We start from the raw sequence: 113916 nt of genomic DNA, 5'->3' as shown, positions 1-113916 counted from the left end.
GGCCGATCCTCGACATGCGCCGCGACGGCGCGGAGAAAATGCGTGCGATCGCCGAGGAGGCCTCGGCCCTGGTGCGCGAATACAAGGGCGCCTTCTCGGGCGAGCATGGCGACGGGCTGGTGCGCTCGGAATGGGTGGCCTGGCAGTTCGGGCCGCGGCTCACCAAGGCGTTCGAGACGGTCAAGGACCTGTTCGATCCAGAGAACATCCTGAACCCCGGCAAGATCGTGCGGCCCTCGCGCATGGACGACCGCTCGCTGTTCCGCTTCAAGCCGGGATACGAGTCGCTCAAGTACGAGCCGGTGCTCGATTGGTCGGCGTGGAACGTCCAGACCGATCCGGTCACCGAGATCTCGACCGCGCCCGGGACCGGCGGCGATCTCGCCGGCGGCTTCGCGAAGGCCGCGGAGATGTGCAACAACAACGGCCATTGCCGGAAGTTCGACGCCGGCACCATGTGCCCGTCCTTCCGCGTGACGCGCGACGAGAAGCACCTGACGCGCGGCCGGGCCAACACGCTGCGCCTGGCCCTGTCAGGCCAGCTCGGATCGGAGGGCTTGCGCTCCGATGCGGTCGCCGCGGCGATGGACCTTTGCGTGAGCTGCAAGGGCTGCAAGCGGGATTGCCCGACCGGCGTCGACATGGCGCGCATGAAGATCGAGGTGAAGGCGGCGCGCCGCATGGCCAAGGGCCTCAGCTGGCGCGACCGGCTGATCGGCGCCACCCCGTCGCTAGCGCCGTGGGCTCGTCGCCTGCCCTGGCTGTTCAACGCGGCCTGGTTCGTGCAGTCCTATCTCGGCTTCGCCAAGCAGCGTCGCCTGCCGCAGTGGCGCGGCGACACCTTCCTCTCCACCACCGAAGTCGACGACAACGACGCCACGGTGGTGATCTTTGCCGACACCTTCTCGAACAATTTCGAGCCCGAGATCCTGCACGCCGCCCGCCGGGTGCTGACCGCCGCCGGCCATCGCGTCGCCGTCGCCTGGCCGACCCTCGGCGCGCCGGCTCTCTGCTGCGGCCGTACCTATCTGGCGACCGGCCAGGTCGAGCGGGCGAGGGGCGAGGCGATGCGGACGCTGAACGCGCTCCGGCCGTTTGCGCAGAAGGGCGTGCCGATCATCGGCCTCGAACCGTCCTGCCTGTTCACCCTGCGCGATGAATTCCTGGCGCTCGGCTTCGGGGAGGAGGCCGAGCAGGTCGCGGCCCACGCGATGCTGTTCGAGGAATTCCTCGCGCGCGAGAAGAAGGCGGGACGTCTCGACCTGGCGCTCCGGCCGCTGGCGGAGAAGAAGGCGCTGCTCCACGGCCACTGCCACCAGAAGGCTTTCGGCGCGATGAGCGCGGTGCAGGAAGTGCTCTCGCTCGTGCCCGATCTCGCGGTGACGCCCATCGAGTCGAGCTGCTGCGGCATGGCCGGCAGCTTCGGCTATGAGGCGGAGCACTACGAGACCTCGATCGCCATGGCCGAGCTGTCCTTGCTGCCGGCGGTGCGCAAGGCGGACGCCGAGACGCTGGTCGTGGCCGACGGCACCTCCTGTCGGCACCAGATCGCCGACGGGGCCGACCGACAGGCGATACACGTGGCGCAGGTCCTCGAGCGCGCGCTCGTGTGATCCAATTGCGGCGCGGGCGGCCCTGTGGCACGGTCCGCGGCCTATGAGAAATCCAAGAAATCCCTATTCCAGCGCCGAAATCGACCGTGCCAGCCATGAGCGCGAGAACGATGAACGGATGATCGAACTGGCCTCTTCGGGGGCCGCCCGCTTCGTGCCGATCGACACGGAGAAAAACCTGGTGAAGACCGGGGGCAATCCCGAAGCCGTGTTCCTGCAGGGCATGATGGGCCGCGCCGTCGCCAATTCGAGCGACGTCCAGATCTTCCTCGGCTATGTCGAGGGCACGCCATACTTTGCCGTCGACGTCACCGGCAAGGACGTACCGCTGAAGGACCTGGGCGAGTTCGTCGACCTGCGCCAGGTCGGCCCGCTGCTGTTCGCGCGCGAGGGTTCGATCCTCGCCTATGCGCGCGGCATGACCTACTGGCACCGCCGCCATCGCTATTGCGGCGTCTGCGGCGCCACCACCAAGGTGACGCGCGGCGGGCATGTGCGCATGTGCACCAACGAGAACTGCAAGACCGAGACCTTCCCGCGCACCGATCCCGCGGTGATCATGCTGGTCCACTACGGCGACAAGTGCCTGCTGGGCCGCGGCAAGCATTTCCCGCGCGGCATGCACTCGACCCTGGCGGGCTTCGTCGAGCCCGGCGAGAGCTTCGAGGATGCGGTCGCCCGCGAGGTCTACGAGGAAGTGAAGGTCAAGGTGAAGGACGTGATCTATCGCTCGTCCCAGCCCTGGCCTTTCCCGGCATCGGTGATGATCGGCTTCCATGCCGAGGCCGAGTCGATGGAATTCAGCGTCAACGAATCAGAGCTCGAAAGCGCCCGCTGGATGAGCCGCGAGGAATTGCGCACCGAGAATCTTCCGAAGGACGGTTCCTTCTTCATGCCGCGTCGCGATTCGATCGCCCGCCGCCTGATCGAGGAGTGGCTGGGCCACGAGGCCGGACCTTCGATCAACGGCTGACCTTCCGAGGATTTGCATGACCGCCCAACTCTTCACCCCCGTCGAGCTCGGCGGCGTGACGCTGCCCAACCGTATCGTCGTCTCGCCGATGTGCCAGTACTCGGCCGTCGACGGCAGCGCCCAGCCCTGGCACCAGGTCCATTACGGCATGCTCGCCATGTCGGGCGCCGGCCTGCTCTGCCTCGAAGCCACCCATGTCGAACGCGAGGGTCGCATCACGCAAGGCTGCCTCGGCCTCTACAGCGACGAGAACGAGGCCGCGCTGAAGCCGGTGATCGACTGGGTCCGCGGCTGGATGCCGGGCGTGAAGCTCGGCGTGCAGCTGGCCCATGCCGGCCGCAAGGCCTCGGCGCAGCGTCCGTGGAAGGGCGGCGGGCCGCTGACGCAGGCCGATGCACCGGATCTTCCCTGGACGACCTATGGTCCGTCGGCGCTGGCCTACGATCCGGCGAAGAAGTGGCACACGCCGGTGGCGCTCGACGCGGTCGGGCTCAGGCGCGTGAAGCAAGCCTTCGTCGATGCCGCCGAGCGCAGCCTGCGGCTGGGTTTCGACGTCGTCGAACTGCACGGCGCGCATGGTTACTTGCTCAACCAGTTCCTGTCGCCGGTCAGCAATCATCGCAGCGACGAATATGGCGGCACCGCCGAGAAGCGCCGCCGCTTCCCGCTCGAAGTGTTCGAAGCCGTACGCAGGATCTGGCCGGCCGAGAAGGCGCTGGGCGTGCGGCTGTCGGCCATCGAATGGGTCGAGGGCGGCATCACCATCGAGGACTCGATCGAGACGGCGCGGCAATTCAAGGCGCTCGGCTGCGACTTCGTCGATGTCAGCTCGGGCGGCAACGCGCCGGGCCAGAAGCTCTCGGTCGGGCCGGGCTACCAGGTGCCGTTCTCGGCCCGCATCCGCAAGGAAGCGGGGATCAAGACCTGGGCCGTCGGATTGATCACCGAGCCGGAGCAGGCGGAGAAGATCATCGCGGCGGGCGAGGCCGACTGCACGGCGCATGCCCGCCCGTTCCTGATCGATCCGCGCTGGGCGTGGAACGCGGCGCGGGCGCTGGGTGTGGAAACCCCGCCCTTGCCGTTGCCCGCGGCGCGCGCCACAAGCATTCTTCCGTTCAAGCCGAAACCCGCCGCGTCCAAGGCGGCCGAATAGGGCTCCCGTATGTCGAGTGTGTTGCTGGCTGAAGACGAGTTCCTGATTCGCGCCGTCCTGGTGGACGCGTTGAGCGACGTCGGCATCGAGTGCATCGAAGCCGCGACCGGACGCGAGGCGCTCGACGTCCTGCAGAGTGACACGCCGCTCGGTGCCGTCATCGTCGATATCGGTCTTCCCGACATGTCGGGCGAGAAGGTGATCGAGGCGGCGGTGCGGCACCGTCCGGGCCTTCCGATCATCCGCTGCTCGGGCGCGTCCGCTCCGAGCACGCTGCCGGCCGGCATCAGCATGCATTCGTTCCCGAAGCCCTACAGCGCGTCGGAGCTTTCCAATTTCGTGGTCTCGCTGATCCGCAAAGACGCCTAGGCGCACGTGCGGCGGCTCCTGAAATTCGAGACCTGGACGCTTCGCGGCACGACGGCGGCAGACGCGTCCTTCGTTCTCCTGGCCGCGACCCTCATCGTGCCTGCCGTGTTGTTCATCGGAGCAAGCTGGCTGGCCTACGGCGAGACCCAGCGGCAATTCGAGGAGCGGCTGAACCGGACCCTCGATCTGCTCTATGTCGGGTCCCGCGCCACCTTCGAGACCCAGCAGCTCATCGTCAGCAACGTGGTCAGCCTCGTCGACGATCTGAACGACGATGAGATCCGTCAGCACGAGGCCAGGCTTCATCAGCAGCTGAAGCACCTCGTCCAGAGCCTGCCGCAGGTCGAGGACGTCTTCATCCTCGACAGGGAAGGCCGCCCGCTGGTCGCCGCCAACGTCCATCCGATACCGGCCAACGTCACGGCGGCTGACCGGCCGTATTTCATGGCGCATCGCGACGAGCGGCAGCAGCGCTACGTCAGCGAGACGTATCGCAGCCGCATCAAGAACCTCGACATTTTCCAGTACAGCGAGCAGCGGCTGCGCCCGGACGGCGGTTTCGACGGTGTCGTCCTCGTGACGATACCGCCATCCTACTTCGGCCGGCTCTTCGAGCAGGCGTCCGGGGTGGACAATTACACGACGTCCCTCGTGCGCGCCGACGGCGAACTGCTGGCGCGCTACCCGGCGTCGACGGGACCAACCAGATTCGAGCGCGGCTCGGCATTCATGCAGGCGATCGCCGCAAACCCCGAGTCCGGCACCTACACCACGCCGCAAGCCACCATCGACGGAATCGCGCGCACGGTGGTCTACCGCAAGCTCCCCGACCTGCCCGTGTATGTAGCGGTGGGCGTCGCCAGCGACGCCGTCCGCGACGCCTGGATCCGCCGCATGTCGGCGCATCTCCTGTTCGGGCTGCCGGCAACGCTGGCCCTGTTCGCCTTGGCGCTGCTCGCCTCGCGCCGGGCCGCGGGCCAGGCCGAGACGCTGGAGCGGCTGCGCGAAGAGCAGATCCGGCGCGCGACCGTCGAAGAGGGCCTGCGCCAGTCGCAGAAGATGACTGCGGTGGGACAGCTCACGGCCGGCATCGCCCACGATTTCAACAATCTGCTCACGGGCATCGGCGGCGCGATCGAGATGGTCGGGCGGCGTGTGCCGCAGCCGACGCCCGATGTCGTGCGCTTCCTCGACCTCGCCCGGACCGGCGTCTCGCGGGCCGCCACGCTCACCCAGCGCATGCTGGCTTTCGCGCGCCAGCAGCCGCTGCAGATCGAGGCGGTCGATGCCAACCGGCTGGTCACCGGCATGTCGGAGCTGCTGCGGCGAACCCTCGGCGAGACCGTCCAGATCGAGACGGTCCTGGGCGGCGGCCTGTGGCGCGCCAGTGCCGATCCGGCCCAGCTCGAGGCGGCCATCCTCAACCTGGCGATCAACGCCCGCGATGCGATGCCGGGCGGCGGCACGCTCACCATCGAGACAGCCAATACCCATCTCGACGATGCCTATGCTGCAGCCAATGTCGAGGTCACGCCCGGCCAGTTCGTGATGATCGCGGTCTCCGACACCGGCACCGGCATGGACCAGCAGACGATCGCGCGGGCCTTCGAGCCGTTCTTCACCACCAAGGAGCGCGGCCAGGGAACCGGGCTCGGTCTCAGCATGACCTACGGCTACGTCAAGCAGATCGGCGGCCATCTGAAGATCTACAGCGAGGTCGGCCACGGCTCGACGGTGAAGGTCTATCTGCCGCGCACCCAGGCCGAGTCGGGAACCCTTTCCGAGACCGCGCCCTCGGTCACTGTCGCGGCAGGGACGGGGCCGGTCGTGCTGGTCGTCGAGGACGATCCCGTCGTGCGCGAGTTCGCCGTGGCGGCCTGCCGCGAATGCGGCTGCACGGTGCACGAAGCCGGCGACGGCGAGCAGGCGCTGCGCGTCCTGGAGATGCACGGCGATATCGCGCTCCTGTTCACCGATGTCGGTCTGCCCGGCGGCATGAACGGACGTCAGCTCGCAGGGCTGGCCGTGGCCCGGCGGCCCGACCTCAAGGTTCTCTACATGACGGGATACACGGCCAACGCGATCGTGCATCACGGCGTCATCGATGCCGGCGTGAACTTCCTCGGCAAGCCGTTCTCCGTGTCGGCGCTCGCGGCGAAGATCAAGGGCATGGGCTTCTAGCTCCAAGCACGTTACGTTGTGGATGCGATGCCGCCCGACGTGACCCCTCCCGGACAGACCGAGATCGTGCCCGCCGCGCCGAAATCCGTCGCGACGCCTGCGCCGCCGCCCGAACCGACCCCGGTTGCGACACCCGAACCGCCTCCAGCCGCGGCGCCGGCCGCCAGGCCCGCCGTCGAGACCAGCCGTCTGCATCGGTTGCTGACGGTCGGCGGCACCATCCTGGCGCTGTTCGTCCTCTACGAGGTGTTCACCTACTTCGTCGCCTTTACCGACGACGCCTACGTCCGCTCCGATCTGGTGGCGGTGGCCCCGCAGGTGACCGGGCAGATCATTGAGGTTCACGTCGTCGACAACCAGGACGTCAAGATCGGCGACAGGCTGTACACGATCGATCCGGAGCCCTTCCAACTGGTGGTCAACCAGTGGCAGGCGCAGATCGATCGAGCCGCCGCCCAGCTCAAGGTGGCGCAGGAGGAGCTTGCTCTGGCCCAGGCGGCCCTGCAGGTCTCGACGTCGGCCCACACCTACGCCGTCCAGGAACAGAGCCGGTTCTCCGACCTCGCCAAGCGCGAATTCGCGCCCATCGCCGAACTCGACCGGGCCAACGACGAGCTGCGCCGGTCCAAGGCCGAGATGACGATTTCCACCGTGGCGATCGCCAAGGCGGAGACCGACATCGGCGCCCATCAGGCCGCCTTGGAACTGGCGAAAGCCCAGCTGGCGTCGGCGCAATGGAACCTCGACCGCACCATCGTGCACGCGCCGAACAACGGGGCGATCACAAATCTCACGCTCCGCAGGGGCGACATGGCCACGACCGGCGTGCCGAACGTCGGCATCGTCGATGCCGACGCCTGGCGCATCATGGCCAACTACAAGCAGTACTACATCCGCGACTTCAAGATCGGCGACACCGCCTGGGTCTGGCTCGACAGTTCGCCGTGGCACTTCCACAAGGGCAGGATCACCGGCGTCGCCCGCGGCTTCAGCCGCAATCCCGGCGTCGACAAGCTTCTGCCGTACGTCGCCCCAACCACGGACTGGATCCGCCTGCAGCGTCGCATCCCGGTCACGATCGTGCTCGAGGACCTGCCACCCGGCTACAAGCTCTACATGGGCGCCGATGCGCGCACCGTGATCTTCCCGTGAGTCGCGGCTCGGGAATCGGGCACTACGCAAGGGGGGCCCTGGAGGATTTCCGTGAAGGTGCGCGGCTCCTGGACCGGACGCTGACCGGCTTCTGGCGCGAACTGGCCGATATCGGCGCCCGTCCGGCGCAGTCGCGCATGGGCACCGTCGCGGCGGTTTCGGTGATGCTCACGACGACGGTCGCGCTGGTGATGCAGCTCGACGCGCCGTGGTGGGCGGCGATCAGCGGTTACATGTCCCTGATGTCGACCGGTGCAGCCTCTGTGCGGCGTGGCCTGTTGCGGCTGAGCGGCACGATCGCGGGCGCTGTCCTCGGGTTCGTCATGGCCCGCTGGCTGCCCTACGACCAGGTCGCGCTGTGCCTGTTCCTGGGCTGCGCGACGATGGCCGGCGTCATCGCGGTGCAGGTGAGTCCGCACGGGCTGGCCTGGCTGTTCATGGCGATCACCTCCAGTCTCGTGCTGCTGATGAGCCTCAACGATCCGACCCAGGCGTTCGAGATCGCCTGCTATCGCACCCTGGACGTGGCGGTCGGCGTCTCGTGCGCGATGGTGACGGCCAAGCTGCTGCAGGAGTGGCATGCCGAGCCGCCGGCGACGGCGCCGGGCTGGCGACACCTGCTGGGGGCGCAATGGCCGTCGGTCCTGCACGGGTTCCGGGCCGCCATCTCCGTGGTGACGGTCATGATCGTGTGGGTGATGGCGGACCTGCCGGACGTCGGCGAAATGGCGGTCACGATCGCCGTGGTGATGGCCGCGCCGCTGATCGCCGACGGCGGCACCACGACCCGCCATCTGGTCGCGGAGAAGTCGTTCCACCGGTTCATGGGGTGCCTGCTGGGCGGCATCGTCGCGCTGGGCTGCCTCGCGCTGCAGGTCGAATCGTTCTTCTGGTGGCTGGCCATGCTCGGCGGCGTCGTCTGGGTCGGCATGCACATCCAGATGGGCCGACACGGCGTCCCCTATGTCGGCACCCAGTTCGCCTTCGTCTTCGTCGTCACGATGGTGCAGGGGCAGGCGCCGCCCGACAGCATCATGCCGGGGGTCGACCGCTTCGCCGGGATCACCGGCGGGCTCGGAATCCTGATGGTCGTGTCGCTGCTTCTGTGGCCGTCCGATCAGGAACTCACGAAGGAACTGCGCACCTGACGTGCAGCGGTGTCCGTGCCAGCATCCGAAACGACCCATGCGCTGCAGGCGCCCGCTTAGTCCGCCCCTGCACTTGTTGGCCGGCGCCAGCAGGTTAAGTTGCCGCCGATGAGTGCCAGCGCGTCCCCGCCGACCGACCGGATCCTGCGGGCCATCCTCTCGATCATCTTCTCGGTCCTGTGCTTTTCCGTCCTGAACGCCATGTCCAAGACGCTGAGTCAGACCTATCCGGTCATCGAGGTGATCTGGGGCCGCTACGTCTTCGCCTTCGTCTTCATGATGGCGATCTTCCTGCCCCGGGCCGGGCTGGCGCTGTTCCGGTGGCACAATGTCCCGAGCCAGATCGTGCGCGGTCTGCTGCTGTTCCTGTCGTCGTACCTCTATTTCCACGGCATCGTCGACATGCCGTTGGCCTCGGCGGCTTCGATCTCCCTCACCAGCCCGCTGATCGTCACGGCGCTGTCGTCGAAGTTCCTGGGCGAGCCGGTCGGGCCGAAGCGCTGGGCGGCCGTCGTGGTCGGCTTCGTCGGGGCTCTCATCGTGGTGCGCCCTGGCTCCGCGCATTTCGAATGGCATTCGCTGTGGATCGTCGGCAGCACGATCTCGAGTTCGCTCTACCAGCTCTTCTCGCGACGCTACGGGCAGGCCGAGCGGCCCGATGCCTCGGCCACCATGGCGACGATCGTGGGCACCGCCGTGGCCCTGCCGCTGCTGCCGTTCGAATGGGTGACGCCGACCTTCGGCTGGCACTGGGTGCTGTTCATCGGCATGGGCATCATGGCCGGTGTCGGCCACTATTTCCTGACCATCGCCTACAGCCAGGCGCCGGCCGCGGTCGTGGCGCCCTTCAACTACGTGCAACTGCTCGGGGCGGCCCTGCTGGGTTACCTGGTGTTCGGCGACTTTCCCGATTTCTGGACCTGGGTGGGCGCCGGCGTGATCATCTGCTCGGGCCTCTATCTGGGGAACATCGAGCGCCAGCGGCATCGGGCACTGGTCAAGAAATAGCACGCGTGACCGGGAATTGACCTGAGGCCGCGCCGCCGTCGGCCGCGTGTCCGCCGCCACGGCTGATTTTCGGCTGTGGCACATCCCTTGCTTCAAAAATTGGCAGCGCAGAATCGCGCTAGCGCGATTCTTCTCGGTTGGCGTGCCGGCACCTTTGAGGACGGTCGCACCGAGTGGCGACCGACAAGGAGTTGTCAGTCGCAGACTCGCCCAAGCCAGCAGTCCCCATCCAAATTTTCTCCGCTGCCCGAGGAGGCTCTCCATGTGTGATCGCATCGGCTGTACGCATTTTCCCGATCTGTCCAAGATGAACTTCGGCGGCGCCGTCGCGCCGTCCCGCCGCGGCTTCCTGAAGGGCGCCGCCGCCGTCAGCACCATCACCATGGCCGCCGGTCCCGGTATGCTCATGGGCGGACAGGCTCATGCCGCGGCCGGTCTCAAGTCGACCCACGGCACCGGCTTCTGCAACCTCAACCTCTTCCTCGCGCATTCGCGCCAGTACGCCAAGGCGAGCGGCACCGAGCTCGTGTTCGTGAACACGCCGACCTCGGCCGAGATGGTGACGTTCCTCGGCATGGGGCAGGTCGATCTCGGCCTCATGCCCTACACCAGCTTCATGGCGCTCTACGATGCTGGCGCCCCGGTGAAGATCGTGGCCGGTGGCGGCGTCGAAGGCTGCGCGATCGTGGCGCGCCCAGGCCTCGACACGCCCGAGAAGCTCAAGGGCAAGACGCTCGGCACCTTCCAGCTCGATACGCTGGAGGTCATGCCCTACGACTACCTGAAGAAGAACGGCATTTCCTTCAAGGACGTGAAGGTCCGTTACATGGGTAACACGCCGGAAGCCGTCGAGGCCTTCAAGGCGGGCGCCATCGACTGGATCTGCACGATCGAGCCTTACGCTTCAGCGCTGGTGAACGACGTCAAGGGCGCGGTCATGCTGACCAACGGCATCGACCTCTACGGCAAGGGCTATACCGACTGCGTTCTGGCCTCGCGGTCGAGCCTGATGAAGGACAATCCCGCCGGCCTCAAGGCGATCATCAAGAGCATGATGCAGGCCCAGCTCGACGCCGAGACCAATACAGACGACGTGCTGAAGGAACTGGTCGGCAAGTACTACAAGACCTCGATGGAGAACGCGAAGATCGCCCAGGGCAAGCAGCCGGCGATCGTCGATGCGCGCAGCCAGACCGACTTCATCCTGCAGCGCACCGACAGCGTCATGGAGATGGGCTACATCAAGAAGAAGCCCGGCCGCGACGCGATCGACTGGACGCTGCTCGAAGAGGTCATCAAGGAGAACCCCGACCTCTACGGCAAGCTCAAGTACAAGTCCGCCTGATGGCTGTCGTCACTCGCGACAGCGAAGCGTCGGGCCCCGCTGCCGGGACATCCCGCCCGGCGGCGGTCTCGCGCTTCTACACCGGCATGGTCAACCTCGAATGGTTGACCAAGGCCTGGTGGACCATCCTGTCGATCAGCATGTTCGCCGGCCTCTGGGAACTGTGCTGGTTCTTCGGCTGGGCCGATCCGAAGCTGCTGCCGCCGCCGCACATCTTCCTGGGCAACCTCGCGGAGCAGGGCAAGTTCTTCAACACCGCCACGCGCTGGCAGGTCGGCCAGGCGATGAATGCCGGCCCCTCGGCCTTCGAATCGGTGATGATCACGGTGGGGGCCACGACGGCCCGCGTCTTCACCGGCCTGGCGATGGCCTCGGTGCTGGCGATCGGGATGGGCGTGCTCATCCGCTACCACCATGTCTTCGACAAGCTCGTGCTGCCGACGATCACGCTGCTGTCGCCGGTCTCGCCCATCGCCTGGCTGCCTGTCGCCATCTTCCTGTTCGGCATCGGCAATGCACCCGCCATCTTCATGGTCGTGGTGGCGCTGTTCTTCCACATGGTGCTGGCCACGGTCGCCCAGATCGACGGCGTCAGCCCCAATTTCATCAATGTCGCCCGCACAATGGGCGCATCGAAGCGGCAGATCTACGCGCGCGTCATCGTGCCCGCGATCCTGCCCGGCATGCTGCAGGTGCTGCGGCTCAACCTGTTCGGCGCCTGGATGGTGGTGCTGGTCGCGGAGTCGACGGGCGTCGGCTACGGCATGGGCCAGGTCATCATGCTCGCGCGCAATACCTTCAACCCGTCGCTGGTCTTCTTCACCATCGCCGTGATCGGCGTGCTGGGCTTTGCCTTCGACTGGCTGTTGCGCCAGGCCCAGCGGCGTATCCTCTACTGGCTGCCCGACACCAAGGAGAAGCTGCGTGGCCTTTGATGCACCGCCGACATTCTCGTCCAAGGATGCCGTGGTCTGCCGCGGCGTCGGCAAGACCTGGGCGGCCGGCACCAGGCGCGCCCACAATGCCCTGACCGACATCGACCTCGACGTCGCACCGGGGGAGTTCGTGGTTCTTCTCGGCCCTTCAGGCTGCGGCAAGAGTACCTTGCTCTACCTGATCGCCGGCCTCGAGGACGCGACCGAGGGGCAGCTCTGGTCGTTCGGCGATCTCGTGGAGACGCCGTCGCCGCAGCGCAGCCTGATCTTCCAGGAGACCTCGCTCTTCCCGTGGCTGACCGTGTGGGAAAACGTGAGCTTCGGCCTTTCGATCCGCGGGGCGAGCAAGGAGGAGCGACGCAGCGTCGCCGCCGAGGCGCTGCAGCGGGTCGGGCTGAAGGCCGCGATGGACAAGCGGCCGGACGAGCTGTCGGGCGGCATGCGCCAGCGGGTCGCCGTCGCCCGGGCGCTCGCCATGCGCCCCAAGGTCCTGCTGATGGACGAGCCGTTCGCGGCGCTGGACGTCCAGACCCGCGCCCGGATGCAGGACTTCCTGCTCGACGTGTGGCGCGATTCCGGTGCCTCGGTGCTGTTCGTCACCCATCATATCGACGAGGCGGTGGCGCTGGCCGACCGGGTCGTCGTCTTCACCTCGCGGCCGGGCCGCATCAAGACGATCGTGCCGATCGACCTGCCGCGGCCGCGCAATCTGTTTTCGCGCGAGGCGGAGGATCTGCGCATCCAGCTCACCGACCTGCTGCGCGACGAGGTCGACCGCGCCTTCGCCGAGCAGGAAGCGCTCGCCGTCACCGCCTGATTCCAAAGTCACACATAAAGGAGAAGCCGATATGGCCACCAGCCTGATCCGCAGCCGCGCCGCCATCACGGGAACCAAGGACCGTTTCACCTGGAACGAGATCAAGGACGGCGCCGTCCTGCAGGAAGACGGTGTCATCGTCGAGGTCGGCACCTACGACGACCTGCACCGCAAGCATCCCACCGTGCCGGTGATCGGCACCGGCAAGGAGATCCTGCTGCCGGGCTTCGTCAACGGCCATCACCATGTCGGCCTGACGCCGGTCCAGCTCGGCTCGCCCGACATGCCGCTCGAGCTGTGGTTCATCACCCGCATGGTGATCCGAAACGTCGACCTCTATCTCGACACGCTCTACTCGGCCTTCGAGATGATCGGATCGGGCATTACAACGGTGCAGCACATCCAGGGCTGGATGCCCGGCACTTTGCCTGACGTCGAGAAGCGCGCGAACGACACCATCAAGGCCTATGAAGATGTCGGCATGCGGGTCAGTTACTGCTACGCGGTGCGCGACCAGAACCGGCTGGTCTACCAGGCCGACGAGGAGTTCGTGCGCAGCCTGCCCAAGGACCTGCAGGGGCCGATGCAGCGCTGGTTCGACCGCTTCAAGATGGGCCTCGACGATGCGATGGACATGTTCAAGTCCTTCCATTCGCAGCATCACAACAAGCGCCGCGTGAAGATCCAGCTGGCGCCGGCCAACCTGCACTGGTGCTCCGACCCGGCGCTCACCAAGCTCAGCGAGGCCTCGGCCAAGTACAATGTGCCGATGCACATGCATCTGCTCGAGACCGCCTACCAGAAGGAATATGCCTGGCGGCGCGGCAACTGCACGGCGCTGGAATACATCGACCGCTTCGGCATGGTGAACGAGCGGCTGACCCTCGGGCACGGCGTGTGGCTGAACGAGAAGGACATCGACCGGCTTGCCGAGGCCAAGGGCTGCGTCTGCCATAACTGCTCGTCCAACTTCCGCCTTCGGTCGGGCGTGGCCGCGCTCAATCACTTCGAGAAGAAGGGCATCAATACCGCGATCGGCCTCGACGAGGCCGGCATCAACGACGATCGCGACATGCTGCAGGAGCTGAAGCTGGTCCTGCGCGCCCATCGCGTGCCGGGCATGGTCGAGGCCGACGTGCCGACCATGGCGCAGGTGCTGCGCATGGCCACGGTCGGCGGCGCGAAGACGACGCCGTTCGGGGACAGCCTCGGCACCTTGGAGGTCGGCAAGGCCGCCGACATGGTGCTGATCGACTGGGACAGCGTGGCCTATCCCTATCTCGACGAGATGACTCCGACGCTCGATGCGGTGGTGCAGCGCGCCAAGCAGCAGGCCGTCACCATGACGATGTGCGACGGCGAGGTGATCTACAAGGACGGGCTCTTCACCAAGGTCGACAGGACCGCCGCGCTGAAGGCGCTGCACGACGATCTCAGCAAGGCCCTGGCCGACGACGAGGTCGAGCGTCGCAAGCTCTCGGTCGCCCTGCTGCCGCACGCCCGCAAGTTCTACGAGAACTACATGGACCCCTCGAAGCACCAGCCGTTCTACAGCCCGAGCTCACGGGTGTGAGTGTTAGCGCTTTTTCGATCCAGAAAGATCAAATATCCACCTCATCCTGAGGAGCCGCGCGTGCGCGGCGTCTCGAAGGATGGGCAGCAGACGCGGTGCTCGTGCCCATGCTTCGAGACGGCTGCTCCGCAGCCTCCTCAGCATGAGGTTTGTGATGTAATTCCAGCTTGCTCGGAAAGACGTTAGGTCTGAAGCCGGGCGATGTAGAACCCGTCGAGGCCGCCGCGGTCGGCCCACATGAAGGGGTAGGTGCGGACGTCGCCGCGTGGGGTGATGGCGTCTTCCAGGCCTGGCAGTTCCGCCGGCATCACGCGTGCGCGCTTTACCTGAGGGTTGCGGACGAGGACGCCGTTGATGCGCTCGACGCCTTCGTCCTCCTGCAGCGAGCATACCGCATAGACCAGGGTTCCACCGGGCTTCAGCATGTCGAGGGCGCGCACCAGCAGGCGGTCCTGCGTAACCGTCAGGCGCGCCACGTCCTCCTCGTCCTTCAGCCAGGCGATGTCGGGATGGCGGCGCAGGGTGCCGGTACCGGAGCAGGGCGCGTCGAGCAGGATGGCGTCGAACTTCTCCTCGGGCATCCACTTGCTGGCATCGGCCGTCACGAGATTGGCCGACAGGCCGGCGCGCGCCAGATTCTCACCGAGGCGCGTCATGCGGCGGGCCGAGATATCGACGGCCGTGACCTGGGCGCCGGCGGCACAGAGCTGCATCGTCTTGCCGCCCGGGGCGGCACAGAGATCGGCGACCCGCTTGTCGGTGACGGCGCCCAGCAGCCGCACGGGGAGGGCGGCGGCGGCGTCCTGCACCCACCAGGTGCCCTCGGCAAAGCCCGGCAGCTCGGCGATGTGGCCGCCGGCCTTCCGGCGCAGCGTGCCCGTCGGCAGCTTCTCGGCCTCGAGTTGGCCGGCCCAGTGATCGGCATCCCGGCGGACGGTGATGTCGAGCGGCGCCTCCTGCAGGTGGGCCGACGCGATGGCGCGCGTCGTATCCTCGCCATAGGCGTGGATCCAGCTCTCCCACAGCCAGCGCGGCGTGTTGAGGCGGGCGGGGTCGCGATCCACCAGCAGGGCGTCGCCGTCGCGCGAGATCCGGCGCAGCACGGCGTTTACCAGGCCCTTGAGGTGATGCAGGCCAGCATCCTCGACCAGGCGCACCGAGGTGTCGACGGCGGCGTGCGGCGGCGTGCCGAGGAACATCAGCTGGGCGGCGCCCAGGCGCAGCACCTGGCGGCCGACCGCGTTCGCGCCCTCCAGGGGCTTGGTGATCAGGCCGGACAGCACGCCCTCGATCTCGCCCAGGTGGCGCACGGTCGTGGCCAGCAGCAGGCGGACGAAGGCGCGGTCGCGCGGATCGAGGGCGGTGAAGCCGCGATGGCCGGCCAGCGCGTCGTCGAGCGGCTGGCCCTTGTCGAGACAGGCCATCAGCACATCGACTGCGGCGCGGCGGGAAGCGAGAGGGGTGGCATCCATCGTGCGGCGCTATAGCCGCCGCAGACGCCGTTGTCATCGTCGCGCTGTCTCGGCAGTGTGCCGCGCGAAAGGATTTCCTGCATGAAGAGCGTGAGTTCCTACTTCGTCGACTGGTGGCGACTGGTCGTCCCGTATTTCCGCTCGGAGGAGCGCTGGATCGCCATTGCCCTGCTGGTGGGCGCGATCGGGCTCACCCTGGCGAGCGTGGAGGTTACAGTCGCCTTCAGCGAATGGAACCGGCGCTTCTACGACAGCCTGCAGAACAAGGACGAGGCGGCATTCTGGACCGAGATGGTCAATTTCGGCTGGATCGCCGCGCTGGCCATCGCCTTTGGCGTAGCGCGCGGGCTGGTCAGCCCTTACCTGCGCCTCAGGTGGCGGCGGTGGTTGACGGGCCACTATCTCTCGCACTGGCTCGACGGGCGCGGCTACTACCGGATCGAGCTAGAGCGCAAGGTCGACAACGCCGACCAGCGCATCTCCGAGGATCTGCGCCTGCTCGGTTTCTACACCATGACCCTGCTTCTGGGCTTGATCAGCGCCGTGGCCACCCTGGTGGCGTTCCTGATCATCCTGTGGCGGCTGTCGGGACCGATGTCGCTGTCCTTCATCGGCCTCGACGTGGTGATCCCCGGCTACATGGTCTGGGCGGCGCTGATCTATGCCTTCCTCGGCACCTGGCTCGCCAATCTGGTCGGCCGGCGACTGATCCCGCTCAACTTCCTGCAGCAGCGCTACGAGGCGAACTTCCGCTTCGGCCTGATGCGGGTGCGCGAGAATGCCGAGGGCATCGCGCTCTATCGCGGCGAGCCGCGCGAGAACGCGGTGCTCGAGGAGAAATTCACCGACGTCTTCAACAATGCCTGGCGCGTGCTGGTGACCGAGATGCAGCTGGTTTTCTACCAGATCGGCTACGGCCAGCTCGCGATCATCTTCCCGTATATCGTGACGGCGCCGCGCTTCTTCGCCGGTGCGATCACGCTGGGCGTCGTCATGCAAACGGCACAGGCCTTCGGGCAGGTGCAGACGGCGCTGTCGTTCTTCATCGACAACTACACCAACGTGGCCGAGCTGCGTGCGGTGATGGATCGCTTGAAGGGGCTGCAGACCGCCATCGACGAGAAGCCGCCGGAGAACATCACCGTCTCTCCCGAGGCCGGCCGCGCCGATGTCGGCACCAGCGGGCTCGATCTCGCGCTGCCGAACGGGCAGACCCTGCTGAAGGATCTGAACCTCACCCTGCCGAAGGGGGCCTGGACGCTGATTTCTGGCTCGAGCGGTTCGGGCAAGAGCACGCTGTTCCGAGCCCTGGCCGGCATCTGGCCGTTCGGGCAGGGGCGGGTGCTGATCCCGGCCGGCGCGCGCGTGCTGTTCCTGCCGCAGAAGCCCTACATCCCGATCGCCACCCTGCGCGACGCCGTGAAGTATCCCGATGAAAACTCCACGGCCAACGATGCCGAGGTCGTTCAGGCGCTGGAAGCGGCCCGGCTCGGCCACCTTGCGGGGCGTCTCGACGAGGAAGCGCATTGGAGCAACATCCTGTCGGGCGGCGAACAGCAGCGGCTGGCCATCGCGCGGGCGCTGGTGTTCAAGCCCGACTGGCTGTTCCTCGACGAGGCTACGGCCTCGCTCGACGAGGCCAACGAGGCGGCGGTTTACAGTGTGCTGAAGGAGCGGCTGCCGCAGGCGACGGTCGTCTCGATCGGTCACCGGCCGTCGCTGCGTCAGTGGCACGAGGCGCGGCTCGACCTGAAGCGTGCGCCGGGCGAGACGGGAACCCTGAATGTCGTGACCTGACGGCCGCTCTTTGCGCGCTTTTCCACAATGCCGGTGAAGAAAGTTAACTTGCCTGGGGTGAAAGTTCAGTCCATCAGAAGGGAATGAGCAGATCCCCCGAGCGCATCGCTGAAACCACCCGTGACATCGGCCATCGCCTGCGGGCCGCGCGCACCGGTTCGGGCCTGACGCTGGCGAACGTGGCGGGTCGGGCCGGAGTCTCCGAAGGCTTCCTGTCGAAGCTGGAACGCGGCCAGGCGGCGGCGTCGATCGCCAACCTGATCCAGCTGGCCGACGCGCTGGGGCTGGGATTGCACGAGCTCTTCCCCAGCGAGGCCGCGCCGGCCAAGACGATGGTCGCCGTGCACAGGGGCGGCGAAGGCGCACTGCAGGAGGTGGCGGCGACGGGCTACCGCTGGCGCCATCTCGGCGGCGGCGCTCCGCTCGATCGCATGGAAGTGTTTCATCTCGTCTTCCCGCGCGCCAAGGGCATGGAGGCGACGGTCTCCCATCCCGGCCAGGAGCATTGCTACGTGCTGTCGGGCGAAGTGCTGTTCCATGTTGGCGACGAACAGCACCTGCTGAAGGCGGGCGACGGAATCCTGATCGATTCGCAGCAGCCGCACCGCGCCGAGAATGCCGGGCGTGGGCAGGCGCAGGTGCTGATGTCGGTGGCGAAGCCCGCCGATGCGGCCGAGGTGCCGGACTGGTGGCGGCTCTCGTCGCCGAAACTCAAGGAAGAAAAACCGAAGGAGGAAAGCCAGCCATGAGCAAGCACGTTCCCGACACCGCGGCCGCCAATGCAGGCCTGGCCACCACGCGCGAAGCCTCGCGTCGCGATCACAAGCCCTACCAGGTGCGCCATCTCGACGAGGTCGAGTGGGAGACGATTCGCTGGCCGGGCGAGACCGGCAAGATGCTGTTCCATCCGAGATCCGACGATCCGACGCAACCCAACGCCGGGATCCTGCGGCTGGAGCCGGGCGCCCATCACCCCGAGCACTATCACGGCTTCGCGCAGGTCTGGCTGGTGCTGAAGGGCGACTTCACGATCGACGGCCGCACCTGCACGCCGGGCACGATGCTCTATCACCCGGACCCGCATTTCGAGGGCGAGTTCAGGACCGAGACCGGCGGCGAGATCCTGATCGTGCAGTATCCCGGCCCGACGACCGGCGAACGCCCGATCTATGCCGGCCGCTTCAACATGGAAAAGCGCAAGTCGGTCGCCGAGGAGCGGGTCGACCTTTAGTCGTCGGAGGAGCGTGCCACTCCAGTGGCGCTCATAAATCATGAGGCGCCACTGGAGTGGCGCAGCGATCAGCGCAGGCTGGCGTTGATCTTGTCCAGCGCCGAGGTGCCGGGGCAGAGGTCCGGGGCGTTCAGCGTGTTCAGCGGCACGTCGACCGTGTTGAGGTTGGCGTGCAGGTCGCTCGGCGTCGGATCGACGTAGAGCAGGCCGGTCACGACCTCGCCGGCATGCAGGCCTTCCTGGACGCGCTTCACGGCCGCGACCTTGTCGGACGGATCGTAGTCCTCGCCGAGCTTGCGCAGGCGCAGGATCGAGCCGTCATGCTGCTGCACGGTCTTCGTGGTGCCGGCATCGTAGGAGGTGGTGATCTCCTCGCGGGTCTCGATGAAGTCGATGCGGTTCAGCGCCTCGTTGTGCTCGCGCACATAGTCGTAGCTCTTGGTCGAGCCCGAATGGTTGTTGAAGGCCACGCAGGGGCTGATGACGTCGAGGAAGGCCGCGCCCTTGTGCGACATGGCGGCCTTGATCAGCGGCACGAGCTGGTGCTTGTCGCCCGAGAAGGAGCGGCCGACGAAGGTGGCGCCCATCAGGATCGCGAGCGACACCATGTCGATCGAGGAATCGGGGTTGGAGACGCCCTTCTTGCTGATCGAGCCCTTGTCGGCGGTGGCGGAGAACTGGCCCTTGGTCAGGCCATACACGCCGTTGTTCATGACGATGTACGTCATGTTCACGCCGCGCCGCATGACGTGGGCGAACTGGCCGAGGCCGATCGAGGCGGAATCGCCGTCGCCCGACACGCCCATGTAGATCAGGTCGCGGTTGGCCAGGTTGGCGCCGGTCATCACCGACGGCATGCGTCCGTGCACGGTGTTGAAGCCGTGGCTCGCGCCCACGAAATAGGTCGGCGCCTTGGACGAGCAGCCGATGCCCGAGAGCTTGGCGACCTGGTGGGGCAGGATGTCGAGCTCGTAGCAGGCCTGGATGATCGCGGCGCTGATCGAATCGTGGCCGCAGCCGGCGCACAGCGTCGAGACGGCGCCCTCGTAGTCGCGGCGGGTGAAGCCCGCCTTGTTCTTGACCAGCGAGGGGTGATGGAGACGGGGCTTGGCGATGTAGGTCATGACGCGGCCTTGTCGAACGAAACAACCTTGAACTGACCGAGCTTGGTGGCGATGTCGGTCGCGATGAAGCGCGCCGTGATCGGCGTGCCGTCATAGTGCAGGACGGGCACGATCTTGCGCGCGTCGAGCGTGTATTCGCTGAGCAGCATGGTGCGCAGCTGCGCGTCGCGGTTCTGCTCGACGACGAAGACGCGGTCGTGCTCGTGGATGAAATCCTCGACGCTCTGGGCGAAGGGGAAGGAGCGCACGCGCAGCGCGTTGACGTGATGGCCCTCGGCCTCGAGATGGTCGAGCGCCTCGTCCATCGCCGGGCTGGTCGAGCCGAAATAGATCACGCCGAAGCGGGTCGGCTTGGGCGAGGAATAGCGCAGCGGCTGCGGCGCGATCTTCTTCGCGGTCTCCCACTTCTTCTGCAGCCGCTCCATGTTGCGCACATAGACCGGGCCTTCCTCCGAATAGCGCGCGAACTCGTCCTTGGTCGTGCCGCGCGTGAAGTAGGAGCCCTTGGTCGGGTGCGTACCCGGATAGGTGCGGTAGGGGATGCCGTCGCCATCGACGTCGAGGTAGCGGCCGAAAGTCTTGCCGGCCTCGAGCTCCTCGGCGGTCATCACCTTGCCGCGGTCGAGGACGCGGTTCTCGTCCCAGGCGAACGGCTTGCACAGGCGGTGGTTCATGCCGATGTCGAGATCGGTCATGACGAACACCGGAGTCTGCAGCCGGTCGGCGAGGTCGAGCGCGTCGGCGGTGAACTCGAAGCACTCGCGCGGGTCCTCGGGGAACAGCAGCACGTGCTTGGTGTCGCCGTTCGAGGCGTAGGCGCAGCCCAGCAGGTCGGACTGCTGCGTGCGCGTCGGCATGCCGGTCGACGGGCCGCCGCGCTGCACGTTCACCAGCACCGCCGGAACTTCGGCGAAGTAGGCGAGGCCGATGAACTCGGTCATCAGCGAGATGCCGGGGCCGGAGGTGGCAGTGAACGAGCGCGCGCCGTTCCAGGCGGCGCCGATCACCATGCCGATCGAGGCCAGTTCGTCCTCGGCCTGCACGATCGCGTACTTGGCCTTGCCGGTCTCCTTGTCGTGCCGGAACTTCTTGCAATGGCTCTGGAACGCCTCGGCCAGCGAAGAAGACGGCGTGATCGGATACCAGGCGCAGACCGTGGCGCCGCCATAGACGGCGCCGAGCGCGGCCGCGCTGTTGCCTTCGACGAAGATGCGGTCGCCGACATTGTCGGCATGGCGCACCTTGAGCTTCACCAGGTCGGGATCGACATGCTGCTTCACCCAGTCGCGGCCGAGGTTCATCGCCTTCACGTTGGAATCGATGAGCTTTTCCTTGCCCTTGAACTGCTCGCTGAACAGCCGCTGGATCTGCTTCTCGTCGATGTCGAGCAGCACCGAGAGCGCGCCGACATAGATGATGTTCTTGAAGAGCTGGCGCTGGCGGGCATCGGTGTAGGTGGCGTTGGTGATCGCCGTCAGCGGCACGCCGATCACGTTGATGTCCTCGCGGAACATCGACGCCGGCATGGGCTTGGTCGAATCGTAGAACAGGTAGCCGCCGGGCGTGATCTCCTTCACGTCCTCGGCCCAGGTCTGCGGGTTCATGGCGACCATCATGTCGACGCCGCCGCGCCGCCCGAGATAACCCTTCTCGGTGACGCGCACCTCGTACCAGGTCGGCAGGCCCTGGATGTTCGAGGGGAAGATGTTGCGCGGGCTGACGGGCACGCCCATGCGCAGGATCGACCGGGCGAAGAGTTCGTTGGCCGAGGCCGATCCGGATCCGTTGACGTTCGCGAACTTGACGACGAAATCGTTAACGGCGGCTATTGCTTGCGGCATGCGTGCTCCGCGTGTGTCATTTCGATGTAATACTTGCGCATGTCCCATGCGCCGGTCGGGCAGCGTTCGGCGCACAGGCCGCAGTGCAGGCAGACATCCTCGTCCTTGACCATGACCCGCTGGGTCTTGAGGCCGTCGCCGATGTAGAGGTCCTGTGTCGGGTTCATCGCCGGCGCCGTGAGGTGCGTGCGAAGTTCCTTTTCCTCACCGTTCTCGGTGAAGGTGATGCAGTCCATCGGGCAGATGTCGACGCAGGCGTCGCATTCGATGCAGAGCTGGCCGGTGAACACCGTCTGGACGTCGCAGTTGAGGCAGCGCTGCGCTTCCTTGAAGGCGAGCTGCGGATCGAAGCCCAGCTCGACCTCGGCCATGATGTCCTTCAGCGCCTCCTTCTTGGGGCGATGCGGGACCTTGAGGCGATGGTCGATGGTGGGGGCGTTGTCGTAGCTCCACTCGTGGATGCCCATCTTCTGGCTGGCGACGTTGACGCCGGGCGCCGGGCGTTCCTCCGGGTTCTCGCCGATCAGCATCTTGTGGATGGAGGTCGCCGCCTCGTGGCCGTGCGCCGCCGCCCAGATGATGTTCTTCGGCCCGAACGCCGCGTCGCCGCCGAAGAACACCTTCGGATGCGTGCTGGCGAAGGTCTTCTCGTTGAGCTGCGGCAGGCCCCACTTGTCGAACTCGATGCCGGCGTCCTTCTCGATCCACGGGAAGGCGTTCTCCTGGCCGATCGCGACCAGCACGTCGTCGCACTCGTGGAACTCGTCGGGTTCGCCCGACGGGACCAGCGAGCGGCGACCCTTGTCGTCGTACTTCGCGACCACCTTTTCGAACACCACGCCCTTGATCTTGCCGCCGTCGTGACGGACTTCCTTCGGCACGAGCATGTTGAGGATGGGAATGTCCTCGCCGATCGCGTCTTCCTTCTCCCACGGCGACGCCTTCATCTCGTCGAAGCCGGAGCGGACGATCACCTTCACGTCCTCGCCGCCGAGGCGGCGGGCGGTGCGGCAGCAGTCCATCGCGGTGTTGCCGCCGCCCAGCACGATCACGCGCTTGCCGACCTTGTCGATGTGGCCGAACGAAACCGACGACAGCCAGTCGAGGCCGATATGGATGTTGGCCGCGGCTTCCTTGCGGCCGGGCACGTCGAGGTCGCGGCCGCGCGGCGCGCCCGAGCCCACGAACACCGCGTCGTAGCCCTCGGCCAGCACGGCCTTCAGCGAATCGACCCGCTGGTGGCGGAACTCGACGTTGCCGATGCCGGTGATGTAGCCGACTTCCTCGTCGATCACCGACTCAGGCAGACGGAAGTGCGGGATCTGCGTGCGGATGAAGCCGCCGAGCTTGGGATCCTGGTCGTAGATGACGATCTCGTAACCCAGCACCGCGAGGTCGCGCGCCACGGTGAGCGAGGAGGGGCCGCCGCCGATGCAGGCCACGCGCCGGCCGTTCTTCTCCGGCGCCCTGGGCATCTTGGAATTGATGTCGTCGTCGTCCTTGTAGTCGGCGGCGACGCGCTTCAGGCGGCAGATCGCGACCGGCTCCTTCTTGCCCTTCACCAGCGTCTCGTCCTCGACGCGGCTGCGCCGGCAGGCGGGCTCGCAGGGACGGTCGCAGGTCCGGCCCAGGATTCCCGGGAAGACGTTGGACTTCCAGTTGATCATGTACGCATCGGAGTAACGTCCGTGCGCGATCAGCCTGATGTACTCGGGGACGGGGGTATGGGCAGGACAGGCCCATTGGCAATCGACGACTTTATGAAAGTAGTCGGGATTGGCGATGTCAGTCGGCTTCAACATAAACTCCAGGCGGCGGCGGGAGCGGCGACTCAAGAACCGGTAAACGACGGTTTAGATTACTCTAAACGGGGGGCGCATTGGGGGATTATTACCATCCAGCGTCAAGCGCTAACCATTTGCAAAAGCCCGGCAAATCCCGCACGCGCTGGAGGGTCTTAGCGGGGCGGGCGATAGGCGCTGGGTGAGGCCCCCGAGGCGCGCCGGAACATGGCGCTGAAGGCGCTCACGCTCTCGTAGCCGAGATCGAGGGCGACATCGGTCACGGCCTGGCCGCCGCCCAGACGGCCCATCGCCTCCAGCACGCGAGCCTGTTGGCGCCAGGCGCCGAAGGTCAAACCGGTCTCCGTCATGAACAGGCGGGCCAGCGTCCGCGGGCTCGCATTTGCCCAACCCGCCCATTCTTCCAAAGTGCGCTGATCGCCCGGTTGGGCGAGCAGGGCCGAGCAGAGGCGATGCAGTCGCTTGTCGCGCGGCATCGGGAGGTGCAGCGGCAAGGACGGTTCGCGGTGCAACTCGTCAAGGATCAGCGCCACGACATGGCCCGCCGCACCGCGCTCGTCATAGTCCACCGGCAGTTCGGTCGCGCGCACGATCAGTTCGCGCAGCAGGGGAGATATGTGCAGGACGCGGCACACGTCCGGCATTCCCGCCGCTGCATCCTGGCGCAGATAGAGCGTGCGCATCGTCACGTCGCCGGACATCACGATCGAATGATGGATGCCGGGCGGCATCCACAGCGCGCGCTGGGGCGGGACCACCCAGACGGCTTCCTCCGTCGAGATGCGCATCGTGCCGGCGGTCGCGTAGATGAGCTGGGCGCGACGATGACGGTGCGGCGCGATCTCGAAACCGTTGGGGAAGTCCTTGGGCATGGCCGCGACCGCCCGCGGCACGTGCTGGTAATCCTCGGGGTTGGTCGAACGCAGGGCGGCTTGGCGTTTTCGCGACATTAATTGGCAACATAGCGCAAGCCAGACAGGCGGACCAAGCCTAGTCTCGGCGTTCCTGGAGGAACAACAAGATGAGCCACGGCAGTCCAACCTCTCTCCTGCTCAACATAGGCCACGCGATGGATCACTGGATCCTGGTGGTCTTCGCCTATTCCTGGGGCGTGATCGCCGGCGTGTGGGGCGTCGAGTGGACCGAGCTCACGCCGTTCAACTACGGCGCGCTCTTCATGTTCGGCGCCGGCTCGATCGTGAGCGGCCGGCTGGGCGACCATTGGGGCCGCTGGATCATGATGGTGATCTTCTTCACGGGCATGGGCGTCTCGGCCCTGATCATCGCGCTCTGTACCAACAAGTGGCAGATCGGCGCGGCGCTGACGCTGATGGGCGCCTTCGCCTCGATCTATCACCCGGTCGGCATCCCGATGCTGGTGCAGAAGGCCAAGAACCCCGGCTTCACGATCGGCGTGAACGGCCTGGCCGGCAACATGGGCATCGCCATCGCGGCCGGCCTCTCCGTCTATATCGCCCAGCGCTTCGGCTGGCAGGCGGCGTTCATCATTCCCGGCGTCATCTGCCTGATCTGCGCCGTGGCGTTCGTGGCCCTGGTGCCGCGCGAGGACGAGGCGCCGGCCAAGCGCAAGGCCAAGATGCTCGACCTGCCGCCGTCGGTGATGGCGCGCGTCTTCGCCATCATGACCTTCACGGCGGTGACCGGCAGCATCATCTTCAACTTCACGACCAACGGAAACGGCGAGCTCCTGGCCAACCGCGCCAAGACCATCGCGCAGGATCCGGCGATGCTGGCCACGATGCTGTTCGTCATCTTCGCGCTGGCGTCGCTCGCCCAGCTGGTGGTCGGCAAGATGATCGACCGTTACCCGTTGAAGAACATCTACCTGCCGATCGTGCTGCTGCAGGTTCCGCTGTTTCTGATCGCCTCGCAGGTCGAGGGCTGGGCGCTGTTCTTCACGGCCATCGCCTTCATGCTGCTGGTGTTCGGCGCCATTCCGTTCACCGACGCCATGATCGTGCGCTACATCGACGACCGCATGCGCAGCCGCGTCACCGGCGTCCGCCTGGCGATCGGCTTCGGCGTGAGTTCCTTCGTCGTGGCGCTGATCGGACCGGCGGTGAAGGATGCAGGATTCCCCGTGCTGCTGTCGGTGCTGGCGGGCGTGGCTTTCTGTTCGTTCCTGGCCCTGTCGATGCTGCCCAGCGAAAGCGACGTGCATGCCGCTTCGGCGGCGCCGAAGCCCGCCGAATAAAACCTTCCGCTTGCGAAACGACGGCCGCGCCTGATTGCGCGGCCGTCGCGCGTTTGCGATCCTGCCTTCAAATGAAACAGCGAGGGTAGGATCATGCTCAAGAGACGTGGCGTGCTGGCGGGAGCCGCCGGCTGGACGATCGTCGGGGCCTCCGCGGTGCGGGCGCAGGCCTGGCCCAGCCAGCCGATCCGGCTGGTGGTGCCTTACGTGGCCGGCGGTTCGACCGATACGGCCGCGCGGATCGTCGCCGAAAAGCTGTCGGGCATGCTCGGCCAGCAGGTGATCGTCGAGAACAAGGGCGGCGGCAACACCATCATCGGCATGGATGTCGTGGCAAAGGCGAAGCCCGACGGCAACACGCTGTTGCTGGGCGCGGCGACGATGGCGACCAACGTCGCCCTGGGGCTGAAGCAGCCGTTCGACCCGCTCAAGGATTTCCAGATGATCTCGACCCTGGTCGACATCCCCGATCTCCTGGCCATCGACGGCAAGACATTGCCGGCAAAGAACTACGCCGAGTTCGCCGAGTGGGTGAACAAGCAGCCACAGCGCGTGCGCTATGCCACGTCGGGCATGGGCAACCAGCCTCACCTGTGGGGCGAGCTGTTCCGCACCCGCAACAAGCTCAATCTCGAGAGCGTCAGCTACAAGGGCGCGGCCGATGCGCTGCGCGACGTCATGGGCGGCCATCTGCCGATCATGATCGACGTCGTGCTGCCGACGGGCACGCACGTCGCAGCGGGGCGCCTCACTGGTATCGCCGTCGCGTCGCCCGAGCGCTCGACCGTCTGTCCCGACGTGCCGACCGTGGCCGAACTCGGCATGAAGGATCTGGAGAGTGCCGCCTTCTTCGGGCTGGTGGGGCCGGCCGGCCTGCCGGCGCCGATCGTCGAGAAGCTCAATGCGCTCTGCCTCGAGACGCTCAAGGACCCGTCGGTCAAGAAGCGCTTCGCCGAACTGGGCTTCTTCACGACGGGCAGCACGCCGCAAGCCTATCTCGACCGGGTCAAGTCCGAGACAGAACGCTGGACCAGGGTCGTCACGGAAAACAACATCAAGGTCGAGGGTTAGCAGTCATGGCGTCCGCGTCGTCCGTTCCGGTTCCTTCCTCCCATCTCGACGCCGCGCGCGACGCCGAACCCGCCACCAAGGCGGCCAATGCCGCGATGGCGGCAAATCTGCCCTTCGCCGACACGGCCGACTTCGAGGCCGCCAAGCGCGGCCTGATCGCGACCGTGCCCGAGGGGATCGTACGCACCGGCGGCGGCACGGTGCTGTGGAACCTGGGTGAATACGCCTTCATCGACGGCGAACTGGCGCCCGACACGGTCAATCCCAGCCTGTGGCGCATGGCGCGCCTCAACCTTGCCAACGGGTTGTTCAAGGTCACCGACCGGCTCTTCCAGCTGCGCGGCTTCGACATCGCCAACATGACGGTGATCGAGGGCGACAGCGGGCTGATCCTGATCGATCCGCTGACCACCGCCGAAGTCTCGCGCGCCGCGCTCGAGCTCTACTACGCGCACCGGCCGCACAGGCCGGTGGTCGCCGTGATCTACACCCACAGCCATGTCGACCATTACGGCGGCGTGCGCGGCGTGATCGACGAAGCCGACGTCAAGGCCGGCAAGGTGCGGGTGATCGCGCCGGCCGGCTTCATGGAAGCGGTGTCGGGCGAGAACGTGCTGGCGGGGCCGCCGATGGCCCGCCGCGCGCAGTTCCAGTTCGGCACGATGCTGCCGCGCGGTGCGCGCGGCCAGGTCGATGCCGGCCTCGGCAAGAGCGTGGCGCGCGGCACGCCCGGCCTGATCGCGCCGACGCAGTCGATCGTGAAGGCAGTGGAGACGCATGTGATCGACGGCGTCGAGATCGTCTTCCAGCTCGCGCCGGAGACCGAGGCGCCGGCCGAGATGCACATGTTCTATCCGCAGCTCGGTGTGCTCAACATGGCGGAGAACGCCTGCCCGTTGCTGCACAACTTCATCCCGTTGCGTGGCGCCGTGGCGCGCGATCCGCGCATCTGGGCCAAGTATATCGGCGACGCCATCGCGATGTACGGACCGAAGACCAAGGTGCTGATCGGCCAGCATCACTGGCCGACCTGGGACAATGCGAAGATCATCGACTATCTCGAGGCGCAGCGCGATCTCTACAAGCACATCCACGATCAGACACTGCGCTACATGAATCGCGGCTGGCGGCCGGCCGAGATCGCCGAGGTGATCGACCTGCCGGCGGGGCTCGCCGAACGCTGGACGGTGCGCGGCTATTACGGATCGGTCAGCCACAATGTGAAGGCCGTCTATCAGCGTTATCTCTCCTGGTACGACGCCAATCCCTGCAACCTGCACCCGCTGCCGCCGGCACCGGCGGCGCGCAAATTCGTCGAATACATGGGCGGCGCGACCGCGGTGATCGAACGGGCGCGCAAGGACTTCGACAAGGGCGAGTTCCGGTGGGTCGCCCAGGTCATGAAGGAGGTCGTCTACGCCGAGCCGGAGAACAAGGAGGCGCGCGAGCTGTGCGCCGATGCGCTGGAGCAGATGGGCTATCAGGCGGAGTCGGCGACCTGGCGCAACGCTTTCCTGTACGGCGCGCAGGAGCTGCGCCACGGCGTCTTCCAGATGCCGGTGCGTCCCGGCATGGGCGCCGACACCATCGCGGGCCTCACCAGCGACGTCTTCTTCGACCTGCTGGCGATTCGTCTCGATGCGAAGAAGGCGGCAGGACAGTCGCTGGTCGTGAACTGGCGCTTCACCGATCGCGACGAGACGCTGGTGCTCACCTTGAAGCACAGTACGCTCACGCATCGGATGGGCGAGATCGCGGCGAGTGCCGATGTCTCGGTCACCACGGCGCGCGCCACGATGGACGCGATCGTGATGCGCAAGCTCACGATTCCCGACGCGCTGGCGAGCGGGGCCCTGCAACTGCAGGGAGAGATCCAGAAGCTCGGAGCGCTGTTTGCAATGATGGACCCGCCGGCGGGAATGATGTTCGACATCCTCACGCCGGGGGAGGGGCGGTAGCGCGAAACGCTTGACAGAACCTCCCGCGTTCCCTGTGATGGGGACAACGACTACAAAAAGTCTATGGGAGGAATTCATGCTCAAGCGTAAGGCTGTCCGCTTGTTGGGTGGGGCGGTTGCCGCCGTCACGGCGCTGGGCATGGCGGTCTCCGCCCAGGCTCAGGAAAAGAAGATCAAGATCGGCGTCATCTACGACCTCACCGGCCCGCTGGCCGGCGGCGGATCGGAGCTGAACTACACCGGCGCCAAGATCATGATCGACAACTTCATCAAGCAGGGTGGAGTCGAGGGCTACAAGATCGACGCGATCTACGCCGACGCGCAGAGCAAGCCCGACGTCGCCATCAACGAGGCGGTGCGCCTGATCGAGCAGGAGAAGGTGAATCTCGTGCTCGGCTTCTTCTCCTCGGCGCAGTGCGTGCCCGTGGCGGCGCGCGTCGAGCAGCTCAAGAGCTTCATGTGGATCACCACCTGCATCTCGACGGGCGTGGTCGAGAACAAGAACCTGAAGTACGTATTCCGCCCGCAGGCCAGCGGCCAGCAGTTCGGCCTGATGGCCGCCGACATGATCGAGAAGAACGCCAAGGCGAAGTTCGGCAAGGAGCCGAAGGACATGCGCGTGGCCATCATCCACGAGGATGGCTCGTACGGCGTCGACGTCGCCAAGGGCAACGAGGCGGGCTCCAAGAAGGCCGGCTTCAACATCGTCATGAAGGAAGGCTATTCGGCGACCGCGCCCGACCTGTCGTCGCTGGTGACGAAGCTGAAGCGCGCCCGTCCCGACGTGATCTTCCACACCGGCTACAATCCCGACATCACGCTGTTCGCCCGCCAGGCGCGCGAACAGGGGCTGAAGTTCGGCGCCCTGGTCGGCCATGGCGCGGGCTACGGCGTCTATGAGAAGCTAAAGGACGGCATGGGCGGCGACGTGAACTACGTGTTCAACATCGATCCCATTTCGATCTGGCTGGCCAACCAGGCGACGCTCGATCCCAAGCTGCCGCCGGTGATCAAGATGGTGGGCGAGGAGTTCGACAAGCTGAAGCCCGGCGTCGCCATCCGCTCGGCGCATGTCGGCATCGCGGCGTCCAATACCTACGTGTTCTTCACCGAAGTCCTGCCGCGTGCCATCAAGAAGTACGGCGGTGTCGATCCCGACGCGCTGCGCAAGGCCGCTCTGGATGTCGACCTGCCGGAAGGCGGCACGATGCTGGGCTTCGGCGTGAAGTTCGCGGGCGAGGGGTCGCCGATCGCCGGTCAGAACGAGCGTTCCTTCCCGGTCATCATCCAGTATGTCGACGACAAGTCGTACGTGGTGTGGCCGAAGAGCCAGCAGCAGCGCGAGCCGGTGCTGCCGCTGCCCAAGACCTCGGGCTTCAGCAACCAGTAGGCCGCGGCCGCAACGAACGAGGGCGCGCCGTGCTGGTCGTCGAGGGTCTGGTCAAGCGTTTCGGCGGCTTCACCGCCGTGAACAACGTATCGTTCAAGGTCGATCAGGGCGAGATTCTCGGCCTGATCGGTCCCAACGGTTCGGGCAAGAGCACGATCTTCAACATGCTGTCGGGCACCTTCCCGCCGACCGCCGGGTCGATCCGCTTCGACGGCAAGGAGATCGCGGGCCTGCCGCCACATCGCATCATCAACAGCGGCGTCGGGCGCACCTTCCAGATCCCGCGGCCGTTCCGTCGCCTGACCATCTTCGAGAACGTGGCGCTGGCGGGCTATTACGGCCAGGGCAGCCACAGCCTGGCCAGGGCCGAGGAAGCCGCCGAGCGCGCACTCGACATGGTCGGCCTGCCGACCGACCGCGGCGCCAGCGTCGACGGTCTGGGGGCGGCGGGCCTCAAGAAACTGGAACTGGCCAAGGCGATCGCCACGGGGCCGAAGCTGCTGCTGGCCGACGAGAGCCTGGGCGGTCTCGACGAGACCGAGATGGACCAGGCCGCCGACATGCTGCGCAAGATCCGCACCGAGCTCGGCATCACCATCATCTGGGTCGAGCACATCATGGGCGTGCTGATGAAGGTCGTGGATCGCGTGATGGTGCTGGATCACGGCGAGAAGATCTCGGAAGGCCTGCCCAGCGCGGTGTCGCACGATCCCCGCGTGATCGAGGTCTATCTCGGCACCGACGCGCATGCCACGCAGGCGACGGCCGCCGCCGCCGCTGCCGCGGGCGGCAGCCCGGCCACGCGCTGACGGGGCCGCGAGCATGCTCGAACTCAGATCGATCGACGCCGGCTACGGCAGGTTCCAGGCGCTGTTCGGCGTCGACCTCGACGTCAAGGCCGGCGAGGCGGTGGGCGTCATCGGTCCCAACGGCGCCGGCAAGACGACGCTGATGCGCGTGATCTCTGGCCTGATCCGCCCGACCCGGGGCTCGATCAGCATGCAGGGCACCGACGTGCTGGCAACGGCGGCGCATCGGATCGTCGGTCTCGGCATCGCCCACGTGCCGGAGAATCGTCGCCTGTTTCCGCGGCTCAGCGTCGAGGACAATCTGCGCATGGGCGCCTACATGCCGGAGGCGCGGGAGCGCTACCGGGAGCGTATGGACTTCGTGTTCGACCTGTTCCCGCGCATGAAGGAGCGTCGCAACCAGCTCGCCGGGACCATGTCCGGCGGCGAGCAGCAGATGTGCGCCATCGGCCGCGCGCTGATGAGCGATCCCAAGCTGCTGCTGCTCGACGAGCCGTCGGCGGGCCTGGCGCCCGTCGTCGTGCAGCAGGTGTTCGAGCTGGTGAAGCGCATCCGGGCCGGTGGCCTCACGGTGCTGATCGTCGAGCAGAACGTGCAGCAGGTGCTGCAGGTCGTCGATCGCGCCTACCTGCTGGAGGCCGGCTCGATCCGCGCCTCCGGCGCGTCGGCCGATCTGCTGGCCGACGATTCCATCCGGCAGGCGTATCTCGGTGTTTAGGCTCGAGCATTTTCGGACGCCGGGCGCGCGCGACTCCCGTCGCGCTTCATGGCGCGCCGTCAATCAACATCGCGCCACTGCAGCGCGGGGGTTACCCCGCGCGCAGTGGCGCGCCCCCAGCGAGGTGGCGCGATGATGGAAATTTTCGACATCTACCTGCTCGAGGCGCTGGTCAACGGCATCCTGCTGGGCGGCGTACTGGCGCTGCTGGCGCTCGGGCTGAACCTGATCTTCGGCGTCATCGACGTCACGTGGATCTGCTACGCCGAGCTGGTGATGATCGGCATGTACGGCATGTACTACATGTTCTCGGTGTACGGCCTGCCCTACTGGGTCGCCGCGCCGATCTGCATCCTGCTGGTGGCGGCCCTGGGGGCGGCCCTGCACTTCCTCGTGATCTCGCCGCTGCTGGGAGCGCCGCCGATCAACCAGCTGCTCGCCACCGGCGGCGTGCTGTTCGTGCTGCAGAGCTTCGCCACCGTGGCCTTCGGCATCGACTTCCGCAATCTCGGCATCCGCCTGCCGGTGCTGGCGCTGGGCGAGATGCACTTCAGCTACGCCCGCCTGCTGGCATTCATCGCTGCGCTGATCGGCATGGTCGCGGTTTATCTCTTCATGACGCGGACCTACACCGGCACGGCCATCCGGGCGATCGCCCAGGATCGCGAGATCATGGCCTTGATGGGGGTCGACACAAAGAAGATCTACCTCGTCACCTCGGCATTGGGCGGCGGCCTGGCGGGGCTGGCGGCCTGCCTGCTGGTTCTGCAGTACGACGTCCATCCCTTCGTCGGCCTGTCCTTCGGACCGATCACCTTCCTGATCTGCGTGCTGGGAGGGCTGGGCAACTTCGTCGGCGGCTTCGTGGCCGCCTTCCTGTTCGCCGAGATCATCTCGCTCGGCGGTCTCTTCGCCGACCTCGAATGGGGCTACGTGCTGGCCTTCGCCTTCTTCATCGTCATGATGTTCATCCGGCCCGCCGGGCTGCTGGCGAAGCGCTCATGAACAAGCAGCTCGCCTGGGGCCTGGGTCTGGTGGCGCTGGTCGCGCTGCCCTTCGTCTATCGCGACCCCTACCATCTGCACATCCTGGTGCTGATCCTCATCTGGTCGTTCGCCTACACATCCTGGTCGATGATGGGACGTTTCGGACTGGTGTCGCTGGGCCACGGCGGCTTCATGGGCGTCGGCGCCTACGTGACGGCGCTGCTGTGGAACCATCTCGGCGTCTCGCCCTGGATCGGCATTCCGGCGGCCATGCTGTGCGCCGGGGCGCTGGCGCTGGTGGTGGCCTACCCGTGCTTCCGCTTCCGCATCACCGGTCATTATTTCGCGCTGGTGACGCTCGCGCTGTCGGGCATCGTCCTGCAGATCATCATCGCGACCCGCGACTATACCGGCGGTTCGCTGGGGTACACGCCGGAGCGCACCAAGGGCAGCCATCTGCTCGCGTTACAGTTTGACGACAAGGTCGTGTGGTACCTGATCGCGCTCGGTGTCTGGGCGGGGGGCCTGGCGGTCTGGTACTGGATCGATCACAGCATGAGCCGCTACGCGATGGAGGCGATCTCGGAAGACGAGGATGCGGCAGCGGCGGCGGGCGTCAACGTGACCGCCGAGAAGCTGCGCATCACCGTGATCAGCGCCGTCATGACGGCGATGGCGGGTGCTCTCTATGGCCAGTATCAGATGTTCATCGCTCCCGACACGGTGAGCGGAATTGCGGTGTCCCTCCAAATGGTGTTCGCAGCGGTCGTGGGCGGGATTTACGTGGCGCTGGGACCGACGGTGGGCGCCATCATCACCATCATGCTGGCCGAAATCCTGCGTATCGGCTTCGGAACCAAGGCGGTGGGCTGGGACAATCTGCTCTACGGTGTCCTGCTGGTGGTCTTCATCATCTTCCTGCCCAAGGGCATCCTTGGCAGCTTGCTCGGGTGGCTGAAGTCGCCTAGCAAGCAAAGGAATGGATGAGTTCGACTACGTCGTCGTAGGGGCGGGATCTGCTGGCGGCCCCCTCGTTGACCGCTTGACGGCAACGGGTCGCCATTCCGTGCTGCTGCTCGAGGCGGGTCCCGAGGCCAGGAACCCGTGGCTGTCGATCCCGGCGGGATTCGCCGTGACGTTGAGTGACCCCGCGGTAAACTGGAAGTCTTCGACGGAACCCGAGGGGCATCTCGGCGGCCGTCGCATCTATTGGCCGCGGGGCAAGGTCGTGGGCGGCTCGAGTGCGATCGGCGGCACGGTCTATGTCCGTGGGCTGGCGTCGGATTACGATCGCTGGCACCGGTTGGGCAACGAGGGATGGTCCTTCGAGGATTGCCTGCCGTACTTCAAACGCCTGGAAGCCTTCGCCGATGGCGCGACGGAGCTGCGTGGCGGCAGCGGTCCGGTCAAGATCACGCAGGGCGAATATCACAACGAGCTGGGCGAATCCTTCCTCGAAGCCTGCAACGAGATCGGCCTCAGGACGATATCCGACTTCAACGGTCCTCAGCAGGAGGGCGCGGGCTACTATCATGCGACGACGAGCGACGGCCGGCGCAATTCGACGGGCCGCGCCTATGTTGCGCAGGCACGCCGCCGACCTAATTGCCGGATCTTCACCCGCGCCCTGGTCGAGCGCGTTGTGGTCGAGGGGGGCCGCGCCGTCGGCGTGGCCTACCGTCTGGGCGGAATCACCCGGATCGCACGCGCGCGCCGCGAGGTGATCCTGAGCGCCGGCGCCGTGGGCTCGCCGCAACTGCTGCAGCTTTCGGGCATCGGGGACGGCGCGCACCTGTCATCGCTCGGCATCCCTGTCGTCTGCGATCTCCCGGGCGTGGGCGGAAACCTCCAGGATCATTACTGCATCCGCTCGACCTATCGGACCTGGTGGCAGCTGTCGCTGAACGACGACTTTCACGTCATGCACCGCCGTCTGAGCGCTGCCCTCGTCTATGCGCTCGGGCGCTGCGGCCCGCTCGCCGCGACGCCGGCTTTTGCCGGCGCCTTCGTGCGCGTGCTGCCGCAATCGGCGGAACCCGACACCCAATTGCATTTCCTTCCCTGGTCGTTCGACAGCATGGCGAGAAGGCCGCATCGCTTCTCGGGCTTCACGATCCTGGCGAACCAGTCACGGCCCGAAAGCCGGGGCCAGGTTCGCATCACGTCAAGCGAGGCGGATGTGCCGCCGGCGATCCTGGCCAATTACCTCTCCACCGACGGCGACCGGCGGGCCATCGTCGCGGCTGCGCGGTTCACCCGTCTCCTCGCACGCAGCCCCGCTCTGGGGCGCATCGTCACCGAAGAACTGCTTCCGGGGGTCGAGGTGTGGACCGACGAGGACTTCCTTGCCTTTGCCCGACAGGAGGGCCAGTCGGCCTATCATCCGGTCGGCACCTGCCGGATGGGGCACGACCCCGGGGCGGTCGTGGATCCTCAGCTTCGGGTCCGTGGGATCGCGGGCCTGCGGATCGCCGACGCCTCGGTGATGCCGACGCTGGTATCGGGTAACACCAATGCGGCCTGCATGATGATCGGCGAGAAAGCCTCAGACCTGATCCTGGCCGACGCGCAGCGATAGCGCGGCGATCTCCAGCGGCGCGTCCCGGCCGCGGATCGACAGGGTCGGCAGCGGCTCGGCCTGCAGGTCGGACGGAAGCCGGGCCAGCGCCAGCAAGTCGGCCGAGACGAGCACGTCGCGCCGGAGACCCTTCGAAGCATCGAGCAGGCGCGCCGCCACGTTCAGCGTATCGCCGACATAGGCGATCTCGCGGCGCACGTCGCCGATTTCGCCGGCAACGATCTCCCCGCAATGCAGCGCCGCCCGGAAGCCGGGGACGGCGCCGAACCGTTCGCGGTAGCGCGCGGCATTGCGGGCGATGTTCCGGCGGGCGAGGAACGGGCAGGCGAGACAGTCGCCCTCCTTGAGCGCGGGCCCGGCCGGCCAGGTGAGGATCACCTCGTCGCCCACGTACTTGTGGATCTCCGCCTCGCATTCCATCGCCGCGTCGGCGATGTCGCGGAAGAAGGCGTTGAGCAGTTCGTGGAACCGGATCGCGCCCAGCTTCTCCGCGAGCCCGGTCGAATCCTTCATGTCGATCAGCAGGAACGCCTTCTGCTCGTTGCGAGGGCGTGCATAGCGCCCCAGCAGCAGGTTCTTCAGCGTGCCGAATCCCAGCAGGCGCCCCGTCTCGATGATGAGGTTGCCGACCACCGACATGGCGATGGCGAAGAAAACGGAGTTCCGGAAGATCGAATCGAAGAGCACGAATTGCCGGGTTCCGATCGACATCAGCAGGCGCGCGAGGATCAGGCCGGCGACGATGACGACGCAGTAGAACACGACCTTGACGACGAAGTACCCGGCGAGCGGCAGTCGCCGCATCCAGCCGAGCGAGTTGAGGCGGGCGCGCCGCACCTCGAAGAACACGATCGGTGTGGCGATCAGCAACGAGGTGAGGGTGCCCTGCAGGAGCCCCCGCAGTACGGGCTCGTTCGGAGCCACGGCATGGCCGAAGTAGGCGCTGATCACGGCGCTGGCCAGGCTGATCCAGAGGATGATCCGCCATTCGCGGCGGTTGCGCCGCGACATCTTCATGCGGCGGTGCGGTCCGCCCGGTCGAGCGCGCGCTTGAACGTAGCATGGTCGACATTGCCGCCCGAGCAGACGACGGCCACGGCCCGGCCGTTCACGGGCAGCTTGCCGGTGAGCGCCGCCGCGAACGCCACGGCGCCGCCCGGCTCGACCACGAGCTTGAACTCGCGAAAGGCCACTTCCATCGCGTCGAGTACCTCCTCGTCCGTGACGACGAGCCCGGGGCCGAGGAGCTGCTGCGCCAGCGGGAAGGTGACGTCGCCGGGCGTCGGCGCCAGCAGCGCGTCGCAGATCGACCCCGAAAGCTTCTCGTTCTTCTGCTTGGTGCCCGATGCGAGCGACCGGGCGAGATCGTCGAAGCCGGCGGGCTCGCCGGCATGCACCGATGTCGTCGGGCTGACGCCCTTGACGCCGAGCGCCACACCGGTCGCCAGTCCGCCGCCCGAGCAGGGCGCCGCGACCGCGTCGAGGGTGACGCCGAGAGCCTTCGCCTGCTCGGCGATCTCGAGCCCGGCCGTGCCCTGTCCCGTCAGGATCCAGGGATGATCGTAGGGCGGCACGATGGTGGCGCCCGTCTTGGCCGCGATGCCGTGACCGATTTCCTCGCGGCTGTCCTTCACGCGGTCGTAGAGGACCACCTCGGCGCCGCTCGCCCGCGTGTTGGCGACCTTGAGCGCCGGCGCATCGGCCGGCATCACGATGGTGGCCTTGGTCCCGAGCAGGCGCGCCGCCTCGGCCAGCCCCTGCGCATGATTGCCCGACGACCAGCCGACCACGCCCCTGGCGCGGTCGGCCTCGCTCATCGACGCGAGGAAATTGTAGGCGCCGCGCAGCTTGAAGGAGCCGGTGCGCTGCAGGCATTCGGCCTTGAGGAACAGGCGGCCGCCCAGCCGGCGGTTGACCCTCTCGTTCTCGAGCAGCGGCGTGCGGATCGTGACGCCCTCCAGTCGGCGGGCCGCAGCCTGTACGTCAGCAAAAGTCGGAAGCGAACTCATCGAGGAACACCAATCAGGTCGGGAAGCTCCGACAGGTCGCGGATCTGGGCCGAGAGTCTACCGGGCAGGTTGTCGTTGGGTGCGCCGGTGCGGTTCACCCAGACGGTGCGGAAGCCGAACTGTGCGGCGCCATGCGCGTCCCAGCAGTTCGACGAGAGGAAACATACTTTGTCGGGCGTCACGCCGCAGCGCGCCTCGACGAGGCGATAGACGCGCGGATCCGGCTTGAAGACGGCGGCCTCGTCGACGCTCAGGACCACCTCGAAGTGGTTGGCGAGACCCGATGCGGTGACCATCGGGTCGAGCATGCCGGGATTGCCGTTGGACAGGATCGCCGTGCGCATGCCGGCCCGCGAGAGGCAGGCCAGCATCCCCGGCGCCTCGGGAAAGGGAGCGAGCGCCAGGTAAGCCCCCATCAAGCGCTCGCGCACGGCGGGATCGGTGATGCGATGGGCCGTCAGGCTGTGGTCGAGCGCCTCGCCCGTCACCTGCCAGAACGGTGCATAGGTGCCCATGGCGTTGCGCAGCCACGTGTACTCGGTCTGCTTGGTCCGCCACAGGTCCGACAGGGCACTGGCGGAAGGTCCGAGCGACCGGCGATGGCGCGCGACCGCCGAATTGAAGTCGAACAACGTGCCGTAGGCGTCGAAGACGCACATCTCGATGCCAGGCAGGGTAACGGCCATTCAATTGCTCCGAAGGGGGCGAGACCGTAGGCTAACAAGCATGTTCGTCGCCATCGTTCAAATCCCCATGACAAAGCGTCCACCGGACGTTGCCGTCGAGGCTGCCACCAGATCGGCGCCGACCTACACGGCGCTCGGCGCGAAGGGCCTCCTCAAGAAGTATTATCTGAACGGCGAGGCGGGCGGCGGCGGTGTCTATCTCTGGGCCTCGGAAGCGGCGGCCCGCGCCTGGTACACGCCCGAATGGGAAGCGCGCATGGAAGCCGCCTTCGGCGCCCGGCCGATCGTCACCTACTATGACAGCCACGTCGTCGTGGACAACGAAACAGGCCAGGTTCGGATCGAGGGGGCCTGACGGCGCAACAGCCGTTGCGCGAGCCGGTCGAATGACAGGGAGGAAAACATGCAGAAGCGCAGGCTCGGCCGGACCGGGCTCGAGGTTTCGGTGCTGGGGTACGGCGCCGGCGCAGTCGGAGGGCTGTTCACGAAGGGCGCTGCGCAGGATCAGGAGCGCGCCGTCGCACGCGCGATCGAGGCCGGCGTCAACTATTTCGACACGGCCGCGAAGTATGGCGATGGCGAATCCGAGAAGAACCTCGGCCGCGTCCTGAAGGCGCTGAAGGCCGACGTCGTGGTCGGCACCAAGTTCCGCCTGACCGCCGCCGATCGCGCCGACGTCGCAGGTCTCGTCACGCGGTCCCTCGAGGAAAGCCTGAAGCGCATGGGCCGCGACCATGTCGACCTTCTGCAGCTCCACAATCCGCTGACGGCGACCGACGACGGGGACGAACTCGACGTCGAGATCGCCCTGAACGAGGTGGTGCCGGCGCTGGAGAAATTGAGGAAGCAGGGCAAGACCCGATTCATCGGCTTCAGCGGCGTGGGCGAACCGGCCGCGCTCCTGAAGGCCGTCGATTCCAGGCTCTTCGACACGGTGCAGGTCGTCTACAACGCCTTGAACCCCAGTGCGGGCGGGTCGATGCCCAAGGGTGCGCCCGGCCTCGACTATGGCCGGCTGCTGGACCGGGCCCAGGCGGCCGGCATGGGCACCATCGTCATCCGCGCGCTGGCCGGCGGCGCGCTCTCCGGCACGACGGACCGCCATCCGCTCGCCCAGCAACAGGTCCCGCCGATCGGCTCGGCCCCGGACTTCGCGGGTGACGTGGCGCGTGCCCGCGCACTGGAGCCGCTGGTCAAGGAAGGCGGGACCGACAGCCTGACCGAACTCGCCGAGCGATTCGTGATCTCGCACCCGGCCGTGTCGACGATGCTGGTCGGCTACTCGACCTTGCAGCACCTCGAGGAGGCGATTGCCGCGGTGAACAAGGGGCCGCTGCCGGCGGCAACCCTGCAGCGGATCACCGGCTAGGGCTTACGACCGAGCCAGCGCGTCGCGCGTCCAGCGCTCGATGGCGCTCGCGTCCATGGCGCCGGACTGGCGGGCGATCGGCTTGCCGTGGTGGAACAGGATCATGGTCGGGATCCCCTGAATGCCGAACCGTTGCGCGAGTTCCTGCTCGTCGTCGGTGTTGATCTTGGCCAGCCGCACGGCGGGTTCCAGTCGGGCCGCGGCGCGCTCGAACTGCGGCGCCATGGCCTTGCAGGGGCCGCACCAGGGCGCCCAGAAGTCGACCAGCACCGGCAGGTCGCTCTTGGCGGCGTGGGCTTCGAAGCTGCCGGCACCGAGTGCGACGGGGTGGCCGTCGAACAGCGGCGAGCCGCACTGGCCGCACTTGCCCTTGTTGCCCGCCGCCAGCCTGTCGCGCGGAAAGCGGTTCAGGGTGCTGCAGCGGGGACAGGCGAGGAGCAGGGCATCGGTCATGGCGTACCTCGAAGCGTTTGAACCAAAATGCAGCCGGCCGCGCCGGCGCGCTACGAGCGGCCCACGGCCGGCGGCACGGTCTGGAACGGGCCGGCGAGGCGGCTGCGGTAGACGGCGAGGCCTTCCATGATGCGCTGGACGTAGTTGCGGGTCTCGCGGAACGGGATCATCTCGATCCAGTCGACCATGTCGATCTTCGCTGTGCGCGGGTCGCCGCCGGCCTCGATCCAGCGCGCGACCCGGTTGGGCCCGGCATTGTAGGCCGCCAGGGCCAACTCGTAGGAGCCGCCGAACCGCTGCAGCATCTCGGCGAGATACTGGCTGCCGAGCTGGACGTTGTAGGCGGGATCGCGGGTCAGTTTGTCCTGGATGAACGGCACTTTCGCGCGGCCCGCCACGTCGCGCGCCGTGCCGGGCAGGAGCTGCATCAGGCCCAGCGCGCCCGACGTGGAGACGGCGCCGGCGTTGAAAGAGCTCTCCTGCTTGGCGAGCGCCAGGGCGAGCGCGCGCTCGATCGATCCGGTGCCCCCGAGATCGACCATCGGAAAGGCCGCGTCGAACAGCACCACGCCGTTCTCTGCCCCGCGGCGGGCCACGGTGAGGCCGACGTCCGGGCGCTTCAGCTCCAGGGAGAGTTGCGCCAGCAGCGCCACCTCGCCCGGCGATGTGACCGAACGCGCGAGCCGCAGCAGGAACGGGCGGGCGCGGTCGTAGTCGCCGGCCTGGCCGAGATAGCGCGCCATCGTCGCCAGTTCGCGGCCGGCCAGCGCCTGCTTGTCGGCGGCGGTGGGCACCGGATCGACCGGGAACTTGGGCTCCACGCCCTGAAGCTTCTTGGCTGCAAGTTGGCCGTAGAAGGTCTGGCCATAGCCGGCGGCGCGCCCATACCAGTCGCTGGCATCCTTGGTCTGCTTGGCGGCCTCGTAGGTGCGGGCCAGCCAATAGGCGCCGCGGCTCTTCGAGATGTCGGTCGAGACGCCGTCGTAGAGCGTGGAGAAATGCTTCAGCGCAACGGCCGGCTTCTTGAGCTGGCGCAGCGCGATCCAGCCCGCGAGGAATTCCGCCTCGGCGAAGGACACGCCCTTGGTGAGCCCGTGACCGATGGCGACGGCGTAGGCATCGGCCGGACGGTCGGCATCGAGCAGCGCCCGCACCACGAGATTGCGCTCAGCCCACCAGGCATCGGTCTGGTTGGGAATGGGCCCCGTGAGCGCGGCCTTGGCTTCATCGAGCGTGCCCGTCTTGCGAATCCACTGCAGGCGCTCGAAGCGCAGCGTGGGCTCGGCGAGGCGCGCGGGCGGCACCGCGCGCAGGAGCGTGGCGGCGTCGGCGGCGCGGGTCGCCATGGCGAGGCGGGCATTGGCCACGGGCTGGTAGTCGGGCGGCAGCTTGGGCACGAGGTCCCGCGCCACCTGATGGCGACCTTCGCGCATGATGCGGTCGAAGCGGGCGACCTGGTCGGGGCCCGTCAGGAGCTGGGCGTAGCGATTGAGGAAATCGTTCTCGTCGGAATTGCGCAGCGTGGCGTTCTGCCAGGTGTCGCGGGCGAAACGGGCGACCTCGTTGGGCGCCGCTGTCGAAGCCGCCTCGAGCCGGCGCATGTGGCCGGTGCTGGTGAGGGGCGGGAAGGCCGTGAAGTAGCGCACGACCTCGGAGGCCGGCGTCTCGGGGCCGATCCGCTCCTCGGCCTGGCGCCGCAGCACTTCCGGTTCGGGCCAGTCGGGCTGCTCGCGCAGGAAGCGCCAGGTCGCGGCGAAGCTCGCCTCGGTCCGGGGCGCGGCGCGCAGGATGCTCCAGGCGACATAGCGGTCGAGCAGGGTATTGCGGAAATTCGCGACCGCGGCTTGGGCATCGGCCCAGCGATTGTCGTCGATCGCCTTGAGGGCGGCGGTGAAGGCCGCCGTCTCCGCCGCGTTGAGCGGATTGGCGGCGACGGCCGGGCCGGGCGGCGGTGTTGCCGCAGAAGAAGAGGGCGAACTTCCCTGCACGGAGGGTGCGGGGGACGGCGCCGGCGACGGCGGCGGGCTCGGCTTCTCGACGTCGCCCGGCAGCCGCCGCACGCCGGTGGTCGGCGCGGCCGGCTGGGCCAGGGCGGGGGAAACCGCGAGCAGGGTCGCCAGCAGGATGAAGGGGGATTTCATGGGGTTCACGCCAGGAATCGTAGGCAGGGAGTTACGGCATCACAATGGCAAGTTGCCCAACTTGCAGCACCAAACCCCGGAGCCTAGAGTGGTTCTTCAAGGGAAAATCGGAGGAAGACCATGTTCACCGGATCGCTCGTTGCGCTGATTACGCCGTTCAAGAACGGATCGGTGGACGAGAAGGGATTCGAGAAGTTCGTGGCCTGGCAGATCAAGGAAGGCACCGACGGGCTGGTCCCGTGCGGCACCACCGGTGAATCGCCGACCCTCTCGATGGAAGAGCACAAGCGCGTCATCGACATCTGCATCGGCGCGGCCAGGGGCTCGGGCGTCCCGGTGATCGCCGGCACGGGCTCGAACTCGACCGCCGAGGCGATCGAACTGACGCAGCACGCCAAGAACGCCGGCGCGGACGCCGCCATGCTGGTCGTGCCCTACTACAACAAGCCGACCCAGGAAGGCCTGTTCCAGCATTTCAAGGCGGTGGCCGAGGCCGTCGACATCCCCATCCTGCTCTACAACGTGCCGCCGCGGACGGGTGGCGACATGCAGGTCGAGACGGTGATCCGGCTTTCCCAGGTCAGGAACATCGTCGGCATCAAGGACGCGAGCTACGACATGGCGCGCCCGACCCTGACCCGCCTGAAGGCGAAGACGGGCTTCGTCCAGCTCTCGGGCGAGGATGCGAGCGCGCTCGGCTTCCTGGCGCAGGGCGGCGACGGCTGCATCTCGGTGACCGCCAACATCGCGCCCCGCCTGTGCGGCGATATGCACGATGCGTGGAAGAAGCGCGACCTCGACAAGGCGTTCGAGCTGCAGGACCGGCTGATGCCGCTGCACAAGGCGATGTTCTGCGAGACCAGCCCCGGCCCGGTGAAGTACGCCGCCGAGCTGATCGGCCAGTGCAGCGCCGAGATGCGCCTGCCGATGGTGCCGATCGCCGAGAGCAGCAAGAAGGCGGTGCACGAGGCCATGGTCCACGCCGGCCTGATCAACTAGAAACCGGGTTCTTCCAACTCACGAGTGTCCTGTGGCCCCTAAACCGGAACTGGACCGCACCGTTGTGGCCCAGAACCGCAAGGCGCGGCACAATTACTTCATCGAGGAGACTTTCGAGGCCGGGCTTGCGCTGACCGGCACCGAGGTCAAGTCGCTGCGCGGCGGGCGCAGCACGATCGCCGAATCCTACGTGACGGAAGAGGGCGGCGAGGCGTGGCTGGTCAATGCCAACATCCCGATCTACGCCTCGGGCAACCGCAACAACCACGAGCCGCGGCGGGCGCGCAAGCTGCTGCTGCATCGCGGCCAGATCAACAAGCTGATCGGCGCCATCCAGCGCGAGGGGCGCACGGTCGTGCCGCTGCAGGTCTATTTCAATCCGCGCGGCCGCGCCAAGATCGAGATCGCGCTGGCCACCGGCAAGCAGGCGCACGACAAGCGCCAATCCATCAAGGATCGCGACTGGCAGCGCCAGCGCGCCCGGATGATGTCGTCCCGCCGTTAGTCTGTCGCATGTCTCCAAGGAGCGCCCGATGAGTACCGTTCTGATCACCGGCGCCGCGCGCGGCCTGGGACTCGAATTCGTCAAGCAGTACGCCGCCAAGGGATGGAAGGTTCACGCTTGTGCGCGCTCGCCCGAGTCGCTGAAGCAGGTCGCGGGGGACATCCATCTCCACAAGCTCGAAGTCACCGACTATGCGGCCGTGAAGGCGCTGGCGTCGGAGCTGAAGGGCGAAGCGATCGACGTGCTGATCTGCAATGCCGGCGTGTCGGGTCGCGAGGCCGCCGATCTCGGCACCATCGATCCCAAGGTCTGGCGGGACACGTTCGAAGTGAACGCGCTGGCGCCGCTGATGATGGCCGAGGCTTTCGTCGAGCAGGTGGCGGCCTCCAAGGATCGCAAGCTGATCGCGATCTCCAGCCGCCTCGGCAGCATCACGCACAATGACGGCGCCCGTTACGCCTATCGCGCCAGCAAGACGGCGCTCAACATGGAATGGAAGAGCCTGTCGAAGGACACGGCCTCCAAGGGCCTGATCTGCGTCGTGCTGCATCCCGGCTGGGTGCAGACCGACATGGGCGGCCAGGCGGCGACGCTCACCATCGCGCAGAGCGTGCCGTCGATGGTGACGGTGATCGACGGGCTGAAGCCCGCCGACAATGGCCGCTTCCTGAACTACGACGGCGCCGAGCTGCCCTGGTAGCCATGCTGCTCAGCGAAGAACAGACGCTCATCCGCGACACCGCCCGCGCCTTCGCGCAGGAGCAGGTGCTGCCGCATGTGCGGGCCTGGGAAGCCGCCGGCGAGATCCCGCGGTCGCTTCTGGCCGAAATGGGGCGGCTGGGGTTCATGGGCATGACGGTCCCGCCCGAATGGGGCGGCGCCGGCGCGGACATGGTGTCCTACGTGCTGGCGCTGGAGGAGATCGCGGCGGCCGACGGCGGCCTGTCGACGGTGATGAGCGTCAACAATTCGCCCGACTGCGCCGCGCTGCTGGCCTATGGCTCGGACGAGCAGAAGGAGAAGTGGCTGAAGCCGCTCGCCCGCGGCGAGATGCTGGGCGCCTTCTGCCTGACCGAGCCGCACGCGGGCTCCGATGCCTCGAACCTCAAGACGCGCGCCGAACGGCGCGGCAACGGCTGGGTGCTGAACGGGGTGAAGCAGTTCATCACCTCGGGCCGCAGCGCCGACATGGCGCTGGTCTTCGCCGTCACCGATCCGTCGTCGCCGAAGCGCGGCATCTCCTGCTTCATCGTGCCGACCGACACGCCGGGCTATCGCGTCGCCTCGGTCGAGAAGAAGCTCGGCCAGAAATCCTCCGACACCTGCCAGATCGCCTTCGAGGACTGCACCGTCGGCGCCGACGCGATGCTGGGCGGGGAGGGCGAGGGCTATCGCGTGGCCCTGGCCAATCTCTCGGTCGGCCGCATCGGCATTGCCGCCCAGTCGGTGGGCATGGCGCGGGCCGCGTTCGAAGCCGCACGCAGCTACGCCCAGGAGCGGGAGGCGTTCGGCACCAAGATCGCCAACCACCAGGCGGTCCTGTTCCGCCTCGCCGACATGGCCACCAAGGTCACGGTCGCCCGGCAGATGGTGCTGCATGCGGCAACGTTGCGCGACGCCGGTCGTCCATGCCTCACCGAGGCCGCAATGGCGAAGCTATATGCTTCGGAAATGGCTGAGGAAGTGTGCTCGGCCGCAATTCAGATCCATGGCGGTTACGGGTACGTTTCCGACTATCTGGTGGAGAAGATCTGGAGAGACGTCCGCGTCTGCCAGATCTACGAGGGCACCAGCGACGTGCAACGCATCCTGATCGGCCGTGGCCTGGCAGCCTTGTAGTCTCGTCTTTCGCTTGTTCCCGATCACGCCGCATGCGAGCATCATCAGGTGTGAGGCCGCGAAAGCGGTTTTTGGGGAACTTGGGGGAGCCGGGCGACGGATGGTCGGTCGTGCGCCGTAACTTTATGAAACTGATTGCGCTTGCCGCAGCCCTGCTGTCGGTGACGGGTGCCGCCGTCGCCCAGGATACCAAGGCGTTGCCCAAGAACGTGGCCGCGCCGTCGACCACCCGCATGATCCAGATGCAGACGGCCTTCAATCCCGCCCTGCCGGGCTCGGGGGACGGGGTTCGCGTCTTCACCCGGTCCGTGAAGCACATGACGGCGGGTGCCTTCGCCATCAAGATCCTGGAGCCGGGCCGCGTGGCGCCGACGGCCGACATGCTGGATGCGATCATCGCCGGCGACCTCGAGGCGGCCTTCACCTGGTCGGGCTATGCCGCCAGCAAGGCGCCGGTTTTCAACATCTTCGCCACCGTGCCGTTCGGCCTCGGCCCTGAGGACATGGCGTCCTGGATGCTCGAGGGCGACGGGTCCCGCATCCACCGCGACGCCTACGACAAGCTGGGCGTGGCCGGCATCCCCTGCGGCATCCAGGGCCCCAAGGGGGGCGGCTGGTTCCGCAGCGAGGTCAACACCGTGGCCGACTTCAAGGGCTTGCGGCTGCGCTACGGCAAGCTGGCGGCGGAGGTGATCGCGCGCCTGGGCGCGGTTGCCGTGCCGCTGCCGCCGGGCGAGTTCTTCTACAAGCTGCAGCAGGGCAACGTGGACGGCGGCGAGATGTCGACCCCGGCCATGGATGCGGCCCTGGGCTTCGACAAGCTCGGCCTGCCCTACTATCTGCCGGGCTGGCAGCAGCCCTCGGCCGTGCTCGACTTCCTGATGCGCAAGGACAAGTGGGCGGCCCTGCCGGCCTCGCTGCGCGCCCAGATCCAGACCGCCTGCCAGGCCAACATCGCCTGGATGCTGAGCCGCTCGCCCAACGTGCAGGGCGTGGCGCTGGAGAAGCTGAAGGCGTCGGGGGTCGTGGTGCGCGAATGGTCGCCCGACGTGCTGGCCGCCTTCCGCAAGAACAGCGACATCGTGGTCAAGGACCTGGCCGAGCGCGACGCCGACTTCGCCGCCGCACTCGCCAACCAGCGGGCCTTCATGGCGCAGGGCGCGCACTGGCGGATGCTCTCTCGCCTGCCGTAACCGCCGGCTTGCACACGGTCACGTGTCCGGGCAGTTTGCCCGGGCATGACCGTACTTTCCTCCCAGATCGACACCCGTTCCGACACCTTCAAGCGCAACGCCGAGTCGATGCGGGCGCAGGTGGAGGATTTGCGTCGCCGCACCGACACGGTCCGCCTGGGCGGCGGCGAGGACTCGCGCAAGCGCCATGTCTCCCGCGGCAAGCTGCTGCCGCGCGAGCGGGTAAGGGCGCTGCTCGATCCGGGCTCGCCCTTCCTCGAACTGTCGCCGCTGGCCGCGCTCGACATGTACGACAACGAGGCGCCGGGCTCGGGCGTGATCACCGGCATCGGCCGCGTCAGCGGCGTCGAATGCGTGATCGTCTGCAACGACGCCACCGTGAAGGGCGGCACCTACTATCCGATGACGGTGAAGAAGCATCTCCGCGCCCAGGAAGTGGCGATGGAGAACCGGCTTCCCTGCATCTACCTCGTGGATTCCGGCGGCGCCAACCTGCCGCAATGGCCCGAGGTGTTCCCCGACAAGCACCATTTCGGCCGCATCTTCTACAACCAGGCCAACATGTCGGCGCAGGGCATCCCGCAGGTCGCGGTGGTGATGGGCTCGTGCACCGCGGGCGGCGCCTACGTGCCGGCGATGAGCGACGAGACGGTGATCGTGCGCAAGCAGGGCACGATCTTCCTGGCCGGCCCGCCGCTGGTGAAGGCCGCGATCGGCGAGGTGGTGAGCGCCGAAGATCTGGGCGGTGCCGACGTGCATGCCCGCACTTCGGGCGTCGCCGACCACTATGCCCAGAACGACAGCCATGCGCTGGGCATCGCGCGCCGCATCGTGGCCAATCTCAACTGGAAGAAGTCGCCGTCGGCGTCGCTGCTGCCGCCGCGCGATCCGAACTACGCCGCCGAGGAACTGTATGGCGTGGTGCCGACGGACACCCGCACGCCCTACGACATCCGCGAGATCATCGCGCGGCTGGTCGACGGCAGCGAACTCGACGAGTTCAAGCACCTCTACGGCACGACCATCGTCACCGGCTTCGCGCGCATCTGGGGCTATCCGGTCGGCATCGTCGCCAACAACGGAGTCCTGTTCAACGAATCGGCGCTGAAGGCGGCGCACTTCATCGAACTGTGCGGCCAGCGCGGCATTCCGCTGCTGTTCCTGCAGAACATCACCGGCTTCATGGTCGGCAAGAAGTACGAGGCGGGCGGCATCGCGCGCGACGGCGCCAAGATGGTGACCGCCGTTTCGACCGTGAATGTCCCGAAGTTCACCGTGATCGTCGGCGGCAGCTACGGCGCCGGCAATTACGGCATGTGCGGCCGCGCCTACAGCCCGCGCTTCCTGTGGATGTGGCCGTCGGCGCGCATCTCGGTGATGGGCGGCGAGCAGGCGGCGAGCGTGCTGGCGACGGTGCGGCGCGACAATATCGAGGCCAAGGGCGGCACCTGGCCCAAGGACGAGGAAGAGAAGTTCAAGCAGCCGATCCGCGAGGCCTACGAGCGCGAAGGCCATCCCTATTACGCGACGGCGCGGCTGTGGGACGACGGCATCCTCGATCCCGTCGACACGCGCATGACGTTGGGCCTTGCGCTCTCGGCCTCGATGAACCAGCCGATCGGCCCGACGAAGTTCGGCGTCTTCCGGATGTGATCCGGACATGACCGACACGATCCTGACGAAGATCGAGGGCGGCGTGGCCACGCTCACCCTCAACCGCCCGAAGGCGATGAATTCCTTCGACGGCGACACCGCGCGCGCCATCATCGACGCCGTGGAGGGCTTCGCCGCCGACGATGCGGTGCGCCTGCTCGTGGTGGCGGCCGGCGGCCCGGTCTTCTGTGCCGGCGGCGACTTCAACTGGGTGCTGAGCTGGCCCGAGCTCGACGCCATCACCCGCAAGGTCGGCGCCGATTCGATGATGGCGGCGGTCCAGGCGGTCTACGATTTCCCCAAGCCCTCGATCGCCCGCGTCCAGGGCGCGGCGGTGGGCGGTGGCGTCGGCCTGATGCTGGCCTGCGATTTCGCGGTCGCCGTTTCCTCGGCACGCTTCGGCCTCACCTCGGCGCGCAACGGGCTGCTGGCGGGCATCGCGATCCCCGTGCTGATCCAGGCGGTCGGCCCGCGCATGGCGCGGCAGCTCCTGATGCACGGCGGCATGTTCGACTCCGCGACGGCGCTGCGCATCGGCCTGGTCGACCAGGTGGTCGAGGAGGAAGCGCTCGACGCCACGATCGCGGCTCTCGCCGACGAGTTGCGCCGCGGCGCGCCCTCCGTCCAGACCCTGGTCAAGAAGCTGATCACCGAGATCGATGCCATGCCGCACGACGGCAGGGTCGCCGACCTGATCGGCGAGCACGTTGCCGTCCAGTGCACGACCGACGACGCGATCGAGGGCATGAGCGCCTTCCTGAGCAAGCGCAAACCGAAGTGGGCCGTCTGATGTTCTCCAAGATCCTGATCGCCAATCGTGGCGAGATCGCCTGTCGGGTCATCAAGACGGCGAAGCGGCTCGGCATCAAGACGGTGGCGGTCTATTCCGACGCCGACCGCAATGCGCGTCACGTCGCGATGGCGGATGAGGCGGTCCATATCGGCCCCTCGGCCGCGCGCGAGAGCTATCTCTTGGCGGACCGGATCATCGATGCCGCCAAGCGGACGGGCGCGCAGGCGGTCCATCCGGGGTACGGGTTCCTGTCCGAGAATGCCGGGTTTGCCGATGCGTGCGCCGCGGCGGGCATCGTGTTCATCGGACCGCCGGCGGCCTCGATCCGGGCCATGGGCTCCAAGAGCGAAGCCAAGAAGATCATGGAGAAGGCCAGGGTGCCGCTGGTGCCGGGCTATCACGGCGACGACCAGTCGCCGGAGCTGCTGGCAGCGGAGGCTGCGAAGATCGGCTTCCCGGTGCTGATCAAGGCCTCGGCCGGCGGCGGCGGCAAGGGCATGCGCGTGGTCGAGAGCGCCGAGAAGTTCGCCGACGCGCTGGCCGGGGCCAAGCGCGAGGCCAAGGCCTCCTTCGCCGACGATCATGTGCTGGTCGAGAAGTACCTGACGCGGCCGCGGCACATCGAGATCCAGGTCTTCGCCGACGGCCAGGGGAACTGCCTCTATCTGTTCGAGCGCGATTGCTCGCTCCAGCGCCGCCACCAGAAGGTGATCGAGGAGGCCCCGGCGCCGAACATGGACCCGGCGCGGCGCCAGCAGATGGGCGAGGCGGCCGTCGCGGCGGCCAAGGCCATCGGCTACCAGGGCGCCGGCACGGTCGAGTTCATCGCCGACCAGGACGGCACCTTCTTCTTCATGGAAATGAACACGCGTCTGCAGGTCGAGCATCCGGTGACCGAGGCCATCACCGGTCAGGACCTGGTCGAATGGCAGCTCATCGTGGCAGCGGGGGGCAAGATGCCCCTCACGCAGGACGAACTGCGCATCGACGGACACGCCGTCGAGGTTCGCCTCTATGCCGAGGACCCGGCGCGGAACTTCCTGCCCTCGACCGGAACCCTGGTGCATCTGAAGCTGCCGGAGGAGGGCGCGCATGTCCGCGTCGATACCGGCGTGCGCCAGGGCGATACGGTGACGCCGTTCTACGATCCCATGATCGCCAAGGTGATCGTGCACGACCGCGATCGCACCTCGGCCCTGCGCCGCATGGCGGCGCTGATGGGCGAGACCGAAGTAGTGGGCGTCACGACCAATTCGGTGCTGCTCAAGGCGCTGTGCTCGCATCCTGCCTTCGTGGGCGGCGAGGTCGATACCGGCTTCATCGAGCGCCATCGTGCGACCCTGTTCACCAAGCCGGCGCCGGCCGGCGATCGTGCCTTCGCCGTGGCCACCCTGGCGCGGCTGCTCGAATGGCAGGACGCGGCCACGCCCGCGGCGGGCGATCCGTGGTCGCCGTGGAACCAGCAGAACGGCTTCCGCCTGCTCGAAGAAGGCCATGAAGAAGTGCGCTGGAAGGACGGCGAGCGCGAGGTCGTCGTGATCGCGCGGCGCCTGCGCAGCGGCGGGTTGCGGCTGGAGCTGCCCGAGGGTGCGCGCGAGGCACGGGTGGAGCGGCGCGACGACGGAACCCTGTCGGTCGGATTGGGCGAGGACACGTTCGGGGCGACGGTCGTGCGGCGCACCGCCCTCGACGGCGGCATCGACTACACCCTGTTCATGGATGGCGGCAGCGTCCGCCTGCGGCTCGTCGATCCGCTGGACGTCACGCAGTACGAGGCGACGGCCTCGGCCGATGCCGTGGTCCGCGCGCCGCTGCCGGGCAAGATCATCGACCTCAGGGTCAAGGCCGGCGACACGGTGAGCAAGGGCCAGGCGCTGCTGGTCCTCGAAGCGATGAAGATGGAGCACACGCTCGCCGCCCCGGCCGACGGCACGGTGAAGAGCCTGCGCTATGCGGTGGGCGAGCAGGTGCCGGAGGGCGCCGAGCTCATCGAGTTCGAATGAGCGTGCCATGAGATCGCGCGCGACGGGGCGGTCCTGCCAATGATGACGATCACTTTCGCCGTGCTGTTGGCGGCGTTCGTGCTCCGTCTTTGGAATCGGCCGCGATCGGCGATGGCCTGTCTCTTCGTGTCGTCCATCATGGCCATCGGCCTCTTTCTCTGGGAGATCTACAGCCCCGACGACGGCTTCCGCATGCCCTGGCTGCAGGTCGAGCTGAGGCACGCCGTCCCCGCAGGCATCGGCTGAATGCCCGGGCTGCGCCTCGAACCGTCCACCCTGGTCACGCTGGATCGACTGATCCTGCTGCTCCTGACGATTATTCTGTCGGCGGTTCTCACCGCCGCGATGGTGATGCAGTTTGCCTTCGGGGAAATCCCGTGCCCGCTGTGCCTGCTCCAGCGAGTGGCCATGTTCGGCTGCTGCTTCGGGCTGCTTCATCAACTTCGCGCGCGTCAGTCGGAGCGGGGCGGCGGCATCGCCCTGCTGTTTGCCCTGCTGCTCCTCGTCATCGCCGCACGGCAGACTCTGCTCGATATCGTGCCGCGCCCCGGTCACGCCTATATCGGCACCGCGGTCTTCGGCCTTCACATGCCGGTCTGGTCGGTGGTGATCGGCGTGTGTCTGCTGCTCGCCCTGGCCCTTCGGCTCACCCTCTTCGGAGCGCCGCGCCTTCTGCCGCCAGCCGGACGGCCACCGCTCGCCCGGGCGGCGCGCCTTGTGGAATTCTACGTCGTGCTGCTCTGCGCCCTCAATTTCGGGGCGGTCGTTCTCCAATGCGGCTTCGACCAATGCCACACGTTCGGATATCGCCTCCTCACCTGAATGCCTTGGCGGGCTAGCGTCGCGCGGCGCTCAGCACCGCGTTCAGCAGGATCGCCCCGAAGGTTGCGGTGCCGATTCCGCCCAGGGCGAAGTCGCCGAACTTCAGGGTGAAGTCGCCGGTGCCCAGCACGAGCGTGATGCCGGCCACCATGAGGTTGCGGCTCTGCGTGAAGTCGACCTTGTTGTCGACCCAGATTTTGGCCCCGGCCACGGCGATCAGGCCGAACACGACGATGCTGACGCCGCCCATCACCGGCAGCGGGATGGTGTGGATCAGCGCGCCGAACTTGGGCGAAAAGCCCAGCAGGATCGCGAACAGGCCGGCGACCACGAACAGGGCGGTCGAATAGATGCGCGTCGCGGCCATCACGCCGATATTCTCGGCGTAGGTGGTGACCCCGGTGCCGCCGACGCTGCCCGCCACCATGGTCGCCACGCCATCGCCCAGGAAGGCGCGGCCGACATAGGGATCCATGTTGCGGCCCGTCATGGCGCTGACGGCGCGCAGATGGCCGAGATTTTCCGCGACCAGGATCAGCGCGACGGGCGCGATCAGCACGATCGCCCGTGTGTCGAAGACCGGCGCGGCAAAGGCCGGCATCCCGAACCAGGCGGCTTGCTCGAGCAGCACACCGCTCACCGGCTTGCCCCAGCCGAGCCCGTTGGCCAGCAGGGCATAGGCGAGGGTGGCCACGACGAGGCCGACCAGCACCAGCAGGCGCCGCGTCATGCCGCGCGTGAAGACCGCGACCAGGGCGATGCTCACGAAGGTCACCGCCTGCATCCAGGCGTCGAACGAGGTCGGCGCCATGTTCTTGACCGGCACGGCGGCGAGGTTGAGGCCGATGACGGCGACCACGGCGCCGGTCACGACCGGCGGCATCAGCCGTTCGATCCAGCCGGTGCCGACCGCCATCACGACCAGCCCGATCAGCGCATAGAGGGCGCCGCAGATCACGATGCCGCCCAGCGCCAGGGCGATGTTGGCGTTGGCGCCCTGGCCGGCATAGCCGGTGGCGGCCGCAACCACCGAGATGAAGGCGAAGGAGGAGCCGACATAGCTGGGCACCCTGCCGCCGACGGCCACGAAGAAGATCAGCGTGCCGACGCCGCTCATCAGGATGGCGACGTTGGGATCGAAGCCCATCAGCAGGGGGCCCAATACGGTGGCGCCGAACATCGCCACCACATGCTGGATGCCCAGCGCCACGGTCTGCGGCCACGGCAGCCGCTCGTCCGGCGCGACGACGACACCGTCGGCCGGCTGTTTCACCGTCCAGTCGAGCATTCTCCCCCAACACTTCATGTCATCCCGAGGCCAGGGCCGAGGGATCTTTACAGATCAGGAAGGTTCCCTCGCTACGCTCGGGATGACAATGGTCGTTATTGGACGACGACCTTTCTATAGAGGTGCCACGTCGCGTGTCCCAGGACCGGCAGCACGATGGCGAGTCCGATCAGGAGCGGCAGCGCGCCGATCGCCAGGCTCGCCGCCACGATCACGCCCCACATCGCCATCGGCCCCGGGTTCATCCGCACCGCGCGGACCGAGGTCGCGATGGCGGTGCCGACGCCGACATTGCGATCGAGCAGCATCGGAAGCGACACGACGCCGATCACCAGGACGACCAGAGCGAACAGGAAGCCCACGCCGATGCCGACGATGGTCATCGTCAGGCCCTGCGGCGTGGTCAGCGCATCGCGCACGAAGGCCTGGGCCGAGACGGGCGCGTCCGGCCCCAGGGTGATGGTGTAGAGCAGGTTCGCCGCGAACAGCCACAGGCAGAAGATCGCCAGCAGCAGCAGGCCCATGACCATGATCGGGCCGATATTGGGCGAGCGCACGACGGCGAAGGCGTCCGTCCAGCGCGTTTCCAGGCCGCGTTCCCGCCGGCGGCTGATCTCGTAGAGGCCGAGCCCGAAGATCGGCGCGACCAGCGCGAAGCCGGCGATCAGCGGGAAGACCAGCGCCAGCATGCCGTAGTCGAAGGCCATGCGGGAGATCGCGAGGCCCGCGACGGGATACAGGAGACAGAGCATCACGACGTCGGTGCGGGCGGCGCCGAAGTCACGCACGCCCTTCGCCAGCGCATCGCCGACATCGGTGGCGGTGATGCGACGGACCGTGGGCAGCGCCGAAGCGCGATCCTCCCAGGCTCCGTCCAACGTGTTGGCCGTCGACTCGACGGCCCGGCTTGTCTGCTTGAGCTGGTCCCATCCCCATTCGAGGGGATTGCGGATGTGGTTCTGGGTCGCCATGACTGCCTCCTTGCGAACGAAAGTCCGAAGGTCGCGGTCCGTCGCGATCACGACGAAGCGCGATCTACCACAAGAAAGAGTCTACGCCCGGCAGAGGGGGAAGTCGTCCCCCTCTCCATGCACCTGCGAAGGCGCCGTTCGCTACTGCGAGAACTTCAGGTACTGGGCCACGAAATCGCAGCCGACGCTCTTGGAGCAGGCCTGCCGTCGCCGACCGGTGCGCCGTTGAAGCTGCGGACCGGAAGGATGCGAGGCTGGATGGCCGAACACGCGGGCGTTGCGGACCTGATGAGGCGCATCGAGAATTTCTGCCGGCTCAGGCCTGGCAGCGCTGCCGGTCGCTACGGTTTGAGCGGATTTGCGACGTACGCGCCCTGGAATGGGAGGTGAAAACGCAGCTTGCCAGGCCAAGACTTCTCCAGTTCGTCGATCAGCTCGCGCATTGGAGCGCGCCAGTGGATATCGCCGTGCAGATCGTAGGTGAAGAACTTGACCATGCCATCGGACTTTAAGCCGACAATCGTGGGGCCGTTCTTCTTGCAGAGGCTGACGAATCGATTGACGGCCTGGGTATCGTCTTTGGATCCCACGTATCGAAGCGACATATCGTGGGACGCTGCAAAACTCTCCAGCACGATCATCAACTTCGGGAGATCATCCGGACGCAGGGCAAGTTCTGTCTCAAGACGCGCTGCGGTTATCGTGTAGCCGAGGCCCTGGAACCTGGGGCCCCCGCTCAGGTCGTGACAATCTCGCTCCGGAGTGGATTCTGGAACTGTCCACACGGCAGCCGTCGCGAGGGCGGCCGCCCCGCCCAACCATGGGGCGAGGCGTGAGGGGATTACCGTTCCCCCGATATCAGGAACCCAGAGAACTCTCAGAGCCAGCCAGAAGGCGAGACCGCTAGAAGCGCCGAGAAACCCTCCAATGCCGAGGCCGATAGCGGTCTCGTAGTGCCACCATCCAGACGGTACCGGCTGAAAGACGATGATCGCTAGGAGGATGAGTAGCGCAGTGTAGATCGCGCAGCCGGTGCCGATCGTGACAGGCAGATCGGGCCGGCGCCTGCGATGGAACATCAACGCGAGGAGGAGTGAGCATCCTAGCGCTACCGTGAAGTAGAGAGGTAGCGCCCATAGCTGGTAACCTGAAGCAATGAAAAGAATCGCCGCTGGAACCAATGCCGCAAACACTATCGCGGCAAGCCAAGCGGCGATCGCCTTCATTTCGCGTTAGAGAACTTCAGGTACTGGGCCACGAAATCGCAGCCGACGCTCTTGGAGTAGGCGTCGATCAGCTTCTGGGTGATCGGGCCCGGCGCCTTGCCGTCGCCGACCGGTGCGCCGTTGAAGCTCTTCACCGGCAGGATGCAGAGGCTGGTCGAGGTCAGGAACATTTCCTCGGCATTGGCGGCATCGAACAGGTCGATGTCGCCCGGCGTGCACTCGACGCCGATCTGCTTGGCCATGTCCATGGTCATCTGGCGGCTGACGCCCGGCAGCACGTAGCGCTCCGACGGCGTGAAGAGCTGGCCTTCGCGCACGATGAAGATGTTGCTGCCCAGACCCTCGGCGAGGTTGCCGTTCTCGTCGAGCAGGATCGGCCAGGCGTCCGGATTGAGCGCCTTGATCGGCTTCTCGGCCATGATCATGTTGAGATAGTTGTGCGTCTTGGCGCGGGGCGAGAGCATCGACGGGGCGATGCGGCGCGCCGTCGTGGTCATCGCCTCGGCGCCCTCGCGGTAGAGCTTGCCGCGCTTGGAGAGCGGCAGGGGAGTCATCTCGATCACGACCTGCGGGCCGACATTGTCCCAGCCCTCGTCGCCCACCGCGTCGACGCCGCGGCTCACCCGCTGGCCCAGCCACCAGTCGCCGACCTCGGCGCGCAGATGTTCGTTGCGCGCCACGACCTCCTCGCTGTGCGCGATCATCTCCTTGGGCGACAGGCCGGGATCGATCTGCAGGTAGCGCAGCGAGCGGTAGAAGCGGTCGATATGCTCCTTCAGACGGAACGGCACGCCGTTGAAGGTGCGCGTCATGTCGAAGGCGCCGTCGCCGTACTTCCAGCTCCGGTCGCGGAACGGGATCATGACCTGGCTCTCGGGCACGAACTTGCCGTTGAACCAGGCGATGCGTTGATTGCTGAGCTGCTGGGCCATGATGATCCTCCTGATCAGTTGACTTGAAGTTCGAAGACGGGGGCGCTGGCCGACGGACGGCGCCGCTTGCCGGCGGTCGCCGGGATCGCCGGCGCGATGTTGCCATTCTCGTCGGCGAGGCCGGCGACATAGGAAAGGGCGCGGCGGATGTCGTTCTGCATCTCCCGCCGGGCCGCCGCCGCATCGCCGGCCTCCAACGCCGCGATCAGGCGCTGGCGCCCCGCCGGTCCGCGCGACGAGGAGATGAAGTCGGGATAGAGGAGGTTCATGTAGGGGCCGGTCTGCAGCCACAGCCCCTCGATCAGGCGCAGCAGGGTCGGCTGCGCCGCCGCCGAGTAGACGGCGAAATGGAACTCACGCACCTTCTGGCGGTCCGTGGCGCTGTCGCCGCGCGTGCGGGCCGCCAGGATCTCGCGGGCAGCACGGCGGATGTCGGCGATCTGGCTGCGCGTCGCCGCGAGGGCCGCCTTGGCGGTCGCGAGACCTTCCAGCTCCATGCGGATGTCGCGCAGTTCGAGGACCTTGTCGCGGGTCATCAACGGCACGCGCACCGATCGGTTGGGGTTCATCTCGAAAGCGCCCTCGGCGACGAGGCGGCGCAGCGCCTCGCGTACCGGGGTCAGGCTGACACCGAGAACGCCCGCGACGTAGCGGAAGGTGACCTTCTGGCCCGGCGCGAAGCGGCCCATCGTCAGGGCCTCGCGCAACGAGGCGTACACCTGCTGGCGGAGCGAGGTGTCTGCGGCATCCGGAGGGATCGCAATGCGGGGCATCGGCCGCGAAGCTTAACGCAGCCCGTCCAGATTTGTGATCACAAAAATGCATTGCTGGGGTGAGAAGCGGCGGTTACGCTCGGCTCGATTCGTGATCACAATTTTCTGCGGTCGCCGCGCCGCGGGCATCAATCTTGCTGGGTGAGGGACATGCGCTCCTACGCGAAATCGATCGCACTCTACGACAAGACCCGAAAGCACCTGGCCGGCGGCGTCAGCAGCAACGTGCGTTATGCCAGCGTTCCCGTGCCCCTGTTCTTTGCCCGCGGCGAGGGCGCGCGCCTCTACGATGTGGATGGCAACGTGCACATCGATTACGTGCTGGGCAACGGACCGGCCATCCTGGGCCACGCGCCGAAGACGGTGGTGGAGGCCGTCGCCGCCTCCCTGGGCGAGGGGCAGCTCTTTGCCGCGCAGAACCCGCGCGAGACCGAGCTGGCAGAGCGGCTGTGTGGCCTGTTGCCGAGCGCCGAGGTCGTGCGCTTCACGACCTCGGGCACGGAAGCGGTGCTGATGGCCTTCCGCCTGGCGCGGGCCTTCACCGGCCGCGACAAAATCCTGAAATTCGAGGGCCACTATCACGGCTGGAGCGACCAGGCCTATATCAGCGCGCGACCGCCGCTGAACGAGGCGGGCCCCGCCGACGCGCCGGTGCCGGTTGCCGGTTCGCCGGGCATGCCGCCCAGCGTGCTGGGCGACGTCGCCGTCTGCACGTGGAACGATCTCGACCTGCTGGAGCAGACGCTGGAGCGTCATCGCGGCGAGATCGCCGCGGTGATCATGGAACCGATCATGGTGAACGGCGGCGCCATCCCGCCGGCACCCGGTTATCTCGAAGGCGTCCGCGCCCTTTGCGACGAGCATGGCGCCCTGTTCATCTGCGACGAGGTCATCACCGGCTTCCGGGTCGGGCTGGGCGGCGCGCAGGCGAAGTTCGGCGTGAAGGCCGATCTCAGCATCTATGCAAAGGCGGTGGCGGCCGGGTTCCCGCTCGCCATGGTCGCCGGCCGGCGCGACATCATGGATACGCTGGCAGACAAGGGCGTGATGCACGGCGGCACCTATAACGGTAACGTCCAGAGCATGGCGGCGTCTCTGGCGGCACTGGATATCCTCGAAGCGGATGGCGGCGCGGTCTATCGCGATCTCGAAGCGCGCGGCACCGAGCTGATGCAGGGCCTCGCCTCGCTGGCTGCCAAATACAAGCTGCCAATCCGGGTTCAGGGCATGCCGGCGATCTTCCAGACCTTCTTCACCACGGCTCCGGCGCCCCGCAACTATCGTGAATCGGCGGCCTGCGACCGCGATGCCATGCTGGCCTTTCATGCGGCTTTGCAGGAAGAGGGCGTCCGCGCCCAGCAGGCCGGCAAATGGTTCCTCTCCACGGCGCACGACAGGCCGGTGATCGAGGAGACGCTCGCCGCCGCCGACCGCGCCATGGCCAAACTGGCCCGCGCCTAGATGTCGGATATCCGTCTCGAAGCGGTGACCAAGCGCTACGGCACGTTTGCCGCGGCCGATGCGGTCGACCTTTCGGTGACGCAGGGCGAGTTCGTCACCATCCTGGGGCCGAGCGGCTCGGGCAAGACGACGCTGCTATCGCTGATCGCCGGCCTCAACCGGCCGACCTCGGGGCGCATCTTCATCGGTGGCCGCGACGTCACCAACGCGACGGCGCAGGAGCGCAATATCGGCCTGGTCTTCCAGTCCTACGCGCTGTTCCCGCACATGACCGTGCTGGAGAACGTCCTGTTCCCCTTGGGTGTCCGCAAGATCGGCGGCGCCGAGGCCGACAAGCTCGCACGTGACGCTCTCAAGCTGGTCCGGCTCGACGGTCTCGAGGCACGGCGTCCGTCGCAGCTTTCGGGTGGGCAGCAGCAGCGCGTGGCGCTGGCGCGGGCCGTGGTCTTCAAGCCCGACATCCTGCTGCTCGACGAGCCGCTGGGCGCGCTCGACCGCAAGCTGCGCGAGGAGCTGCAGGTCGAGCTGAAGCAACTACAGCGCACGCTGGGGGTGACGACGCTCCTGGTGACGCACGACCAGGAAGAAGCGCTGTCGCTCTCCGACCGCATCATGGTGCTCGACAAGGGTCGCACGCAGCAGGTCGCGGCACCGACCGAGGCCTATCTCCGGCCCGCCAATCGTTTCGTCGCGGAGTTCCTGGGCATCGCGAACTTCGTCGACCTGCCCGACGGCCGCCAGGGCGTGGTTCGGCCGGAGCGTGTGCGGCTGGCGGCAGGCGCGCAGGGCAAGGCAGCGCGCGTCGTCGAGGCGATCTATCTCGGCCAGATGGTGCGCTATCACCTGGCTCTCGATGACAATCGCGCGTTGGTCGCGGCCGTGCCGTTTCTCGGCACGGCTCATGCGCCGGGAGAGCGTATCAGCGTTTCGTGGGAGTCGGCCGATGTGTGGCCGGTAACATAAAGGGGATCGAGATGAAGAGACGTACGTTCGTCGGCGCCGCTGCTGCTCTGCCGGCCGCGAGCCTTCTGGGAGCGGGCAGCGCCCGCGCACAGGTCAAGGAAATCCGCATGATCGAGTCGGGCGGCAAGTCCGGCGAATCGATCGAGGTGGGATACATCGAGCCCTTCACCAAGAAGACCGGCATCAAGGTCATTCGCGAGAGCCCGAACTCGCTGGGCAAGCTGCGCGCGCTGGTCGAAAGCGGCCAGACCAGCACGGTGTTGATGGAACTGGGCTCGGGCACACTGGTGCAGGCCAAGAACCTGAAGCTGATCGAGCCGATCGACTGGGCCGCCGTCAATCCGGCACCGATGTTCCCCGAAGCCAAGAACGAGTACGGCTTCGGCTACCAGTACTTCTCGACCATCATGGCCTGGCGAGCCGGCGCGAAGGCGCCCAAGAACTGGGCCGAGTTCTTCGACACCAAGGCGTTTCCGGGCAAGCGCTGCCTGCCGGACTTCCCGCATTACAGCCTGCCGTTTGCCGTCATGGCGACGGGCGTGCCGGCCGACAAGCTGTTCCCGCTCGACGTCGAGACCGGCTTCAAGAAGCTGAACGAGATCAAGAAGGACATCGCCGTCTGGTGGAAGGCGGGCGCGCAGCCGCCGCAGCTCATGAAGGACAACGAGGTCCAGTACGTGATCTGCTGGTCGGGCCGCGTCGTGGGCGATCCCGCCTTCGGCTGCAACTTCGACGGCGGCATGGCCGACCTGTCCTATTTCTCGATCGTCAAGGGTTCGAAGCCCGAGGATCGCGCCGCCGCCTACAAGCTGATGTACGAGATGTCGCTGCCCGCCAACCAGGCCAAGGCGGCGACGGTGGTCTCCTACACCGGCCCGAGCCCGGAGCTCGATGCGCTGCTGCCCAAGGACAAGCTGTCGGAGTTCCCCTCCAGCAAGCAGAACAAGGCCGTCCAGTGGTTCCAGAACGCGGAATGGTGGGCCGCCAACGGCGAGGCCGTGAACAAGAAGTGGGAAGCCTTCAAGCTCAGCCTGTGATTGGGGTCATCGCCGGGGGCGTGCCACTCCAGTGGCGCGTCTTTCATCATCATGATCGCGCCACAGGAGTGGCGCGCCCCCAGCAATGATATGAACAAATGACGCGGACGACTCGCCTCGAAGGTTTCGGATTCATCGCACCGCTGCTGGTGCTGATGGTCGTCGCCTTCAATGCGCCCATCGTCTACATGCTGGGCCTCGCCTTCTGGGAGAAGGGGCGAGGCTTCACGCTCGAGCACTACGAAGGCCTGCTCGAAGCGCCGGTCTACCTGCGCGTGCTGGGCAACACGATGCGCATCGCCTTGATCGCGACCCTGGCCAATATCCTGATCGGCTATCCGCTGGCCCACTGGATGCGCGGGCTCGGCAGCCGCGGCCGTATGATCGCGCTGGCAATGGTCGTGCTGCCCTTCTGGGTCTCGATCCTCGTCCGCACCTATGCGTGGATCGTCGTGCTGGGCAATGGCGGCATCGTGAATCGTGCCCTGCAATGGACCGGCCTCACCGATGCGCCGGTTTCCTTCCTCTATAACGAGCTCGGGGTGACCATCGGCATGGCCAACGTGCTGCTGCCGTTCCTCGTGCTGCCGCTGTTCGCCGCCATGACCCGCATCGACGACCGGCTGCTGCAGGCCGCCGCCTCGCTGGGCGCCCCGCCGCGCACCATCTTCTGGAAGGTCTATTTTCCGCTCACCCTGCCGGCGCTGGCCGCGGGGGCGCTGCTGGTCTTCATCCTCTGTCTCGGCTTCTACGTGACGCCGGCCATCCTGGGGGGCGGCCGCGTGCCGATGATCTCCAACCTGCTCGACACGCTGATCAACCAGATCCCGCGCTGGGAGCAGGCCTCGGCGATCTCGACGATCCTGCTGGTCGTGACCCTGCTGATCTTCGCGGCCTATCGCCGGCTCGACCGCAAGGCCTCGGCATGAAGGAGGGGGCATGAACCGCGAAGCGATCGGCGGCTCGGCCTGGACGCGGCGCGGGCTGGCGGCCATGGGCATCTTCGGCCTGGTCTTCCTCACCGTGCCGCTGGTCATCGTGATCCCGATGTCCTTCTCCTCGGCCCGGGCGCTGACCTTTCCGCCGCCCAGCCTGTCGCTGCGCTGGTACGAGACCTTCTTCGGCGACCCGCGCTGGATGGAGGCGATGTGGACCTCGACCTTCGTGGCCGCCATCTCCTCGGTGGCGGCGCTGATCCTGGGCGGCCTCGCGGCTTACGGGCTGCGCCGCGGCACCTTCAAGGGGCGCGACTGGGCCGAAGGTAACTTCATGGCACCGCTGATCGTGCCCACCATCATCGTGGCGATCGCGCTGTATCTCGGGCTGGCCAAGGTCGGGCTGCTGGGCTCGCTGGTCGGGCTCGTGGTCGCGCACACGCTGCTCAACGTGCCGCTGGTGATGATGGTGCTGGGCGTCGCGATCCGCGAATTCGACCAGCGGATCGAACAGGTCGCCTGGAGCCTCGGCGCCTCGTGGAGCTACACGATGCGCAAGGTGGTGCTGCCGAACCTGGCGCCCAGCGTCTTCGCCGCCTGGATCTTCGCCTTCATCGGCAGTTTCGACGAGGTCATCGTCACCTCGTTCATCGCCGGCAAGTACGAGACCGTGCCGAAGAAGATGTTCAACGAGCTGATCCTCGAGGTGAACCCGACCATCACCGCCGTGGCGACCCTGCTGATCGCCTTCACCGTGCTGGCCCTCGCCGCCGTGGCCTTCGTGCTCGGCCGGGCGGGCAAGCTGAAGGAGACCGTGGTCTAGAAGTCCGCCGAAACGTCCGAGTCCGGTCCGATAATCGAAACAAACGAAATAAACGAAACAATCGAAGCGGGAGTCGCACCCCCGGAATGATGGCTGTCTGCGCAACAATATTGCGCGGAGGTGCCTCGAACACCTGTTTCCGAGCTCGCTTGGACTTCTGCGCCAACATTTCCCTCGTGGACTCGGGATTTCGGTCGTCTACAAACTGCCCTCGTTGAGCGGACCGTGTCCTACGTGATCCCAGACGAGGAGATTTGTGTGGCTGGCATCGAGAGCTTCCCCAATTACGACCTGCTGACGAGTGACGCGCAGTATTTCGACTACAGCTCGGCCGCCAATCCGATCCAGCAGGGCATCATCCCGCCGGTGCCGTACCGGACCTTCTCGCCGTCCTTCTTCGACGAGGGGCCGACGCGCGTGCAGCCGCTCGACGTGAGCGAGGAGCTGGGCATCGTCGGCCCCGCGACCAGCCCGGCCCTTTGCGCCAACTTCATCCGGATCGTCCGCGGCTCGGTCATGACGTCGGCCGAGGCGACCAGCCAGGTGTTCTTCGTGTTCCGCGGCAGCGGGCGGACGGACGCGTGCGGCGAGACGATCCACTGGTCGCAGGGCGACTACATGGTGCTGCCGGCGCACGGCCACGCCCTGCATCATTCGGAGGGCGAGGCCGGGCTCTACTGGGTGCATGACGCGCCGCTGCTGCGCTATCTCGGCGCCGCGCCGACCGTCGCGCGCTTCAAGCCCACCTTCTATCAGCACGGCAAGGCGCAGCAGAAGCTGAACGAGATCGCCACCGATCCCAGGACCGCGAACGCCAATCGCGTCAGCGTCCTGCTCGCCAACCGGAACTTTCCCGGCACCCGCACCATCACCCACACGATGTGGACGATGTTCGGCCTTCTGCCGAAGGATGCCGTCCAGTACCCGCATCGTCACGAGTCGGTGGCGGTCGATTTCGTGATCGACTGCAAGCCGGGCTGCTACACGATGATCGGCACGGAACTCGACGAATCCGGGATGATCAAGAACGGAAGGCGCGAGGACTGGGCGCCCGGCGCCAGCTTCATCACGCCGCCCGGCTACTGGCATTCGCACCACAACGAATCGGGCGAGGACGCCCACGTCCTTCCGATCCAGGATGCCGGGCTGCACACCTATCTGCGCACCCTGGAGATCATGTTCAGCCACCCCGGACACGATCGCACGGCGCATATTTCGCAGACGCCGTAGGGGCGAAAATCCTGTCTGGCGGCCTTCCCGCTGGTGCAGTATGTGGCGCCAGAAGCGGGAGGACACGATGAATCACCCCAAGCGCGTGCGGCTCGTGGAAGTCGGGCCGCGCGACGGGTTGCAGAACGAGGCCAAGCCGGTTTCGGTCGAGGCCAAGGTGGCGCTGATCGACGCGCTGTCGGCCGCCGGGCATTCGGCGGTCGAGGCCGGCAGCTTCGTGTCGCCCAAGTGGGTGCCGCAGATGGCCAATACCGACCAGGTGATGGCGCGCATCCAGCGCAAGCAAGGCGTGAGCTATCCGGTGCTGGTGCCCAACAAGCAGGGCATGAACGGGGCGGTCGAGGCCGGGGTCGACGAGATCGCGATCTTCACCGCAGCCTCGGAAGCCTTCTGCCGCAAGAACACCAACTGTTCGATCGACGAGAGCTTCGAGCGGTTCGCGCCGGTGATGGAAGCGGCGCAGAAGCACGGCATGAAGGTGCGCGGCTACGTCTCGACCGTGATCGCCTGTCCCTATGACGGCAAGGTGGCGCCGGCCAAGGTGGCCGAAGTGGCGGAGCGGCTGTTCCGCATGGGCTGCTACGAGGTCTCGCTCGGCGACACGATCGGCGTCGGCACGCCCGGCGAGTGCGTCGCCATGATCGATGCCGTGGCCGAGAAGATGCCGCGCGACAAGATCGCCGCGCACTTCCACGACACCTACGGCCAGTCGCTGGCCAACATCCTGGCGGTCATGGAGCGCGGCATCGCCGTGTTCGACACCGCCGTCGCGGGTCTCGGCGGCTGTCCCTATGCCAAGGGCGCCTCGGGCAATGTCGGCACCGAGGACGTGATCTACCTGCTGAACGGTCTCGGCATCGACCACGGCGTCGACCTCGACGCCATCGCCCGGGCCGGCCGCGAGATCTGCTCGGCCCTGGGCCGCGAGCCCGCGTCCAAGGTGGCGCAGGCGCTCAAGGCGAAGGTGGCCGCTTAGCCTCACGATCGTTCAAGACGGCAGTCCATGCCCGTCGTCATATCGGGGCATGGATGCACTTCCCGGATTCCTGATCGCCGCTGTGGCGCTCGCCGGCAGCCCCGGCCCGGCGACGCTCAGCCTCGCGGCGACCGGGGCGGCGTTCGGCGCGCGCCGCGGCTTCGCCTATCTTGCCGGAATCGTCGTGGGCATGGTCGCGGTGATGGCGATCGTCGCGAGCGGGACGGTCGGTCTCGTGCTCGCGGTGCCGGGCGTCGCGCCCATGGTCGCGATCCTGGCCGCGCTCTATTTCCTGTGGCTGGCCTGGCGCATCGCGACGGCGCCGCCGCTGTCGAACGAGGGTGTGCGGAAGGAGGCTCCGACCGTCGCGGCCGGCCTGCTGCTGTCGCTGGTCAATCCCAAGGGCTATGTCGCGATGGCCGCGCTCTATTCCGGCTTCACCCTGCTGCCCGACCGGCTCGGGGCCGATATGGCCCTGAAGCTGGTCGTACTCACGCTGGTCATCGCCGCCGTGAATGTCGCGTGGCTGCTCGCCGGCGCGGCGCTCACGCGCTACTTCCGCGATCCGCGCACCAACAGGCTCATCAACCTTGTCTTCGCCGTTGCGCTGGTTGCATCGGTCGCTCTGGCGTTCCTCGTCTGATCGCTTCTATTGCCGCTGCACGATCCTGACGGTCACCGAGGTGGAACGACCCGCTTCGTCGACGACCGCGAGGCGGGCGGTGCCGGCGCCGTCGGGCACCCACTGCGTGCCCTCCAGCGGGCGGCCGTCGACCAGCCAGCGCAGCCGACCCTGGCCGCCCATGGCGTTCAGCGGGACGGCCTCGCGGGCGGCCAGCTCGATGCGGGCATCGGCCGGCGGATAGGCGATGCGCGGGCCGCCGCTGGTCTCGCTGTAGGGGGCGAGCGTGCGCATGCGCGGCGGCAGCTCGCGATGGGACGCAACCTTGATCGCGTCGGCCGGCGGGCGGATCGCGCGATTGTCCTCGCCGGGCAGCCGGCCGTACGCCTTGAACAGGATGGGCAGCGCCGAGAGCCGGCCGAGCTGGCCGGGGCGCGGCGTGCCGTCGGCATGGCCGACCCACACCACGACGGTCCAGTTGGCGCTGTAGCCCGCCGCCCAGGCGTCGCGATAGCCGGCCGATGTGCCGGTCTTGAAGGCGATGCGGCGTTCGCGCAGGGCGACGGGCAGCGAGGCGAAGCCTTCGGGCAGCGGCGCCTCGGCCAGCACGTCCGAGACGTACCAGGCGGCGGTCGGCCCGATGAGGCGGAGCGGCTGGGATTTTGGCCGGTCGCGCCGGACCTGGGGGGGCGCGAAGCTGCCGCCATTGGCCAGGCCCGAATAGAGTCCCGCCATCTCGAGCGGCGAGACCGTGGCGCTGCCGAGCGCCACGCCCAGAGAATTGCCGTTGTCGCCCGGCGGCAGCCCGGGGACGACGCCGGCGGTGCGCAGGGTGGAGAGGAAGCGCTGTGGCCCGACCTTCTCCAGCGCCAGTACGGCCGGCACGTTGAGGGATTGCTGCAGCGCGCGGCGCACTGTCACCGCGCCCTGATGGTCGCGGTCGAAATTGCGCGGCAGCCAGTCGCGGAAGCGCACCGGCACGTCCTCGACCAGCGTCTCGGGATGGAGCGTGCGGTCGTCGAAGGCCATGGCGTAGATCAGCGGCTTCAGCGCCGAACCCGGCGAGCGGCGGGCGCGCACGAGGTCGACCTGACCGGCGCGGCCGAAGAAATTGTCGCCGCCCAGCCAGGCCACGACGCCGCCCGTCCTGTTGTCGAGCACGACCATGGCGATCTCGGCGCCATCGCCGAGCGGGCGGCGCTCCTCGTGCACCAGCTGGGCCAGCGCCTGCTGCAGTTCGTAGCGCACCGTCGTCGGCACGGTGGTGCCGGGCGACTGGCCGGCCAGCCAGGTCGCGAGATGCGGCGCCTGCATGGGCATCGCGAGTCGGCGGTCGGGTGCGAGGCGGCTGCGCGCCATCTCGAAGAGCGGGGCATCGATCACGCCATGCTCGACGCCGCGTTCCAGCACGCGGTCTCGCGCCTTCTGCGCCACCGGGGAGGCACGGTCGGGGCGGCGGCGCTCGGGCGACTGGGGAATGGCCACCAGCAGCGCGGCCTCGGCGGCGCTGAGCTGGCGCGGCTCCTTGCCGAAGTAGGCGAGGGAGGCGGCACGCACGCCCTCGAGGTTGCCGCCCATCGGCGCCAGCGTCAGGTAGATCGCCAGCACCTCGCGCTTCGAATAGCGCCACTCGAGCTGGAGTGCGCGGGCCGACTGGATCGCCTTGGTCGTGAAGCTGCGCGGTCGGGGATCGAGCAGGCGCGCGGCCTGCATCGACAGCGTCGAGGCGCCCGACACGATGCGGCCGCGCTCGGCAAGCTGGCCGGCCGCACGCAGGGTCGCGAGGGGATCGACGCCCCAATGGGAGTCGAACCGGCGATCCTCATAGGCCTTGAGCAGGCCGAGATAGAGCGGATCGACATCGTCGACCGACGTCTTGAGACGCCACTTGCCGTCCGCCGTCGTGAAGGCGCGCAACAGCCGGCCGTTGGCGTCGACCACCTCGGTCGACCGGTCGTGATAGCGCGACAAATCGGGCGGGAAGGCACGATCGAGCGTCAGCGCCGTCGCCACCAGGGTCGTGGCGGCGACGGCCAGGCCGGCCAGCAGGGGCCTGAGCCGCATGGCTGGCTACTTCGTTCCGGCGGGAACGATCGTCAGCGCGCGCATCGCCGTCCGGCCATAGACCCGCGGCGCATACATGTCCGACACGTTCGTCGCCGGGACGGCGTAGGTGCCGGGCGTCACGGCGCGAACGATATAGGCGACGTGATAGGAGTTCGGGTTCTTGGCCGATGAGTCCCACCAGGTCTGGTAGGGGCGTGTCCCCATGTTGAAGGACGCGAAGAAGCGGTCGTCGCGCGCCTCGGCGATGCGGGTTTCCGTGAGGTCCGACAGGAACGGGAAGGACTTCGCCGTCTCGTCGTTCAGCACCGCCTCGATCTCGAAGCCGGCCGGCAGCAGGTCGAGCAGCGCCACCTCGTGGTAGCCGCCTTCCAGGTTGCGACCGGAGATCGAGACGATGAAGCGCTCGTTCTGCACGACCTGTCCCAGTGAAGCGGGATCGCCGTTGAACTTCAGGAACTCACGCTGGACGCTGATGCCCGCCGTCGCCGCAGGCTGCGGATCGAGGGGCACGCCGCGCGCCGTCACCTGCATCCAGATCGGACGGTCGGTGTCGTTGCGCAGCTTGAAGCCGCGCGCGAGAGCTGCCGCGTCAGGGTTCATCGTCACGGGTTCGGTCGCGGCCTGGCGTGATTGGCCATCGACCGAATAGGCGAGCTGGGTGCTGCCGCTCATGGCGCGGGCGGCCATCACCAGCCACGCCTGTTCCTGCGTGGTGGTGAGCCCGATCGATGCGGCAAGCCTTTCGCCCACCAGGCTCGTTACCTCGGTCAGGGCTTCGCGTCCCCCCGCCTCGACGGCGAGCGTGACGAGGGCGGCACGGTTGCGCAGCGGCGAGCCGTAATAGTCGGACGGGTCGCGCTCGTCGATGCGCTGGCGCGCCAGCGCGAAGGCGAGACGGCCGCGTCCCGGCTCGCCCACCTGGTTCAGCGCCGCGGCCAGCATCGCCCAGGCGATGCCGCCCTTTATCTCCGCGGCCTTCGTGTCCTGGAAGTAGCGGACCCTGCCCGGATCGGCGTAGCCCGACTTCGCCAGCACGTACCAGGCATAGGCCTGGGCGTTGGGCGAGAGCCTGTCGGCGGTCTTGTTGAGCCAGTTCAGTCCCCGCTGCAGCGACGCCGAGGGCACCGTCATCTGCTGCTGGTTCGCGCGCACGAGGAAGTCGAGCACGTAGGTCTGCAGCCATTCCGCCGCCGGTGTGGAGAAGGGGCCCCACATGCCGAACGATCCATCGGGTAGCTGCATGTCGACGATGCGATAGACGGCGTCCTGCACGCGGTCGTTGATGCGCGGATCGGTCGGGCCGTATCCCAGCAGGGCGACGTCATTGTAGTAGAGCAACGGCATCGCACGGCTGGTCGTCTGCTCGATGCAGCCGAACGGATACTTGTCGAGGGCTCGCAGCAGGGCCGCGACGTCGATGCCCGGAATGCGGGTCAGCGAGGCGCTGACCTGCGCCGTCCCCGGTGCGAAGGATGCGATCACGTTGCGGTCGACCGTGGCCTCGTTGCCGGGTCCGAGCTGCGCGACCGTGTCGATGGCGCTGGGCGTCTGCGCCGGCCGCACCTGGATGTCCCATTCGCGCTGGACGGCGAAATTGCCGGGTCCCTGGACGGCGACCGTGACCTTGCCGAAGCCGGCCTCGCCGGCGCGCAGCGGCCAGGTCAGCAGCTCGCGCTGGTTGGCGGCGAGACGCCGGGTTTCGGTCACCGGCCGTTCGAGAGAGACCGAGCCGGTGGCGGTCAGGGTCACGCGGTAGTCTCCCGCCTGGCCGTCGACATTGTGCAGCGACAGCGCCACCCGCCCGAGATCCTTCGGCGCGAGGAAGCGCGGCAGCACTGCATCCGCGGTGACGGCATCGCGCACGAAGAGCCGCTGCTCGCCCGAGCCGACGCGGGTCTTGTCGTAGGCGACCGCCATCAGGCGCAGCTGGCCGATGAAGTCGGGGATCTCGAAGGCGATCTTCGCTTCGCCCTTGTCGTCGAGCTTCACCGGGCCGCTAAACAGCGAGACGGTGCGCGTCGGCACGATGTCGAGCCCGCCGATCTCGCCGGCATCGCCGCCGGCCCGGATACGGCCGAGTTCGTCGGCGCGCGTGTCGAGCAGGCGGCCGTAATCGTCGCGCATGGAAACCCCCAGGCGACGCTTGCCGAAATAGTGGTCCGCCGGATTGGGCGTCTTGTAGCGGGTGAGCTGCAGGATGCCCTCGTCGACCGCGGCCAGGGTGACGAAGGCTTCCTGGCCGGGCTGCAGGTTGGACACCTTCACCGGCACCTCGATGCGCTGCCGCGGTGTGATCTTCTCGGGCGTGCCGATCTGGATGCCGAGCGTGCGCAGGGCCGGGTTGAGGCCGATCCATGTGGCACCGATCGCGCGCGTGGGGGTGCGTTCGGCCGGGGCCGCCAGCGGCCGCCAGGCCGTGACCAGCGCGTAGGCGCCGGCCCCCCATTCGCCCTTCACCGGGATGTCGACGGTCGTGCCGCCGGCCGGCACCTGGACCGACTGGGTGGAGACGATGCGGTCGGTCGCGATGGCGATCAGCGCCTCACCGGCGAACGGCGCCTCGATGCGCAGGCGGGCCGTGTCGCCCGGCGCATAGTTCTGCTTGTCGCTGGCGACGCGCAGCGTATCGGGCGCCTCCTCGGTTCCGGTGCCGCCATACCAGCCGACGTAGAAGGTGAGGCTGGTCGAAGTCTTCTTCTCGTTGTCGATGACGGTGAGCTTGTGCTGACCCCAGTCCAGACGTTGCGAGAGACGGGTGGGCGTGTCGGCCTTCAAGGTCACCTTGTCGGCCGTCACCAGCCGCGTGTTCGTGACCGACTGCCAGCGCCAGCGGCCGTCGACCTGGAACCACTGATAGGCGTAGATGATGCGCTCGATCCGGTATTCGACCGAAGGGCGCGCGACCTGCGTGCCGGCCGCGTCGACGGCCACCACGTCGAACTCGGTGTCGACGCCCTCGCGGGAATAGCGGCCCTCGAAGGTCGGGCGGACACCGATATAGGTGTCGCGCGTGCGCACGGGCATGACCTTCTCGGTCTTGGTGGCGCGGCCGCCGCCCGGTTCGAAGACGCGCGCCTGGACCTGGGCGCGCAGCGGCAGGACCGTCTCCTTGGCCAGATCACCCGCCCATTCGAGGCTCGACTTGCCGGCCGGGTCGGTGTTCTCGCCCTTGAGCTCGATGAAGGGCGGCTCGAACTTCTCGCGATCGTCCTCCGGTCCGAACCGGTACTTGGCGAAGGCCGGGAACGGATTGTCGTCGACCGTGATGCGCATGTCGCCTTCGACGGCGAGATCGGACGCCGGTGCGCCGTACAGGAAGTCGGCCGAGAGGACGAAGCGGTTCACGCTGCCGGGCCGGATGATCGGGTCGTCAGCCGTGAGCTCGATCTTGAGCTTCTCAGGGACAAAATCCTCGACCGAGAATTCGACCCGGCCGACCGGCGCACCCTTGGGATCGATATGGGCCGCAACGGACCAGCGGCCGCGCCGCGAGGATTTCGGCAGGTCGATGGTTTGGGCAATGGCGCCCGACCCCTGCAGACCGTGGGTGAAACGCGTGAACTCGCTGCCGTCCGGCCGCTTGACGATCAGGGTGACGGGCAGGTTCGAGAGCGCGTTGGCCGCGTCGTCGCGCATCAGCGCCATCAGCTGCACGGTCTCGCCCGGGCGGTAGATGCCGCGCTCGGTGTAGAGGAAGGCATCGACCGGGCCGGGCTGCGGCCTTCCGTCGACGCCGCGGTCGGACAGGTCGAAGGCCGACTTGGTGAGTTCGAGGCGCGAGAATTCCTTCTTGGCCGGATCCTGCGCCATGACGGCGACCGCTTCGGCCGCGCCGGTGCCCTTCAGCAGCCCGGCCGCGAACGCGGCGCGTCCGTCGGCGCCGGTGACCACCTTGCCGATCGGCTCGTTGCCGCGCGACAGGACGGTGACCTCGATGCCGGCCAGCGGCTGGGCGGTCTGCAGCGAGCGCGCGAAGACGTTCAGCCCGTCGTCGCCGCTGAAGGAGGTGAGGCCGATGTCGGTATCGATCACCCACAGGCCGGCTGCGGCGCCGCCGGTCGAATCGTCGTCGTCATAGTCGCGGGACGGCGGCTTGGCGGCATTCCACACGACGACGAAATAGGCACCGGGCTTCCAGTCCTGGATCGTCTCGCGGATCGGGAAGGCGGTGACGACGGCCTGGTTGGGCACGTTGCGCACGTCCATCGTGCCGCTCCACTGCTCGGCGCCGTTGCTGCCATTCAGCCAGCTGCGCAGCGACCACGGCTCGGTGATCGGCTCGGATCCCGGAAAGGAGACGTCGTAGGAGCGGTCGGCGGAGAAGCGATCGATGCCGCGCTCGTTCACGCGATAGACCGAGATGCCGACCTTGGAGACGTTGATGGTCGTGACGGGCAGGCCGGCGGCGCTGCCGCGCGGCAGGATGAAGCCCTTGCCCGGCAGCGTGACCACGGCGGGACGGGCCCCCAGCGCCACGCTCACGCTCTGCTCGTTGCGCAGCTTCTCGCCATCGCGTCCGGGGAAGCCCGCCAGCAGCTTCACGGTGTAGTCCTGGCCATAGGTGAGGCCGGCAATGCACAGCCGGTCGTCCACGGTGCGGAGCGCCGTCTTGGCTTCGGGCTCGATGCGGATGAAATCGCCGTACTTCACGTCGCCGGTGGCGAGCGGCTTGTTGAAGCCGAGGCAGGCTTCCGCTTCGCTGCGGCTGGAATCGACCCCGACCCGACGGAAGGAGAAGGGATCGGACGGCGAGGCCGGTGGCGGGGCGATGGGGACCGGTGCGGCTGACTGAGCCGTCTGGGGTGCCGGTGGGGTCGGAGCCGGAGGCGAAGGGACAGGCGCTGCGGCGGGAGGCGTCGTGGACGCCGTGGTCGTCGGCACCGGGCGGTCGACGGAATCGCCCGGCCTCCCGATCAGGTAACCCGCAATGCCGGAGCCCAGCATCAGGGCCACAACCAAGGCAGCCAGCGTCGATCGATTCATGAGAACCCCCGCAAATAGCGACCGGACAATAGAGTGTGGATTGTGCAGACAGTGTGGAGTCTGACATCCGGTTTGTAATTCTCGCAGCCTGTGGCGGGAAGGTCACGCTGTGGATAGGCGGACTTGAGCAGGGGACCGGTCACGTACTAAGCGCAGGCGATGGCGTTGCATCTCATCAAGCTCGCGGTCGGCATCGACGATCTCGCCCACATGAAGAAGGTTCAGGCGGCGCGTCGCCAGGAGCGGGGGCAGTCGCCGCGCTCGCCGCACTGGGTCTACACGCGCAACTCGCCGCGGCGAGCCGAGGATCTGCTGGGCGGCTCGCTCTACTGGGTGGTGCGCGGCGTCATCCGCTGCCGGCAGGAACTGGTCGGCTTCGAGGACGATTTTGACGAGGACAGCGGCAAGAAGTTCTGCCGGATCAAGCTCAAGCGCCCCCTGATCGAGACCGCGCCCCGCGCCTGCAAGGCATTCCAGGGGTGGCGCTACCTGGAGCCCGAGCGTGCGCCCCCGGACCTGTCGAGCGGCGACAGCGCCGACATGCCGGCCGAGATGGCCGCGGAGCTGAAGAGGCTTGGGCTCCTTTAGGCCTCGGCATCTTCTGTCATCCTGAGCGCAGCGAAGGATCCAGCGCCAGCTACGGAGTACTCTGGTCGTTCCGCCAGGTCCTTCGCTTCGCTCAGGACGACATGAACTCAGCGGTTCGTCAGCTTGAGTTCGATGCGGCGGTTGCGGGCGGTGTCGGTGGAGGAGAGCGGCTGGTATTCGCCGTAGCCCGCAGCCACAAGGCGATCGTTCGGGATGCCTTCGCTGTGGAGGAACTTCACCACGGCGATGGCGCGGGCGGCCGACAGCTCCCAGTTCGATGGATACTGCGCGCTGGCGATCGCCTTGCTGTCGGTATGGCCGTCGACCTGGAGCACCCAGTTGACCTCTTTCGGGATCGTGGCGGCGATCTCGACGAGACGCTTGGCCACGTTGGCGAGCTGCTTCTCGCCGCTCTCCTGAAGCTTGGCCGAGCCGGAGGCGAAGAGCACTTCCGACTGGAACACGAAACGGTCGCCCACGACCTGAACGTCGCGCTGGCCGCGCAGCGCCTCGCGCAGCTTGCCGAAGAATTCGGAGCGGTAACGCGCCAGCTCCTCGACCTTGCTGGCGAGAGCGCGGTTGAGCTTCTGGCCGAGATCGACGATCTGCGCCTGCTGGTCCTTGGCCTTGACGTCGGCCGCGTCGAGCGCCGTGCTGAGGCGGGCGAGTTCGTCCTTGAGGGCGGCCAGCTCGGCGGTGAGGCGCACGACCGCGGCCTTCTGCTCGGCCGTGAGCTTCTGCTCTTCGGTGAGATCGCCGAACAGCTTGCCCTTGTCCTGATTGGCGGCCGCCAGCGAGGCGGCGAGGCGCGTGAGTTCGAGTCGCTGGCGCTCGATCTCTTTCTGCAGATCGCCGGCCTTGGCTGCGGCTTCCTTATTCGAACTCTCGAGCGAGGAGGCCAGCCGGTCGCGCTCCGCCAGCATCGAGGTCAGGCGTTCCGTGAGCTGGTCACGCTCGATCTTGAGCGCGTCCGACGCGGTGCGCTGGGCCGCGAGATCGGCGCCCAGGCGGTCTCGCTCGGCCTGGTTCTGGCGAAGCTGCAGGGTGAGTTTTTCGAGATCCTGCTTCAGGCCTTCGCTCGCCGCCTGCTCGAGCGAAAGCACGCTGGCGAGATTGCCCAGCTGCTTGTTGAGGGCGTCGATGGCGCTGTCACGCGTGTTGAGCGTGTCGGTCAGCGTGAACTGCGCGACGCTGAACAGCGACAGCAGGAAGATCAGCACCATCAGCAGCGTCGTCAGCGCGTCGACGTAACCCGGCCAGGTGTAGTCGGCCGAACCTCCTCCGCGACGGCGGGATGCGGCTGCCATGACGGTCAGTCGTCGCCCGGCGTCGCGCCGCGCGACGAGGCGATGGTGCGGGCGAGCAGGCGGAATTCGCCGCGCAGCTCGTCGGCCAGCGCGGTGCGGCTGCGCACGCTTTCCTCGATCAGCCGGCTGAGGCCCGCCTCGAGGGTGCGCTGGTGCGCCAGGAGCGCCTCGCTGTCGGCCTCCGGCTTGCGCTCGGTCAGGCGCGCGACGGTGCCGCGCAGCTCGATCGACTGCTCGGCCAAGCGTGCCAGCAGCGCCTGCTGCGAGCGCATGCTTTCGGTCAGGGAGGTCAGGCGCTCGACCAGGGTGGCGTTGGCCGTTGCGGCCTGTTCGCGGCCCTCTTCGCTGCGGCGCAGCGTACGGGCGAGATCGTCGAGCCCGTCGGCGGTGCGCTCCAGCAGAGCCTCGACATAGGCCGAGACGCCCTGTTCGCCTTCGGTCTGCAGGGTGCCGCTCGACAGCCGGGTGGCGCCCGCCAGCCATTCCTCCAGTTCGGTGTGGAAGCGGCCCTGGGCCTGGCTGGCCTGCAGTTCGAGGAAGCCAAGCACGAGCGAACCCGACAGGCCGAACAGCGAGGCCCCGAAGGCCGTCGACATGCCCTTGAGGGGGCCTTCGATGCCCTGCTTGAGCTTGGCGAACATCTGGACGGCATCGCCGCCGGTGACCTGCATGCCGACGATGGCATCGGCGACCGCGCCGATCGTTTCGAGCAGGCCCCAGAAGGTGCCGAGCAGGCCGAGGAAGATCAGCAGGCCGATCATGTAGCGGCTGAGTTCGCGCCGCTCGTCGAGGCGGCTGGCGATGCCGTCGAGCATGGCGCGCGTCGCGGTGGGGGAGAGGCGGAAATTGTCCTGACGGTCGCCCATCATGACGGCCATCGGCGCCATCAGTTCGATTGAATCCGTCTCGAGAAGAGGGGCGCCGGGCTCGCGATGCTGGAAGCGCCGCAGCCACCGGACCTCGGGCCACAGGGACAGAACCTGGCGCATCACGAAGAAGATGCCGATCGCGAGGACGCCGAGGATGACGCTGTTGAGGATCGGCGTGTTCAGGAAGACGCGTAGCAGGTCGTGGTGCAGCAGGAAGGCGATGCCGGCCACGACCACGAGGAACAGAAGCATGCGAACGAGATACGGAAGCGGGTTACTCATGCGTACTTCCGATGCCTGTGCGACGTTGCCGGGGAGATCATGCCCTGGGCACCCGGCATCCGCCCCGCATCCCGGTTTCGACAGCCTTGCCGCCCCCTGGCAAGCCTGTGTCGCCGGAGCCGGGAGCAAAGGCGGCGCGGCTGGGGACAGCGGCCGGAAACGGGGGCATAACCAGTTGCCTTTCCAAGGGATTTGGCGGATCGACCATAACCAATGGTCGTCCCGCGCTCAACCGATTGCCGCAAGCGCAAGCGGTCCGAGCGCGGCCGTCAGGCCTTGGACAGGATCTCGACCATCGGGTCGCGCAGACCGAAGTTGCTGGCCAGGATCGACGGTCCGCCCAGCTCATAGGGCTGACCGGCAATGTCGCCGACGAGACCACCGGCTTCGCGCACCATGAGGATTCCCGCAGCGACGTCCCACGGCGCCAAGCCGAACTCGAAGAAGGCGTCGTAGCGGCCGGCCGCCACGAAGGCGAGGTCGAGCGCGGCGGCGCCCCAGCGACGGACGCCGGCCGTACGTTCGGTGACGGCGGCCAGCTTGGCGTGATAGGCGGCGTGATTGCCCTTGCCGATATGCGGGATACCGGTGCCGACGAGCGCGCGGGCGGGCTCCTTGCGGCCGGACACGCGCAGGCGCCGCGAACGGGCGTTCGGCGTGTCGATGTAGGCGCCGTTGCCCTTCTCGGCCCAGAACAGCTCGTCGGAGATCGGCTGGTAGATGACGCCGGCGATGATCTCCTTCTCGCGCTCGAGCGCGATGGAGATGGCGAAGTGGGGGACGCCGTGCAGGAAGTTGGTCGTGCCGTCGAGCGGATCGACGATCCAGCGGTTGCGGCCGTCGCCCTTGGTCTCGCCGCCTTCCTCGCCGAGGAAACCGTAGTCGGGGCGGACGCGCGACAGTTCGGTCCGCAGCGTGCGCTCGGCCTTGATGTCGGCGTGACTGACGAAGTCGCCGGGGCCCTTCTCGGAGATCTGCAGATGCTCGACTTCGCCGAAGTCGCGCTTGAGATTCTTCGCCGCGGCAAAGGCCGCGCGGATCATGACGGTGATCGTGGCCGAGCGCTGAGCCAGCGATTTGCGCTCGGGCGGGCCCGAGCGCTCGCGAGCCTCGCCCATCGGGGCGCGGCCCACGCGGGCGACGGGAGTCTCTCGCGGGGGGCGATTGGTGGGGAGGGCCACGGTGCGCGCCTAATCCTTGGCGCGTTCCATGTAGGTGCCCTCTTCGGTGTTGATCACCAGCCGCGTGCCGACGCCGATATGGGGAGGAACCATCACGCGGATGCCGCCCTCGACGATGGCCGGCTTGTAAGAAGAGGAAGCGGTCTGGCCCTTCACGACGGCGTCGGCCTCGGTGACGGCGAGAATGACGGTCTTGGGCAGTTCCGCGCCGACTGGCGTTCCCTCGTAGAGCGACACGGTCACTTCCATGCCGTCCTGCAGCCAGCGCGACTGATCTTCATCGAGAACGTCGGCGCCGACCACGAGCTGCTCGAAGGTTTCCTTGTCCATGAACGTGAAGCCGTTCTCGTCCTTGAACAGGTAGGTGCACTCGCGCTCGTCGATGTGCACGCGCTCGATGGTCTCGCCGGAGCGGAAGCGCTCCTGCAGCTTGTTGCCCTCGCGCAGCGCCTTGGCCTCGATGGCCACGAACGCGCCGCCCTTGCCGGGGCTGATATGCTGCACCTTGGAGGCGACCCAGAGCTTGCCGTTGTACTCGATGACGTTGCCGGCTCGGATGGAATTGACTTGGACTTTCATGAGCTTACCCGGCCTTACCGCTGTCTCGGATGAATGGAATTCGGCCTCGTCCGCATAAGCGGTTCGAGGCCGGCGCGGCCTTCTATCAAAGGCAGCCGGGGGTCGCAACCGGCCCGCCCGAGGCGGTAGGGCGCTATTTCAGGCCCAATTCGGCCCGTTTCTTCCTCGAAAGGCCCGCCGCGATGACGGCATGCGCCTGCTTGAGATAGGCCCGGGTCTCGGCCGGCGTCAGGACTCCGGGGTCCTCGAGGGCCACCCACTTCGCGCGGGCGAGGTAGGGGGCCGGTTTGAAGCCCTTGGCGTGGGAAAGCGCCTCGTAGTGCTCGGGCGGGCACTTGAAGCTGATCCGTGCGACGGAATGGCCGGGCGGGCCGATCAGGCAGAACATCTTGCCGCCGACCTTGAAGACGGTGACGCCCTCCCACTGCACGCTCCGCGTGGCGGCCGGCAGCTTGCGGCAATAGGCATCGATCTGCTGGGGCGTCATGACGATACCCTACACGCCGCGCCGTCCGCGTGCGATTGTCGGGCATGACCGAGTGGCGCCCCGACAAGCTCGCCCGGCGCCTGCCGCACCTCCAGGCACGCGCCGCAATCCAGGCCGCGTTGCGGCAGTGGTTCGCCGCTGAAGGATTTGTCGAAGTCGAGACCCCGATCCTGCAGGCGGCCCCCGGCGCCGAGGTCCATCTCACGGGCTTCGCCACGGAGTGGGAACTGCCCGACGGCGAAGAGCGCGAACGCTGGCTGCACAGCTCGCCCGAGTTCGCGATGAAGAAGCTCCTGGCCGGCGGCCTGCCGAAGATCTTCCAGTTCGCGCGCGTGTTCCGAAATGCGGAAGGCTCGGCCCTGCACCATCCCGAATTCACGATGCTGGAATGGTACCGCGCGGGCGTGGGCTACGAGACCATCATGGCCGACTGCCAGGCGCTGCTGGCCGCGACCGGCGTCGACGAACTGCGCTGGGCCGGCCATGCCTGCGACCCCCGGGCCGAACCGGAGCGGCTCACCGTGGCGCAGGCCTTCGTCCGCCACGCCGGCGTCGACCTGTTCGCGACCATCGGTAATGCCGAGGCGCTGGCGGGCGCATCGGGCATCGCCATGCATGCCGGCGACACCTGGGAGGACGTCTTTTTCCGCATCATGTTCGAGAAGATCGAATCGAAGCTCGGCATGGGCCGGCCGACGATCCTCTGCGAATATCCGATCTCGATGGCGGCGCTCGCCCGCGCCAAGCCCGGCGATCCCAGGGTGGCGGAGCGCTTCGAGCTCTATGTCTGCGGCGTCGAACTGGCCAATGCCTTCGGCGAACTCACCGATCCCGCCGTCCAGCGCACGCGGCTTGCCGCGGACATGGACCTGAAGGATGAGCTGTATGGCGTGCGCTGGCCGGTCGACGACGACTTCCTCGCCGCGCTCGATCACGGCCTGCCGGATTGCTCCGGCATCGCGCTCGGCTTCGATCGCCTGGTGATGCTGGCGAGCGGCGCGTCGCACATCGAGGACGTTCTATGGCTGCCCGTCCGCTGATCCGTGCGCTGCGAAGAGATCGTTGAAGGCACGCACCGCGGCTTCCGGGCCGTCCTTGTAGCTCCAGACACCCCCGGCGACCGCCAGGAAGTCCGCGCCCGCTTCGATGAGCGGCCGGCAGTTCTCGACCGTGATGCCGCCGATCGCCACGCAGGGCACCTCCATCAGGCCGCTCCACCATTCGACGATCTCGATATCGGCAGGCGTCGTCACCGGTTTGGTGGAGGAGGAGAAGAACGCGCCGAAAGCCACGTAGTCGGCGCCGGCTTCGGCGGCGTCCATGGCGAGGTGGCGCGACGCCTTGCAGGTGACGCCGACCTGGCGCTCGGGTCCCACGATCCGGCGCGCTTCGGCGTAGGGCATATCCTCCTGGCCGACATGCACGCCGTCGCAATCGAGTTTCACCGCGAGGTCGGGGCGATCATTCATGATGAAGGCGACATCGCGCTGCTGGCAGATCGGCCGCAGCGTATCGGCGGCGCGGACGATCGCCTCGTCGGGGACGTCCTTCAGCCGCAGCTGGAAGGCCGCGACGTCGCCGCCGTCGAGGGCGGCGCGGAGGTCGTCGGCAAAGATCGCCGGATGCTCGATGCGGGCGGGAGAGATCAGATAGAGACGGGTCACGGGGTTCCTGATTTTCGTGTGGTGTATGCGGAACCCGGCGTCCCGTCGAGAGCCGGGTTGGGGGAATCCTCCCATTGTCCTGGCGCTGCGGCCTGGGCTAACTGACGGCAGCCTTCTCGCCAGGAACCATGAACAAAGTCATCAAGACCCTTCTTCTGGTTCTCGTTTCGACCGCCGCCAGCCTGCTGGTCGGGATCGCGATCGCCGGCTACCTGACTGTCCCGCGCATTCCCCTGATCTCCGAAGGCGACCGTCTCCTGGTGTTCGATCCCGAGATCGGTGCGATCGCCAATCCCGGTTCCCAGGCGAGGCGCATCTATCCCGCCGTCGCCGACCGCAAGACCTTCGCCTTCGACATCTATACCGACGATCGCGGCGCGCGGGTCGACGCGCCCGGGCTGCAGAGCCCCGAGCGCGTCGACGTCCTGGTCGTCGGCGACTCGTTCACCTGGGGCTACGCACTGGCCAACGAGCAGACCTATGCAAGGCTGCTGTCACGCGAGCTCGAAGCCAGTGTGTCGAACTTCGCGATGGCGGCCTATGGAACGACCCAGTCGCTGCAGCTCTTGCGGCGCAACGGCGATCTCTCGCCGAAGCTCGTGGTCTACGGCATCATCGCACATCACTTCGAGCGCAACGTCTCGCCGTGCCTTCCATCCTACTATCCGTTCTGCTTCAGCGCGTCACACGTCGCTTGGGACGACGAGGGGCAAGCGTCGATCGCCCCGCCGCAGAGCAACGGCGTACAGCGCTTCCAGCGGCACCTTGCCGGCGACTTCCTGCATCCCGTGACCTGGCTGCTGCATGGCATCGATGTGGTGCGCGGCCGGATCGAATATGGCCGGGCCGCCTACCGCACGCCGAGCGACGAGAAGAAGGAAGAGGCCGTGGGCTACCTCCTGCGCGAAATGCAGCGATCGGCCGACGAGATCGGCGCGAACCTGCTCGTCGTCTATTTGCCGACGAACTATTACTCGGCGCCGGAAGCCTTGCCGCGCGTCATCGGCGACATCGACTTGCTCGACCTCACCGAGGCCTTCCAGCGGGAGAGGGAGAAGGGCGCCAACCTCTACATCGTGGGCGACGGGCATCCGAACCAGGCCGCCCACGAGCTGATCTCGCGGGAGATCGCGAAGTACGTTCGCGACAACGGCCTGCTCGAGGTCACGAACTCGCGCCGCCGGCCCGGGTGAAGCTCAGGCGTTCTGACCACGCCGGATCGAGGCGGGAGCGCAGCCCGTAGACATCTCCCAGCACCCACAGGTCGCGCACCAGCGGCCCGTCGAACGTGAAGATGGGAGCGCCGTACCACCAGACACGGCTGTTGGTCGGCGGCTCCCCGAACAGCGTCCGGCGATGGATGCCGTGGAAGCGCAGCTTGCCCGATACGCGGTGACCTTCTTCCATCAGCTCGAGAATGTCGGACGTGTAGTCGTCGAGCGTGTCGGTGAGCCAGCTCACATAGTTGCTGAATTGCTGGTGACCGACCAGCACGGGCCCGAGCGAGCCGCGAAAGGTGAAGTCGGGATGGAATATCTGCGGGACGAGCGAGAGATCGGCCTTGTCCCATAGATCCTTGTAGAACACGCGCACGACGTTCTTCTGCCCGCTGAGACGGGCCGGCGCCAGGTCGATCTCCGCTTCGCCCGGGAGCTCCGGGTATCTCCGCTGTGTCGTCATCGCGTCGCCCCTCCTCATGCGCATCGCCTGCGGCATCTCACTCGCTGGCCGAACGGAAGAACGATGCTATGCCGTCGCTTGCAAGCGCGGTTTCGATGCGGCAGAAAAAATTGTCACCTCTGGGCCGGCCCGACGTTAGACATCAGTCGGCCGACCGGGCGGCGCTGGACCGGACCGGCAGGCCGCACGTGACAAGCGTTGAAATCTCTAGGTCGAAGAGGGAAGAGTTGAGCGGTCGATTCCTGGCGAATGCGGTCACGGCCTTCGTGTCCGTCCTGGTCAGTCTGGTTCTTGCCGAAGGGGCGGCGCGCATTCTCGACGGAATGCCGCTCACCCAGCTCGAACTGCCGGTTCGTCTCGTGAACATCGGCAACGACACTACGGCCGAGCGTCTCGACGAGGTGCCCAGAGCGGCGTCGGTGCAGCGCGACTGGTTCTTCAGCGATCCGCCGCCGCTTCCCAACCGCAAGCCCGTGCCGGCCTCGCTGCAGGAACTCGATCGTACGCTTCAGAAGCCGGGGAATCCGTTCCAGTCATCCGACGCACTGAAGATCTGGAACTCGGTACTGGTGGGCAATCCCTGCGCGTCGCCGTTCTTTTCGAACGCGCCCGGCTGGCTGATGCTGTTCGATCCCGTGGACGGCAAGCCACAGCCGCCTTTTCGGTTTCGGCCCGACACGACCACGCCGATCGGACTGGTCACCAACGAACTCGGCTGGCGCGGACCGCCGCTGGCATTCGCCCGCTCGCCGCGTACGATCCGGATCGTCTTCGTCGGCGCTTCGACCACCAGCGACACGCACCAGATGCCCTATTCCTATCCCGAGTTCGTCGGGCACTGGCTCAACCTCTGGGCGGCCAAGAACCGGCCGGACATCCGGTTCGAGGTCGGCAACGCGGGCCGCGAATCTATCGCCTCGCCGGGCATCGAGGCGGTCGTACGCACCGAGGTCGTGCCGACGCGGCCCGACCTCGTAATCTATCACGAGGGGGGCAACCAGTTCGTTCTCTCGAGCCTGGTGCCGTCGATGCCCGCGGGCGACAAGCCCGCGCCGATGGTCCATCTCGACCAGGCCTCCAAGGGCTGGCTGGCCGACCTCTCGCGCTATTCCGACATCGCCCGCCGCCTCTACACGCTGATGGCGGTCATGAAGCTCCAGTCGGAAGGCAATGAGGCGGCCAAGCCGGATTACGAACTGGTCTGGCCAAAGGGCCTCTCCGAGACCGATCCCGACATCAAGCGCAGGGACCTGCCGGTGGAACTTTCCACCATTCTCGGCGATCTCGATCGGATCCGGGCCGACCTGGCCTCGATCGACAGCGAGTTCGCGGTGACGTCGTTCCTGTGGATGGTGAAGGACGGGCTGAAGCTCGATCCGATCCGCAATCGCATGACGTGGGATTACCTGAATCTCTACATGTACCCGTACCGCTATCGTGACCTCGAACGTCTGGCGCATTTCCAGAACGTGGTGCTTGAGAAGTATGCACGGACCCACGGAATCGATTTCATCGACATCGCCGGCAAGATGCCGTTCGATCCGGATCTCTATGCCGACGGCGTCCACACGACCTATCCCGGGACGCGCATGAAGGGATGGGTGATCCTGCAGCAGCTGGTGCCCCTCATCGAGGCTCGTCTCGCTTCGGGCGCCTGGCCGAGGACCGTGCCTGCGGTCAACGAACCGCCGGCGAACGAGGCCATGCCGGCCCGCCGGATCGAGTTCAACTGTCAGCAGTCGCAGCGCGCGACCAGGTAAGCCCGCCGTCGCGGCGCATCGGCAGCAAAAAGGGCGTTGGGCGACCCGTGAGGTCACTCAACGCCCCTGAGCGCCGATATCGGCGGCGTGAGTTACATCTTGCCCTGGTAGATGCTGATGATCTTGTCGAGCATGTCGAGCGCCTCGGCGCGCGGGCGCTGGAAGGTGTTGCGGCCGATGATCGAGCCGTTGGCGCCACCATCGCGCAGGCTGCGGATCTCGGTGAACAGGCCCTCGAGGTCCTTGGCCTCGCCGCCCGAGAAGACGACGATGCGGCGGCCGTTGAAGGTCGCCTGCATCACGTGCTTGATACGGGCGGCCATCGTCGAGATGTCGACGTTGGCCTTCTCGTAGGCGGCCTTCGCTTCGGGCTGCCACAGCACGTTGGTCGGCGGCTTCACCTTGATGATGTGGGCGCCGAGCAGGGCCGCGATATGGGCGGCGTAGGCGCAGACGTCCATCGCGGTCTCGCCGGCCTTGTCGAGCTTGCCGCCGCGCGGATAGGACCACATCACGACGGCGAGGCCGACCGACTTGGCTTCCGCCGAGAGCTCGCGGATTTCTTCCATCATCTCGTACTGGTCTTCGGCGCCCGGATAGATCGTGAAGCCGATCGCCGAACAGCCGAGACGCAGCGCGTCGGCCACGGTGGCCGTCACGGCCTGGTCCTTGTTGGTCGACAGCGAATTGGCCGAGTTGCACTTGAGGATGGTCGGGATGGCGCCGGCGAAGGTGTCGGCGCCGGCCTCGAGCGGGCCCAGCGGGGCGGCATAGGCGTTCAGGCCGGCGTCGATCGCCAGCTGGTAGTGGTAGTGCGGATCGTAGGCGTCCGGGTTCGGCGCAAAGGAGCGGGCCGGGCCGTGTTCGAAGCCCTGGTCAACGGGGAGGATCACCATCTTGCCCGTGCCGCCGAGGCGGCCGTGCATCAGGATGCGGGCCAGATTGGCCTTGGTGCCGGGGCAATCGCTCTCGTAGTTGTCCAGGATCTTCTTGACGGTGCGGGTGATCTTCACGTCCGGGCTCCCATTTTGTGCGGTCGCGCGGTGATAGCGGCGCCGGAAGAGCGGTTCAAGTCCCGGCGGGCGCCCGGGAGCTCCGACTACCTGCCACGTCATTGACCTCGGGGCGGGCGCGGGGACAGGGTATCGCCCCCTCCGGGCGACGATGCGTCTGGCGAAACGCGAGAAAAAGGAAAAGTCGGTGCCGTCTCCCCAGTTGCCCGTCCGACCCGCCTCGTTCGCGGCGCGCCTTCCCTTCTTCTTCGGCTGGGTGATCATCGCGGTCGCGTTCCTGACCGTCGCCGTGAGCGTGACCACCCGCACGGCCTTCTCCCTGATGTTCCCGCCGATCGTCGATGAATTCGGCTGGGATCGAGGCCTGGCAGCCGGCGCCTTCTCCTTCGGCTTCCTGGTGTCGGCCGTGATCAGTCCGGTCGTCGGCCGGACCATGGACCGCCGCGGACCGCGCTTCGTGATCGAGATCGGCGTCGTGCTGACCGCCGCGGGCCTGCTGGGCGCCACGGTGATCAGCGAACCCTGGCAACTCTATGCGACGCTCGGCGTGCTGGTGGGGGCGGGGGCCAACTGCATGAGCTTTTCCGTGCAGTCGCAATATCTGCCCAACTGGTTCGTCCGCCGCCGCGCTCTGGCGACCGGCCTCGCCTTCTCCGGCGTGGGCGTCGGTGCGATCCTGATCCTGCCCTGGCTGCAGACGATCATCCTGAAGGACGGCTGGCGCAGCGCCTGCTGGGCGCTGGGGCTGATGACGCTGTTGGTGCTGCTGCCGATCAACCTGATCGTCACCAAGCGGCCCCAGGACCTGGGCCTGCTGCCGGACGGAGCAAAGGAAGCAGGAGCGGCCGCGGCGCGCCGTGCGGCGGCGATCGTCGACGCGCGCTGGGTCGCCATCGAGTGGACCGTCGCCCGGGCGGTCCGCACACAGCGCTTCTGGTGGCTCTGCATCGGCTTCTTCAGCACCGGCTATGCCTGGTACGCGGTGCAGGTGCATCAGACCAAGTACCTGGTCGAGATCGGCTTCGGCCCGATGCAGGCGGCCTGGGCGCTCGGCCTCGTGGCGATGGTCGGTATCCCCGGCCAGATCCTGCTCGGCGGCCTGTCGGACCGGATCGGTCGCGAGATCGTCTGGACGATCGCCGGCGCAGGTTTCGTGATCTGCTACGCGGCGCTACTGGCGCTTGGGGCCGGCCCGTCGGAGCCGCTGCTCTATCTCATGGTCCTGTCGCAGGGCGCGCTGGGCTATTCGTTCACCAGCCTGATGGGATCGGTGGTGGCCGAGATCTTCGAGGGCCCGCACTTCGGCTCGATCTTCAGCATCATCATGGTCTCGCTGCTGGCCGGAGGCGCCGCGGGACCGTGGATCACCGGCGTGCTCTACGACTACGAGGGCGCCTATCGCCTGGCCTTCATCGTGGCGCTTGGATTCAGCGTCCTGGGCGCCGCCTCGATCTGGTTCGCGTCGCCCGGCAAAGTCCGCATGGTCGCCGGGCGCGCAAAGGTCTGAGCCCTACTCGTTGAGGCCCTTCCCGGGATACGGATGCGTGGCGATCCAGTGCTTGGCGATGTCCAGGCGCTTGGTGACCCAGACGCCCTCGTGCTTCTGGACATAGTCGAGGAAGCGCCACAGGCCGGCCATGCGGGCGGGATGGCCGATCAGGCGCTGGTGCAGGCCGACCGACATCATCTTGGGCTGGGTGACACCTTCCTTGTAGAGGACGTCGAAGGCGTCCTTCACCAGGCCGAACCACTGGTCGGCGTGGACCATGCCGGCGGCGTACTTGCCGTCGTTGTTGGTCAGCGAATAGGGGACGATGAGGTGAGGCTTGCCCTCGACGGTCTGCCAGAAGGGCAGCTCCTCGCCGTAATAGTCGCTGTCGTAGGTGAAGCCGCCTTCCTCGATCAGCAGCCGGCGCGTGTTCACGCTGGGGCCATAGCGGCAGTACCAGCCGGCCGGCCGCTCGCCGACGGTCTGTTCCAGCGACTTGATCGCCTTCTGGATGTGCTCGCGCTCCTCTTCCTCGGAGAGCTGGAAGTGCCGGACCCAGCGCCAGCCGTGGCAGCAGACGTCCCAGCCGGCGGCCCGGATCGCCTCTGCGGCCGGGAGATTGCGCTCGAGTGCCAGCGCGCAGCCGAACACGGTGAGCGGCATTCCGCGCTCCTGGAAGGCGCGGTGGATGCGCCAGAAGCCGACCCGGCTGCCGTATTCGAACATGCCTTCGCCGGCGAGGTCGCGACCCTTCAGCCCCTGCGAGGAGGTGCTCGATTCGGTGAGGCCGGTCTCGGTGTAGCCCTCGCCATCCTGGACCGATGGCTCGGAACCTTCCTCGAAGTTGACGACGAAGTTGATCGCGAGGCGCGCGCCGCCCGGCCATTTCGGATCGGGTGGATTGGCGCCATAGCCGATCAGGTCGCGTTTCGGTTGCCAGCTCATGCAGGTCTCCTCACCAGTTCGGCGCCCATCTGACGGGCGATGTCGGCAATCTTGTCGTTCCAGGTGCGCATCGACAGGGTGCGAACCCCGGCGCGCAGGCAGGCCAGCGCGTAGCCCGGCGCGTCGCCACAATCGACGATCAGCGTGAAGGCCACGTCCGGAAACTCCTCTCGCGCCCGTTCCTGCAGGGCGCCGAGATAACCCGCGCCATAGAAAGAGGCGGCATCCTCAGGCGTCAGCAGCACCGGCGCCGTCCCCGCGGCGCGCGCCGCGAGCAGCGCCGCCTCGGTCTGCTTCCAGTCGCGTACCAGGATCACCGGATGGTCCATCGCCGCCACAATACACGGTGTCACTCATTGAGGCCCTTGCCCGGGTAGGGATGGGTCTTGATCCAGTGCCGGGCGATGTCGAGGCGGCGGGTCACCCAGACGCCCTCATGCTTCTGGATGTGGTCGAGCAGGCGCTGCAGGCCGACGGCGCGGGCGGGATGGCCGATCAGCCGCATGTGCAGGCCGATCGACATCATCTTGGGCTGCGTCGCACCCTCGCGGTAGAGCATGTCGAAGGCATCGCGCACGAAGGAGAACCACTGGTCCGACGTGCCGATGGAGGCACCGAACTGGCCGTCATTGTTGGTGACGGAGTAGGGCACGACGAGCTGCGGCTTGCCGTCGACCGTGACCCAGAAGGGCAGCTCCTCGCCGTAATAGTCGCTGTCGTAGAGGAAGCCGCCTTCCTCGACGACGAGGCGGCGCGTGTTCACGCCCGGCCCATAGCGGCAGTACCAGCCGAGCGGCCGCTCGCCTGTCATCTTCTGGATGGCGGCGATCGCCTTGCGGATATGCTCGCGCTCGGTCGCCTCGTCGAGTTCGTAGTGCTTGATCCAGCGCCAGCCATGCGAGCAGACGTCGAAGCCCGACTTGGCGATGGCGGCCGAGGCCTCGGGATTGCGTTCCATCGCCAACCCGCAGCCGAAGATCGTCATCGGCAGGCCGCGTTCCTGGAAGAGGCGCATCAGCCGCCAGAAGCCGACCCGGCTGCCATATTCGAACAGGCCTTCGGCCGCGAGATCGCGGCCCTGGATCGACTGGCCCATCCCGGCCGCGTCGCTGAGCCCGATCTCGGTATGGCCTTCGCCGTCCTGGATCGAGGGTTCGGAGCCCTCCTCATAGTTCATGACGAAGTTCACGGCGATGCGCGCACCGCCGGGCCATTTCGGATCGGGCGGGTTGGCACCGTAGCCGATGAAATCGCGGCGGACTTCGTAAGGCATCGTCGGTCTCCGGATCAGGGGATGCGGACGGTGAAGGGGGGCACCGGCACGAACTCCTCGTCGCCCTTGCCGCCGTCGCGCCACATGAACACGGCGAAGCGGCCCGGACGGTCGAGCACGGTGAGCCCATGATGCCAGGTGTCGGGCCGGTAGGTGACGCCCTGCTTGCCGGTGGCGATGAAGGCTTTCATGCCGCTCACCTCAGGGCCGCCCGCGGCGGCATGCGGCGCCACGACGATCAACCAGCGCTCGACATCGAGGGGAACGAAAGTCTGGGAGGAGAACTCGTGACGTTCCAGATAGTCGCTGCGCAGCGGCCGGTCCGGCGTCTCGGCCTTCAGGCTGACCGAGAGGCTGGCATGCGCGGTGGGCCGCAGGTTGCCGAGTGCATCCTCGTAGTAGGTGCGGCCCGGAGAGTCGGGCACGTCGATCACGTCGCCGAACGGGGCGAAGGCTTCCTTGGTGAGGGGCTGGGGGATCAGTTCCATTGGCGGGTCCTCGTCAGTCGCGCATGCGGCGGGTCAGTCCCACCGTCCATTCCATGATCAGCATCAACAGGAAGGCGGCCGCGATCAACACGCCCGACACGGCGGCGATGCGCGGGTCGAGCGTCGATTCCATCATGCCCCACATGCGGATCGGCAGCATGTCGGTGCGCGCCGTCGACAGGAATAGCGACACCGGCACGTTGTCGATCGAGGCCATGAAGGCCAGGAACGCGCCGGCAAAGATGCCGGGCGCGATCAGCGGCAGGGTCACGCGGCGCATCGTGTAGAACCAGCTTGCGCCCAGACTCTGCGAGGAATCGTTCAGCGCCGGGTCGAGCTGGGAGATGCTGGCGGATGTCGTACGAATGATGAACGGCACGGTCACGATCATATGGCCGGCGATGATCAGGTTTATGGACGGCCGGAAGCCGATCAGGGTGAAGTACATCAGCGCCGCCAGGCCGAAGGTGAGGCCGGGCAGGACGAGCGGCGACATGAAGAGCCCATCGGCCACGCGCGCCAGCCGGTGGCGGTTACGGGCCAGGCCGAGCGACGCCATGCTGCCGAACAGGATGCCGAAGCCGGTCGACCAGGCTGCCACCTCGAGCGAGTTGTAGACGGCGCGATGGATCTGCCGCGACTTCGAGGCATCGAACAGAGCCTCGTACCATTCCAGCGAGAAGCCGGTCGGCGGGAACTTGAGCGACCGACCCTCGGTGAAGGAGGTCGTCAGCACGATCACCACCGGCGCCACGATGATCAGCAGCGCCAGCCCGGCCAGCGTGCCGATCACGAGGCTGTAGGAAAGGTCGGCGAGACTGCGGCGCCTACCCATGGACATAGCCTCCGGAGCGGCGGCCCAGATAGGACAGCGCACTCACCACCGTCAGCACCGAGACGAGCAGGGTGAGCGATACCACGGCGGCGAAGGGCCAGTTGAAGACGACGAGCGACTGTTGCCAGATGAGGAGCGGCAGGTAGATCAGGCGGACGCCGCCGATCACGGTCTGCGAGATGAAGGCAGTGGTGGAGCTGGCAAACACCAGCAGGCAGCCGGCGACCAGTCCAGGCATGCTGAGCGGTACGATCACCTTGAACAGTGTCCGCCAGCGCGAGGCGCCGAGGGCGGAGGAGGCGTCGCGCAGGTTGGGATCGAGCCGCGACATAACGCTGATCAGGGGCAGCAGCATCAGCGGCATTTCGATCTGGGTCAGCGAGATCACGAGGCCGAGCTCGGTCTGAAGCAGGCGCAGCGGCTCGGAGATGATGCCGAGCTGCATCAGCAGCGTGTTCACCACGCCCTCGCGGCCCAGCACTACGATCCAGGCGAAGGTGCGAACCACCACGGAGAGCAGCAGCGGCATGACGATGATGAAGATCAGCACCTTCTGCAGGCGCGGCGAGGCGTCGAGATAGATGAGGGCCAGCGGATAGCCGATCACGATGGTGGCGCACACCGTCTTGAGGCCGAGCAGCATCGTGTCGGCGATCACCTTGTAGCTGAAGGGATCGCCGAGGAATTTGGCCCATTGACCGAATCCGGGTTGGGTAATCTTGTCGTCATTGAAGAAGCTGACGCCGACCAGCATGAGCAGCGGCGCCAGGAAGATCGACGCGAAGGCCAACGCGAGCGGCAGCGCGAGCTGCCACTCCGAGAGTGGCAGTCCCCGCCGGGGGCGCGCCACTCCGGTGGCGCGTTCCTGGTTCATGAGAAGACGGGCCACTGGAGTGGCGCGCCCCCGGCGAAAACGCTGATCACTTCGCCATTTCCTTGTTGAACTTCTCGATCCAGCCGGCGCGCAGCGGATTGATCTTCGCCCAGTCGTGACGAATGTAGCTCGACATCTCGTCGAGGCTCTTCATCGGCAGGTAGGAGGGGACGGGCACGTCCTTGTTCACCGGGATGAAGTTGTAGGGCGGCTTGGTCAGGGCTTCCTGCACGTCCTTGCCGGCGACGATGTCGATGTACTTGTAGGCGTTCTCGGCATCCGCAGCGCCCTTGGCGATGTGCAGGGTCGTGAGGAACGTGATGGCGCCGGTCTCGGGCTTCACGAACTCGATGTCGACGCCGCGGCCCTTGAGCGTCGCGACGGTCTGGGTGTTGGTGTACATCACGTCGCACTGGCCTTGCTGGAACAGGCTCGGCATGGCGGCGGGCTGGCCGACCGCGGCGATTTTCGGCAGGACCTTCTTCAGTTCGACGAGCGCCGGCTCGATGTTGGTCTCGGAGCCGCCGAACACCTTGGCGATCTCGATCAGCGACACCGTTCCGAAGGTGGTCTGGAAGCCGGTGAGGCCGAGACGCGACACCCAGGGATCGCTGAACAGGTCCTTCCAGCCCTTGGGAGCGGGAAGCTTCTTGGGATTGTAGGCGATGCCCACGACCTGTGCGTTGACGCCGATACCCCATTCGTCGACCAGCCCGGCCGGGAGCTTCGAGGCATTGCTGATCTTCTTGATGTCGATCTTCTCGAACAGCCCGTCCTGGATCGCAGTGATGCGCGGACCCGGGTCCAGCACGAAGGCGTCGAACGGCGGCGCGCCGCGCGCGGCCTTGGCCTTGGCGACCTGGTCGACGGCGAAGAGCGGTTGCAGCTCGAGGTCGACGCTGTCCTTGGTCTTCATCGCCGGCACCACGATGGCGCGGAAGGCTTCTTCCCAGGTGCCGGGATAGATGGCGGCCGCGACGCTGCCCTTGGCATGGGCGATCGAGGGAAGGAGCGAGGCGCCGCCGAGGGCGGTGGCACCGGCGAGCAGGCGTCTGCGGCTGAACATGGAAGGCTCTCCGTGGTTGTCAGGTGGAACGCGGAAACAGCGTGGGACGCGCGTCGGCGGCCAGGGTGCAGTAGGTCCGGGCCACATCGGCCGCGACCGCACGGCGCGGCTCGATGATCTTCAGGAACGCGCCGTCTGTCGTGCGGGCCTCGTGGACGAGCTGGGCGCCGATGGGCAGTGCCAGTCCGGGCTCGATCTTCCACGCAGAGGGGCCGGGAACCGAGGAAAGCAAAAGCTGCTCGGGCCGCACCGACATCAGCACCGTGGTCCCGATGCCGACACCGGCGGGCGCAGCGAGCTGTATCGTGGCCCCGGCATCCAGCGCGACGGTCGCGATGCCGTTCTGAAGCGAGGCAATCCTGCCGTTCATCAGGTTCGTGGTGCCGATGAAGCCGTTCACGAACAGCGTCTGCGGCTCGTCATAGATGGCCACCGGTGAGCCGAACTGCTCGACCTTGCCCTTGTTCATGACGGCGATGCGGTCGGCGACGCTCATCGCCTCGTCCTGGTCGTGCGTCACCAGGATGGTCGTGAGACCGAGCGTCCGCTGCAGGCGCTTGATCTCGATCTGCATGTCGAGGCGCAGGTTGCGGTCGAGGGCGGCGAACGGCTCGTCGAGCAGCAGGATCGAGGGCTCGATTGCGAGCGCGCGCGCCAGCGCCACGCGCTGCTGCTGGCCGCCCGACAGCTGACGCGGCAGGCGCTCCTTGAAGCCCCCGAGCTGAACGGTCTCGAGGAAGCGAGAAACCCTGGCGTCGACGTCCGGCCCTTTGAGGCCACGGGCGCGCAGGCCGTAGGCGACGTTCTCCGCCACCGTCATGTGCGGGAAGAGGGCGTAGTTCTGGAAGACGATGCCGATGTTGCGCTGGTTGGGCGGCAGGTGGTCGATGGTGGCGCCATCTACCCGCACGCGGCCGGCGGCCTGCCGGACGAAGCCGGCGATGACCCGGAGAAGGGTGGTCTTGCCGCAGCCCGAGGGACCGAGCAGCGCCACGACCTCGCCGGGCTCGATGGCGAGCGTCACGCCGTCGACGGCGGTCGAGGTTCCATAGCGGACGCTCAGATCCTCGACATCCAGCGTGCGCGCTGCGTTGGCCGTGACTGCTTGCTGCAACTGTTCCGCCTCCCTGTTCCTGCAAACGCAAGGCGCATGCCAACCATCGGCGGAGCACTCATGCCGGGAACTGTTCCCGCCACGATTGCGCGATGGCGTCGCGCCGCGCGATCCACACCTTGTCTCCGTAGGATTGGAGCAGCGCGAGCACGCGCTTGAACGCGGCGAACCGACCGGGGCGGCCGGCGATGCGCAGGTGCCAGCCGATGTTCAGCAGCTTCGGATGGCCGGCCTCGCCTTCTTCGAGCAGCATCTCGATGGCGTCCCGCACATAGTCGACCATCTCGCCGGCGCGCACGAAGCCGTTGGGATGGAAGAACTTCATGTCGTTGCTGTCGAGCGCATAGGGCACGACCAGGAGCGGGTGCTGCGCGTCGGATTTGTCCCAGTAGGGCAGGTCGTCGTCGAAGCCGTTGCTGGCATAGCCGAAGCCGAGCTCGCGCAGGACGGAGCGCGTTTGCGGGCTTTCACTGCCGCGGCAGAAGAAGCCTGTAGGACGCTGGCCCGTCGCGCTTTTCATGACCTCGACGCAGCGCTGGAGGTCGTTCAGTTCGCTCGCCCGGTCGGCGTATTCGGCATGCGCGCGCCACAGCCAGCCATGGCAGGCCGCCTCGTGTCCGGCCTCGACGATGCGCCTTGCGAGTTGTGGCAGGCGCTCGACGGCGCGGCCGCACATGTAGAAGGTCGCGGGCGTGTGATGCTTCTCCAGTGCGGCCAGCATGCGCCAGATGCCGGCGCGCATGCCGTAGGCGAAGATCTGCTCGTTGCCCTGGTCCCAACGTCCAGGCGGCACGACGCTCACCACCTCGGAGATTTTCTCGGCCTGCGGATCGCCGTCGCTGACGGCGAATTCGGCGCCCTCCTCGAAATTGACCACCATCGAGACCGCGAGACTGGCCCCGCCGGGCAGCTTCCAGGCCGGCGGCATTCCGCCGTAGCCCACCAGGTCGCGCATCTGGCTCACGCCTTGCATGTCGTCCTCCGTTCAGATGTGCACATTTCTTGGCGTTATGTGCACATAATTTTACCAACTGCCGGCAGGCCCATGACCGAACTCCACCGCGACCTCGATCCCGAAACCGCCCTGGCAGGCCAGTGGTTCGAGCATCTGCGCACGCATTCCAAAGGCCGCCTCGGCGTCACCCGCGCGTCTTACGGCGAGGGCGAGCAGATGGCGCACGACCTGATGCAAGGCATCGGCCAGTCTCTGGGGCTGGAGACGCGCACGGATGCTGCCGGCAACCTCTATCTGACCCTGCCGGGGAAGGACCGGTCGCTGCCCGCCATCATGACGGGCTCGCATCTCGATTCGGTGCCCGAGGGCGGCAACTACGACGGCGCAGCAGGTGTGGTCGCGGGCATGGCGATGCTGGCGCGCTGGCATCGCGCCGGCCGCCGGCCGAAGCACGACATCACCGTGATGGGCGTGCGCGCCGAGGAACTCTCCTGGTTTCCCGCGCCCTATATCGGCAGCCGAGCCGCCTTCGGTCTGCTGGAGCCCGAGGCGCTCGATGCCTGCCGCCGCCCGGACACAGGGCGGACGCTCGCCGAGCACATGAAGGAGGCGGGCTTCTCGCCCGACCGAATTCGAGCGCGCGAGCGCCAGCTCGATCCGGCGCGCATCGCCTGCTTCCTGGAACTCCATATCGAGCAGGGGCCGGTGCTGGTGCAGCGCGGCCTGCCGGTCGGGATCGTGACCGGCATCCGCGGCAACCTGCGCTATCGCGATCCGCATATCGTCGGCCGCTACGGTCACGCCGGCGCCGAGCCGCGGCTGTCGCGCAACGACGCGGTGATGGCCGGCGTCGAGTTCGTGTCGCGGCTGGAGGCCTTGTGGTTGGACCACGAGGCGGCGGGCAAGGATCTCGTCTGCACCGTCGGCCAGTTCCACACCGACACCGCGGTGCACACGATGACAAAGATCCCGGGAGAACTGTGGTTCTCGATGGACATCCGCAGCGAGGACAACGAAGTCCTGCTTGCGATCGACCGGCGGCTGCGCGCGATCGCGGCGGAGATCGGCGCGCGGCGCGGCGTCACGATCGACCTCGGCGCCTTCACCAATGCGAAGCCGGGGCCGATCGACCGCGGCCACCGCGCGCGACTGGAGCGGCTGGCGCGGCAGCTCGGCATCGAGGCGTTGCCGATGGCGAGCGGCGCGGGGCATGACGCAGCGGTGTTCGGCATCATGGGCGTGCCGACGGCGATGATCTTCATCCGCAACGACCGTGGCAGCCACAATCCCGACGAGGCGATGGACCTCGCCGATTTCGCGCAGGGGCTCCGGTTGATGGTCGCTGCGGTGGAGGAGATCGATGCCGCGTAAGCCGAGGAAGGGCGACGTCGCCGCCGACGAGGCTGTCTACGGCGCGATCAGGCGGGCGATGCACATGGGCCGCCTCGCGCCCGGGACGAAGCTTCAGGAGCCGGCCTTGGCGCGCGTGCTGGGCGTCAGCCGCGAGCGCGTGCGCAAGGCGCTCCACCGGCTGGTCCACGAAGGATGGCTGACCGCCATCCCCAATCGAGGGACCTTCGTGCCTTCGCTCACGGTCGAGGAGATGCGCCAGATCTACGACGTGCGCTCGATGCTGGAGGCGGCAATCGTGCGCCGCCTGAGCGAGGGCCATACGGCGGCGGCGGCGAAGCGCCTCAAGGCGCATGTGAGCGAGGAGAAGGCCGCCACCCGCCGCGACGATCGCGGCCGCCTGTTCGAACTGTCGGGCGAGTTCCACGTCCTGCTCGCCGAACTCTGCGGCAACGACGAACTCACGCGCCTCCTGCGCGGCCTGCTGACGCGCTCCACCATGCACTTCTCGCTGGCGGCGCCGCAGCAGCTCACCAACTGTGCCGGGCCGCATGACCATGGCGACATCGCCGAGGCGATCCTGAATGGAAGAGCGGACAGGGCGGCCAAGCTGATGCTCGGCCATCTCGCCGGCCTCGTGACCCTGCAGGCGGCACGCCCGCCGAAGCACGAATCCGTGGACCTCCAGGAGGCCTTTCGCGGCATCGACGGGCAGCCCGTCCGGGCGGTCGTCTCGCGGCGCGCCTGAATTGCATTGGATGTGATGCGAATCACTTGCCATTTCATGACGAGCGCAATCGACACTGCCGCCGGCCGTCACGCTGGACGGTGTGACGCGGCGCGCTAGACTGTCGCCTTCTTCTTAATGTGAAGACGCGATCGAGTGGGGAGAGTCGAGTGAGGCGGCGCGCGCTGATCTTTGGTGCCGGTGCCTTCGGCCTTTGCGGCACCGCGCGCGCCCAGAAGATTTCCCGTGTCGGTTTCCTGGTATCCGGCGAGGCGGACCCGAGCTGGTCGCCGTTCCGCCAGGCCATGGCGAATCTCGGCTATGTCGAGGGGCGCACCGTCGCGTTCGACTATCGCGACGCCGGCGTCAACGGCGGCGCCATCGACGCGCTTGCCCGTTCCCTGGTCGAGCAGCAGGTCGACGTCATCGTCGCCGTGCTGTCGCAGGCGATCGTTGCGGCCCGCAAGGCGACCGACCGCATCCCCATCGTCTTCTTTGGAGCGGCGCCCGAGATCGGTGGGATCAGCAACGTCGCGCGCCCCGAGGGCAATCTGACCGGCGTGTTCAGTCCCAGCGCCACGGTCGCGGCGAAGGGCCTTCAACTCTTCGCCGAGATCCGTCCGGAAACGCGATCGTTCGGGCTGCTGCTGAATGCGCTCGATCCGTTCAGCGTGCCGTTGCAGCGCGAGGTCGGGATGGCGGCCGAGGCGCAGGGCATCCGCCTGGTGCCGGTGCCGGTCGCGGCTTCCGGCGAGCTTCCGGGGGCCTTCGAGTCGGTCGCGCGCGACGGCGTCGACGGCGTGATGGTGCAGCCCAGTCTTGGTTTCGACGTCACGGCCGGCCTCGCGCTTCGCAATCGGCTGCCGTCGATCTCCTTCCGCCGGGAATTCGCGGCTGCCGGCGGTCTCATGGCCTACGGGGCCAGCCAGGCTGACAACATGCGGGCGGTCGCGGGCTATGTCGACCGCATCCTCAAGGGCGCGCGTCCCGCCGACCTGCCGGTGCAGCAATCCTCGCGCTTCGAGCTCGTCGTGAACCAGAGAACCGCCCGGGCGCTCGGCATCGCGGTGCCGCCGCTCTTCCTCGCGCGAGTCGACGAGGTCATCGAGTGAGACGCGGGCTCTTCCTCAAGTACGTCGTGCTCTTCGTCGCTCTGGTGAGCGGCGTGCTGGTGATCAACGCCGCACTCGACCTCTACTTTGTCTACCAGGAGAATCGCAGGGCCTCCATCGAGGTGCAGCGCGAGAAGGCCGAGGCCGCGGCGCAACGCATCGAATCCTTCGTCCGCGAGATCGAGCGGCAGATCGGGTGGGTGGCGCAGGCACAATGGGGTTCCCTGCCGGTCGAGCAGCGTCGCTTCGATTATGTGCGACTCCTGCGCCAGGTGCCGGCGATCACCGAGCTGGTACAACTCGACCGCCAGGGCCGCGAGCAGCTCAGCGTCTCTCGCCTGTCCATGGACGCCGTCGGCGCCGCTACCGACCGGTCGGCCGACGCGGCCTTCATCGCGGCGATGGCCAACAAGGTCTATTTCGGGCCGGTCTATTTCCGGCAAGGCAGCGAGCCTTATTTCACGATGGCGGTGAGCCACGGCGCGCGCGGCGGTGTCACCGTCGCCGAGGTGAACCTCAAGCTGATCTGGGACGTGATCTCGCAGATCAAGATCGGGCGCGACGGCTATGCCTATGTCGTGGACAGGCTCGGCCGGCTCGTGGCGCACCCCGATATTTCGCTGGTCTTGCGCGGCACCGACATGAAAGGGCTGGCGCAGGTCGCTGCCGCGCTGCGCGATCGTGACGGGGCGGTGGCGCCGGTCGATGCGCGCAACCTCGCGGGCGTTTCAGTCCTGTCGGCGCATGCATCGATCCCGGCGCTCGGCTGGATCGTCTTCGTGGAGCTTCCGACCGCGGAGGCGCAGCTCCCGGTGATCAACGCGGGCCTGCGCGCCCTGGCGCTTCTGGTGCTGGGATTGATCATCGCGGGCCTCGCAGGGGCGCTGCTCGCGCGTCGCATGGTGGTGCCCATCCGGGCCCTGCAGGCCGGCGCCCAGCGTATCGGCAGCGGCGAACTCGATCACCGGCTCGACATCCGCACGGGCGACGAGCTCGAGGCGCTCGCCAACCAGTTCAACAGGTCTGCCGAGGCGCTGGAGGAGTCCTACGCGACGCTCGAACACCGGGTCGAGGACCGCACGCGGGAGCTCAGTGAATCGCTCGAGCAGCAGACCGCAACCGCCGAGATCCTGCAGGCGATTTCTCAGTCGCCGACAGACGTGCGGCCCGTGCTCGACGTGGTGGTGGTGGCGGCCCGCCGTTTCTGCGGCGCTTCCGATTCTGCCATCGTGCTCCGCGATGGCGAGGAGCTGGTGGGCGCTGCCCATGACGGTCCGCTGTCGGCGTGGGTGGGCGAGCGCCGTCCCCTCGATCGCGCCAGTACGACGGGCCGCGCCATCGTCGACGGCCGTACCGTGCATACGCCGGACATCGATGCGCTCGACCCCGTAGAGTTCGCCGCGGCGATTGCCATGGCGCATCGGCACAAATGGCGGGCGAACCTCGTGGCGCCGATGCTGCGCGAAGGCACGGCGATCGGCTGCATCGTGCTGCGCAAGACCGATCCCGGACCCTTCTCGGATCGCCAGATCGAATTGCTGGAGACCTTCGCCGCGCAAGCGGTCATCGCGATCGAGAATGTGCGCCTCTTCACCGAGATCCAGGAGAAGAGCCGGCAGCTCGAGATCGCCAGCCAGCACAAGTCGCAGTTCCTCGCCAACATGAGCCACGAGCTGCGCACGCCGCTCAATGCGATCATCGGCTACACCGAAATGATGGCCGACGGGCTGTACGGCGAAATCTCGGAGAAGGCCGCGGGCGTGCTGGAGCGCGTCCAGAGGAACGGTCGGCACCTGCTCGACCTCATCAACGACGTGCTCGACCTGTCGAAGATCGAGGCCGGCCAGCTGGTGCTTACGCTGGAGCCCTACAGCGCGGCCGACATTGTGGCGTCGGTGCTCGCGGCCACGGAGTCGCTGGCAAAGACCAAGGGCCTGGAGCTGCGGTCGGCCGTGGCGGCCGGCCTGCCGACCGGCACGGGGGACGCCCGCCGTCTGGCACAGGTGCTCCTCAACCTCGTCGGCAACGCCATCAAGTTCACCGACAGCGGATCGGTCGAGTTGCGGGTGGAGAAGGTCGGGGAGACGTTTGAAATGGCCGTCATCGACACCGGCTTCGGCATCGCGCCGGCAGACCAGGCGAAGATCTTCGAGGAGTTCCAGCAGGTGGACAATTCGAGCACGCGCAAGAAAGGCGGCACGGGGCTCGGCCTGTCCATCTCGCGCCGGATCGTCGAGCTGCATGGCGGCCGCATCACGGTCACGTCGGAAGAGGGCAGAGGCTCGACCTTCACGGTCACGCTGCCGATCCATGCATCGATCGCCGGGGGTGCCGCGCAATGAGCAAGAAGATTCTCGTGGTCGAGGACACCGAGGACAACCGCCAGATCCTGCGCGATCTGCTCGGCATGGCGGGCTACGAGATGATCGAGGCACATGACGGGGCCGAGGGCGTCGCCATGGCCGAGCAGCATCGGCCGGACCTCATCCTGATGGACATCCAGATGCCCGTGATGGACGGGTACGAGGCGACGCGGCGGATCAAGGCCATTCCCGCACTGACGGCGATCCCGGTGGTGGCCGTCACCTCCTATGCGCTGTCAGGCGACGAGGCGCGGACGCGCGCGGCCGGCTGTGACGGCTACATCGCCAAGCCCTACAGCCCGCGCCAGATGCTGGCCAAGGTGCGCGAGATCATAGGCTGATCCATGCGCGACCCCGCCCGCATCCTCGTCGTCGACGACGTTCCCGACAATGTCGAGATCCTCCGCATGCGCCTCGAAAGCCTGGGCTACGAGGTCGTGACGGCCGTGGACGGCGAGCAGGCGCTGACAGCGGTGCGCGAGACGCTGCCCGACCTGATCCTGCTCGACATCATGATGCCCCGGATCGACGGGCTCGAGGTGGTGCGCCGGCTCAAGGCCGACCGGACCCTGCCATTCATCCCGGTCATCATGGTGACGGCGAAGACCACGCCCAAGGATGTCGTCGCCGGGCTGGAGGCGGGCGGCGACGATTACCTCACGAAGCCGGTCGACCATGGCGCGTTGATCGTCCGCGTGCGGGCGATGCTGCGCATCAAGGCCCTGCACGACGAGGTGCAGGGCCTGAATCGCGAACTGGAAGCGAAGGTGGCGGCGCAGGTCGACGAGCTGCAGCGCGTCAGCCGGCTGCGGGCATTCCTCGCGCCGCAGCTCGCGCAGGCCATCGTCTCGGCGGGCGACGAGCGGATCCTGGAGAATCACCGGCGCGAGGTGGTCGCGATGTTCTGCGACCTGAGGGGCTTCACCGCTTTCTCCGAGACGGCCGAGCCCGAGGACATCATGGCCGTGCTCGGCGAGTACCATGGCGCGGTCGGCCCGCTGATCCGCAAGTACGAAGGTACGCTCGACCGCTTCACCGGCGACGGCATGATGGTGTTCTTCAACGATCCGCTGCCCTGCGAGGACGCGCCCGAACGGGCCGCCCGGCTGTCCCTCGAAGTGCGTGACGCGGTCGCCGCCCTCGTGCCGGGCTGGTTGCGCCGCGGCCATCGGCTCGGACTGGGGATCGGCATGGCGCAGGGTTTCGCCACGCTGGGCCGCATCGGTTTCGAGGACCGTTTCGACTACACGGCGATCGGGGCGGTGATCAACCTCGCGGCCCGCCTGTGCGCGGACGCGGCCGATGGCGAGGTGCTGGTGAGCAGCCGCCTCGCGGCCGCCATCGAGGCGATCTGCGAGATCGAGGATCTCGGCGAGCGGCAGCTCAAGGGCATGGCGCGGCCTGCGGCCGTCGCGCGGCTGCGCGCGGTCAAGACGCCGCCGGAAGCGGATGCGCGGGGGTAGGAGATGGAGCGGCGGACTTTTCTGGTGTTGATGGCAGCAGCCTCGTTCGGCCTGGCGGGCGGAGCGTCGGCGCAGCAGGCGCAGAAAACATGGCGCCTCGGCATGTTGATGCCCGACACCGCGGCGGCGCTGAAGCGCGACATCGAGATCTTCCAGAGGGCGCTGCGCGAGCTCGGTTATGTCGAAGGTCGCAACGTCCTGTTTGAGTACAGGTACACGAATGGGGACGCCGAGCGTCTGCCGGATATGGCCCGGCAGCTCGTGGAGCTTCCGGTCGACATGATCGTGACCTACACGTCGGGCGCCTCGGTTGCCCGTACCTTCACGGACCGCATCCCCATCGTGCAGGTGGCGGGACCCGATCCGGTCTCGGTCGGCCTCGCGAAGAGCATTGCCCAACCCGGCGGGAATGTGACGGGCCTGACGATCTTCGTCGCCGAGATCATGGCCAAGCGGTTGGAGCTGTTGCGTGAGATCGATCCTGCAGCGCGGCGGGTTGGCGTGCTGCTCTACGAGTCTCATCCTGCAAATCCATCGATCCACGACAAGATAGGAGCGACGGCGGCTGCGCTCGGCATCGAGCTTTTTCCGATCGACGTGCGCGGCGCAGCGGAGTTCGCGCCGGCCTTCTCGGCCTGGCGGGACAAGCAGGTGCAGGCCGTGATCTCGCACGATCACTCGATCTTCGCGCTGGGCACCAACGCCCAGAAGCTGGCCGCGCTCGCGATCGAGCAGCGGATTCCCTTGCTGGGACCCGTCGACCAGTGCCGCAACGGTGGCCTGATGTCCTATGGCGTGAACATACAGGCCCTGTTCATGCGATCGGCGCGCTATGTCGATCGCATCCTCAAGGGCGCCTCGCCAGGAGACCTGCCGATCGAGCAGCCCACCGAGTTCGTCTACGCCGTCAACCTTCGCACCGCCCGGGCAATCGGGGTCACCATTCCACCGAGCATCCTGGTGCGCGCCGACGAACTGATCGAGTAGCAGGCCGCTGAAGAGAAGCCGCACTCTACCGGCGGCGGAGTGACAAACGAAAACGGGCGCCCCGAGGGGGCGCCCGTCGTTCTTCGCGGGGTGGACGGATCAGCCGAGCTTGCCCATCGCGACGGCGGTGTCGGCCATGCGGTTGGAGAAGCCCCACTCGTTGTCGTACCAGCTCATGACGCGGACCAGCGTGCCTTCCAGGACCTTGGTCTGGTCCATGTGGAAGGTCGACGAATGCGGGTCGTGGTTGAAGTCGATCGAGACGTTCGGCTGGTCGGTCCAGCCCAGGATGCCCTTCAGCTGGTTGGCGGCGGCCAGCTTGACGGCCTTGTTGATCTCTTCCTTGTCCGTCTTGCGCTTGGCGACGAACTTGAAGTCGATGCAAGAGACGTTCGGCGTCGGCACGCGGATCGACACGCCGTCGAGCTTGCCGTTCAGTTCCGGCAGCACCAGGCCCACGGCCTTGGCGGCGCCGGTCGAGGTCGGGATCATCGACATCGCCGCCGCGCGGCCGCGGTAGAGATCCTTGTGCATCGTGTCGAGCGTCGGCTGGTCGCCCGTATAGGCGTGGATGGTCGTCATGAAGCCGTGGTCGATGCCGACCGCGTCGTGCAGGACCTTGGCCACCGGGGCCAGGCAGTTCGTCGTGCACGAGGCGTTCGAGACGATGATGTGGTCCTTGGTGAGCTTGTCGTGGTTCACGCCATAGACCACCGTCAGATCCGCGCCGTCGGCGGGGGCCGACACCAGGACGCGCTTCGCGCCGGCCTCGAGGTGGGCCGAGGCAGCCTTCTTCGAGGTGAAGAAACCGGTGCACTCGAGCACGATCTCGACGCCCAGTGCCTTGTGCGGCAGCTTCGAAGGATCGCGCTCGGCAGTGACCTTGATCGGGCCGCGGCCGACATCGATCGTGTCGCCGGCGACCTTCACTTCACCGTTGAAGCGGCCGTGCACCGAGTCGAAGCGGAAGAGGTGGGCGTTGGTCTCGACCGGGCCGAGATCGTTGATCGCCACGACCTCGATGTCCTTGCGGCCGGATTCCATGATGGCGCGCAGCACATTGCGGCCGATGCGGCCGAAGCCATTGATTGCAACACGAACAGCCATCTTTTTCCCTCCGTTATTGCGCCAGACGGCGCGCCGCTTGTGCGATTGCTTCGGCCGTAATGCCGAAATGCTTGTAGAGTTCCGCGGCCTTGGCCGAAGCGCCGAAGCCCTTCATGCCCACGAACGCGCCCTTCGCTCCGAGCCAGCGCTCCCAGCCGAAGCCGGTCGCCGCCTCGCACGCGACGCGGATCGTGCCGTCGCCGCCCATCACCTTGCCGCGATATGTGTCGTCCTGCGCCGCAAACAACTCCCACGACGGCATGGAGACCACCGCGGCGGCGAGCCCGTCCTTGGCCAGCAGGTCGCGGGCGGCGAGGGCGAGCTGTACTTCCGAGCCCGACGCGATCAGGCGGATCGGGGCCGTCTCTTCGCCGGCGAGGATGTAGGCGCCCTTGGCGCACAGGTTTTCGTCCCCGGCGCCGCGCACGGTCGGCAGGTTCTGGCGGGTGAGCGCGAGAACGCTGGGCGTGTGCCTGGAGTCCAGGGCGATCTGCCAGCATTCCGCCGTCTCGATGGCATCGGCGGGGCGCAGGACCTGCAGGTTGGGGATCGCGCGCAGGGCCGGGAGGTGCTCGACCGGCTGGTGGGTCGGGCCGTCTTCGCCGAGGCCGATCGAATCGTGCGTCATCACATAGATGACCCGCACGCCCATCAGCGCCGAGAGGCGGATCGACGGCCGGCAATAGTCGGTGAACACCATGAAGGTGCCGCCGTAGGGGATGATCCCGCCATGGAGCGCCATGCCGTTCATCGCGGCGGCCATCGCATGCTCGCGGATGCCGTAGTAAATGTAGCGGCCGGCCGTATCGGCGCGCGAGGCACCCTTCAGCGTGGCGGTCTTGGTGTTGTTCGAGCCGGTCAGATCGGCCGAGCCACCGACCGTGTCGGGCAGCACCGGGTTGATGACCTCAAGCGCTTCCTGGCTCGACTTGCGGGTGGCCCAGGACGGCTTCTCGGCCGCAAGCTTGGCCTTGAACGCCGCAATCGCCTCGCCGACGGCGGGCGGGATGTCGCCCTTCTGGCGGCGGTCGAACTCGGCGCGATCCTCGGGCGCCATGGCGGCGAGGTTCTTGGTCCACTTGCGGCGGGCGGACTTGCCGCGGGCGCCGATCTTGCGCCAGGCGGAGAACACCGCCTCGGGAATGTCGAAAGGCTCGTGGTTCCAGCCGAGCTTGGCACGGGCGCCGGCGATCTCGTCCTTGCCCAGCGGCGAGCCGTGCGTGGCGGCAGTGCCGGCCTTGGTCGGCGCGCCGTAGCCGATCACCGTCTTGCAGGCGATCAGCGAGGGCTTGTCGGTGACGTTGCGCGCCTTGCGGATGGCACGCGTGACGGCCTCGGCATCGTGCCCATCGACCGCGAGGACGTGCCAGCCCGCGGCGGCAAAGCGCTTCTTGTGATCCTCCGAGGTCGACAGCGAGGTCGGGCCGTCGATCGAGATGCCATTGTCGTCGAACAGCACGATCAGGCGGCCGAGGCCGAGATGGCCGGCCAGCGTGATCGCTTCCTGGCCGACACCTTCCATCAGGCAGCCGTCGCCGGCGATCACGTAGGTGTAGTGGTCGACGACGTCGCGGCCGAATCGCTCGGCGAGGATGCGCTCGGCGAGGGCGAAACCGACCGAGTTGCCGAGGCCCTGGCCCAGAGGACCGGTGGTCGTCTCGATGCCGCTGGCATGGCCGTATTCGGGATGACCGGCGGTGCGGGCGCCGAGCTGGCGGAACTTCTTCAGCTCGTCGAGGGTCATGTCGGCGTAGCCGGTGAGATGCAGCAGCGAGTAGAGCAGCATCGAGCCGTGGCCGGCCGACAGGATGAAGCGGTCGCGGTCGGGCCAGTTGGGCTCCGAAGCGTCGAACTTCAGGAACTTGGAGAACAGGACGGTGGCCACGTCGGCCATGCCCATCGGCATGCCGGGATGACCCGAATCCGCCAGCTGCACGGCGTCCATGGCCAAGGCCCTGATGGCATTCGCCATGTCACGCGGGGCAGCGGTCTGATCGGTCATTTTATGCTTGTGCCGTATAGGTTTTCGGATGGCGCGCAACATGACGACCACCCCTTGGCGCGTCAATGCGCAAAAACTCGGGTCAGGCCAACATATTGCGGGCCTTTACCCTCCACAGGGGCAAGATGTTGACCGCTAACAGGCACACCACTTAATCTCGCCCGATGGAGCAGATTCAGCCGGGCGACCCACGGCGATCCGCTGTCGGGGGAATGATGTCCAAGACAGCCAGCGTAACGGACCGAGTCGACAGCGCCCTGAGCCGGCTTGAGTCGATGCTCGACGAACGTCTGCGTCTCGAGCGGGAGCGTTCCGACGCACTCGCCGCCCGGCTCGCCAAGGTCGAGAGCGAGCACGAGGAACTGAAGCGCGTCGCGACCGAGGTCGAAGGCCGCCTCGAACGGGCCATGGAATACATCCGCTCTCTGCTGGCCGCCGATCAGTCGTAGCGGATATCCGGTTCTCCCCAGCCCGTGCGTGCGTCGCCGGAAGCGACGTGGCAAACTCTATGTCCCCCTCAGACGCCGAACACGGCGCAATAAAACAGGAGAAGCGGAAAATGCCGCAGGTTTCGGTTCAGATTGCCGGTCGTAGCTACGAACTCGCGTGTGGCCAAGGCGAGGAAGCGCGTGTCCAGGAGTTGGCCGCCTATGTCGAGGAGAAGGTGACCGAACTCCGTCGCCAGCTTCCCGGCACGCCGGAATTCAAGCTTCTTGTGTTCGCCTCGCTGCTGCTCGCCGAGGAAAGCCGCGAGGCGCGGGGCGTCGCGAAGGCCGCGGAGAATGCGCGGGTGACCGCGACGGACAGTGCCGACACGCTGGCCACCGCGCTCGAGGAGCTGATCACTGCTCGCGTCGACAAGATGTCGAAGAAGGTGTCAGGAGCCGCGTAGGCGGGTCCTGACATCCCCGCGCGAAGCGCGGGATCTGCATCCGTACGGTGTCCTCTCATTGCGATGGCCGCCCCGAGTCCCTACATTGGGCGTGGGGCGGAATTCTGCGCAGCGCGTGGCCCGCTTAAAACCCCGGGGCCAATAAGAACTCCTGGGAGTTGTTCCTGGCTCTGACCTTGGTCTAGGCTACACGACGCCCACCTGCTTACGCAGGCCTTGGAGGTTCTACGAGCCACGGCCCATCGTGGAGCCGCCCCACTTGTTTCCCTTGCCGGCATGACCACGATCGAGAGCAAACGGGCGCTTCGCGCCGCCATGTTGGTCCGCCGGCAGGGTCTCGGCGAGGCTGAGCGCCAGACGGCAGCCGAGGCCTTGCTCGCGTGCTTCCGCCTTGAGCGCCCGATCGAATTGCCGGCCATCGTCTCGGGATTCTGGCCGATCAAGGACGAGATCGATATCCGGCCGCTGATGACCCATCTGCACGGGGCGGGCTGCCGGTTGGCCCTGCCGGTCGTGCACGGCCGCGGCCAGCGGCTGTCGTTCCGGACATGGCGTCCCGGCGAGCCTCTGGAAGCCGGCGTGTTCGGCACGCTGCAGCCCCAGGCCAGCTGCGAGACGCTCGAGCCCGACGCTTTGCTGGTGCCCCTGCTGGCTTGCGATGCCGAAGGCTGGCGGCTGGGATATGGCGGAGGCTTCTACGACCGGACGCTCGAAGACCTGCGCAAGCGACGCAAGGTGACGGCGATCGGCGTCGGCTTCGACCAGCAGCTCGTGCCCGACGTGCCGCACGGCGCCGAGGACCAGCGGCTCGATTGGCTGTTGACCGACCGGCGCGCTTGCGCCTTTGTCTGACGCATGAAAATCATGTTTTGCGGCGATATCGTCGGCCGCGCCGGCCGCGATGCCGTCATCAAGGAAGTGCCGCGGCTGCGTCGTGAGCTGGGGCTCGATTTCGTCGTGGTGAACGGCGAGAACGCGGCGGCCGGGTTCGGCATCACGGCCAAGATCTGTTCCGAACTGCACGAGGCGGGCGTCGACTGCATCACCACCGGCAACCACGCCTGGGATCAGCGGGAGATCATCCCCTACATGGCGCAGGACAAGCGCCTGTTGCGGCCGATCAACTTCCCGCCGGGCACGCCGGGGTGGGGCGCCAACCTGTTCCAGACGCCGCGCGGCCACAAGATCGTCGTTATAAACGTCATGTGCCGGCTGTTCATGGACGCGCTCGACGATCCGTTTCGCGCGCTCGATGCCGAACTGGCGAAATATGCACTGGGTCGCGGCGCCCAGATGATCCTGGTCGACGTCCATGGCGAGGCGACCAGCGAAAAGCAGTCGATCGGTCACTATTGTGACGGCCGCGTTTCGGCGGTGCTGGGCACCCATAGCCATGTCCCGACGGCGGATGGCTGGGTGCTGCCCGGCGGTACGGCCTACCAGACCGATGTCGGCATGTGCGGCGACTATGACAGCGTGATCGGCATGAAGAAGGACGTCGCGATCCAGCGCTTCGTCCGCAAGATGCCGGGCGAACGCCTGTCCCCGGCCGAGGGCGGAGGCACTTTGTGCGGGGCGGTGGTGGAAACCGACGACCGGACCGGGCTGGCGAAGTCCATCCGGCCGGTCAGGATCGGGGGGCGGCTCGCTCCGGCGATCTGACTTCCCGCATCTTGTATCCGCAGGGCACGGTTATTAGCTATTAGCAGTGGCCGAAGAGGGGCGTTGACGGCTTGGGGAAAAAGCGGCATCCTTTTGAAGTTAAACGGTTTTTCGCCGGATTGGCGATCTGTCTTCCAGGTTAGAGGGGGCGTCGGAATCAAGATTCCGACGTTATTTAGCGGGGGCTTCGGCCCCCGCCTTTTTTTGTCCTGAACGCCTCTGGAGCCCTCTCCAGCCTGCCAAAACCCACGAGAAGTGGTATAGCCGCCTCTTCCGGTTACCTAATCTGGTTGTTGGCAATGGCGGGGCATTCCCAGTTCAAGAACATCATGCACCGCAAAGGGCGTCAGGACGCCGTGCGGGCCAAGATCTTCACCAAGCTGATCCGCGAGATCACGACGGCGGCCCGGTTGGGCGCCGCCGATCCGGCGTCGAACCCGCGTCTGCGGGCGGCTGTGATCGCCGCGCGCGACGCCAACATGACCCGCGACACGATCGATCGCGCGATCAAGCGCGGCTCGGGGCCCGATGCGGACGCCAACTACGACGAGGTGCGCTACGAGGGCTACGGCCCGGCCGGCGTTGCCGTCATCGTCGAGGCGCTGACCAACAATCGCAATCGCACCGCAGGCGAGGTTCGGTCGATCTTCTCCAAGCACGGCGGAAACCTGGGTGAATCCAACAGCGTGTCGTTCATGTTCGACCGGCTGGGTGAGTTCCGCTTCCCCTTGTCGGTCGGCAGCGCCGACGAGGTGCTGGAAAAGGCGATCGAGGCCGGCGCCGACGATGTGGTGAGCGGCGAAGGCGAGGGCGCGGTCCATGAGATCTACTGCGCCCAGGACAGCTTCAACGTCGTACGCGAGGCGCTGGAGAAATCCCTGGGTCAGCCCAGCGTCGCCAAGCTGACCTGGCGCCCCAAGACCGGGGCACCGATCGAAGGCGAGACCGTGCAGACGCTGCTCGACCTCATCGCGGCGCTCGAAGACAACGACGACGTCCAGAACGTCTACGCCAACTTCGAGGTGTCGGACGACGCTCTGGCGAAGTTCGCGGCCTGAGCCGGGCAGGATGAGACTGATCGGCCTCGATCCCGGCCTGCGGTTGACCGGCTGGGGCGTGATCGAGGTCGAGGGCAACCGGCTGCGCCATGTGGCGCACGGCGTCGTCAAGGTCGCAGCGACAGGCACGCTGGCGGAGCGACTGAGAGAATTGTTCGAGGGCGTCGTGCGCGTCGTCGAAGCGCAGCGGCCGGTCGAGGCTGCGGTCGAGGAGACCTTCGTGAACGTCAATCCGGGGTCCACCCTGAAACTCGGTCAGGCGCGCGGCGTCGTCATGCTGGCCCCGGCCCGCGCCGGCCTGCCGGTGTACGAATATGCGACGAACCTGGTGAAGAAGTCGGTGGTCGGGACCGGGCATGCCGACAAGAACCAGATCGCCATGATGGTCGGCCGGCTGCTGCCGGGCGTCGATGCCAGGCAGGACGCCGCCGACGCCCTGGCGGTCGCGATCTGCCACGCCCATCACCGCGCCACGGCGCGACGCATCGAGGCCGCCCTGTGATCGCCAAGCTGAAGGGGCTCGTCGACTCGGTCGATACCGACAGCGCCGTCATCGACGTCGGCGGTGTCGGCTATCTCGTGTCGGCCTCGGCGCGCACCTTGCGCGATCTGGCCGTCGGCGGACCGGCGACCATGCTGGTCGAGACGATCGTGCGCGAGGATGCCATTGCGCTCTACGGCTTCCTCCAGGCGAAGGAGCGCGACTGGTTCCGCATCCTGACGACCGTGCAGGGCGTCGGCGCCCGCGTGGCGCTGTCGATCCTGTCGACCCTGTCGCCCGACGAGATCGTCCGCGCGATCGCCGCGCAGGATCGGTCGACCCTGAGCCGTCCCCCCGGCGTCGGTCCGAAACTCGCCGCGCGACTGGTCACCGAACTGAAGGACAAGGCGGCCGCGTTCGGTATCGCGCCGTCGCCCGCCCTGGAGAGCCGGTCCGGAGAGGCGGCGAGCCCTGCCGGATCGATCAACGAGGATGCGGTCTCCGCCCTGGTCAATCTGGGCTACAAGCGCGTCGAGGCCTTCGGGGCGGTGGCACGCGCGACCCAGCGGCTCGGTGACGGTGCCGGGCTCGATGCCGTGATCCGCGCCGGCCTCCAGGATCTCGCACGATGAATGCCGCTCCCGACCGCCTGGTGACGCCGAAGCGCTCCGAGGAAGACGCCGCCGAACTGGCGCTGCGCCCGCAGACGCTCGACGATTTCATCGGCCAGAAGCAGGTCCGCGAGAACCTGAAGATCTTCATTGCCGCTGCCAAGGGGCGGGGCGAGGCCCTGGATCACGTCCTGCTGCACGGGCCGCCGGGCCTCGGCAAGACGACGATGGCGCAGATCGTGGCGCGCGAGATGGGCGTGGGTTTCCGGGCAACCTCCGGCCCCGTCATCCAGAAGGCGGGCGACCTCGCCGCGCAGCTCACGAATCTACAGGCACACGATGTGCTGTTCATCGACGAGATCCACCGTCTCAATCCTGCAATCGAGGAGGTTCTCTATCCCGCGATGGAGGATTTCCAGCTCGACCTGATGATCGGCGAGGGACCGGCCGCGCGCTCGGTGCGCATCGAGCTGCCGCCCTTCACCCTGGTCGGCGCCACGACGCGGTCCGGCCTCATGACAAGGCCGTTGCGCGAGCGTTTCGGCATCCCGCTGCGCATGATTTTCTACACCCCGGCCGAGCTCGAGACGATCGTGCAGCGCGCCGCCCGCGTCCTCAAGATGTCGCTCGCGCCCGATGGCAGTGCCGAGATCGCCAAGCGTTCGCGCGGCACGCCGCGCGTTGCCAACCGCCTGCTGCGCCGCGTGCGCGACTTTGCGGCGGTCGCCGGGGATGTCGAAGTCACCTCCAAGGTGGCCGATGCGGCACTGACCCGGCTGGAAGTCGACGGGCGCGGCCTCGACGCCATGGACCGCCGCTATCTCGCCTGCATCGCCGAGAACTACGCCGGCGGCCCGGTGGGCGCCGAGACCCTTGCGGCCGCGCTGGCAGAACAGCGCGACGTCATCGAGGACGTGATCGAGCCCTACCTGATGCAGCTCGGCCTGCTGATGCGCACGCCGCGCGGCCGTCTCTTGTCGGAGGGCGGCTATCGCCATCTCGGCCTGGCGATGCCCAACGGGCAGAAGCAGCAACTCGACCTGCTGGCCGCGGGCGATCCGGCGGAGGAGGCGTGAGCGCCGTGCCGACCTCCGGCCACATGCACGACGGCAGCCACGTGTTGCCGCTGCGCGTCTACTACGAGGACACCGACGCCGCGGGCATCGTCTACTATGCCAACTGGCTGCGCTTCCTCGAGCGGGGCCGCACGGAACTGCTCCGCTTGCTGGGGCAGCAGCACACCTCGTTGCGCGAGGAGCGCGGCATCAACTGGGTCGTGCGCCGCTGCGCCATCGACTATCTCAAGCCTGCGCGGCTGGACGACACGATCGAGATCGTGACCCGCTGCGGTGAATTGCGCGGCGCGTCGCTCGACATGATTCAGCATGCGCGCCGCAACGAAGAGACCCTGGTTCGAGCCGAACTCGTCGTCGCCTGCATGGGCGAGGGCGGTCGGCCTGTCCGATTGCCGCCGCTCGTGCGGACTGCCCTGGCCCAGGTAGCCGTGAGTGGATCGCCCCGCTCACGCCATATTCGGATACAACCCTCTTGAACCAACGGAGAACATAAATGGACGCGCTAGCGCAGGTCGCCGGAGCCCCCCTCGGCGGCGGCACGGGGACAATCGACATGTCCGTATACGGCCTGTTCATGCAGGCCGACTGGGTCGTCAAAGGCATCATGATCCTGCTCATGCTGGCTTCGTTCTGGTCGTGGGCGATCATCTTCGAAAAGGTTCTCCGCCTGCGCTCGCTGAAGCGCAGCGCCCAGTCGTTCGAGGACACCTTCTGGTCCGGCGTCTCGCTCGAGGATCTCTACGACCGCGTCGGCGCCAAGCCCGACGATCCGATGTCGAGCATCTTCGCCGCCGCCATGCGCGAGTGGCGCCGCTCGGTGTCCAAGGGGCTCGCCTCCAGCGCCACTGCCCGCGCGGCCTTGCGCCAGCGCATCGAGCAGGTGATGGGCGTCACCATCCAGCGCGAGATGGAGGCGATCGAGAAGCGGCTTGGGTTCCTGGCCACGGTCGGCGCCAACGCCACCTTCGTGGGCCTGTTCGGCACGGTTTGGGGCATCATGAACAGCTTCAGCCACATCGCGCAGTCGAAGAACACGTCGCTGGCGGTCGTCGCCCCGGGCATCTCGGAGGCGCTGTTCGCCACCGCGATCGGCCTGGTCGCGGCCATTCCCGCGGCCGCCGCCTACAACATCCTGTCGGGACAGGTCTCGCGCTACGCCCAGCAGCTCGAGGCGTTTGCCGGTGAGTTCATCACCATCCTGTCGCGGCAGCTCGAGGAACAGGTCTGATGTCGGGCGTCATTCCGGCACCCGGCGCCAATTCCTCGGGCAGCAAGTTCAAACGACGGAGCTATACGCCGATCGCCGATATCAACGTGACGCCGCTGGTCGACGTCATGCTGGTGTTGCTGATCATCTTCATGGTGACGGCGCCGCTGCTCCAGGTCGGCGTGCCGGTCGACCTGCCGAAGACCAGCGCCAGCCAGGTCGGCGGCAAGGACGAGCCGATGGTCGTGTCGGTGAACTCCCAGGGCGAGGTGTTCCTGGGTGAGACCAAGTACGACATCGCCGAACTCGGGGCGAAGCTGAAGGCCGTGCACGAGGAGAAGCCCGACCAGCGCGTCTTCATGCGCGGCGACAAGAGCGTCGACTACGGCAAGATGATGGAAGTCATGGGCGTCGTGATCGACAGCGGCTTCCGCCAGCTCGGCCTGCTCGGCGAGCAGGCGCAGGCCCTGGGACGGGGCACTGTCACGCCGGCCACGCCCGGCCAGACCGCGCCGCGTGCCCCGCAGGCCCCGGCCCAACCGCAAACCCCGGCGCCGACCCCGCGGCGCTGAGAGAACGGACACGAAGAAGACGATGGTTCGTCGCCATCCCGCCAGCATCGAGATGCGCACACCGGCCATCGTGTCGGCGATGGTGCACGTCTTCGTGCTGGGGGCGGCGGTGCTCAATCTCGACTTCTTCGGCCGCACGCCGCCGATGGAACCCGAGCCGGTGATGGTCGAGTTCGAGGCGATCGACAAGAAGGCGGGCGCCCCGACGGTGGCCACGCTGCCGCCGCAGCCCAAGGATGCGCCGATCGCCCAGGAGACGACCAAGGCGCCGCCGGTGAAGTCGGCCGAGCCGCCGCCGTCGCCGCCCACGCCGAAGCCGCCCGAGGTCGTCGAGCCGCCCAAGCCGCAAACGCCTCCCAAGCCGGAAGAGAAGCCCAAGACCGAGGCCGCCAAGCCGGTCGAGGATCTCGTGGCGATGAAGCCCAAGGAACCGGAGCCGCCGAAGGTCGAGAAGCCGCCGGAGCCGCCCAAGCCTGCGCCGGAGGCCAAGAAGCCCGAGCCGCCGAAGCCGCCGCCGCCCAAGCCTGCGCCGCCCAAGCAGAGTGTCGATTCGATGATCGAAGACATCCTGAAGAACAAGCAGTCGCAGCAGAAGATCCAGACGCCGGAGCAGAGCCCCAAGCCTGTGCAGCAGGTCACCCGTCAGGCGCCGGCCGCGCCGAACCTTGCCGCCGTCGTCACAGCCAGCGAGATCGAGGGCGTGCGCCAGAAGATCCGCCCCTGCTGGAACACCCAGGGCGGCTCTCGTGACCAAGCCATGATCATTACGCTGACCGTCGAGATGAACCAGAACGGGATGCCGGTGAAGGCGGAGCTGCGCGACACCGGGCGCTACAACAGCGACCCGGTCTTTCGCGCCGCCGCCGACGCCGCGCATCGCGCCATCATGAATCCGAAGTGTCAGCCGTGGCCGCTCTCGCCGGAGAAGTTCACGAGCTGGAAAACGATTACGTTCAATTTCGACCCCCGCGACTACTAGACACCAACTCCCTATTAGAAACCTTGGAATGAAGAGGTCCGACATGATGCTTCCTCGACGGACGACCCTGCTGGGCGGTGCGGCGCTTGCCACCGCCGGCATTGCGGGCACCGCGCGCGCGCAGCTCACCATCGACATGACGCGGCCGAGCTTCGAACCGGTTCCGATCGCCATCGTCGACTTCAAGGGCGATCCGGTGGGCGCCCAGATGGCGGGCGTGATCCGCAACAACCTGCAGAATTCCGGCCTGTTCCGGGTGATTCCGACCAGCGCCTACATCCAGAAGGATGTCGACGCGACGACTCCGCCGCGCTTCCCGGACTGGCGCAGCGTCGGCGCCGCCGGTCTCGTCGTCGGCCAGGTCACCTCGGTGGGTGGCAGCATCAAGGTCGACTTCCGCCTGTGGGACGTCGTCACCAGCCAGCAGGCGACGGGCCTGTCCTTCACCAGCCAGCCCAACAACTGGCGTCGCCTTTCGCATATCATCTCCGACGCGATCTATAAGCGCGTGACCGGCGAGGAGGGCTATTTCGACACCCGCATCGCCTATGTCTCCGAGACCGGCCCGGGCAACAACCGGACCAAGCGCATCGCCGTCATGGACCAGGACGGCGCCAACAACCGCTACCTCACCGACGGCAAGACCATTGCGCTCACGCCGCGCTTCTCGCCGACCCTGCAGGAAATCGTCTACATGGCGTACGGCGAGAACAATGGGCCGCCGCGGGTGTACCTGCAGAACGTCGACAGCGGCCGCCGCGAGCTGCTGGGCAACTTCCCGGGCATGAGCTTCGCGCCGCGCTTCTCGCCGGACGGCACCAAGGTCGTCATGAGCATCGCCGAGAACGGCCGCACCAACCTCTACGAGATGGATGTGCGCGGCCGGCAGCTCCGCCGCCTGACGAACTCGCCGGCCATCGATACCTCGCCGTGCTTCTCGGCCGACGGCTCGCAGATCGTCTTCAACTCCGACCGTGGCGGCGCGCAGCAGCTCTATGTCATGAGCGCGGGCGGCGGCGGCGAGCGCCGCATCAGCTTCGGCGACGGTCGCTACGCCACCCCGGTCTGGTCGCCGCGTGGCGACTTCATCGCCTTCACCAAGATCGGCGCGGGCGGGTTCGGCATCGGCGTGATGCGCTCGGACGGCAGCGGTGAGCGCATGCTGGCGAGCGGCTTCCTCGTCGAAGGTCCGACGTGGGCGCCGAACGGCCGAGTGTTGATGTTCTTCCGCGGGCAACCGAGCTCGGGCGGGCGCGCCGGTTCGGCTGCACTGTATCAGATCGACATCACCGGCCGCTTCGAACGGCAGGTGCCGACGCCGACCGATGCCTCGGATCCGGCTTGGTCGCCCTTGATTCCGCAGTAGCGAAATATATGATCTTTTTTGTCGACCCGTGCGCCCTCGCGCGGGTCGATTCCGTCAGGGAGTGGATCGAAATATGAGCATGATCAAGGCTTTGTCGGCCCTTGCCGCGATGTTCCTCATCGCGGCCTGCAGCAATAACAACGACACGCAGACGGCATCTGCTGCAACCACGTCCGTGACGCCCGGATCTGTCGGTGACTTCCGGCAGAATGTCGGCGACCGCGTCTTTTTCGACACCGATTCCTCCACCGTGCGCGAGGACGGCCGCCAGACCCTCAACCGCCAGGCCGAGTGGCTGAAGAAGTACGGCAACTATCAGATCACGATCGAGGGCCATTGCGACGAGCGCGGCACGCGCGAGTACAATCTGGCCCTCGGCGAGCGCCGCGCCAATGCCGCGCGCCAGTACCTGATCGCGCAGGGTATCCCCGCCGCACGCAT

The 113916-nt window shown here is 67.1% G+C and carries 106 protein-coding genes (2 of these 106 only partly in view); 70 read left to right on the top strand and 36 right to left on the bottom strand.

Annotated features, from left to right (window positions below; genetic code table 11):
• The 12 genes from ACP15H_RS13220 to ACP15H_RS13165 form a co-directional block, all read left to right on the top strand.
• Positions 1 to 1613, top strand: the 3' portion of a protein-coding gene (locus ACP15H_RS13220; RefSeq protein ID WP_425066644.1) for an FAD-binding and (Fe-S)-binding domain-containing protein. 1312 nt of this gene lie to the left of the window's left edge; 1613 of the gene's 2925 nt are visible here — the last part of the coding sequence; its start codon lies off the left edge, out of view; the stop codon is at positions 1611 to 1613.
• Positions 1614 to 1656: 43 nt separating this feature from the next.
• Positions 1657 to 2586, top strand: a complete 930-nt coding sequence (nudC, locus tag ACP15H_RS13215) for an NAD(+) diphosphatase (protein ID WP_425066643.1) — start codon at positions 1657 to 1659, stop codon at positions 2584 to 2586.
• Positions 2587 to 2602: 16 nt separating this feature from the next.
• Complete coding sequence (locus ACP15H_RS13210) at positions 2603 to 3739, top strand: NADH:flavin oxidoreductase/NADH oxidase (protein WP_425066642.1); 1137 nt, start codon at positions 2603 to 2605, stop codon at positions 3737 to 3739.
• A 9-nt stretch (positions 3740 to 3748) separates the two neighbouring features.
• Positions 3749 to 4108: a response regulator gene (locus ACP15H_RS13205; RefSeq protein ID WP_425066641.1), complete on the top strand. Its 360-nt coding sequence runs from the start codon at positions 3749 to 3751 to the stop codon at positions 4106 to 4108.
• A 6-nt stretch (positions 4109 to 4114) separates the two neighbouring features.
• Positions 4115 to 6289, top strand: coding sequence for an ATP-binding protein (locus ACP15H_RS13200; protein ID WP_425066640.1), 2175 nt, complete (start codon positions 4115 to 4117; stop codon positions 6287 to 6289).
• Positions 6290 to 6328: 39 nt separating this feature from the next.
• A complete protein-coding gene (locus ACP15H_RS13195; RefSeq protein ID WP_425066639.1) occupies positions 6329 to 7441 on the top strand; it encodes an HlyD family secretion protein in 1113 nt (370 codons plus the stop codon).
• Entirely contained in the window at positions 7438 to 8589 is a 1152-nt protein-coding gene (locus ACP15H_RS13190; RefSeq protein ID WP_425066638.1) for an FUSC family protein, read from the top strand. Before ACP15H_RS13195 ends, ACP15H_RS13190 begins: the two co-directional genes overlap by 4 nt.
• Before the next feature lie 108 nt (positions 8590 to 8697).
• A complete protein-coding gene (locus tag ACP15H_RS13185; protein WP_425066637.1) occupies positions 8698 to 9597 on the top strand; it encodes a DMT family transporter in 900 nt (299 codons plus the stop codon).
• A gap of 262 nt (positions 9598 to 9859) precedes the next feature.
• Entirely contained in the window at positions 9860 to 10942 is a 1083-nt protein-coding gene (locus ACP15H_RS13180) for an ABC transporter substrate-binding protein (RefSeq protein ID WP_425066636.1), read from the top strand.
• Positions 10942 to 11877 (top strand): ABC transporter permease, encoded by a 936-nt coding sequence (locus ACP15H_RS13175; protein ID WP_425066635.1) that lies wholly within the window; start codon positions 10942 to 10944, stop codon positions 11875 to 11877. Before ACP15H_RS13180 ends, ACP15H_RS13175 begins: the two co-directional genes overlap by 1 nt.
• Positions 11867 to 12694: an ABC transporter ATP-binding protein gene (locus ACP15H_RS13170; protein ID WP_425066634.1), complete on the top strand. Its 828-nt coding sequence runs from the start codon at positions 11867 to 11869 to the stop codon at positions 12692 to 12694. The genes ACP15H_RS13175 and ACP15H_RS13170 overlap by 11 nt, the downstream gene beginning before the upstream one ends.
• 31 nt (positions 12695 to 12725) lie before the next feature.
• A complete protein-coding gene (locus ACP15H_RS13165) occupies positions 12726 to 14267 on the top strand; it encodes an amidohydrolase family protein (RefSeq protein ID WP_425066633.1) in 1542 nt (513 codons plus the stop codon).
• A gap of 182 nt (positions 14268 to 14449) precedes the next feature.
• Here the strand turns inward: ACP15H_RS13165 and ACP15H_RS13160 are convergent, their stop codons facing one another.
• Positions 14450 to 15739 (bottom strand): RsmB/NOP family class I SAM-dependent RNA methyltransferase, encoded by a 1290-nt coding sequence (locus ACP15H_RS13160; RefSeq protein ID WP_425066632.1) that lies wholly within the window; start codon positions 15737 to 15739, stop codon positions 14450 to 14452.
• 81 nt (positions 15740 to 15820) lie between these two features.
• Between ACP15H_RS13160 and ACP15H_RS13155 the strand changes: the two genes are divergently transcribed.
• The 3 genes from ACP15H_RS13155 to ACP15H_RS13145 all read left to right on the top strand — a co-directional run bounded on the left by ACP15H_RS13155 (position 15821) and on the right by ACP15H_RS13145 (position 18767).
• Positions 15821 to 17536 carry an ABC transporter ATP-binding protein/permease gene (locus ACP15H_RS13155; RefSeq protein ID WP_425066631.1) on the top strand — a complete coding sequence of 572 codons (1716 nt, stop codon included), beginning with the start codon at positions 15821 to 15823 and terminating at the stop codon, positions 17534 to 17536.
• Positions 17537 to 17619: 83 nt separating this feature from the next.
• Entirely contained in the window at positions 17620 to 18285 is a 666-nt protein-coding gene (locus tag ACP15H_RS13150) for a helix-turn-helix domain-containing protein (RefSeq protein WP_425066630.1), read from the top strand.
• Complete coding sequence (locus ACP15H_RS13145) at positions 18282 to 18767, top strand: cupin domain-containing protein (RefSeq protein ID WP_425066629.1); 486 nt, start codon at positions 18282 to 18284, stop codon at positions 18765 to 18767. The genes ACP15H_RS13150 and ACP15H_RS13145 overlap by 4 nt, the downstream gene beginning before the upstream one ends.
• Positions 18768 to 18835: 68 nt before the next feature.
• Here the strand turns inward: ACP15H_RS13145 and ACP15H_RS13140 are convergent, their stop codons facing one another.
• The 4 genes from ACP15H_RS13140 to ACP15H_RS13125 all read right to left on the bottom strand — a co-directional run bounded on the left by ACP15H_RS13140 (position 18836) and on the right by ACP15H_RS13125 (position 24484).
• On the bottom strand, positions 18836 to 19891 hold the full coding sequence (locus ACP15H_RS13140; protein WP_425066628.1) for a 2-oxoacid:ferredoxin oxidoreductase subunit beta: 1056 nt from the start codon (positions 19889 to 19891) through the stop codon (positions 18836 to 18838).
• Complete coding sequence (locus ACP15H_RS13135) at positions 19888 to 21732, bottom strand: 2-oxoacid:acceptor oxidoreductase subunit alpha (RefSeq protein ID WP_425066627.1); 1845 nt, start codon at positions 21730 to 21732, stop codon at positions 19888 to 19890. Before ACP15H_RS13135 ends, ACP15H_RS13140 begins: the two co-directional genes overlap by 4 nt.
• Complete coding sequence (locus tag ACP15H_RS13130) at positions 21717 to 23531, bottom strand: FAD-dependent oxidoreductase (protein WP_425069897.1); 1815 nt, start codon at positions 23529 to 23531, stop codon at positions 21717 to 21719. Before ACP15H_RS13130 ends, ACP15H_RS13135 begins: the two co-directional genes overlap by 16 nt.
• 158 nt (positions 23532 to 23689) lie before the next feature.
• Positions 23690 to 24484, bottom strand: a complete 795-nt coding sequence (locus ACP15H_RS13125; protein WP_425066626.1) for an AraC family transcriptional regulator — start codon at positions 24482 to 24484, stop codon at positions 23690 to 23692.
• Between the two features lie 119 nt (positions 24485 to 24603).
• Between ACP15H_RS13125 and ACP15H_RS13120 the strand changes: the two genes are divergently transcribed.
• From ACP15H_RS13120 to ACP15H_RS13080, 9 genes are all read left to right on the top strand, one after another.
• On the top strand, positions 24604 to 25749 hold the full coding sequence (locus ACP15H_RS13120) for an MFS transporter (RefSeq protein WP_425066625.1): 1146 nt from the start codon (positions 24604 to 24606) through the stop codon (positions 25747 to 25749).
• A 93-nt stretch (positions 25750 to 25842) separates the two neighbouring features.
• Entirely contained in the window at positions 25843 to 26820 is a 978-nt protein-coding gene (locus tag ACP15H_RS13115; RefSeq protein ID WP_425066624.1) for a Bug family tripartite tricarboxylate transporter substrate binding protein, read from the top strand.
• Positions 26821 to 26825: 5 nt separating this feature from the next.
• Entirely contained in the window at positions 26826 to 28778 is a 1953-nt protein-coding gene (locus ACP15H_RS13110; protein WP_425066623.1) for an alkyl/aryl-sulfatase, read from the top strand.
• 76 nt (positions 28779 to 28854) lie between these two features.
• Positions 28855 to 30168 (top strand): ABC transporter substrate-binding protein, encoded by a 1314-nt coding sequence (locus ACP15H_RS13105; protein WP_425066622.1) that lies wholly within the window; start codon positions 28855 to 28857, stop codon positions 30166 to 30168.
• Between the two features lie 29 nt (positions 30169 to 30197).
• Positions 30198 to 30977 carry an ABC transporter ATP-binding protein gene (locus tag ACP15H_RS13100; protein WP_425066621.1) on the top strand — a complete coding sequence of 260 codons (780 nt, stop codon included), beginning with the start codon at positions 30198 to 30200 and terminating at the stop codon, positions 30975 to 30977.
• Between the two features lie 13 nt (positions 30978 to 30990).
• Positions 30991 to 31695 (top strand): ABC transporter ATP-binding protein, encoded by a 705-nt coding sequence (locus ACP15H_RS13095; RefSeq protein ID WP_425066620.1) that lies wholly within the window; start codon positions 30991 to 30993, stop codon positions 31693 to 31695.
• Positions 31696 to 31827: 132 nt separating this feature from the next.
• On the top strand, positions 31828 to 32700 hold the full coding sequence (locus ACP15H_RS13090; RefSeq protein WP_425066619.1) for a branched-chain amino acid ABC transporter permease: 873 nt from the start codon (positions 31828 to 31830) through the stop codon (positions 32698 to 32700).
• Positions 32697 to 33668 carry a branched-chain amino acid ABC transporter permease gene (locus ACP15H_RS13085; protein ID WP_425066618.1) on the top strand — a complete coding sequence of 324 codons (972 nt, stop codon included), beginning with the start codon at positions 32697 to 32699 and terminating at the stop codon, positions 33666 to 33668. Before ACP15H_RS13090 ends, ACP15H_RS13085 begins: the two co-directional genes overlap by 4 nt.
• Positions 33661 to 35259 (top strand): GMC family oxidoreductase, encoded by a 1599-nt coding sequence (locus tag ACP15H_RS13080; RefSeq protein ID WP_425066617.1) that lies wholly within the window; start codon positions 33661 to 33663, stop codon positions 35257 to 35259. Before ACP15H_RS13085 ends, ACP15H_RS13080 begins: the two co-directional genes overlap by 8 nt.
• Here ACP15H_RS13080 and ACP15H_RS13075 read toward each other — a convergent pair.
• The 3 genes from ACP15H_RS13075 to ACP15H_RS13065 are packed head-to-tail and all read right to left on the bottom strand — an operon-like array spanning position 35227 to position 37954.
• Positions 35227 to 36276 (bottom strand): adenylate/guanylate cyclase domain-containing protein, encoded by a 1050-nt coding sequence (locus ACP15H_RS13075; RefSeq protein WP_425066616.1) that lies wholly within the window; start codon positions 36274 to 36276, stop codon positions 35227 to 35229. The genes ACP15H_RS13080 and ACP15H_RS13075 overlap by 33 nt on opposite strands.
• Positions 36273 to 37268 carry a threonine ammonia-lyase gene (locus ACP15H_RS13070; protein ID WP_425066615.1) on the bottom strand — a complete coding sequence of 332 codons (996 nt, stop codon included), beginning with the start codon at positions 37266 to 37268 and terminating at the stop codon, positions 36273 to 36275. The genes ACP15H_RS13075 and ACP15H_RS13070 overlap by 4 nt, the downstream gene beginning before the upstream one ends.
• On the bottom strand, positions 37265 to 37954 hold the full coding sequence (locus ACP15H_RS13065) for a haloacid dehalogenase type II (RefSeq protein WP_425066614.1): 690 nt from the start codon (positions 37952 to 37954) through the stop codon (positions 37265 to 37267). The genes ACP15H_RS13070 and ACP15H_RS13065 overlap by 4 nt, the downstream gene beginning before the upstream one ends.
• A 67-nt stretch (positions 37955 to 38021) precedes the next feature.
• Here ACP15H_RS13065 and ACP15H_RS13060 point away from each other — a divergent pair, with 67 nt between their 5' ends.
• Positions 38022 to 38309, top strand: a complete 288-nt coding sequence (locus tag ACP15H_RS13060; RefSeq protein WP_425066613.1) for a monooxygenase — start codon at positions 38022 to 38024, stop codon at positions 38307 to 38309.
• A 48-nt stretch (positions 38310 to 38357) separates the two neighbouring features.
• Positions 38358 to 39323 carry an aldo/keto reductase gene (locus tag ACP15H_RS13055; RefSeq protein WP_425066612.1) on the top strand — a complete coding sequence of 322 codons (966 nt, stop codon included), beginning with the start codon at positions 38358 to 38360 and terminating at the stop codon, positions 39321 to 39323.
• Positions 39324 to 39326: 3 nt separating this feature from the next.
• Here ACP15H_RS13055 and trxC read toward each other — a convergent pair whose 3' ends face one another.
• Positions 39327 to 39776: a thioredoxin TrxC gene (gene trxC / locus ACP15H_RS13050; RefSeq protein WP_425066611.1), complete on the bottom strand. Its 450-nt coding sequence runs from the start codon at positions 39774 to 39776 to the stop codon at positions 39327 to 39329.
• A 50-nt stretch (positions 39777 to 39826) separates the two neighbouring features.
• Positions 39827 to 41917 (bottom strand): lytic transglycosylase domain-containing protein, encoded by a 2091-nt coding sequence (locus ACP15H_RS13045; RefSeq protein ID WP_425066610.1) that lies wholly within the window; start codon positions 41915 to 41917, stop codon positions 39827 to 39829.
• Between the two features lie 120 nt (positions 41918 to 42037).
• Here ACP15H_RS13045 and dapA point away from each other — a divergent pair, with 120 nt between their 5' ends.
• The 10 genes from dapA to ACP15H_RS12995 all read left to right on the top strand — a co-directional run bounded on the left by dapA (position 42038) and on the right by ACP15H_RS12995 (position 51724).
• Positions 42038 to 42916, top strand: coding sequence for a 4-hydroxy-tetrahydrodipicolinate synthase (gene dapA / locus ACP15H_RS13040; protein WP_425066609.1), 879 nt, complete (start codon positions 42038 to 42040; stop codon positions 42914 to 42916).
• A 31-nt stretch (positions 42917 to 42947) separates the two neighbouring features.
• A complete protein-coding gene (gene smpB, locus ACP15H_RS13035) occupies positions 42948 to 43421 on the top strand; it encodes an SsrA-binding protein SmpB (protein WP_425066608.1) in 474 nt (157 codons plus the stop codon).
• A 28-nt stretch (positions 43422 to 43449) separates the two neighbouring features.
• On the top strand, positions 43450 to 44121 hold the full coding sequence (locus ACP15H_RS13030; protein WP_425066607.1) for an SDR family oxidoreductase: 672 nt from the start codon (positions 43450 to 43452) through the stop codon (positions 44119 to 44121).
• Positions 44122 to 44123: 2 nt separating this feature from the next.
• Positions 44124 to 45260 carry an acyl-CoA dehydrogenase family protein gene (locus tag ACP15H_RS13025; protein WP_425066606.1) on the top strand — a complete coding sequence of 379 codons (1137 nt, stop codon included), beginning with the start codon at positions 44124 to 44126 and terminating at the stop codon, positions 45258 to 45260.
• A 110-nt stretch (positions 45261 to 45370) separates the two neighbouring features.
• Positions 45371 to 46453, top strand: coding sequence for a TRAP transporter substrate-binding protein (locus tag ACP15H_RS13020; RefSeq protein WP_425066605.1), 1083 nt, complete (start codon positions 45371 to 45373; stop codon positions 46451 to 46453).
• 45 nt (positions 46454 to 46498) lie between these two features.
• Positions 46499 to 48106: a carboxyl transferase domain-containing protein gene (locus ACP15H_RS13015; protein WP_425066604.1), complete on the top strand. Its 1608-nt coding sequence runs from the start codon at positions 46499 to 46501 to the stop codon at positions 48104 to 48106.
• Between the two features lie 7 nt (positions 48107 to 48113).
• The gene (locus ACP15H_RS13010) at positions 48114 to 48896 is read left to right on the top strand and encodes an enoyl-CoA hydratase/isomerase family protein (protein ID WP_425066603.1); all 783 of its coding nucleotides are present in this window, start codon (positions 48114 to 48116) and stop codon (positions 48894 to 48896) included.
• A complete protein-coding gene (locus tag ACP15H_RS13005; RefSeq protein ID WP_425066602.1) occupies positions 48896 to 50902 on the top strand; it encodes an acetyl/propionyl/methylcrotonyl-CoA carboxylase subunit alpha in 2007 nt (668 codons plus the stop codon). The genes ACP15H_RS13010 and ACP15H_RS13005 overlap by 1 nt, the downstream gene beginning before the upstream one ends.
• Positions 50903 to 50941: 39 nt before the next feature.
• Positions 50942 to 51148 (top strand): hypothetical protein, encoded by a 207-nt coding sequence (locus tag ACP15H_RS13000; RefSeq protein ID WP_425066601.1) that lies wholly within the window; start codon positions 50942 to 50944, stop codon positions 51146 to 51148.
• A gap of 99 nt (positions 51149 to 51247) precedes the next feature.
• Positions 51248 to 51724 carry a disulfide bond formation protein B gene (locus ACP15H_RS12995; protein ID WP_425069896.1) on the top strand — a complete coding sequence of 159 codons (477 nt, stop codon included), beginning with the start codon at positions 51248 to 51250 and terminating at the stop codon, positions 51722 to 51724.
• Positions 51725 to 51737: 13 nt separating this feature from the next.
• On the opposite strand, the gene ACP15H_RS12990 is transcribed toward ACP15H_RS12995, so the two are convergent.
• The 5 genes from ACP15H_RS12990 to ACP15H_RS12970 form a co-directional block, all read right to left on the bottom strand.
• On the bottom strand, positions 51738 to 53012 hold the full coding sequence (locus tag ACP15H_RS12990; RefSeq protein ID WP_425066600.1) for a solute carrier family 23 protein: 1275 nt from the start codon (positions 53010 to 53012) through the stop codon (positions 51738 to 51740).
• A 95-nt stretch (positions 53013 to 53107) separates the two neighbouring features.
• Positions 53108 to 53983 carry a DUF2189 domain-containing protein gene (locus ACP15H_RS12985; protein WP_425066599.1) on the bottom strand — a complete coding sequence of 292 codons (876 nt, stop codon included), beginning with the start codon at positions 53981 to 53983 and terminating at the stop codon, positions 53108 to 53110.
• Positions 53984 to 54324: 341 nt separating this feature from the next.
• Entirely contained in the window at positions 54325 to 55209 is an 885-nt protein-coding gene (locus tag ACP15H_RS12980; protein ID WP_425066598.1) for a hypothetical protein, read from the bottom strand.
• Positions 55206 to 56141 carry an aminotransferase class IV gene (locus ACP15H_RS12975; protein WP_425066597.1) on the bottom strand — a complete coding sequence of 312 codons (936 nt, stop codon included), beginning with the start codon at positions 56139 to 56141 and terminating at the stop codon, positions 55206 to 55208. Before ACP15H_RS12975 ends, ACP15H_RS12980 begins: the two co-directional genes overlap by 4 nt.
• A 14-nt stretch (positions 56142 to 56155) precedes the next feature.
• Positions 56156 to 56914 (bottom strand): GntR family transcriptional regulator, encoded by a 759-nt coding sequence (locus ACP15H_RS12970; protein WP_425066596.1) that lies wholly within the window; start codon positions 56912 to 56914, stop codon positions 56156 to 56158.
• 150 nt (positions 56915 to 57064) lie between these two features.
• Here ACP15H_RS12970 and ACP15H_RS12965 point away from each other — a divergent pair, with 150 nt between their 5' ends.
• From ACP15H_RS12965 to ACP15H_RS12930, 8 genes are all read left to right on the top strand, one after another.
• Positions 57065 to 58375 (top strand): aspartate aminotransferase family protein, encoded by a 1311-nt coding sequence (locus ACP15H_RS12965; protein WP_425066595.1) that lies wholly within the window; start codon positions 57065 to 57067, stop codon positions 58373 to 58375.
• Positions 58376 to 59338 (top strand): ABC transporter ATP-binding protein, encoded by a 963-nt coding sequence (locus ACP15H_RS12960; RefSeq protein WP_425066594.1) that lies wholly within the window; start codon positions 58376 to 58378, stop codon positions 59336 to 59338.
• An 11-nt stretch (positions 59339 to 59349) separates the two neighbouring features.
• Positions 59350 to 60375 (top strand): extracellular solute-binding protein, encoded by a 1026-nt coding sequence (locus ACP15H_RS12955; protein WP_425066593.1) that lies wholly within the window; start codon positions 59350 to 59352, stop codon positions 60373 to 60375.
• 98 nt (positions 60376 to 60473) lie between these two features.
• Positions 60474 to 61304, top strand: a complete 831-nt coding sequence (locus tag ACP15H_RS12950) for an ABC transporter permease (protein ID WP_425066592.1) — start codon at positions 60474 to 60476, stop codon at positions 61302 to 61304.
• A gap of 10 nt (positions 61305 to 61314) precedes the next feature.
• A complete protein-coding gene (locus tag ACP15H_RS12945) occupies positions 61315 to 62133 on the top strand; it encodes an ABC transporter permease (protein ID WP_425066591.1) in 819 nt (272 codons plus the stop codon).
• Positions 62134 to 62391: 258 nt separating this feature from the next.
• Entirely contained in the window at positions 62392 to 63363 is a 972-nt protein-coding gene (locus ACP15H_RS12940) for a hypothetical protein (RefSeq protein ID WP_425066590.1), read from the top strand.
• Between the two features lie 67 nt (positions 63364 to 63430).
• Positions 63431 to 64339, top strand: a complete 909-nt coding sequence (locus ACP15H_RS12935; RefSeq protein ID WP_425066589.1) for a hydroxymethylglutaryl-CoA lyase — start codon at positions 63431 to 63433, stop codon at positions 64337 to 64339.
• A 49-nt stretch (positions 64340 to 64388) separates the two neighbouring features.
• Positions 64389 to 64982 (top strand): LysE family translocator, encoded by a 594-nt coding sequence (locus tag ACP15H_RS12930; RefSeq protein ID WP_425066588.1) that lies wholly within the window; start codon positions 64389 to 64391, stop codon positions 64980 to 64982.
• A 6-nt stretch (positions 64983 to 64988) separates the two neighbouring features.
• Here ACP15H_RS12930 and pbpC read toward each other — a convergent pair whose 3' ends face one another.
• Together pbpC and ACP15H_RS12920 are read right to left on the bottom strand one after the other, a co-directional pair.
• Complete coding sequence (gene pbpC, locus ACP15H_RS12925) at positions 64989 to 67025, bottom strand: penicillin-binding protein 1C (RefSeq protein WP_425066587.1); 2037 nt, start codon at positions 67023 to 67025, stop codon at positions 64989 to 64991.
• A gap of 6 nt (positions 67026 to 67031) precedes the next feature.
• Complete coding sequence (locus tag ACP15H_RS12920; RefSeq protein ID WP_425066586.1) at positions 67032 to 72011, bottom strand: alpha-2-macroglobulin family protein; 4980 nt, start codon at positions 72009 to 72011, stop codon at positions 67032 to 67034.
• 159 nt (positions 72012 to 72170) lie between these two features.
• Between ACP15H_RS12920 and ACP15H_RS12915 the strand changes: the two genes are divergently transcribed.
• Positions 72171 to 72599 (top strand): DUF1489 family protein, encoded by a 429-nt coding sequence (locus ACP15H_RS12915; RefSeq protein WP_425066585.1) that lies wholly within the window; start codon positions 72171 to 72173, stop codon positions 72597 to 72599.
• A 107-nt stretch (positions 72600 to 72706) separates the two neighbouring features.
• Here ACP15H_RS12915 and ACP15H_RS12910 read toward each other — a convergent pair whose 3' ends face one another.
• The 5 genes from ACP15H_RS12910 to ACP15H_RS12890 form a co-directional block, all read right to left on the bottom strand.
• On the bottom strand, positions 72707 to 73906 hold the full coding sequence (locus ACP15H_RS12910; protein ID WP_425066584.1) for a peptidoglycan -binding protein: 1200 nt from the start codon (positions 73904 to 73906) through the stop codon (positions 72707 to 72709).
• A 5-nt stretch (positions 73907 to 73911) separates the two neighbouring features.
• Positions 73912 to 75057, bottom strand: a complete 1146-nt coding sequence (locus ACP15H_RS12905) for a flagellar motor protein MotA (RefSeq protein WP_425066583.1) — start codon at positions 75055 to 75057, stop codon at positions 73912 to 73914.
• Between the two features lie 269 nt (positions 75058 to 75326).
• Positions 75327 to 76175, bottom strand: a complete 849-nt coding sequence (locus tag ACP15H_RS12900; RefSeq protein ID WP_425069895.1) for an inositol monophosphatase family protein — start codon at positions 76173 to 76175, stop codon at positions 75327 to 75329.
• Positions 76176 to 76247: 72 nt separating this feature from the next.
• On the bottom strand, positions 76248 to 76817 hold the full coding sequence (efp, locus tag ACP15H_RS12895; protein WP_425066582.1) for an elongation factor P: 570 nt from the start codon (positions 76815 to 76817) through the stop codon (positions 76248 to 76250).
• A gap of 133 nt (positions 76818 to 76950) precedes the next feature.
• A complete protein-coding gene (locus ACP15H_RS12890) occupies positions 76951 to 77304 on the bottom strand; it encodes an MmcQ/YjbR family DNA-binding protein (RefSeq protein ID WP_425066581.1) in 354 nt (117 codons plus the stop codon).
• 44 nt (positions 77305 to 77348) lie between these two features.
• On the opposite strand from ACP15H_RS12890, the gene epmA reads away from it, so the two are divergent.
• Complete coding sequence (epmA, locus tag ACP15H_RS12885; protein ID WP_425066580.1) at positions 77349 to 78344, top strand: EF-P lysine aminoacylase EpmA; 996 nt, start codon at positions 77349 to 77351, stop codon at positions 78342 to 78344.
• On the opposite strand, the gene thiE is transcribed toward epmA, so the two are convergent.
• A complete protein-coding gene (gene thiE, locus ACP15H_RS12880; RefSeq protein WP_425066579.1) occupies positions 78324 to 78968 on the bottom strand; it encodes a thiamine phosphate synthase in 645 nt (214 codons plus the stop codon). The two genes, epmA and thiE, sit on opposite strands and share 21 nt — an antisense overlap.
• A 128-nt stretch (positions 78969 to 79096) precedes the next feature.
• Between thiE and ACP15H_RS12875 the strand changes: the two genes are divergently transcribed.
• Positions 79097 to 80161 carry a hypothetical protein gene (locus tag ACP15H_RS12875; RefSeq protein ID WP_425066578.1) on the top strand — a complete coding sequence of 355 codons (1065 nt, stop codon included), beginning with the start codon at positions 79097 to 79099 and terminating at the stop codon, positions 80159 to 80161.
• Here the strand turns inward: ACP15H_RS12875 and ACP15H_RS12870 are convergent.
• Positions 80133 to 80648: an ester cyclase gene (locus ACP15H_RS12870; protein ID WP_425066577.1), complete on the bottom strand. Its 516-nt coding sequence runs from the start codon at positions 80646 to 80648 to the stop codon at positions 80133 to 80135. The genes ACP15H_RS12875 and ACP15H_RS12870 overlap by 29 nt on opposite strands.
• A gap of 227 nt (positions 80649 to 80875) precedes the next feature.
• On the opposite strand from ACP15H_RS12870, the gene ACP15H_RS12865 reads away from it, so the two are divergent.
• Complete coding sequence (locus ACP15H_RS12865; RefSeq protein WP_425066576.1) at positions 80876 to 82408, top strand: hypothetical protein; 1533 nt, start codon at positions 80876 to 80878, stop codon at positions 82406 to 82408.
• Positions 82409 to 82500: 92 nt separating this feature from the next.
• On the opposite strand, the gene ACP15H_RS12860 is transcribed toward ACP15H_RS12865, so the two are convergent.
• Entirely contained in the window at positions 82501 to 83421 is a 921-nt protein-coding gene (locus ACP15H_RS12860; protein ID WP_425066575.1) for a class I fructose-bisphosphate aldolase, read from the bottom strand.
• Positions 83422 to 83608: 187 nt separating this feature from the next.
• On the opposite strand from ACP15H_RS12860, the gene ACP15H_RS12855 reads away from it, so the two are divergent.
• The gene (locus ACP15H_RS12855) at positions 83609 to 84928 is read left to right on the top strand and encodes an MFS transporter (protein WP_425066574.1); all 1320 of its coding nucleotides are present in this window, start codon (positions 83609 to 83611) and stop codon (positions 84926 to 84928) included.
• Between the two features lie 3 nt (positions 84929 to 84931).
• Here the strand turns inward: ACP15H_RS12855 and ACP15H_RS12850 are convergent, their stop codons facing one another.
• The 9 genes from ACP15H_RS12850 to ACP15H_RS12810 are packed head-to-tail and all read right to left on the bottom strand — an operon-like array spanning position 84932 to position 92478.
• Positions 84932 to 85855: an allantoinase PuuE gene (locus ACP15H_RS12850; RefSeq protein ID WP_425066573.1), complete on the bottom strand. Its 924-nt coding sequence runs from the start codon at positions 85853 to 85855 to the stop codon at positions 84932 to 84934.
• Entirely contained in the window at positions 85852 to 86184 is a 333-nt protein-coding gene (locus tag ACP15H_RS12845; RefSeq protein WP_425066572.1) for a hypothetical protein, read from the bottom strand. Before ACP15H_RS12845 ends, ACP15H_RS12850 begins: the two co-directional genes overlap by 4 nt.
• 20 nt (positions 86185 to 86204) lie before the next feature.
• On the bottom strand, positions 86205 to 87128 hold the full coding sequence (locus ACP15H_RS12840) for a polysaccharide deacetylase family protein (protein ID WP_425066571.1): 924 nt from the start codon (positions 87126 to 87128) through the stop codon (positions 86205 to 86207).
• A 14-nt stretch (positions 87129 to 87142) separates the two neighbouring features.
• Entirely contained in the window at positions 87143 to 87616 is a 474-nt protein-coding gene (locus ACP15H_RS12835; RefSeq protein ID WP_425066570.1) for an ureidoglycolate lyase, read from the bottom strand.
• 13 nt (positions 87617 to 87629) lie between these two features.
• Positions 87630 to 88457 carry an ABC transporter permease gene (locus ACP15H_RS12830; RefSeq protein WP_425066569.1) on the bottom strand — a complete coding sequence of 276 codons (828 nt, stop codon included), beginning with the start codon at positions 88455 to 88457 and terminating at the stop codon, positions 87630 to 87632.
• Positions 88444 to 89340 carry an ABC transporter permease gene (locus tag ACP15H_RS12825; RefSeq protein WP_425066568.1) on the bottom strand — a complete coding sequence of 299 codons (897 nt, stop codon included), beginning with the start codon at positions 89338 to 89340 and terminating at the stop codon, positions 88444 to 88446. Before ACP15H_RS12825 ends, ACP15H_RS12830 begins: the two co-directional genes overlap by 14 nt.
• A 31-nt stretch (positions 89341 to 89371) precedes the next feature.
• Positions 89372 to 90391: an extracellular solute-binding protein gene (locus ACP15H_RS12820; protein ID WP_425066567.1), complete on the bottom strand. Its 1020-nt coding sequence runs from the start codon at positions 90389 to 90391 to the stop codon at positions 89372 to 89374.
• A gap of 19 nt (positions 90392 to 90410) precedes the next feature.
• Positions 90411 to 91505, bottom strand: a complete 1095-nt coding sequence (locus ACP15H_RS12815; protein ID WP_425066566.1) for an ABC transporter ATP-binding protein — start codon at positions 91503 to 91505, stop codon at positions 90411 to 90413.
• A 58-nt stretch (positions 91506 to 91563) separates the two neighbouring features.
• Positions 91564 to 92478 (bottom strand): polysaccharide deacetylase family protein, encoded by a 915-nt coding sequence (locus ACP15H_RS12810; RefSeq protein ID WP_425066565.1) that lies wholly within the window; start codon positions 92476 to 92478, stop codon positions 91564 to 91566.
• Positions 92479 to 92550: 72 nt separating this feature from the next.
• Here ACP15H_RS12810 and ACP15H_RS12805 point away from each other — a divergent pair, with 72 nt between their 5' ends.
• The 7 genes from ACP15H_RS12805 to ACP15H_RS12775 all read left to right on the top strand — a co-directional run bounded on the left by ACP15H_RS12805 (position 92551) and on the right by ACP15H_RS12775 (position 100462).
• Positions 92551 to 93831, top strand: coding sequence for a Zn-dependent hydrolase (locus ACP15H_RS12805; protein WP_425066564.1), 1281 nt, complete (start codon positions 92551 to 92553; stop codon positions 93829 to 93831).
• Positions 93821 to 94558 (top strand): GntR family transcriptional regulator, encoded by a 738-nt coding sequence (locus ACP15H_RS12800; protein WP_425066563.1) that lies wholly within the window; start codon positions 93821 to 93823, stop codon positions 94556 to 94558. The genes ACP15H_RS12805 and ACP15H_RS12800 overlap by 11 nt, the downstream gene beginning before the upstream one ends.
• Before the next feature lie 149 nt (positions 94559 to 94707).
• Positions 94708 to 95649: an ABC transporter substrate-binding protein gene (locus ACP15H_RS12795; protein WP_425066562.1), complete on the top strand. Its 942-nt coding sequence runs from the start codon at positions 94708 to 94710 to the stop codon at positions 95647 to 95649.
• The gene (locus tag ACP15H_RS12790) at positions 95646 to 97991 is read left to right on the top strand and encodes an ATP-binding protein (RefSeq protein WP_425066561.1); all 2346 of its coding nucleotides are present in this window, start codon (positions 95646 to 95648) and stop codon (positions 97989 to 97991) included. Before ACP15H_RS12795 ends, ACP15H_RS12790 begins: the two co-directional genes overlap by 4 nt.
• Positions 97988 to 98353 (top strand): response regulator, encoded by a 366-nt coding sequence (locus ACP15H_RS12785; RefSeq protein ID WP_425066560.1) that lies wholly within the window; start codon positions 97988 to 97990, stop codon positions 98351 to 98353. Before ACP15H_RS12790 ends, ACP15H_RS12785 begins: the two co-directional genes overlap by 4 nt.
• A gap of 3 nt (positions 98354 to 98356) precedes the next feature.
• On the top strand, positions 98357 to 99475 hold the full coding sequence (locus ACP15H_RS12780; protein ID WP_425066559.1) for an adenylate/guanylate cyclase domain-containing protein: 1119 nt from the start codon (positions 98357 to 98359) through the stop codon (positions 99473 to 99475).
• Between the two features lie 3 nt (positions 99476 to 99478).
• Positions 99479 to 100462, top strand: coding sequence for an ABC transporter substrate-binding protein (locus ACP15H_RS12775; RefSeq protein WP_425066558.1), 984 nt, complete (start codon positions 99479 to 99481; stop codon positions 100460 to 100462).
• Between the two features lie 99 nt (positions 100463 to 100561).
• Here ACP15H_RS12775 and gap read toward each other — a convergent pair whose 3' ends face one another.
• On the bottom strand, positions 100562 to 101569 hold the full coding sequence (gap, locus tag ACP15H_RS12770) for a type I glyceraldehyde-3-phosphate dehydrogenase (RefSeq protein WP_425066557.1): 1008 nt from the start codon (positions 101567 to 101569) through the stop codon (positions 100562 to 100564).
• A gap of 13 nt (positions 101570 to 101582) precedes the next feature.
• Positions 101583 to 103571, bottom strand: coding sequence for a transketolase (tkt, locus tag ACP15H_RS12765; protein WP_425066556.1), 1989 nt, complete (start codon positions 103569 to 103571; stop codon positions 101583 to 101585).
• Between the two features lie 275 nt (positions 103572 to 103846).
• Between tkt and ACP15H_RS12760 the strand changes: the two genes are divergently transcribed.
• The 14 genes from ACP15H_RS12760 to pal form a co-directional block, all read left to right on the top strand.
• The gene (locus ACP15H_RS12760) at positions 103847 to 104020 is read left to right on the top strand and encodes a hypothetical protein (protein WP_425066555.1); all 174 of its coding nucleotides are present in this window, start codon (positions 103847 to 103849) and stop codon (positions 104018 to 104020) included.
• Between the two features lie 110 nt (positions 104021 to 104130).
• Positions 104131 to 104463 carry a cell division protein ZapA gene (locus ACP15H_RS12755; protein WP_425066554.1) on the top strand — a complete coding sequence of 111 codons (333 nt, stop codon included), beginning with the start codon at positions 104131 to 104133 and terminating at the stop codon, positions 104461 to 104463.
• A 276-nt stretch (positions 104464 to 104739) separates the two neighbouring features.
• On the top strand, positions 104740 to 105315 hold the full coding sequence (locus ACP15H_RS12750; RefSeq protein WP_425066553.1) for a 5-formyltetrahydrofolate cyclo-ligase: 576 nt from the start codon (positions 104740 to 104742) through the stop codon (positions 105313 to 105315).
• 3 nt (positions 105316 to 105318) lie between these two features.
• Positions 105319 to 106125, top strand: a complete 807-nt coding sequence (locus tag ACP15H_RS12745; RefSeq protein WP_425066552.1) for a TIGR00282 family metallophosphoesterase — start codon at positions 105319 to 105321, stop codon at positions 106123 to 106125.
• Positions 106126 to 106424: 299 nt separating this feature from the next.
• The gene (locus ACP15H_RS12740; protein WP_425066551.1) at positions 106425 to 107183 is read left to right on the top strand and encodes a YebC/PmpR family DNA-binding transcriptional regulator; all 759 of its coding nucleotides are present in this window, start codon (positions 106425 to 106427) and stop codon (positions 107181 to 107183) included.
• 10 nt (positions 107184 to 107193) lie between these two features.
• Positions 107194 to 107685 (top strand): crossover junction endodeoxyribonuclease RuvC, encoded by a 492-nt coding sequence (ruvC, locus tag ACP15H_RS12735; protein WP_425066550.1) that lies wholly within the window; start codon positions 107194 to 107196, stop codon positions 107683 to 107685.
• Entirely contained in the window at positions 107682 to 108296 is a 615-nt protein-coding gene (ruvA, locus tag ACP15H_RS12730; RefSeq protein WP_425066549.1) for a Holliday junction branch migration protein RuvA, read from the top strand. Before ruvC ends, ruvA begins: the two co-directional genes overlap by 4 nt.
• Positions 108293 to 109351, top strand: coding sequence for a Holliday junction branch migration DNA helicase RuvB (gene ruvB / locus ACP15H_RS12725; protein ID WP_425066548.1), 1059 nt, complete (start codon positions 108293 to 108295; stop codon positions 109349 to 109351). Before ruvA ends, ruvB begins: the two co-directional genes overlap by 4 nt.
• Positions 109348 to 109827: a tol-pal system-associated acyl-CoA thioesterase gene (gene ybgC, locus ACP15H_RS12720; protein ID WP_425066547.1), complete on the top strand. Its 480-nt coding sequence runs from the start codon at positions 109348 to 109350 to the stop codon at positions 109825 to 109827. The genes ruvB and ybgC overlap by 4 nt, the downstream gene beginning before the upstream one ends.
• A 77-nt stretch (positions 109828 to 109904) precedes the next feature.
• Positions 109905 to 110579 carry a protein TolQ gene (gene tolQ, locus ACP15H_RS12715; protein WP_425066546.1) on the top strand — a complete coding sequence of 225 codons (675 nt, stop codon included), beginning with the start codon at positions 109905 to 109907 and terminating at the stop codon, positions 110577 to 110579.
• Positions 110579 to 111130, top strand: a complete 552-nt coding sequence (gene tolR / locus ACP15H_RS12710) for a protein TolR (RefSeq protein ID WP_425066545.1) — start codon at positions 110579 to 110581, stop codon at positions 111128 to 111130. Before tolQ ends, tolR begins: the two co-directional genes overlap by 1 nt.
• A gap of 22 nt (positions 111131 to 111152) precedes the next feature.
• Complete coding sequence (locus ACP15H_RS12705) at positions 111153 to 112109, top strand: hypothetical protein (protein WP_425066544.1); 957 nt, start codon at positions 111153 to 111155, stop codon at positions 112107 to 112109.
• A 46-nt stretch (positions 112110 to 112155) separates the two neighbouring features.
• Positions 112156 to 113475: a Tol-Pal system beta propeller repeat protein TolB gene (gene tolB, locus ACP15H_RS12700; protein WP_425069894.1), complete on the top strand. Its 1320-nt coding sequence runs from the start codon at positions 112156 to 112158 to the stop codon at positions 113473 to 113475.
• Positions 113476 to 113548: 73 nt separating this feature from the next.
• On the top strand, positions 113549 to 113916 hold the 5' portion of the coding sequence (pal, locus tag ACP15H_RS12695) for a peptidoglycan-associated lipoprotein Pal (protein ID WP_425066543.1). The gene runs 97 nt beyond the window's last position; the window shows 368 of its 465 coding nt (coding positions 1-368); its start codon is at positions 113549 to 113551; its stop codon lies beyond the right edge, outside the window.

Origin of the sequence: Reyranella sp. (genome assembly GCF_965249915.1) — a bacterium.
Taxonomy (GTDB): domain Bacteria; phylum Pseudomonadota; class Alphaproteobacteria; order Reyranellales; family Reyranellaceae; genus Reyranella.
The sequence above is the reverse complement of the archived record's forward strand: the minus strand, read 5'-3'. Positions and strand labels throughout refer to the sequence as shown.

Excerpts from the sequence above, each read along its gene's own strand:
- ACP15H_RS13175 (WP_425066635.1), top strand. The coding sequence starts at position 10,942 with ATGGCTGTCGTCACTCGCGACAGCGAAGCGTCGGGCCCCGCTGCCGGG.
- ACP15H_RS13205 (WP_425066641.1), top strand. The coding sequence starts at position 3,749 with ATGTCGAGTGTGTTGCTGGCTGAAGACGAGTTCCTGATTCGCGCCGTC.
- ACP15H_RS12830 (WP_425066569.1), bottom strand. The coding sequence starts at position 88,457 with ATGTCCATGGGTAGGCGCCGCAGTCTCGCCGACCTTTCCTACAGCCTC.
- ACP15H_RS13085 (WP_425066618.1), top strand. The coding sequence starts at position 32,697 with ATGAACAAGCAGCTCGCCTGGGGCCTGGGTCTGGTGGCGCTGGTCGCG.
- ACP15H_RS13015 (WP_425066604.1), top strand. The coding sequence starts at position 46,499 with ATGACCGTACTTTCCTCCCAGATCGACACCCGTTCCGACACCTTCAAG.
- ACP15H_RS12965 (WP_425066595.1), top strand. The coding sequence starts at position 57,065 with ATGCGCTCCTACGCGAAATCGATCGCACTCTACGACAAGACCCGAAAG.
- ACP15H_RS13135 (WP_425066627.1), bottom strand. The coding sequence starts at position 21,732 with ATGCCGCAAGCAATAGCCGCCGTTAACGATTTCGTCGTCAAGTTCGCG.
- ACP15H_RS12810 (WP_425066565.1), bottom strand. The coding sequence starts at position 92,478 with ATGCAAGGCGTGAGCCAGATGCGCGACCTGGTGGGCTACGGCGGAATG.
- ACP15H_RS12775 (WP_425066558.1), top strand. The coding sequence starts at position 99,479 with ATGGAGCGGCGGACTTTTCTGGTGTTGATGGCAGCAGCCTCGTTCGGC.
- ACP15H_RS13160 (WP_425066632.1), bottom strand. The coding sequence starts at position 15,739 with ATGGATGCCACCCCTCTCGCTTCCCGCCGCGCCGCAGTCGATGTGCTG.
- ACP15H_RS13080 (WP_425066617.1), top strand. The coding sequence starts at position 33,661 with ATGGATGAGTTCGACTACGTCGTCGTAGGGGCGGGATCTGCTGGCGGC.
- ACP15H_RS12970 (WP_425066596.1), bottom strand. The coding sequence starts at position 56,914 with ATGCCCCGCATTGCGATCCCTCCGGATGCCGCAGACACCTCGCTCCGC.
- ACP15H_RS12805 (WP_425066564.1), top strand. The coding sequence starts at position 92,551 with ATGACCGAACTCCACCGCGACCTCGATCCCGAAACCGCCCTGGCAGGC.
- ACP15H_RS12985 (WP_425066599.1), bottom strand. The coding sequence starts at position 53,983 with ATGGCGACCCAGAACCACATCCGCAATCCCCTCGAATGGGGATGGGAC.
- ACP15H_RS12900 (WP_425069895.1), bottom strand. The coding sequence starts at position 76,175 with ATGGGCGAGGCTCGCGAGCGCTCGGGCCCGCCCGAGCGCAAATCGCTG.
- ACP15H_RS13105 (WP_425066622.1), top strand. The coding sequence starts at position 28,855 with ATGCTCAAGCGTAAGGCTGTCCGCTTGTTGGGTGGGGCGGTTGCCGCC.
- efp (WP_425066582.1), bottom strand. The coding sequence starts at position 76,817 with ATGAAAGTCCAAGTCAATTCCATCCGAGCCGGCAACGTCATCGAGTAC.
- ACP15H_RS12835 (WP_425066570.1), bottom strand. The coding sequence starts at position 87,616 with ATGGAACTGATCCCCCAGCCCCTCACCAAGGAAGCCTTCGCCCCGTTC.
- ACP15H_RS12870 (WP_425066577.1), bottom strand. The coding sequence starts at position 80,648 with ATGACGACACAGCGGAGATACCCGGAGCTCCCGGGCGAAGCGGAGATC.
- ACP15H_RS13155 (WP_425066631.1), top strand. The coding sequence starts at position 15,821 with ATGAAGAGCGTGAGTTCCTACTTCGTCGACTGGTGGCGACTGGTCGTC.
- ACP15H_RS12905 (WP_425066583.1), bottom strand. The coding sequence starts at position 75,057 with ATGAGTAACCCGCTTCCGTATCTCGTTCGCATGCTTCTGTTCCTCGTG.
- ACP15H_RS12960 (WP_425066594.1), top strand. The coding sequence starts at position 58,376 with ATGTCGGATATCCGTCTCGAAGCGGTGACCAAGCGCTACGGCACGTTT.
- tolB (WP_425069894.1), top strand. The coding sequence starts at position 112,156 with ATGCTTCCTCGACGGACGACCCTGCTGGGCGGTGCGGCGCTTGCCACC.
- ACP15H_RS13145 (WP_425066629.1), top strand. The coding sequence starts at position 18,282 with ATGAGCAAGCACGTTCCCGACACCGCGGCCGCCAATGCAGGCCTGGCC.
- ruvC (WP_425066550.1), top strand. The coding sequence starts at position 107,194 with ATGAGACTGATCGGCCTCGATCCCGGCCTGCGGTTGACCGGCTGGGGC.
- ACP15H_RS12820 (WP_425066567.1), bottom strand. The coding sequence starts at position 90,391 with ATGTTCAGCCGCAGACGCCTGCTCGCCGGTGCCACCGCCCTCGGCGGC.
- ACP15H_RS12840 (WP_425066571.1), bottom strand. The coding sequence starts at position 87,128 with ATGCCTTACGAAGTCCGCCGCGATTTCATCGGCTACGGTGCCAACCCG.
- ACP15H_RS12945 (WP_425066591.1), top strand. The coding sequence starts at position 61,315 with ATGAACCGCGAAGCGATCGGCGGCTCGGCCTGGACGCGGCGCGGGCTG.
- ACP15H_RS12950 (WP_425066592.1), top strand. The coding sequence starts at position 60,474 with ATGACGCGGACGACTCGCCTCGAAGGTTTCGGATTCATCGCACCGCTG.
- ACP15H_RS12755 (WP_425066554.1), top strand. The coding sequence starts at position 104,131 with ATGCCGCAGGTTTCGGTTCAGATTGCCGGTCGTAGCTACGAACTCGCG.
- ACP15H_RS13075 (WP_425066616.1), bottom strand. The coding sequence starts at position 36,276 with ATGAAGATGTCGCGGCGCAACCGCCGCGAATGGCGGATCATCCTCTGG.
- ACP15H_RS13095 (WP_425066620.1), top strand. The coding sequence starts at position 30,991 with ATGCTCGAACTCAGATCGATCGACGCCGGCTACGGCAGGTTCCAGGCG.
- ACP15H_RS12850 (WP_425066573.1), bottom strand. The coding sequence starts at position 85,855 with ATGAGCTGGCAACCGAAACGCGACCTGATCGGCTATGGCGCCAATCCA.
- ACP15H_RS12750 (WP_425066553.1), top strand. The coding sequence starts at position 104,740 with ATGACCACGATCGAGAGCAAACGGGCGCTTCGCGCCGCCATGTTGGTC.
- dapA (WP_425066609.1), top strand. The coding sequence starts at position 42,038 with ATGTTCACCGGATCGCTCGTTGCGCTGATTACGCCGTTCAAGAACGGA.
- ACP15H_RS12995 (WP_425069896.1), top strand. The coding sequence starts at position 51,248 with ATGGTGATGCAGTTTGCCTTCGGGGAAATCCCGTGCCCGCTGTGCCTG.
- ACP15H_RS13090 (WP_425066619.1), top strand. The coding sequence starts at position 31,828 with ATGATGGAAATTTTCGACATCTACCTGCTCGAGGCGCTGGTCAACGGC.
- ACP15H_RS12785 (WP_425066560.1), top strand. The coding sequence starts at position 97,988 with ATGAGCAAGAAGATTCTCGTGGTCGAGGACACCGAGGACAACCGCCAG.
- ACP15H_RS13210 (WP_425066642.1), top strand. The coding sequence starts at position 2,603 with ATGACCGCCCAACTCTTCACCCCCGTCGAGCTCGGCGGCGTGACGCTG.
- ACP15H_RS13120 (WP_425066625.1), top strand. The coding sequence starts at position 24,604 with ATGGATCACTGGATCCTGGTGGTCTTCGCCTATTCCTGGGGCGTGATC.
- ACP15H_RS12955 (WP_425066593.1), top strand. The coding sequence starts at position 59,350 with ATGAAGAGACGTACGTTCGTCGGCGCCGCTGCTGCTCTGCCGGCCGCG.
- ACP15H_RS13025 (WP_425066606.1), top strand. The coding sequence starts at position 44,124 with ATGCTGCTCAGCGAAGAACAGACGCTCATCCGCGACACCGCCCGCGCC.
- tkt (WP_425066556.1), bottom strand. The coding sequence starts at position 103,571 with ATGACCGATCAGACCGCTGCCCCGCGTGACATGGCGAATGCCATCAGG.
- ACP15H_RS13005 (WP_425066602.1), top strand. The coding sequence starts at position 48,896 with ATGTTCTCCAAGATCCTGATCGCCAATCGTGGCGAGATCGCCTGTCGG.
- ACP15H_RS13140 (WP_425066628.1), bottom strand. The coding sequence starts at position 19,891 with ATGACCTACATCGCCAAGCCCCGTCTCCATCACCCCTCGCTGGTCAAG.
- ACP15H_RS12890 (WP_425066581.1), bottom strand. The coding sequence starts at position 77,304 with ATGACGCCCCAGCAGATCGATGCCTATTGCCGCAAGCTGCCGGCCGCC.
- ACP15H_RS12980 (WP_425066598.1), bottom strand. The coding sequence starts at position 55,209 with ATGAAGGCGATCGCCGCTTGGCTTGCCGCGATAGTGTTTGCGGCATTG.
- nudC (WP_425066643.1), top strand. The coding sequence starts at position 1,657 with ATGAGAAATCCAAGAAATCCCTATTCCAGCGCCGAAATCGACCGTGCC.
- ACP15H_RS13165 (WP_425066633.1), top strand. The coding sequence starts at position 12,726 with ATGGCCACCAGCCTGATCCGCAGCCGCGCCGCCATCACGGGAACCAAG.
- ACP15H_RS13115 (WP_425066624.1), top strand. The coding sequence starts at position 25,843 with ATGCTCAAGAGACGTGGCGTGCTGGCGGGAGCCGCCGGCTGGACGATC.
- gap (WP_425066557.1), bottom strand. The coding sequence starts at position 101,569 with ATGGCTGTTCGTGTTGCAATCAATGGCTTCGGCCGCATCGGCCGCAAT.
- ACP15H_RS12915 (WP_425066585.1), top strand. The coding sequence starts at position 72,171 with ATGGCGTTGCATCTCATCAAGCTCGCGGTCGGCATCGACGATCTCGCC.
- ACP15H_RS13150 (WP_425066630.1), top strand. The coding sequence starts at position 17,620 with ATGAGCAGATCCCCCGAGCGCATCGCTGAAACCACCCGTGACATCGGC.
- tolR (WP_425066545.1), top strand. The coding sequence starts at position 110,579 with ATGTCGGGCGTCATTCCGGCACCCGGCGCCAATTCCTCGGGCAGCAAG.
- ACP15H_RS12745 (WP_425066552.1), top strand. The coding sequence starts at position 105,319 with ATGAAAATCATGTTTTGCGGCGATATCGTCGGCCGCGCCGGCCGCGAT.
- ACP15H_RS13065 (WP_425066614.1), bottom strand. The coding sequence starts at position 37,954 with ATGGCCGTTACCCTGCCTGGCATCGAGATGTGCGTCTTCGACGCCTAC.
- ACP15H_RS12705 (WP_425066544.1), top strand. The coding sequence starts at position 111,153 with ATGGTTCGTCGCCATCCCGCCAGCATCGAGATGCGCACACCGGCCATC.
- ACP15H_RS12910 (WP_425066584.1), bottom strand. The coding sequence starts at position 73,906 with ATGGCAGCCGCATCCCGCCGTCGCGGAGGAGGTTCGGCCGACTACACC.
- ACP15H_RS12935 (WP_425066589.1), top strand. The coding sequence starts at position 63,431 with ATGAATCACCCCAAGCGCGTGCGGCTCGTGGAAGTCGGGCCGCGCGAC.
- ACP15H_RS12845 (WP_425066572.1), bottom strand. The coding sequence starts at position 86,184 with ATGGACCATCCGGTGATCCTGGTACGCGACTGGAAGCAGACCGAGGCG.
- ACP15H_RS12975 (WP_425066597.1), bottom strand. The coding sequence starts at position 56,141 with ATGGCCCAGCAGCTCAGCAATCAACGCATCGCCTGGTTCAACGGCAAG.
- ACP15H_RS13055 (WP_425066612.1), top strand. The coding sequence starts at position 38,358 with ATGCAGAAGCGCAGGCTCGGCCGGACCGGGCTCGAGGTTTCGGTGCTG.
- ACP15H_RS13070 (WP_425066615.1), bottom strand. The coding sequence starts at position 37,268 with ATGAGTTCGCTTCCGACTTTTGCTGACGTACAGGCTGCGGCCCGCCGA.
- pbpC (WP_425066587.1), bottom strand. The coding sequence starts at position 67,025 with ATGCGGCTCAGGCCCCTGCTGGCCGGCCTGGCCGTCGCCGCCACGACC.
- ACP15H_RS13180 (WP_425066636.1), top strand. The coding sequence starts at position 9,860 with ATGTGTGATCGCATCGGCTGTACGCATTTTCCCGATCTGTCCAAGATG.
- ACP15H_RS12930 (WP_425066588.1), top strand. The coding sequence starts at position 64,389 with ATGGATGCACTTCCCGGATTCCTGATCGCCGCTGTGGCGCTCGCCGGC.
- ACP15H_RS12875 (WP_425066578.1), top strand. The coding sequence starts at position 79,097 with ATGAACAAAGTCATCAAGACCCTTCTTCTGGTTCTCGTTTCGACCGCC.
- trxC (WP_425066611.1), bottom strand. The coding sequence starts at position 39,776 with ATGACCGATGCCCTGCTCCTCGCCTGTCCCCGCTGCAGCACCCTGAAC.
- ACP15H_RS13030 (WP_425066607.1), top strand. The coding sequence starts at position 43,450 with ATGAGTACCGTTCTGATCACCGGCGCCGCGCGCGGCCTGGGACTCGAA.
- ruvB (WP_425066548.1), top strand. The coding sequence starts at position 108,293 with ATGAATGCCGCTCCCGACCGCCTGGTGACGCCGAAGCGCTCCGAGGAA.
- ACP15H_RS13060 (WP_425066613.1), top strand. The coding sequence starts at position 38,022 with ATGACAAAGCGTCCACCGGACGTTGCCGTCGAGGCTGCCACCAGATCG.
- ACP15H_RS12800 (WP_425066563.1), top strand. The coding sequence starts at position 93,821 with ATGCCGCGTAAGCCGAGGAAGGGCGACGTCGCCGCCGACGAGGCTGTC.
- ACP15H_RS12780 (WP_425066559.1), top strand. The coding sequence starts at position 98,357 with ATGCGCGACCCCGCCCGCATCCTCGTCGTCGACGACGTTCCCGACAAT.
- ACP15H_RS13045 (WP_425066610.1), bottom strand. The coding sequence starts at position 41,917 with ATGAAATCCCCCTTCATCCTGCTGGCGACCCTGCTCGCGGTTTCCCCC.
- ACP15H_RS13185 (WP_425066637.1), top strand. The coding sequence starts at position 8,698 with ATGAGTGCCAGCGCGTCCCCGCCGACCGACCGGATCCTGCGGGCCATC.
- ACP15H_RS12920 (WP_425066586.1), bottom strand. The coding sequence starts at position 72,011 with ATGAATCGATCGACGCTGGCTGCCTTGGTTGTGGCCCTGATGCTGGGC.
- tolQ (WP_425066546.1), top strand. The coding sequence starts at position 109,905 with ATGTCCGTATACGGCCTGTTCATGCAGGCCGACTGGGTCGTCAAAGGC.
- epmA (WP_425066580.1), top strand. The coding sequence starts at position 77,349 with ATGACCGAGTGGCGCCCCGACAAGCTCGCCCGGCGCCTGCCGCACCTC.
- ACP15H_RS12740 (WP_425066551.1), top strand. The coding sequence starts at position 106,425 with ATGGCGGGGCATTCCCAGTTCAAGAACATCATGCACCGCAAAGGGCGT.
- ACP15H_RS13110 (WP_425066623.1), top strand. The coding sequence starts at position 26,826 with ATGGCGTCCGCGTCGTCCGTTCCGGTTCCTTCCTCCCATCTCGACGCC.
- ACP15H_RS13000 (WP_425066601.1), top strand. The coding sequence starts at position 50,942 with ATGATGACGATCACTTTCGCCGTGCTGTTGGCGGCGTTCGTGCTCCGT.
- ACP15H_RS13125 (WP_425066626.1), bottom strand. The coding sequence starts at position 24,484 with ATGTCGCGAAAACGCCAAGCCGCCCTGCGTTCGACCAACCCCGAGGAT.
- ACP15H_RS12760 (WP_425066555.1), top strand. The coding sequence starts at position 103,847 with ATGCTCGACGAACGTCTGCGTCTCGAGCGGGAGCGTTCCGACGCACTC.
- ACP15H_RS12990 (WP_425066600.1), bottom strand. The coding sequence starts at position 53,012 with ATGCTCGACTGGACGGTGAAACAGCCGGCCGACGGTGTCGTCGTCGCG.
- ACP15H_RS13010 (WP_425066603.1), top strand. The coding sequence starts at position 48,114 with ATGACCGACACGATCCTGACGAAGATCGAGGGCGGCGTGGCCACGCTC.